A 113,807-nucleotide genomic window follows, 5' to 3' on the forward strand; every position below is an offset into this window, starting at 1 on the left:
GCGCCGAGCCGCCGCCCTTGCGGGTGACCTTCGGGACCGGGCAGCCGAAGTTGAGGTCGATGTGGTCGGCTCGGTCCTCGGTGACGAGCATCCGGGCTGCGGCCCGCGCGGTGGCCGGGTCGACGCTGTAGAGCTGGATCGACCGCGGGTTCTCGTCAGGGTCGTGCTCGATGAGGCGCATGGACTCCGGCGAGCGCTCGACGAGGGCGCGGCTGGTGATCATCTCGCTGACGTAGAGGCTCGTCGCCCCGGAGGCCCCACCGCCGGACGCGAGGGCCGAGCCCTCTCGGCCGTACTCGCGGCACAGCCGCCGGAAGGCCCGGTTGGTGATCCCCGCCATCGGGGCGAGGACGACCGGCGACTCGATGACGTGGCGCCCGATGCGCAGCGGCGGCAGCACGGCGCCGGTGTCGGTAGCGGGGGTCAGGACGTCGGTCACGGGCTCGATTCTCCCCGATCAGGCGCCTGACGCCGAATCGGCGACCTCTCTCGTAAAGCGCAGAAGGGCGGCGGCGAAGGCCTCGGGCTGGTCGAGGTTGGACAGGTGGCTCGCCCTGGGGATCGTCTCGACGCGCGCCGTCGGGCACGCCCTGAGGTAGGCGCGGGTGCCGATCCGGAACTGGTCGAACTGCCCGTTGAGCAGCAGCACCGGGCAGCGCACCCCGTGCAGCATCGAGGGGCGGCAGTGCGTCATCACCTCCTGCCACGCGGCGGGTGTCGCGTCGAACCAGTAGCCACCGGCGATGACCGGGTCGATCAGGTCGGCCGGGTAGATCCGGTGCAGCACGCGGTCGTTGACGCGCGTCATCCTGGCCGGGCCAAGGCGGTTCGTCAGGGCGGCGACGCCGCGGTAGACCGCCGCCCCCGGGCCCGTCGGCGTCGCGCTCGAACCGGCCAGCACGAGACCCGCGAGCGTGTCGGGACGGGCGGCGGCATACGCCATCGCGGCGTAGCCGCCGAGCGAGTGGCCGACGAGCACGACGGGGTCGGCGTGCGCCGAGGCCGACGACACGGCCTCGCCGATGACCCCGACGCAGCGGTCCATCGTGAACGGCTCGCCGGCGCGCGCGCCGTGGCCCGGGAGGTCGACCAGGGTCAGACCGACGTGGTCGCTGAGCAGCGGCACCTGCGGGGCCCACTGCGTGCTCGACAGGCGTGAGCCGTGCACGAGGACCAGGTGAGCGGGCACAGGGCGAGAATGCCACGATGGCCCGGTGACCCACCTCATCAGCGCCACCGACCTCGCCCACGAGATCGAGGACGTCGTCGTCCTCGACGTCCGCTGGGCGCTCACGACGGCGAACAGGCCGGCAGGTCGGCGGGACTACGAGGCCGGCCACGTGCCGGGAGCGTTCTTCGTCGATCTCGACGTCGAGCTCGCCGCGCCGGCCGGCGAGGGAGGTCGCCACCCGCTTCCCGAGCCCGCCGTGGTCCAAGCGGTCCTGCGGCGGGCGGGCATCACCGAGCACAGCCGCGTCGTCGCCTATGACGGCAAGGACTCGTATGCCGCCGCGCGGGCCTGGTGGGTGCTTCGCTGGCTCGGCATCAGCGCTGTCCGCGTGCTCGACGGCGGCTGGGCCGCCTGGACGGCCGCCGGACTGCCGGTGTCGACCGACGAGCCGGCGGACCGGCACGGCGACGTCGTCGTGCGGCCGGGGCAGCTGCCGACGCTCGATGCCTCCGGGGCTGCGGCGCTCGCCCGCGACGGTCTGTTGCTCGACGCCCGCGCCCCCGAGCGGTATGCCGGTGAGACCGAGCCGATCGACCCCGTCGCGGGCCACGTGCCGGGCGCCGTCAACAGCCCGACGACCGAGTGGGTCACGGCCGACGGCACGTTCCGCCGGGACCTCGCGGAGCACTGGGCGCACGTGACGGGCGGCGTCGAACCGGCTGACGGTGCTGTCGGCGTGTACTGCGGCTCCGGCGTCACCGCCGCCCACCACATGCTCGCGCTCGCCGAGCTCGGCGTCGACACCGTGCTCTACCCCGGCTCGTGGAGCGAGTGGATCCGCGACCCGTCCCGCCCCGTCGCAACCGGGCACCAGCCCGGCTGACCGAACGGCGATCGAAAGAACACTCCGTCGTCCATCAGCGCGTCCGTGCGGTCGTCGTGAAGCCGACGGAGTGTTCTTTCGATCAGGTCAGAGGGGGCGGTCGAGGCGTCGGGTCATCGAGCGCAGCGCCCGCACGGCGGCCGCTCGCACGGGCTCCTCGGGATCGTCGACCGCCTCGTGCAGGGCGGCTGCGTGCTCGGCCTCGCCCACCGCGCCGAGCACACGAGCCGCGGCCGCCCGGACCCGCGGCGTGTCGTCGCCGGCGACGAGCCGCGCGCACGCCTCGCCGGCGTCGCCGACCTCCCATCGGGCCGCGACCTTGGCACACATCTCGCGTACCCGCCACGCCGGATCATCCAGTCCTGCAACGACATCGGCGCCACAGCGGTCGTCCCAGACGTAGAGGAGGGTGCGCGCCGCCCAGACCCGCGACCAGTAGAGCGTCTCGACGTCGAGGTGGTCGGGCGAGCCCCATCCGTTCACCGCGCGGCCACCGACCCACCCGATGTCGGGCAGCTGCGCGTCACCCCACTCGGCGCGCCCGGTGAGCAGGTCGGCGCACCAACGCGTCAGCACGTCGTCACCGAGCGCGTCGGCCGCTGCCCGCGCGCGCTCGCCCGGCGTCGCACGGAGGATCGCGTCCGAGACCATGCGGGCAGTATGCCGCCGTCTCCGACCACGGACGCGAGTATGCCGCCCGCCCGGGTGGGCGGACGGCATACGTCAGCGGTGCGTGCGGGAGCTCAGCAGCCGACGAGGCGCTGGGCGAGGTAGCCCTCGACCTGGTCGAGGGCGACGCGCTCCTGCGCCATGGTGTCGCGCTCGCGGATGGTGACCGCGTGGTCGTCGAGCGTGTCGAAGTCGACGGTGACGCAGAACGGCGTGCCGATCTCGTCGTTGCGGCGGTATCGCTTGCCGATGGCGCCGGCGTCGTCGAAGTCGATGTTCCAGTGCTTGCGGAGCGTGGCCGCGAGGTCGCGAGCCTTCGGCGAGAGGTCGGCGTTGCGCGACAGCGGGAGCACCGCGACCTTGACGGGCGCCAGACGCGGGTCGAGACGCAGCACGACGCGCTTGTCGACCCCACCCTTGGTGTTGGGGGCCTCGTCCTCGGTATAGGCGTCGACGAGGAAGGTCATCAGCGAGCGCGACAGGCCGGCCGCCGGCTCGATGACGTACGGCGTGTACCGCTCACCGGTCTGCTGGTCGAAGTAGACGAGGTCGGTGCCTGAGTGCTTCGAGTGCGTGCCGAGGTCGAAGTCGGTGCGGTTGGCGATGCCCTCGAGCTCTCCCCACTCCGAGCCGGCGAAGTTGAACCGGTACTCGATGTCGACGGTGCGCTTGGAGTAGTGCGACAGCTTGTCGGCCGGGTGCTCGAAGTGGCGCAGGTTGTCGGGGTTGATGCCGAGGTCGGTGTACCAGCGGGTGCGCTCGTCGAGCCAGTACTGCAGCCACTGCTCGTCCTCGCCGGGCTTGACGAAGAACTCCATCTCCATCTGCTCGAACTCGCGGGTGCGGAAGATGAAGTTGCCGGGCGTGATCTCGTTGCGGAAGCTCTTGCCCGTCTGGGCGATGCCGAACGGCGGCTTCTTGCGCGAGGCCTGCATGACGTTGTTGAAGTTGACGAAGATGCCCTGGGCGGTCTCGGGGCGCAGGTAGTGCAGCCCCGACTCGTCCTCGATGACACCGAGGTGGGTCTTGAGCATCATCTGGAAGTCGCGCGGCTCGGTCCACCGGCCCTTGGTGCCGCAGTCGGGGCACACGATGTCGGTCATCGGGATCGAGTCGGGGTCGTCGATGCCCTTCTTCTCCGCGAGCGCCTCCTGCAGGTGGTCCTGGCGGCGGCGCTTGTGGCAGTTGAGGCACTCGACGAGGGGGTCGGTGAAGGTGCCCACGTGACCGGACGCGACCCACGTCTCGCGCGGCAGGATGATCGAGGAGTCGAGGCCGACGACGTCGTCGCGGCCGGTCACCATCGACTTCCACCACTGGCGGCGGATGTTCTCCTTGAGCTCGACGCCGAGCGGGCCGTAGTCCCAGGCAGACCGGGTGCCTCCGTAGATCTCACCGCTCGGGAAGACGAAACCCCTGCGCTTGCAGAGGCTGACGACGGTGTCCACGGTGGATGTCTGCTTGGCCATGCGGGACAGGCTATCGGGCGACTGCGAGTCCATTTGCCACGTGTCCCGGGTATGCCGTCGCGTCCCCTACGCTCGTCGGGTGTCCTTGAGCTTCCGTTCCCGTGTCGAGCACGCGTCGGCCCCGTGGGTCGAGCGGATGAACGCTGTGCCGCGGCCCGTCGCGTTCTGCGTCCTCGTCGCACTCCTCGCCGTCGGCATCCTGGCCCCTCGGCCCTGGGCCGGCATCGCGTTCCTCGTGGTCGCGGCCTTCGTGGGCTGGCTGCTCTTCCTCACCTGGCAGCGGCTGACGTTGCCGGAGCGGCTGATGCGGGCCGCTGTGCTGGCGCTGGCGGTCGCGGTGGCCGTGGTCAGGATCGTTCCTGCGGGCTGACGGCGCCGGCGCCCGTCGATTTTGACAATCATTCTCATTTTGGGTGAGGATGGTCGTCGTGACGCCTCCCCTCCCACGCCCCCGCCGGCTCCTGACGGCCCGGACGGTCCTGAGGGCCATGAGGGCCCTGAGGGCCCCCGTCGCGCTCACGGTCCTCGCGACGACGGCGGCGCTCGCCATGGGCGCCTGTAGTGCGCAGACCACGGGGGGCGGCGCCGGCTCCCCCATCGTGACCTCGTTCTACCCGATCCAGTTCGCGACCCAGCAGGTCGTCGGAGGCACCGCCGAGGTCACGGTCCTGACCCGCCCCGGCGCAGAGCCGCACGACCTCGAGCTCGCTCCACAGGACATCGGCGGCATGACGAAGGCGCGACTCGTCGTCTACGCCGACGGGTTCCAGCCGGCGGTCGACGAGGCGGTCGGGCTCGTCGACGGTGCCAAGGTGCTCGACGTGGCCGGCGCCGCCAGGCTCGTGCCGGCCAGCCCGAGCGAGGGCGAGTCGGCCGACGAGCACGACGACCACGCCGGCCACTCGCACGGAGCCGACGACCCACACTTCTGGCTCGACCCGTCCCGATACGCAGCCGTGGCCGAGGCCATCAGCGCGCGCCTGTCGAAGGACGACCCGTCGAAGGCGTCGACGTACGCGCGCAACACCGCCGCCTTCGTCGAGAAGCTGTCGCAGCTCGACGACGAGATGCGGGTCGGCCTGGCGCAGTGCCGCACCACGCAGCTCGTCACCAGCCACGGCGCCTTCGGCTACCTGGCTGCCCGCTACGGTCTGCACCAGCAAGGCGTCACGGGCATCTCACCGGAGGCCGAGCCGAGCGCGACCGCCCTCAAGGCGGTCTCCGACCTCGTCTCGTCCGCGGGTGTCACGACGATCTACCAGGAGACCCTCGTCGAGCCGCAGTTCGCCCGGACGGTGGCCGGGTCGACAGGCGCCAAGGTCGCGACGCTCGACCCGATCGAGGGCATCACCTCGGCCACCCAAGGCTCCGACTACTTCGAGGTCATGCGCAGCAACCTCGTGACGTTGCGTGAAGGACAGGGGTGCTCATGAGGTCCGCGTCGCTCGTGCCCGGTCACCCGGAACCGCCCGACGCCGTCGTGACGCTGCGTGGCGCCGGCTTCGGCTACGGCGACCGACCCGTGCTCACCGACGTCGACCTGACGATCCGCAGCGGCGAGATCGTGGCGATCGTCGGCCCCAACGGATCCGGCAAGTCGACCCTCATGAAGGGCGTGCTCGGCCTCAACGAGCGGACCGCCGGCTCCGTCAGTCTCTTCGGGGTCGACAGCACCGAGTTCCACGACCGCGCGCGCGTCGGCTACGTGCCACAGCGGCATACGTTGTCGGCCTCCGTGCGCGCGACGGCCGAGGAGATCGTGTCGACGGGGCGCCTGGCTCGCATCGGCTGGCTCGGGCGACTGCGCGCCACCGACCGACAGGTCGTGGCGCGGTCGCTCGACCTCGTCGGCCTCGCCGACCGCGCCACCACTGAGGTGAGCACCCTGTCGGGGGGTCAGCAGCGACGCGTCCTCATCGCCCGCGCCCTCGCCGCCGAGCCGGACGTCCTGATCATGGACGAGCCGACCGCCGGCGTCGACGCCGCCAGCCAGCACGTGCTCGCCGACGTGCTCGAGCGCCTCGTCGAGCGCGACGTCACCATGGTGATCGTCACGCACGAGCTCGGCGCGCTAGAGCGGCTGCTCACCCGCATCGTCGTCGTCGACGCTGGGCGCATCCGTTTCGACGGCACCCCGCAGGAGTACGCCCGTGCGCGCGACCACGTGCACCACGACCACGACAGCCACCACCACGACCACGAGCTCGACGAGCACGCATCGCTCGCGCACGGGCCGCTCGACACGAACCACCCCGAAAGGCGGCGGCCATGACAGACCTCCTCACCGTCGACTTCATGCAACGGGCGCTGGTCGCGGCGCTCCTCGTCGGAACGGTCGCCCCGATGGTCGGGATCTTCCTCGTGCAGCGGCGTCTGTCGCTCATCGGTGACGGCATGGGCCACGTCGCGCTCGCCGGCGTCGCCATCGGCCTCGTGACGGGCACGGCGCCGGTGCTCACCGCGCTCGTCGCTGCGCTCGTGGCCGCCGTCGTCATCGAGCTGCTCCGTACGCGAGGACGCACCAACGGCGACGTCGCCCTCGCGGTCATCTTCTACGGCGGCATCGCCGGCGGCGTCGTCATCATCAGCAAGTCACCCGATGGCACCCCCGCGAACCTCATGAAGTACCTCTTCGGGTCGATCCTCACGACGCAGCGCACCGACCTCTACCTCTTCGCCGGTCTCGCGCTGCTCATCGCCGTCACCACCTGGGTGCTGCGACCGCGTCTGTTCGCCGTCGCCAACGACGAGGAGTACGCGCGCGCCGTCGGCATACCGGTGCTCCCGCTCAACATCGTGCTGGCCGTGCTCACCGCAACCACCGTCGTCGTGGCCATGCGCGTCGTCGGCCTGCTGCTCATCAGCGCCCTGATGATCGTTCCCAACGCCGCGAGCCAGCTCGTCGCGCGGTCGTTCAGCAGCGGGCTGCGCTGGGCCATCGGGTTCGGCCTCGTGTCGTCCGTCGGCGGCGTCGCCCTCTCCTACCCGCTCAACACGCCGTCCGGCGGCACGATCGTGCTGCTGGCGGTAGGCCTCTTCGTCGTCACGGCCGTCGTCACCGGCGTGCTGGCCCGGGTCGGCGGACGACGGCACGACGTCGCCGAGCGCCACGAGCACGAGCACGGCACGGAGTGCGGCCACCCGGCCGTGCTCCACGGCGACCACGTCGACTACGTGCACGACGGCCACCTGCACGCGGCGCACGAGGGTCACTACGACGAGCACGGCGTGCACCACCACGAAGACAGCCTCGCCCGCCGCGACGGGGCAGGCCCCTCCGAGACCATCGCACCGACGACGGGAGCGAGACCATGACGGACCGTGCCAGCGGCACCACGCGCCGACCGACTCGTCAGCAGGCCGCCGTGGCAGACCTGCTCGAGAAGTCCGACGACTTCACCTCCGCCCAGACGGTGCACGCCCGGCTGCGTGAGGCGGGAGCGGGCGTCGGCCTCGCGACGGTCTACCGCACGCTCCAGGCCATGGTCGACGCCGGCACCGTGGACGTGCTGCGCACCGACGACGGCGAGGCGGTCTACCGGGCGTGCTCGACGCACCACCACCACCATCTCGTCTGCAGGGCGTGCGGTCGCACCGTCGAGGTCGAGGGCCCCGCGGTCGAGCGATGGGCCGACACGATCGCGGAGGACCACGGGTTCAGCGACGTGACGCACACCCTCGAGATCTTCGGCACCTGCGCCGACTGCGCCACCCCCCGATCCCCCTGACCCCAATCGAGAGAACACTCCGTCACCGCCCTCTCAATCCAGAGAACACTCAGTCCCGCACCCCCAGCGATGTACACCGCGACGGAGTGCCCTCTCGCTGTGTTGGGTTCCTCAGGTGCTGGTGGTGGGGGTGTCGATGGCGCCGCCGTAGCGACGATCGCGAGCGACGTACTCCTCGATCGCGGCCCAGAGGTCGCGTCGGTCGTAGTCGGGCCAGAGCCGGTTCTGGAACACCATCTCCGCGTACGCCGACTGCCAGAGCAGGAAGTTCGAGGTTCGCTGCTCACCCGAGCTCCGGACGAAGAGGTCGACGTCGGGCATCGTCGGCTCGTCGAGGTACTTCTTGATCGTCTTCTCGTCGACCGAGCCCGGCCGCAGCCGACCACCCTTGACGTCGTGGGCGATTCGCTGCACGGCATCGGCAATCTCGGCCCGTCCGCCGTAGTTCACGCAGAAGTAGAGGGTGAGCCCGGTGTTGTGCCGCGTCAGCTCCTGGGCGATCTCGAGCTCCTTGATGACGGACCGCCAGAGCCGGGGCGTGCGGCCGACCCACCGCATGCGCACTCCCCACTCGTGCAGCTGGTCGCGCCGCCGCCGGATGACGTCGCGGTTGAAGCCCATCAGGAAGCGGACCTCCTCGGGCGAGCGCCGCCAGTTCTCGGTGGAGAAGGCGTACGCCGACAGGTGGGTCACGCCGACGTCGACGGCACCCGCGACGACGTCGAGCAACGACGCCTCCCCCGCCTCGTGACCCTTGGTGCGCGGCAGCCCCCGCTGGTTGGCCCACCGCCCGTTGCCGTCCATGACGATCGCCACGTGCTTCGGGAGCAGATCGCTCGGGATGGTCGGCGGCGTGGCACCCGACGGATGCGGGAAAGGCTTGGCGTACATGGGTCTCCGGATCGGTGAGGTCGGGTTCGCTTGTGGCTCAGGCCCGCTCGACGAGGCGCAGCGAACGCAGCCCGCGCTCTATGTGCCACTGGAGGAAGGCGGCTACCATGCCGTTGCCCTGACGACGATGCCGTTCATCGCTCGCGTCGGCAACCTCCCAGTCGCCGGCCAGCAGGGAGGCGAGCAGCTCGAAGGTCTCGGGTGCGGGCGCGCTCGAGCCGGGCGGACGGCATACCGAACAGACTGCGCCGCCGGCCTGCACGTTGAAGGCGCGGTGCGGGCCCGATGCGCCGCAGCGCGCGCAGTCGACGAAGCTCGGCGCCCAGCCCGCGACGGCAAGCGAGCGCAGCAGGTACGCGTCGAGCACGAGCCCCGGGTCGTGCGCGCGCTCGGCGAGGGACCGCAGGGCGCCGGCGAGCAGGAGGTACTGCTGGGTCTGCGGCTCGTGCTCCTCCGAGAGCTGCAGCGCGGTCTCGAGCATCGAGGTCGCGCACGTGTAGGCGGTGTAGTCGCGGGCGATCGCGTCGCCGTAGGGCGCGAGCGTCTCGACCTGGGTGACCGTGTCGAGGTTGCGGCCCTCGTAGCACTGCACGTCGACGACCATGCCGGGCTCGAGACGGGAGCCGAAACGTGACTTCGTGCGACGCACTCCCTTGGCGACCGCGCGCACCCGCCCCCGGGTGCGTGTGAGCATCGTGATGATGCGGTCGGCCTCGCCCAGCTTGTGGGTGCGCAGGACGATCGCCTCGTCACGGTAGAGGGGCATGCCGTCATTCTCCCCCGTCGCCAGGCCGGTGGAGCACCGCACGCGCCGGACCACGAGAAGTGCCTGAACTCGAACGAGCGGGTCGAACACGCGTTCGACGTTTCGGGTTATCGTGTGGGCATGGACCTCGCTCTCCAGGGTTCGCTGCTCGACCTCACCGACGCGATGACGCTCCGTGCCGTCGGCACCGGCCTCACCCGACACCAGCTCGCCCGCGGGGCATGGGTCGACGTCAGGCCCGGCTGGCTCGCCGCTGGCGACGACCTCTTCGCGGCGCTGCTGCGCGACGTGCCCTGGCACGCGGAGCGCAGGCAGATGTACGACTCCGTCGTCGACGTGCCACGCCTGACGAAGTTCTATGCCGCCGACGAGCGGCTCCCCCATCCGATGCTCGACGAGGCCCGCGAGGCCCTCAGCGCGCACTACGCCGACGAGCTCGGCGAGCCCTTCGTCACCGCCGGCCTCTGCCTCTACCGCGACGGCCGCGACAGCGTCGCCTGGCACGGCGACCGCATCGGCCGATCACGCGACAGCGACACGATGATCGCCATCCTGTCGCTCGGCTCGGACCGCACCCTGGCGCTGCGCCCACGAGACGGCGGCGCCATCCCGGGTTCGTCCACAAAGAGCTTGCGCTACCCCCTCGGGCATGGTGACCTCGTGGTGATGGGTGGCTCGTGCCAGCGCACGTGGGACCATGCGGTGCCCAAGACGTCGAAGCCGATGGGGCCACGCATCTCCGTGCAGTTCCGTGTCGCAGGCGTCCGCTGACCAAGGAGAGTACGTATGCCGTCCAGCCGCCCAGGTGGCCCCCTGCCCTACCTCGACCACCTCGCGGCCGACTCGGCACGGTTTCGTGCCGCCCTCGAGCACGCTCCGACCGACGCGCGCGTCCCCACCTGCCCCGACTGGGACGCCGACGACCTGCTGTGGCACCTCGCGGAGGTGCAGTGGTTCTGGGGTGAGATCGCCGAGCGCGGCCTCACCGACCCGGCCGACCTCGACGCGATGAACGCGAGCCGAGAGGAGCGGCCATCTCATCGCGCCGGGCTGCTCGATCTCTACGACCGCTCGAGCGAGCGACTTCACCGCGTCCTGTCCGTACTGCCTCCTGAGACCCCTCTGTGGATGTGGGCCGACGACAAGAGCGCCGGCTACATCCGGCGGCGCCAGGCCCACGAGGCGATGGTCCACCGGCTCGACGCAGAGCTGACGGTGGGTGAGCGCACCCCGCTCGACTGCCGGCTGGCTGCCGACGGTGTCGACGAGGCGTTGCGGATCATGCGCGGCTACGAACCCGAGCCCGGACTCACGCACGAGCCCATCGGTCCCGCTGTGACGATCGCGACCGTCGACGCCATGCACGCCTGGACCGTGACGCCGGTGCGCATCACCGGCACCGACGCGGACGGCGACGTCATCGACACCGAGCGCTTCCTCGTCGTCGACGGCCCCGACGGCGAGGCCGTTGCCGAGATCTGCGGGTCGGCGGCCGACCTCGACTGCTGGCTCTGGAACCGTCCCGCCGACGGCGAGATCACGCGCGAGGGCGATGCCGCGGCGCTCGCTGCTGTCGACGCGGTGCTCGGCGGCTCGATCGACTGAGGTCGGCACCTGGGCAGCACCGCGTGTGCACACCAGCCGGGGCCAGAGCCCCTGGGGTGCACACGCGGACGGGATCAGCTGTGTCCCGCTGACCGACGTGCCTACGCGCCGACGTAGGCCGCGAGGTGCTCGCCCGTGAGCGTGGAGCGAGTTGCGACGAGGTCGGCCGGGGTGCCCTCGAAGACCACCGTGCCACCGTCATGGCCGGCGCCGGGGCCGAGGTCGATGATCCAGTCGGCGTGCGCCATGACGGCCTGGTGGTGCTCGATCACGATGACCGACTTGCCCGAGTCGACGAGTCGGTCGAGCAGCCCGAGCAGCTGCTCGACGTCGGCGAGGTGCAAGCCTGTCGTCGGCTCGTCGAGGATGTAGGTGCCGCCCTTCTCGCCGAGGTGGGTGGCGAGCTTGAGCCGCTGGCGCTCGCCGCCGGAGAGCGTCGTGAGCGGCTGGCCCAGGCTGAGGTAGCCGAGCCCGACGTCCTCGAGGCGTCCGAGGATCGTCGCCGCCGCGGGGACCTTGGCGTCGCCGTCGCTGAAGAAGGCGTGCGCCTCGGTGACGGGCATGGCGAGCACCTCGGCGATGTTCTTGCCGCCGAGCTCGTACTCGAGCACGGCGGCCTGGAACCGGCGGCCCTCGCAGTCCTCGCAGGGCGACTCGACGGTGGCCATCACGCCGAGCTCGGTGAAGATCACGCCGGCACCGTTGCAGGTCGGGCACGCTCCCTCCGAGTTCGAGCTGAAGAGAGCCGGCTTGACGCCGTTCGCCTTGGCGAAGGCCTTGCGGATCGGCTCGAGAAGGTCGGTGTAGGTCGCAGGGTTGCTGCGTCGTGAGCCCTTGATCGCGGCCTGGTCGACCGTCACCACGCCCTCACGCCCCTGGACGGACCCACGCACCAGCGAGCTCTTGCCCGAGCCCGCGACACCGGTCAGCACGACGAGCACGCCGAGCGGGATGTCGACGTCGACGTCACGCAGGTTGTTGGTGTCGGCGCCACGCACCTCGAAAGTGCCGGTGGGCGTGCGGAACTTCGACCTGAGGGTGGCGCGGTCGTCGAGGTGCCTGCCCGTGATGGTGTCGCTGGCGCGCAGACCGTCGACCGTGCCCTCGAAGACGATCTGGCCGCCGCCGGTGCCTGCCAGCGGCCCGAGGTCGACGACGTGGTCGGCGATCGCGATCGTCTCGGGCTTGTGCTCCACCACGAGAACGGTGTTGCCCTTGTCGCGCAACCGCAGGAGCAGCCCGTTCATCTGGGCGATGTCGTGCGGGTGCAACCCGATCGTCGGCTCGTCGAAGACGTAGGTGACGTCGGTCAGCGAGCTGCCGAGGTGACGGATCATCTTGGTGCGCTGGGCTTCTCCACCCGACAGCGTGCCGGCGGGCCGCTCGAGCGAGAGGTAGCCGAGCCCGATCTCGACGAAGGAGTCGAGACTGTGGCGCAACGACGTGAGCAGGGGCGCGACCGACGGCTCATCGAGGTCGCGGAGCCACTGCGCGAGGTCGCTGATCTGCATCGAGCACAGGTCGGCGATGCTCTTGCCGGCGATCTTGGACGATCGGGCCTCGGGCGTCAGGCGCGTGCCCTCGCACTCGGGGCACGACTGGAAGGTCACCGCCCGCTCGACGAACCGGCGCACGTGCGGCTGCATGGCCTCGGGATCCTTGGAAAGCATCGACTTCTGGATCCTGGGGATGATCCCCTCGAACGTGAGGTTCACGCCCTCGACCTTGATCTTGGTCGGCTCGGCGTAGAGCATCGTGTCGAGCTGCCTCTTGGTGAACTTCTCGATCGGGGTTTCCATGGGCAGGCCCATCCCCTGGAAGAGGCGGCCGTACCACCCGTCCATCGAGTAGCCGGGGACGGTCAGGGCGCCGTCGCTCAGCGACTTCGTCTCGTCGTAGAGGGCGGTGCGGTCGATGTCGCTGACGTGGCCCATGCCCTCGCACCGCGGGCACATGCCGCCGAGGTAGACGGCCTCGCGCACGACGGACTTCTCGACCCTGCCGCCCTTGTCGGTGGACATGACGCCGCTTGCCTTGCGGGTGGGCACGTTGAAGGAGTACGCGGTGGGCGGGCCGACGTGCGGCTGCCCGAGCCGGCTGTAGAGGATGCGCAGCATCGCGTTGGCATCGGTGGCCGTGCCGACGGTCGAGCGCGGGTTGGCACCCATGCGCTCCTGGTCGACGATGATGGCCGTCGTCAGTCCCTCGAGCACGTCGACGTCGGGGCGCGCGAGGTTCGGCATGAAGCCCTGCACGAACGCGCTGTAGGTCTCGTTGATCATGCGCTGGGAGTCGGCGGCGATGGTGTCGAAGACGAGCGAGCTCTTGCCGGAGCCGGACACCCCGGTGAAGACGGTGAGCCGTCGCTTCGGGATCTCGACGCTGACGTCCTTGAGGTTGTTCTCACGCGCGCCCTGGACGCGGATCAGGTCGTGGCTGTCGGCGACGTGGCGCTCGGACGCCCCGGTGGCAGAACTGCTCTTGCTCATCGTGTCTCCATCGTCAGGTGTACGCGTCGAAGGTCTGGTGCGGTCGCGCCGCTGTCAGACGAGCCAGCGACCGTCACGCATGAGTTCACGCCCGGTGAGCTCGTCGGCCTCACGCCAGGCCTGCACCCGCCGTGGCGAGATGCGGAACCAACGGTACGGCGTGGTCTGCAGCCGCGGGTCGAACCCGGCACGAGCGGCGAACCGGTCGCCCTCCTGCTCCCCCAGCTCGCCGATCTCCAGAACCTCGACGTCGCCCTCCACCATCGTGACGTCACGGGTCTCGCCCAGTCCCAGCCGGACCGTGCGCGTGGCCGCCAGGTTGCGACCGGTCTGGCTGTCGGCCGGCGTCGCGATGAGCACCGCGCTGCCGTCCCAGTCGAACGAGAGCGGAACGAGGTAGGGGGTGCCGTCGGCCGAGGCGCTGGCGACCCACAGGTCGACGTCCTCCGCGAGGCGGGTCTCGGTGTCTCGTCGGCGTTGGGCGCGGGGGCGCGGCTCGTCGGTCACGTTCACTCCACGGTGGTCGGTGCGTGCGCGGTCTTGGACGCTCAGGGCCACGCTATCCACGACGTCGGAAAGTGGGCACTCGATGAGCGGTGCACGTCGGAAAGTGGGCACTCGATGGAGGGGTCAGACCCGAGCCCCTCGGCCTGGGCGCGGTAGGGAGGAGTGGACGGTCGCGGCGAGCGCGACCAGCACCGGCACGAAGGCGAAGAGGTAGCGGGACCGGCCCTGCAGCACGAGGGTGAAGGCGGCGATGCCGAGCACGGTGACGGCCATCAGGAGGGTCTCGCGACGGTAGGGCGCACGCAGCAGGCCGAGGCCCGCGACCAACAGCACCGCCAACCACACGCCTTGGGTCACGTCTGCCCGCCACTGGTACCACGACCCGTGAAAGCCGTTGAGCTCGTGGACGACTCCCGTGAGGCCCGTCGCCGGCGCGAGCGTGCCGGGCAGGGAGTCCGGGCCCTCGCCCCACGCCCAGAACAGCCCGTCACCCCAGTTCCACGCGGCCTTGTTGCCGTAGAACGCCAGCGTGCCGCCGGGACCTCGCTCGGCCCAGCGGTCACCGAGGAAGCCAGCGGCATACGCCCTCATCTGCTCCTGGTCCCGGCCGGTCACGGCATCGACCATCTGGCGGGAGTAGGCCCCGTAGTTGACGACGCCACCGGGCGTGCGCTGCTCGTCGGCGCCGAGGGCGACCCACCAGAGGATCGGCGGTGTCGCAGTGGGGTCGATGCGTGACGAGTCGACGCCGGAGACCGTCGTGGCGGCCGCCGACAGGCCCAGCCCGACGCCCACGAACGCGACCATCGAGAGCGCACACGCCGCGATGACCCCGGCGCGCCGAGCGGGCTGCAGGTCGTGGTCGAAGATCGCCACCACGGCCGTCAGGACACCGGCGATGGCGACGACGACCGGTGTCGTCTTGATCGTGTAGGCGACCGCGATGCTCGCCACGGCCAGCACCCACAGCGCGACGCGCACCGGCCGCGGTCCGGGGGCCAGGGCCTTGACGGCCAGTGCCACCCCTCCCATGACGAAGGGCATGGCGTAGAAGTCGGTGTAGGGCACGGCCAGCCACGGGCTGGTCCCGACGAGCACGAGCGTCAGGAGCTGCGCGGCGAGGGCCGGACCCCGGCCGGCGACGCGCACGACGAGCAGGTGGACGGCATACAGGGTCACCGCGACGCAGACGGCGTTGAGTGGCACGAGAACGGCGTCGGGTGACAGCGAGAAGGCTTGTCCGACAGCGACGCCCACGCGGTCGATCGCCAACAGCGGCACGTTGTTGGGGTAGAGGGACAGGTAGACATAGTCGTCGCCGCCCAAGGGTCGTCCGGCGTGCATGGCCCTCGCCAGGTCCATCACCACGCGCGCGTCCCAGCCGTAGCGGTAGCCGGTCATCAGCCCCACAGCGCCGGCGACCGCTCCGCCACCCACGGCGGTCGCGACCGGCAGCCAGCCGTTCTTCGCCCAGCCCGGCACCCGCAGGAGGACTGCCAGCGCCACCAGACCGATGGTCACGGGGACGACCACGAGAGGTCGGTGCGCCACGTTGACCGCCCGCGGCGCGACGAGCGCGACGAGCGCCACGGCGACGAGCGACACCCCGGTCAGCCGGAGCAGGGCTCGGCCGACCGGGGTGTCCATGGGGCGTGACGCTACCTCAGCCGTTCGCGCCGGCGGCAGCCGCCTCGTCGGCGACGCGGTCGCGGTGGGCGCGGTTGCACGCGGACACGACGGCCTTGAGCGAGGCGGTCACGATCGACGAGTCGACGCCGACGCCCCAGAGGACGCGCGGGCCGATCGCGCACTCGACGTATGCCGCGGCGCGGGCGTCGCCGCCAGCCGACAGCGCGTGCTCGGCGTAGTCGAGGACGCGCATGTCGGGGGCACCCTCGATCGTCATGAAGGCGTCGAGGAAGGCCGCGATCGGACCGTTGCCCCGCCCCTGGATGGTGACCGGCTCGCCTTCGTCGGTGATCGTCGCCTCGATGGTCGAGTCGCCGTCGACCGTCGAGTCGGTGACGACGTTGACGAGCTCGAACCGCCCCCACGGCTTCGCCGGGTTGGGGAGGTACTCGTCCTGGAAACGGGCCCACAGCTCGGCGGGAGCCACCTCGCCGCCGTCCTGGTCGACGCCACGCTGCACGACGCCGGAGAACTCGATCTGGAGCCGGCGCGGAAGGTCCATCTGGTGCTCGGACTTCATGATGTACGAGACGCCGCCCTTGCCCGACTGGCTGTTGACGCGCACGACCGCCTCGTAGGAGCGGCCGAGGTCGTGCGGGTCGACGGGCAGGTAGGGAACGCCCCAGACGAGGTCGTCGACGCTCGTGCCCTTGTCCTTGGCCTCGACCTCCATCGCCTCGAAGCCCTTCTTGATGGCGTCCTGGTGCGAGCCGCTGAAGGCGGTGAAGACGAGGTCGCCGCCGTACGGGTGACGCTCCCCCACCGGCAGCTGGTTGCAGTACTCGACGGTGCGACGGATCTCGTCGATGTCGCTGAAGTCGATCTGCGGGTCGACGCCCTGGCTGAAGAGGTTCATGCCGAGGGTGACGAGGTCAACGTTGCCGGTGCGCTCGCCGTTGCCGAAGAGGCACCCCTCGATGCGGTCCGCGCCGGCGAGGTAGCCGAGCTCGGCCGCCGCGACGCCCGTGCCGCGGTCGTTGTGGGGGTGCAGGCTGACGACCAGCGACTCGCGCCGGTCGAGGTTGCGCACCATCCACTCGATCGAGTCGGCGTAGACGTTCGGGGTGATCATCTCGACGGTGGCAGGCAGGTTGACGATCATCTTGTGGTCGGGCGTGGGGTCGATGACGTCGATGACCGCGTTGCAGATGCGCATCGCGAAGTCGAGCTCAGTGCCGGTGTACGACTCCGGCGAGTACTCGTAGTAGATCGCCGTGTCGGGGATCGTCTCCTCGAGCTTCTTGATCAGCCGGGCGCCCTGGACGGCGATGTCGATGATGCCGTCCTGGTCGAGCCCGAAGACGACGCGACGCTGCAGGATCGAGGTCGAGTTGTAGAAGTGGACGATCGCCTCCTTGGCACCGCGGATGGCGTCGAAGGTGCGCTCGATGAGGTGGTCGCGGCACTGGGTCAGCACCTGGATCGTGACGTCGTCGGGGATGTGTCCCCCGTCGATGAGCTCGCGGCAGAAGTCGAAGTCGGTCTGGCTCGCCGACGGGAAGCCGATCTCGATCTCCTTGTAGCCCATCTTCACGAGCAGCTGGAACATGCGCAGCTTGCGCTCGGAGTTCATCGGGTCGATGAGGGCCTGGTTGCCGTCACGCAGGTCCACGGCACACCAGCGCGGGGCCTGCGCGATGCGCTTGGTCGGCCACGTGCGGTCCGGCAGGTCGAACGGGATCTGCTCGTGGAACGGGACGTACTTCTGGAACGGCATTCCCGACGTCTGCTGGGGGTGGATCATCGCGCACTCTCTCTCGTCTGCGTTTCGCTCGGTGTCCGGCCGGACACGGGAAACTCCGCGACGAGGAGGGCCGGGATCAGGCCTCGTCGCGGCAGAGAAGGAGGAGGCTCACCGCACGCACGACTTCACCGTATGCCGGAGGGCTCGCTCACGTCCACAGGCTGGGCCGGGACGCCCGAATCCTGAGATCGGACCCGGGCGTCCCGTGCTCGTGGTGGTTCGTCGGCCGCTCGGCTCAGCCCTGTCCGGGCGCAGCTGCCTGCGCGACACCTTGCGTCGTGCTCGATCCGTGGGGGTCCCCGCCGAGCAGGACCATCCCGTTGGCGGCGACCCCGATCACGGTCACCGCGACCACGGCCGCGACCACGAGGCCCCTGCGGTGGGCATTGGATGCCGGTGCGGGTGCCGGGCCGCCGTCGCCGACGCGGTCGAGGTGGTCGGGCGCGGGCTGCGAGCGCAGCGCCAGCGCGAAGGCGACTGCTGCGGCCTCGAGCGCGGCGCAGGCCAGGTCGCTCATCCCGAGCGCCTCCGGCACCCCAGGCTCTGGTCCCAGCGGAAGGCCGACGCTCCGCGACACGGCCCACAGCACGATCGGGCCCGCTGCGACGACCAGGGACGACGCCCACACGAGACGGCCGGGCCTCATCAGGGCGGCGACCGCGGCGAGGAGCTGGGCCACTGCGAGGGCGATGAAGAACACGCCGGCCGCAGCCCACTCGGTGAGGTGCTCGGGGACGACCACGACGTGGATCACGGCAGCGCCGAGGAGCGTGCCCACCAGACCGAGGACCCGGGTGTCCACGGCTGGCCCGTGCGCGCGTCGCTGAGCGGTGACCCGGAGCCGGCCGCCGCGCATCGCGACCATCCACCCCACGACGAGCACATTCGTCAGGAGCACGATGCCAGCCCCGTAGCCCACGGCACGGGCCTGCAGCCAGAAGCTGTCGGACTCGAGCCGGGCGATGCAGGCGACCCCGCAGGTGGTGCTCATCGAGCCCATGTGCTCCACGAGGCCCGACTGGAGCCGGAAGTCCATGGCGGCGCTGACGAGAAGGTGGGCTGCGCCGACGACGGAGGCCGCGAGCGCGACGAGCCACGCCGAGGCGATGACAGCGCGAGCCCCGCGAAGCACCGGGCCGAAACGGCGCTTGGCCAGCGTGAGGGCGGCGAGCACAGCCACGACGTAGAGCGTCGTCATGACCGACGACTCGCGCAACCACGACGCGAACGGCTCGCCCGTGCGCTCGATCGCGCCGACCGCCCCGCGCACGGAGATCACCCAGAAGCCGTCGGCGAACGCGAGGACGATGGCGAGCGCGATGACGGTGCCCCAGGGGACGGCCGAGGACGACACACCGGAGGTCGTCGGCGACGACGCGGCGCCGACCTCGGCCACCTCGAGCGGGGCCGGGCGCGTCACGGCACTCCTGGTGTGCGCCCTGAAGTGGTGGATGGGTTGGACGGAACGAGTCGCCATTGGGACCAGCCTCGGGTCTGCAGTGAAAAGGTAAGGGCATCAAGGCGATCGGGGTGGCCACCCCGGGAGGGTGGCCACCCGCGGTCGGTGGTCCGGGCTACGTGATCTCCCAGCCGAACATCATGGCGTGGTCCTCGTGCGCCAGGTTGTGGCAGTGCGCGACGTACGGTCCGTGGAAGTCGCGGAAGCCGCGGTAGACGATCACGGACTCGCTCGGGTCCAGAGCCACGAGGTCTTCTCGCGACACGTCCTCGGGGTGCCCTGCGTCTGCCTTGAGCGACACGTCCTTGCCGTTGCGCATGACGGTCCGGTGCTCCTCCATGTGCAGGTGGAAGGGATGGACCCAACCACCGCCGCCGTTGCGGATCTCCCACAGGTTGAAGCTGTTCTTCGGCTGGGAGGCGAGCGACGTCTTGCCGGCCGGGTTCTTCAGGCTGGTGGCGACCGTGCCCGGCTCGAACGGCTTGCCGTTGATGAGCCACTCGACGTCGGCGCCCGCGCTGCCGCGCTGGACCTCGAAGATGAGCCGGTTGTCCAGCATCGACTGCCAGTTGCTCGGCAGCGGCGGCAGGGCCCGCATGAGCCGGTTCGGCGGCGGCATGATGCTGTTGTCGGGCACGCTGTCGCCGATGACGAACTTCAGCAGCGGCACCTTGAAGTTGGGGTCTGGCGAGAACCGTGACGAGTTCGACCACTTGCGGCCGTCGGGCATCTTCATGACATCGGTCAGGTAGATGACGTCGCCCTTGGTCGTCGGTGTGCCGTCGGCGTACTTCGTGAAGTCGATGATGACCTCACGGCGCTTGGCCGGCCACAGCTCGAACGAGCTGCGGGTGATCGGGAACGGAAGCAGCCCACCGTCGGAGGCGATCTGCACGAACTTCATGCACTCCTGGCCGTCCGGGATCCGGTACTGCCCCTGCAGCTCGTCACCCGAGTAGCCCAGCGACACAGAGGACTTCGGCCCCTGGGTCGAGCTCATCAGCTTGAACTCGTAGATGCGCGACACCGAGCAGTCCAGGAACCGGAACCGGTACTTGCGACGCTTGACGTTGAGCACCGGGTACGCCGTGCCGTTGACGGTGAAGATGTCACCGACGAAGCCGTGCGACGGGAAGTGCTTGAAGAACGTCTTGCCCCACCACTCCGGGTGCGTCGCCGGGTTCTTGACCAGTGGGTACTCCCCGAGACCGTCGTGGACGTCCTTGTGCGTCGTGACTCCGTCGTCCAGACGGGTGTCGTAGAACGCCAGCGGGATGTCGTAGTCGACGTCGAACGACCCGTCGTCGTGGTTGCGACGGACCCCGGGAAGACGCAGGCCGTAGCGCTCGTCGCCCATGTCCATGTTGTTCTTCGGGTCGTAGATCGGGTAGAGCCCGACCATGCCCTTGTAGACGTTGGCGCCGGTGTGGTCCATGCGGTGGTCGTGGAACCAGAAGAAGCTCTGCTTCTCACGGTCGTCGTTGCCCGCCGGCCAGTTGAGGTACAGGTTGTCGCACCACGTCTGCGGCAGGTAGCCGTGCGTCTTCGGGCCGTAGTTCATGGTGTAGTGCGGGTTGCCGTCGCTCTCCGGCGCCGTGTGCCCGTTGTGCAGGTGGGTCAGGAACGACCAGTCGGGAGCGCCGAAGTCCTGGCGGTCCAGGCCGAGCGGGTTCTCGTCGAGCCGGTTGATGAACCGCACGAGCGCGGGCTTGCCGTACTCCGCGTTGATCATCGGGCCCGGGAACTGGCCGTTGAACGCGTAGATCGTGCTGAGCGGTAGGTCGCGGATCGTCCCGGCGGCGTATGTCTTGCCGCTCGCGTCGAACGAGACGGTCGGCTTGCCCTGAGCGTCGATCGGAAGCACCTTGGACGTCGTGAACGAGTGCGTGTTCACCTTGAGCTCGATCTTGTAGACGAGCGGGTCCGGACAGTTGATGTCCTTCGTCCAGATCTGGTGCTTCTCGTTGCCCAGCGAGTTCTGTTGTCCCACACCGGGTCCCGGCGGTGAAGCCCACGTGCTGAACTCGCTCGTGGGTGTCGGCCGGAGCGCCTGCGGCACGGGCAGCATGTCCTTGAAGGGCGACATGATGAGCGGGCTCGTCGGGTACGTCTCGATGTAGAAGAGCAGGTCGCTCAGAGCCGTCGACGTGCCGGCGAACGCGCCGTCTGCGTTGAGCAACCCACCCTTTTCAAGCCCTGGAACGGCGAAGACCTTGGCGCTCACGGCCGCGGCGGTCAGCCCCCCGGCTGCCCCCAACCTGAGCAGCGTCCGGCGCCCCAGTCCCCCTGGTTCTGCAGATGTTTGCGTGTCCATGACACAGATCCCCTCTTACCTGGTCGTGCGGTGGAACCTCCCCGGGCACAACGATGACGGCAGGACCTAGGGGTCTTCTGGGGTTCTCGGAAACTGGGGTCTGCACGCGTCACGAATGTCCGGATGCGTGCCAAATGTCGTCCGAATTGCGTAGTGACACAAGGGGGTCCGAGGGGGTAAACGACACCCCCGGGGGTGTCGCGACCTGACCCGCAGAGGCTCCGCTCAGGCGCTGGGGCCCCGGGCCGCGTCGCTCGGCGACCCGGGCTCGGGAGTCATCGGGTCACCGTCAGGCCCGTCGGGGCGGGACGAGGCGTCGGCGATCAGCTCCTCGGGGCGCGGTGGCACCGTCTGGTCGTCCTCCAGCACCTCGAACTCGTGGTCGTGTGCCGCTGTCTCGGACATCTGGGCCTCCTCGACCCGAGTCTAGGACGGAACGCCTCCGTGGGCGCGGGCGCGGCCGCCGCACCACGGCCTGCACCGTGCGTGGGTCGACGAGCAGACTCAGAACCCGAGCCGCTGGAGCTGCTTGGGGTCGCGCTGCCAGTCCTTGGCGACCTTGACGTGGAGGTCGAGGAAGACCTTCTGGCCCAGCAGCGCCTCGATACCCTTTCGCGCGTTGGTGCCGACCTCGCGCAGGCGCGAGCCGCCACGGCCGATGACGATGGCCTTCTGGCTGGAGCGCTCCACGAAGACGTTGACCCGCACGTCGAGCAGGGGCCGGTCGTCGGGACGGCCCTCGCGGGGCACCATCTCCTCGACGACCACCGCGAGCGAGTGCGGCAGCTCGTCACGCACACCCTCGAGGGCGGCCTCACGCACGAGCTCGGCGATCATGACCATCTCGGGCTCGTCGGTGAGCACCCCGTCGGGGTAGAGCTGTGGCGACCGCGGCAGGAACGACGCGAGGAGGTCGCGCACCTGCTCGACCTGCTCGCCCGACACCGCGGAGCAGGGGATGATGGCGTCCCACGAGCCGAGCTGGTCGATGGCGATGAGGTGCTCGGCGAGACGCTCGCGGTCGACCGCGTCGGCCTTCGTGGCGATGGCCACGACGGGCCGGCGGCGCACCGACCGCAGCTCGGTGAGCTCGTTGGCGATGAACGCGTCGCCCGGGCCGATGCGCTGGTCGGACGGGAGGCAGAAGCCGATGACGTCGACCTCGAGCAGGGTCTCGCGCACCAGGTCGTTGAGCCGCTCGCCGAGCAGGGTGCGCGGCTTGTGCAGGCCGGGGGTGTCGACGAGGATCACCTGTGCCGTGGGCGTCGTCGCCACGCCACGGATCGTGTGGCGGGTGGTCTGGGGCTTCGAGCTCGTGATCGCGACCTTCTGCCCCACGAGAGCGTTCGTGAGGGTCGACTTGCCGGCGTTGGGCCGGCCCACGAGACAGGCGAACCCGGCGCGGTAGTCGCCGCCGCCGGTGTCGGGTCCGGCGGGCCGGCCCTGGTCAGCGTCCTGGGTGCCCATGAGCGTCCTCCGTCTGGTGGTGTTCGGGTGCGGGGTCCGGCTCGGCGGCGCGGTGCACGATGACGGACGCGACGCGGTGCCGGCGTCCGGCCATGCGCTCGGCCGTCAGCTCCAGGCCAGCGACGGTACCGGAGGACCCGACGATGGGCACGCGGCCGATGACCTTCGTCAGCAGGCCGCCGACCGTGTCGACGTCCTCCTCGTCGATGGTCACGTCGAACAGCTCGGCCAGGTCGTCGATGTCCATCGTGGCCGGCACGCGCAGCGTGCCGTCCTCGAGCCTCTCGATGCCCGGCCCCTCACGGTCGTGCTCGTCGGCGATCTCGCCGACGATCTCCTCGATGATGTCCTCGATGGTGATGAGTCCGGCAGTGCCGCCGTACTCGTCGACGACGATGGCGAAGTGGGTCTGGTCACGCTGCATCTCGCGCAGGAGGTCGTCGACCGGCTTGCTCTCGGGCACGAAGTGCATCGGCCGCATCACCTCGGTGGCCGGGTGGCGCCCGTCCTCGGGCGCGGCGTTGAGCCGGCGGGCGACGTCCTTGAAGTAGAGCAGGCCGCGCACGTCGTCGCTGTCCTCGCCGACGACCGGGATGCGGGAGAAGCCGGAGCGCAGGAAGAGCGACATCGCGCTCCGCAGCGTCTTGTCGGCGTCGAGGACGACCATGTCGGTGCGCGGCACCATGACGCCGCGCGCCAGGGTGTCGCCCAGCTCGAAGACGGAGTGGATCATCTCGCGCTCGTCGGCCTCGATGACCTCGGACTCACCTGCCATGTCGACGAGGTCGCGCAGCTCCGACTCGGTCTGGAACGGTCCGTCGGTGTAGCCCTTGCCCGGGGTCACGGCGTTGCCGAGCACCACGAGCAGCTTGGCGACCGGCCCGAGGACGCGTCGCAGTCCCACCGCGAAGGGGGCGCTCCACAGCGCCACCGTGTCGTAGTTCTGACGGCCGAGCGTGCGCGGTGACACGCCGACGACGACGAACGACACGATCGCCATGATCGCGATGCTGATGAGGGCACGGCTCCAGGTCGAGGCGACCTGACCGGCGACGGCGAGGGTCACGAGCACGGCTGCGGTGGCCTCGGCCACCACTCGTAGGAACGCGATCACCGAGAGGTAGGCCGGCGAGTCGCCGACCACGGTCATCAGCGACTTCGCGCCGGACCGCCCCTCGTCGAAGAGCTCCTGGGCGCGCACCCGGGACATGCGGAAGATGGCGGCCTCGGCGGCCGACAGCAGGAATGCGGCGACGATGCTGACGAGGGCCGGGAGGGCGAACTGCGGAAACATCTCGGTCTCTCGCCCTCAGTCAGGCGCTGGGTCGGTTGCGGGTGGCGAGGAACGTGAGGAGCAGCTGTCGCTGCAGCTCGAACATCTCGCGTTCCTCGTCGGGCTCGGCGTGGTCGTAGCCGAGCAGGTGCAGGATGCCGTGCGTCGTCAGCAGCAGCATCTCCTCGATGGGCGCGTGGCCGGCCTCGACCGCCTGCTTCGTCGCGACCGACGGGCAGAGCACGATGTCGCCGAGCGTGCCCTCCTCGGGCTCCTGGCCCTCACGGCCGGGGCGCAGCTCGTCCATCGGGAAGCTCATCACGTCGGTGGGCCCCGGCAGGTCCATCCACTGCACGTGGAGCACCTCCATGGCCGCCTCGTCGACGAGCTTGATGCAGAGGTCGGCCTGCGGGTGCACCCGCATCTGCTCCATCACGTAGCCGGCACACGCCAGCAGCTCGAGCTCGTCGACGTCATGGTCGGTCTCGTTGAGGACGTCGATGCTCATGCCGGATCCTCCTGCGCGACAGGCGAACCGACGACCGGGGGCGTATGCCGCTCGGCACTGTCGCGCCGCGCGCCCCCACCCGCCGGAATGTCCTTGTGGCGCTTGGCGCGCTTGCTCCCGCGGGCGTCGTCGCGCTCGTAGGCGTCGACGATGGCGCTGACGAGGCGGTGCCGCACGACGTCGTGCGAGGTGAGCTCGGCGAAGTGGATGTCGTCGACGTCGCCGAGGATGTCGCGCACGATCTTGAGGCCCGAGCGGGTGCCCCCCGGCAGGTCGACCTGGGTGATGTCGCCGGTGACGACCATCTTCGAGCCGAACCCGAGACGGGTGAGGAACATCTTCATCTGCTCGCTCGAGGTGTTCTGCGCCTCGTCGAGGATGATGAAGGCGTCGTTGAGCGACCGGCCTCGCATGTAGGCGAGCGGTGCGACCTCGATCGTGCCGGCAGCCATTAGCTTCGGGATGGTCTCGGGAGAGACCATGTCGTGCAGCGCGTCGTAGAGCGGGCGCAGGTAGGGGTCGATCTTGTCGTTGAGAGTGCCGGGGAGGAAGCCGAGGCGCTCCCCCGCCTCGACGGCCGGCCGGGTCAGGATGATGCGGTTGACCTGCTTGGCCTGCAGCGCCGCGACGGCCTTGGCCATCGCCAGGTAGGTCTTGCCGGTGCCGGCGGGACCGATGCCGAAGACGATGGTGTGCTGGTCGATGGCGTCGACGTAGCGCTTCTGGTTGAGGGTCTTCGGACGGATCGTGCGACCCCGGTTGCTGACGATGTTCATCGTGAGCACGTCGGCGGGACGCTCGAGGGTCTGGCTGCGCAGCATCGAGATGGAGCGCTCGACGGCGTCGCGGTTGAGCGGCTGGCCGGTCTCGACGATGACGAGCAGCTCGTCGAGCAGCGAGTCGATGATCTCGAGCTCGCCGGCCGGACCCGCGAACGTCATCTCGTTGCCGCGCACGTGGGTGTCGACGAGGGGGAACTGTCGTTCCATGGTGCGCAGCAGCTCGTCACGCGGACCGAGGAGCGTGACCATCTCGATCGGTGGCGGGATCTGCCTGGTCAGGACCGGGGCGTCCGCGCCGGAGCGGGCTCCGGAGGAGCGTTCGGGCCGGTCGGCACTGGCGGTGGTGGCGGGGCCGTCGGATGGTCGAGGTTGCGCGTCATTCATCGTGCTGCCGAGTCTACGTGTCGCCGACGGAGCTCCTCACCACGAATTCGGCGAGGTCCTTGCTCTGCTGCACCCGCGACGGCTCGTGGATGTACATCATGTGCCCCGCCTCGTAGTAGGCGTGCTCGATGTTCGCCAGGAGCCCCTCCGGCAGCTGCAGGTGGGCGACGACGTCCTCGGCGGCGAAGTGCGGTGTGGCGCCGTCGTAGTAGCCGTAGGCGATGTGGACCTTGAGGTGCGGGTTCTGCCGCATCGCGCGCTCGAGCTTCGGTGACACGTCGATCGGCCTGCCCTCGAAGTCCTTGAACGACCAGGGGTGCACGAGACGCGAGATCTGCTCGTAGTGCAGGTCGCTGCCGTAGCCGAGCTCGTCACGCACGTAGTGGTTCCAGGCTGCGGCATACGGGCCGGTGATGGCGTCGTGAGACGGGTCGGCATCCATGTTCTCGGCGAACCCGGTGGCCGCGGGCCCGGTGAACCGCGAGTCGAGACGACCCACCGAGAGGCGCTCGTCGCGAAGCAGCTCGGTGAAGTAGCGCCAGTGCTCGATGCGCAGGTCGACCCGGTCGACATAGTCCTCCGACAGCCCCGAGAGCCGGGCCAGCGTCGCGACCGCCTCGGCGCGTTCGCCAGGACTCAGCCGGCTGCCGCGGGAGAGCACCCACGGGTAGTCGCGGGCGGCATACGCCTCGGCCTCGTCGAGGACGGTGTGCAACGACTTCCGGCCGTGCTTGCCGTGGTAGTGGGCCACGGCGGCATACGTCGGCAGGTAGAGCGCGTGCGCACGGTCGTTGCGCTGGTTCTCGAAGTCGACCGAGCTGAGGTCGAGCACGCTCGAGATGAGGATGAGGCCGTTGAGGTACATCCCGTAGCGCGTCTGGAGGTGCTCGGCGAGCGCCGCGCCGCGCAGGGTGCCGTAGGACTCGCCGGCCACGAGCTTCGGTGACATCCACCGACCGTTGCGTGAGGTCCAGAGACGGATCAGCTCACCGACGGACTCGATGTCCTTCTGGTAGCCGTGGTACTCCCCCGGCTTGCCGCCCTCGACCGCGCGCGAGTAGCCGGTCGACATCGGGTCGATGAAGACGAGGTCGCTGACGGCGAGCAGGGAGTCCGGGTTGTCGACGAGGTCGTAGGGCGGCGGCTGGAGCGCGCCGACGTCGCCGCTCACCACACGGCGCGGCCCGAGCAGGCCGAGGTGCAGCCAGACGCTCGAGCTGCCGGGGCCGCCGTTGAAGGCGAAGGTCACCGGGCGGGTGCGTGGGTCGGCGTCGTCGAGCACGTAGTTCGTCATCGACAGCTCGGCGCGCGCCTTGTGGCCCCCGAAGGTGCCGTCCTTGTGGTCCTCCTCGCGGAGAACGACGCGGCCGGTGGTCGCCGTGTAGGCGAGGCGGCGGCGCCCGACCTTGAGCACGTGGTGGGTCGTGACGAGGTCGTCGACGGGGTCGGGCTTCTCGTCCTTCGCCGGCGCGGTCGTGGGCGGCGCCGCGTTGGGGAGGGGGCTCTGGCCCTGGTCTGTCTCGACGGGCGGGCCTGCGTCAGGGGTCTGGCTCACACCATCCGCCCTTCGGTGAAGGCGGCGCCCGCGAGCACGTGCACGTGGGCGTGGAAGACCGTCTGACCCGCGGCGGTGCCGGTGTTGACGATCATCCGGTACGCGTCGGGGACGCCCTCCTGCTCGGCCACGCGCGCGGCGAGGCGGAAGATGTCGGCGAGGTCCTCGTCGGAGGCGGCCGCGAGCGCCCCGACCGTGGGCTCGTGCCGACGCGGCACGACGAGCACGTGGACGGGCGCAGCGGGCTTGATGTCGCGGAACGCGATCGACCGGTCGGACTCGGCGACGCGGTCGTCGGGGATCTCGCCGGCGACGATCTTGCAGAAGAGGCAGTCACTGGGGGTCTGCGAGGTCATGTCTGCACCCTAGGCATGTCAACCTCCACGTGCACGTGTGCGTCATTTGTCCGTGAGAACGTTGGGTATGCCGACAGGCGAGGTGAGCGAGCCGAGGCCCGCGGACGCCGGTGGGGGCCCCGGACCCGCAGCGTCGCCCAGGGCGTATGCCGCCACCGACCTCCCGACCGACCCCGACGTCGCGATCACCGAGCTCTACCACGCGCACTGGCACCGGCTCGTGCGCCTGGCCTGGCTGCTGCTCCGCGACCAGCTGGCCGCCGAGGACGTCGTGCAGGACGCGTTTGTCGCCACGCACCGCAGCTGGGCGTCGATCCGCGACGGCGGACGCGTGGTCGGCTACCTCCAGACGGCGGTGGTCAACGGCTGCCGCTCGGTGCAGCGACACAACGTGGTCGTCGACCGGCAGAACGCCCGCGACGCCGCAGCGGCCGACGCACCGGGCCGCGACGCGCTCGGCAGCGCCGAGACGCACGTGCTGCACGGCGCCGACCGCGACACCCTCGTCGAGGCCCTGCGCACGCTGCCGACACGCCAGCGCGAGGTCCTCGTCCTGCGCTACTACGGCGGCCTGTCGGAGGCACAGATCGCCCACTCGCTCGAGATCTCCCCCGGCGCCGTCAAGACGCACGCCCACCGCGGGCTGACGGCCCTGCGGCACACCATCGACCCCCTGGAGCTGTCATGAACACCGACCCGAGGCGCCCGGGCGGCCCGCAGCCCGACGACGAGCCGGTCGTCATCGGTTCCGGTCTGCGACCGGTCGAGGACCGCCTGCGGCGCGCCCTCGACTCCGAGGCGCGGTCGATCACGCCCGGCGACCGGCTCGGTGCGATCCTCACCGAGGCGCACGCCGCCGACACGGGCAGCACGGGCCGACACCACCGCTGGCTCGTGCCGGCCGTTGCCGCCGCGGCAGCGGTGCTGCTCGCCGGAACGGTGTGGGCGGTCAACCGGCCGTCGGGCTCCACGCCACCGGCCGCTGCCACGTCGAGCACGGCCGGCACGCCGTCGGCGAGCGCCTCGAGGGGCACACCGTCCACCGGCCCCTCGAGCGTGCCCACGCAGACGGCAAGCGGTCCGACCACCCCGGCCACCACGGGCTCCACGCCACCGACGAGCGCCGCCCCGCCCGTGGCGGTCCCGACGTCGGTGCCGGTCTACTACCTCGGCCCCGTGCGCGAGGGAAGCGACCAGGTGCGGCTCTTCCGCGAGTTCGTGTCGGCTCCCGTCGTCGCGCCCGTCACCCCTGAAGGCAAGGCCCTTGCGGCCCTTCGTCTGGCGATGGGTCCGGCACCCAAGGGCTCGCAGTACGTGTCGGCGTGGACAGGTGTGACGCCGCAGTCGGTGACGGTCGGTGCCGACTCCATCCGCGTACGACTCGCGTCGGGCACCAGCGACGGCGCCACCCTCGCGACCGAACAGCTGGTCTGGACCGTGCAGGCCGCGCTCGGCACGTCTCTGCCGGTGCGTTTCGAGCTGGCCGACGCGAGCCCGGAGGTGTCGCCGGGCCACCCGGCGTCATCGACCTTCAACCGGCCCACCGACCAGCAGGCGGTGCTCGAGCAGGTCGCGCCCATCTGGATCGACGTGCCTGCTCGCAACGGAGTCGTCAGGGCCGGCTCCCCCCTGACCGCCAGGGGCGTGGCCAGCACCTTCGAGGCCGACGTCGAGTGGGAGCTGCTCCGCGAGGGCGTCTCGTTCGAGAAGGGCTTCACCACCGCCACCGCCGGCGCCCCCGCGCGGGGCACCTACGCCATCACGACGAAGAAGCCGCTGACGCCGGGGGCGTACGTGCTCCGCGCCTTCGAGAGCAGCGCCAAGGACGGCTCGGTCGCCTCGGAGCAGCGCATCCCCTTCACCGCCCGCTGAGTTCCTCGATCGAGAGAACACTCCGTCGGCCCAACCCCGCATCGAGAGAGCGATCCGTCCAGAAGGTTGGCATTCTCGAGCGGACGTCCCAATCGAAAGAACGCCCCGTCATCCCGTCCAGACACCTGGGCGAGTGACGGAGCGTACTTTCGATTGAGTTCGTCGATCGAGAGAACACTCCGTCCGCCCAACCCCGCATCGAGAGAGCGATCCGTCCGGAGGGTTGGCATTCTCCAGCGGACGTCCCAATCGAAAGAACGCCCCGTCATCCCGTCCAGGCACCCGGGCGAGCGACGGAGCGTTCTTTCGATTGAGTTCGTCGGTGGGGGTCTGCGTCAGCGCCAGCGGGTGCGGGCGCTGAGGACGGCGAGTGCTGCGGGACCGGCCGACGAGGCACGCAGGATCGTCGAGCCGAGCCGCACGGCCCGGGCCCCGGCCGCGCGCAGGGCGTCGACCTCGCGCTCGGTGATGCCGCCCTCCGGGCCGACGACGAGGAGCACGTCGCCCTCGGTCGGAAGCTCGACGGCGGCGAGTGCCTCGGTGGCGTCCTCGTGGAGCACGAGCGTGAGGGCGGACGTGCGCACCCGGTCGACGAGCGGTGCGAGCCCGACCGCAGGCGATGTCAGCGGCATACGGGACCGGCGGGACTGCTTGGTCGCCCGAGCCACCACCGCCGCCCACTTCGCGAGCGACTTCGCGGCACGGTCGCCGCGCCACACGACGACGGAGCGTTCGGCCTGCCAGGGCACGACCTCGTCGACCCCGAGCTCGGTCGCGGCCTCGATGGCCTGCTCGTCGCGGTCACCCTTGGCCAGCGCCTGCACGAGGACGAACCGCGTGGGGGGCGCAGGTTCGTCGGTGACCTCCAGCACGGTGCCGCGCACCGACGCCCGGTCGACCTCGGTGGCTGCGAGCAGCACGCGCCGCCCCGCGCCGTCGGCGACGAAGTAGCGCTCGCCCACCCGCAGCCGCACGACGGCGCCTGCGTGGCGGCCCTCGTCGCCGTCGAGCAGCAGGGAGGCGCCCTCATGCGCATCGGCGACCGCGGACGGCTCGCCGAGGAAGAGCTGGTGCGTCACCGGGCGCTCACGTGCGGGTCACTTCTCCTTGAAGGCGTCGCGCAGCTTGCCGAAGATCCCCTTGTTCGCGGGCGCGAGGCGCCCCTCGGGTCGCTCCTCGCCACGCAGCGCCGCGAACTGGCGGAGCAGCTCCTGTTGCTCGTCGGTGAGGCGCGTCGGCGTCATGACCGTGGCGTGGACGAGCAGGTCGCCGCGGCCGCCGTGGCGCAGGTGCGTCACCCCCAGCCCGCGCAGCGTCAGCACGTCGCCGCTCTGCGTGCCAGGCCTGATCTCGAGGTCCTGCATGCCGTCGAACGTCGAGAGCTTGAAGCTCGTGCCGAGCGCGGCAGCGGCCATCGGCAGCTCGACGCTGCAGTGCAGGTCGTCGCCACGCCGGGTGTAGGTCTCGTGGTTGACGACGCGGATCTCGACGTAGAGGTCGGCAGCGGGCCCGTTGCCGGGGCCCACCTCTCCCTCGCCGGTGAGCTGGATTCGGGTGCCGGTGTCGACGCCGGCCGGCACCTTGAGCTTGAGCGAACGGCGGGTGCGCACGCGGCCGTCGCCGGAGCAGTCGTGGCACGGGTCGGTCAGGGTCGAGCCGAAGCCCTGGCAGTTGACGCACGGGCGCGAGGTCATGACCTGGCCTAGGAAGCTGCGCTGGACCTGCTGCACCTCACCGTCGCCCTTGCAGATCGGGCAGGTCTGGCGGCCGGTGCCGGGCTCGGCGCCGTCGCCGTCGCAGCGCGTGCAGCCCACGGCGGTGTCGAGGGTCAGCTCCTCCTCGGAGCCGAAGACGGCCTTGGCCAGGTCGAGGTCGAGGCGCACGAGGGCGTCCTGGCCGCGCTGCATGCGCGGACGGGGGCCGCGCGTGCCGGCCGTCGCTCCCGCCCCGAAGAAGGCGTCCATGACGTCGCTGAACGAGAAGCCCTGCCCCGCCCCGAAGCCGGCACCGCCACCGCTGGCGAACGGGTCGGCGCCCATGTCGAAGGACTGGCGCTTCTGCGGGTCGGACAGCACGTCGTAGGCCTGCGACACCCGCTTGAACTCCTCCTCCGCCTCGGCGCCGGGGTTCACGTCGGGGTGCAGCTTGCGGGCGAGTCGACGGTAGGCCTTCTTGATCTCCTCCTGGCTCGCGTCGCGCGAGACACCGAGGACGGCGTAGTAGTCGTTCAAGCTGGGATTCCTTTGGTACGTAGTGCTTTCGGTTCGGCGCAGCGTTGCACCGGCAGCTGGTCGCGGGTTCTGCAGGTCGAAACGGTCAGGTGGCCTTGTTGTCGTCGAGGATCTCGGACACGTAGCGGGCGACCGCACGCACCGACGCCATCGTCGTGGGGTAGTCCATGCGGGTGGGGCCGAGCACCCCGAGGCTGGCCACGCGCTCGGAGCCGGACCCGTAGCCGACGGACACGAGCGACGTGCTCTGCAGGCCCGTCACGGGGTTCTCGGAGCCGATGCGCACCGACACGAGATCGGGGTCGTCACCCAGCTGGCCGAGCAGGCGCAGCAGGGTCACGTGCTCCTCGAGGGCCTCGAGGATCGGGCCGATCGTGCGGGGGAAATCGGCGCCGGCCCGGGCGAGGTTGGCCTGGCCGGCCAGCACGACGCGCTCCTCGCGCTCCTCGACGAGCGCGTCGCCGAGGGCAGAGACCACGGCTCGCATCGCGGCCCGGTCGGCCTCGTCGGTGTCGTCGACGAGGCGCCGAAGCCGCGTCGCGGCGACGGTGAACGGAACGCCCGCGGCCACGTCGTTGATGCGGGCGCGGATCGAGGCCACGAGCGCCTCGCCGTCGGGGTCCGACAGCACCCGGCCCGTGTCGACGACGCGCTGCTCGACGCGCCCGGTGTTGACGATGAGGACGATCATCAGGTGGGACGAGCCCAGCGGGACGAGCTCGATGTGGCGGACGGTCGACCGGGTCAGCGAGGGGTACTGCACGACGGCGACCTGCCGCGTCAGGCTGGCGAGGAGGCGCACGGTGCGGTCGACGACGTCGTCGAGGTCGACGGCGCCCTCGAGGAACTGGCTGATCGCGCGCCGCTCGCCCGAGCTCAGGGGCTTGACCGCGCTGAGCCGGTCGACGAAGACGCGGTAGCCGGCGTCGGTGGGCACCCGGCCGGCCGACGTGTGCGGCGCGTGGATGAGGCCCTCCTCCTCGAGAAGGGCCATGTCGTTGCGGACCGTCGCCGCGCTCACCCCGAGGTGGTGCCTCTCGACGAGCGCCTTGCTGCCGACCGGCTCGGAGGTGTGCACGTAGTCCTGCACGATGGCGCGGAGCACCATCAGCCTGCGGTCCTCGCTCATCACGTACCTCCTTCACGATCTCGGCCACCCGCGCGACCCGCGGTGGGCGGTGGTGGGCCACGGGTGCGGCCACGGGTGCGGCCACGAACGCTGCACCGGCGCCTCGTCTGGCACTCTCGCTCAGCGAGTGCCAAGTCTACGTCGTGGCGCGCGGATCTCCGATTTCATCCAACCGTATGCCGCCCTCCCCCCGTCTCGCTGCCCTCCGCGTGGCGCACGCGCCCCGACCCACCCGGACGCATACGCTCGCTTGTCGTGTCCCCCAACGACCGTTACGGATCCGACGTGCTGAGCGGTGACTGGCGCGCCCCGAAGCGGGGTCGGTCCACGCCGACCCCCGCCGAGCCCGACCTCGTCGTCGAGGACGTCGAGACCGGCTGGGTCGGCGCCGTGGTGCGAGTCGAGAAGGCCGGCGGCATGCGCGTCGTGCACCTCGAGGACCGGCGGGGTCGCACGAAGGCCTTTCCGCTCGGCCCGGGCTTCCTCGTCGACGGCGCCCCCGTCACCCTGACTCCGCCGGTGGCCGCGTCGGGAGCGGCCCTGGCCGAGGCGCGCCGGGCTGCGTCGCGCACCGCGAGCGGATCAGTGGCCGTGGCCGGCGCCCGGGCGAGAGTGGCGAGCGGCTCGCGCATCTACGTCGAGGGGCGCCACGACGCCGAGCTCGTCGAGAAGGTGTGGGGCGACGACCTGCGCGTCGAGGGCGTCGTCGTCGAGCTCATGGACGGCGTCGACGACCTGGCCGGCATCATCGCGGAGTTCCAGCCCGGCCCCGGGCAGCGGCTCGGGGTGCTCGTCGACCACCTCGTGCCGGGCACCAAGGAGGCCCGGATCGTCGACCAGGCACGAGCCCTTCCGGGAATCGCCCAGCACGTGAAGATCCTCGGCCACCCCTACGTCGACGTGTGGCAGTCGGTGCGTCCCGAACGCCTGGGCTGGCAGCAGTGGCCGGTCATCCCGCGAGGCACGTCGTGGAAGCACGGCATCTGCGCCGAGCTCGGCTGGGCGCACGGGAGCCAGGCCGACATCGCGAACGCGTGGAAGCGCATCCTCGGCACCGTGCGCACGTACGCCGACCTGGAGCCGACGCTGCTCGCGAGCGTCGAGGAGCTCATCGACTTCGTCACCGAGCCCGGTGCCTGAGCCGACGTCCGCGCGCAGCGAGCCGGGCCGCGCTACTTCTTGAAGTAGCCCTGCACGTCGACGACGAGGTGCGTCACCGCCGTCGTGTGCACGGTGATCGTGCCGTCAGCCCCCACCGGGACCACGACCCAGTTGGTTCTCGTCCGTGTCACCGGCACGGTGAGGTTCGGCGAGGTCGGCCGCGCCAACCCGGTCGGGTAGGCCGTCAGAGAGGCCGTGGCGGCCGGAGTCACGGCCGTGAGGGTCACCGAGACGGCGCTCACCCCGACGGTGGGGACCCCACCGCGGCCGAGCACCGGCACCGTGATGGTGCTGCCGGCCGCCACCTTCGCGGCCGGGGCACCCAGGCCGGTGCGGGTGTCGACGATGCGGGACGGAGCGATGGCCACGTGGTCGGCGCCGGTCCTGAACCAGCCCACGACGTCGACGAGCAGATCGGTCTGCGCGGTCGAGTGGATCGTCACCTTGCCGCCGGCGCCGAGCCGCGAGACCACCATCCCGGTCATCGAGGTGGTGGCGTCGTAGCCGACGTGCGCGGTCACCGGGCGGGCGGACCCCGTCGGGTATGCCGTCAGCCAGCCGGCCGCGGACGGTGCGGCCGCCGAGATGTCGAGCGCCACCGCAGACGCGCCGGTGGCGGGAACGACACCCGCCCCCGCGACGGGGAGGTCGATCGTGCCGCCGGCGGGGACCCGCACCTTCGGGGCGCCGAGACCGGTGCGCGTGTCCACGACACGAGTCGGGGTGACGGGCACCAGGTGACCGGTGGTCGGGTACCAACCGACGACCTCGGCCACGAGGTTCGTCGCGCTGGACGAGTAGAGGCTGACCTTGCCATCGGTCCCGAGCCGAGCCGGGACGAGCTCGCTGACGGTCTCGCCGGCCGCGAACGAGACGCTGCGCGAGCCGGGGCGCACGGCGCCGGACGGGTAGGACGTGAGGTAGCCGGCCGCCGCGGGAACGGCGACCGTGACGTTGAGCATGGCCGTGCCCACCCCACCGGCCGGGATGCCGGCGCGACCGCTGACCTGGACGGCGATCGAGGCGCCGGCGGCCACCTTCGCCGCGGGCGCGCCGAGCCCCGTGCGGGTGTCGAGCACCCGGGTCGGCAGGACCGCGCGGTAGACGTCGGTGTCGATGACGGTCGCGCCCTGGTCCCTGAGGTGGATGAAGCCGTTGGGCCACTTGCCGCCGGTGCGGGTGACCTTGCGCCATCTGAAGTCGCCGCCCCAGTTGTCCTCGGAGACGAGGATCTCGTCGGCTGAGACCACGCGCTCGACGTAGGCGACGTGCCCGGTGGCGGAGAACGAGGTGTTCCACCACGCCACCGAGCCGACCGCGGGGTCGTCGTTGCTGCGGTCGGCGAAGGCCGGTCCCCAGTTGTAGGCGTTGCCCGACAGCGTCGCCGGCTTGACGTTCGGGAGGCCGTTCTGCACGAGCCGGTAGGCGACGTAGTTGGTGCAGTTGTGCCCAGTGGACTGGCGCCACCAGCTCGTCGCGGCGTTCGTCTTGTAGCCCGCGTTCGGGTAGCCGGCCGTCTGGCACGGGTCGTAGCCGGTGCACAGCACGACCCACTCGGCCGAGCGCGCCGGACCGGCCAGTCCCACCGTCCCGACGACCAGCGAGGCGACGGCGACGAGCAGCGCCGCCATCCGGGACCGACCGCTGCCCCTCGGCGTCGACGGGTGCCCGCTGTGCTCGCGGAGGTGGCGCGCCAGTCGCATGAGATCTCCCGTGATCGCCGTGGGTGCTCCCGGAAATCTAGGACATTCGGGCCACACGATCACTGGTTTCCCAGAAATCCCTCGCGACACGCTGAGCGAATTCCACCCCAGGTCGAGATCCATGTGCTAATGACACGGCTGTCATTCGCAGCCGCCCATGGCGCGGTCAGCGACGCCGACGACCCGGCGCCACCACCCGGTCGATCACCTGCTCTTTGAATCGGGTGAACGGCGGCCTGATCCAGGCCGTCGTGTCGGGGCGCGTCGGCATCGTCAGCACGGCCTTGTCGTGGGAGAAGACCTCCACGGATCGCTCCCCGTGGTAGGCACCCATTCCGCTGGCACCCACACCGCCGAAGGGCAGTTCGGGCACGGCCAGGTGCGCCAACGGGATGTTGAAGCCGATCGCCCCCGAGGACGTCTCGCGCACGAAGCGCTCGCGCACGGTCGTGGAGGGGGTGAAGACGTAGAGCGCGAGCGGCTTGTCGCGCCGGTTCACCAGCGCGATCGCGCCGTCGAGGTCTGCGACGGCGACGAGCGGTAGCACGGGTCCGAAGATCTCGTCGCGCATGACGGCCTCGTCGGAGTCGGGGTCGGAGACGTCGACGAGGGTGGGCTCCAGGTAGCGGGTGGGGGCGTCGGACCGGCCGCCCGACACGACGTGCTCGGCATCGAGGAGGCCCGTGAGCCGTTCGAAGTGTCGTGAGTCGACGATGCGGCCGTAGTCGGGCGAACGTGCGGGGTCGTCGCCGAAGGTCTCGCGAATCGCTTCCACGAGAAGGGGTTTCAGCTTCTCGAGCGTCTCGGCGCTGCCAATGACGTAGTCCGGAGCGACGCAGGTCTGCCCGGCGTTGGTGAACTTGCCCCAGACGAGGCGCCGCGCCGTGACAGGCAGGTCGGCGTCGTCGGCGACGTAGGCGGGTGACTTGCCCCCGAGCTCGAGCGTGACGGGGGTGAGGTGCACCGCAGCCGCCTCCATGACGATGCGACCGACGGCGCCGTTTCCGGTGTAGAAGATGTGGTCGAACCGCTCGGCGAGCAGCGCGGTCGTCTCCGGAACCGCGCCCTCGACGACGTGCACGGCATCGGGATCGAGGTGCTCGGGCACGAGCCGCGCGAGCAGGGCGGACGTCGCCGGCGCGTGCTCGCTCGGCTTGAGCACCACGGCGTTGCCCGCGGCGAGGGCCCCGACGAGCGGCGCGAGGGACAGCTGCAGGGGGTAGTTCCACGGGGCGATGACGAGCACCACGCCGAGCGGCTCGCGCACCACCCTGGCCCTCCCCGGTGCGAGGGACAGCGGCACGGGGACGCGCCGGGGCGCGGTCCACGCCCGCAGGTGGCGCAGCGTGTGGTCGATCTCGCGGACGAGGAACCCGGTCTCGGTCACCCAGGCCTCGGTGGCGCTCTTGCCGAGGTCGGCGTGCAGGGCCGACGCGATCTCGGCCTCGTGGTCGACGAGCAGCACCCGAAGGGCCTTGAGCTGGGCGGCGCGCCACGCCCGCGCCTTGGTGCGTCCGGTGTCGAAGGCGCGTCGGGCCGTCAGCACCACCTCGTGCGGGGCTGTCGGACGCGTCTCTGCCGGCGGGGTGAGCACTCGCTCGGTGGCGGAGGTCGCCCCCGTGGCATCCCCCGCCGCGGCCGGGCTTCTGCTCTCGGTGCTGTCGCCGCTCGAGATGCTTCCGGCGTCGGCGGTGCCGCTCGTGGTCGACATGGTCTCGCTCATCGTGCCCTTCCGGTCGGTGCCCCTCAGGACGCGAGGAGCCGGTGCACCACCGTGTCGGCGAGGAGCCGTCCACGCAGGGTGAGGACGAGCCGCGCGTCCCGCAGGGCGGCCGGGCCGTCGAGCAGTCCGTCGGCGATCAGACCGGCCACGGCGGTGCGCCCTGATCCTCGCAGATCCGCGACGGGAAGGCCGTCCACGAGCCGTGTGCCGAGCAGCACACGCTCGTCGTAGCGCTGCTCGTCGGTGAGCCCCTCACGCGCGTGCGCCGGTGACTGCCCCGCACCCAGGCGGGCGGCATACGCGCTCGGGTGCTTGACGTTCCACCAGCGCACCCCGCCCACGTGGCTGTGCGCCCCCGGACCCACGCCCCACCAGTTCGTGCCCGACCAGTAGGCGACGTTGTGGCGGCAGCGCGCCTGCTCGGAGCGTGCCCAGTTGCTCACCTCGTACCACCCGAAGCCCGCCGCCGACAGCAGCTCGTCGGCGAGCTCGTACTTGTCGGCCTCGTCGTCGTCCTCCGGTGCGGGCACGACGCCGCGCCGCACCTGCGCGGCCAGCTTCGTGCCCTCCTCGACGACGAGGGCGTAGGCGGAGACATGGTCGGGCTCGAGGGCGACGGCGGCCTCGAGGCTGCGCCGCCAGTCGTCGAGCGACTCCCCCGGCGTGCCGTAGATCAGGTCGACGCTCACCTGCATGCCGGCATCCCTCGTGGCCGCGACGGCTCGCGCCACGTTCACGGGGTCGTGCGTGCGCTCGAGCGTGTGCAGCACGTGCGGCACGGCCGACTGCATGCCGACCGACACCCGTGTGAAGCCCCCGTCGGCGAGCTCGCGCAGCGACGCAGGCGTCACCGAGTCGGGGTTGGCCTCGGTCGTGACTTCCGCGTCGGGCGCGAGACCGAACCGCTCGCGTATGCCGTCGAGCACCGTCACGAGGTCGCGCGACCGCAGCATGGTCGGCGTCCCACCACCGACGAAGACGGTCGACACCGGCGGCGCCGCGGCACCGAGGACGCCGCGGGCGAGGTCGAGCTCGCGCAGGGCGGCGTCGGCGTAGGTGTCGACGCCGATGCTCACGCCCGGACCCCCGAGCTCGGTCAGCGTGTAGGTGTTGAAGTCGCAGTAGCCGCAGCGCACCGTGCAGAACGGCACGTGCAGGTAGATGCCGAGCTCGGTCGTCGCGAGCTCGGCGAGCGCCGAGGGCGGCAGCTCTCCCGTGCTGGGAGCGGGGTCGCCGTCGGGAAGGGCGGAGGGCGGCATACGCCCATTGTCCCAGCCCGGACGGGGTGACCCGTGCACGCGGGTGGGCGGTGCGACCGGGCGCCGCGCGGTCACCTAGGGTGCAAGGGTGTACCGGCCCAACTGGATCGAGCTCGACGGCGTCGTCAACATGAGAGACCTCGGGGGGATGGTGACCAGCGCCGGCGACGAGGTGCTCCCCCACCGCCTGCTGCGCTCCGACAACCTCCAGGACCTCACGCCGCAGGCCGTCGAGGCGCTCGTGGGCACCTACGAGGTCTCCGACATCGTCGACCTGCGCACGCACGTCGAGGTCGCGAAGGAGGGTGAGGGTCCGCTGCTCGCCGTCGACGGCGTCACGCACCACCACCACACTCTCTACCGCGAGGACACCACCGAGTCCGGGATACCCGCTGCCGAGCGCGCCCTGCCCTGGGAGACGGACGAGCGGCGCGAGGCCGCGGCGGCGGCCGCGGTGGAGCAGGAGCACCGACGCAGCCACGAGCAGTTCTGGTCGGAGCACTACCTCGGTTACCTCGCACAGCGCCCCGACTCGGTCGTGGCCGCGCTGCGCGCCATCGCGACCAGCCGCGGCGCCGCGGTCGTGCACTGCGCGGCGGGCAAGGACCGCACCGGCACCGTCGTGGGGCTCGCCCTGAAGGTGGCCGACGTGCCCGACGAGCTCGTCATCGCCGACTTCGCCGCCTCGGCCGAGCGGGTGGCGGCGATCATGGGTCGCCTGCGGGCCAAGCCCGCCTATGCCGACAACCTCAAGGACAAGACGGTCGCGCAGCAGTCCCCCACCACCGAGACGATGCGGATGCTGCTCGCCACGCTCGACGAGCGCTACGACGGCCCGTTGGGTTGGCTCGCGCAGCAGGGCTGGACGACCGCCGACACCGAGCGGCTGCGGCGCAAGCTGCTCTCGGCCTGAGCCTCAGGGGCGTGGGCTCTGTGGGGCCTGTGGGCTCTGTGGGCTCTGTGGGCTCCGCGGCGTCACGTAGAGGTGGATCGTCCCCTCGACCGTGACGACGCCGTCGGCGCGGGTCGCCGTCACGGTCACAGGCACCTCCGACGGCGCGTCGCCCGCGGCCGGCGACCACGCCCCCGGCTCGGTCACCGCCGTGCAGGTGAGGTCGGTCGTCGACCTGGCGAGGTAGCGCACGTCCATCGCGCGCGGGATCCACCGGTGCGTGGGCGCGATGCTCGCCTCGGCGAGCAGACCCATGGCCGCCTCCAGTCCGTTGCAGGCGGCGATGGCGTGCACGGTGCCGATGTGGTTCTGCACCCGTCGCCGCTTGGGCACCGTGACCACGGCACGGTTGGGCGCCACCTCGACGACCTGGGGCCGAACGGAACGGAAGTACGGCGCCGCCGCACTGAACGCGAGCCCGAAGACGCGCTTTCCCAGCGGGACGTGCTCGAGGCGGCGGTAGAGCGCGTAGGCGTCGATCATGCCGTCAGGTTACCGACTGGTAACAGTGGGTGCCACGCAGCCGTCCGGACGACGGTCGGATCGCTGCCCAGACGGCCACGCGTACGACGCACCCACACTCCGGCCGTGATGTCCACGGTACGACCGTGAGCGGCCTTGTGCGCGTTACTTCTTCGTCTTGGCCGCGTCGGCGTCGCTCGAGAGGGCAGCGACGAAGGCCTCCTGCGGCACCTCGACCCGTCCGACCATCTTCATGCGCTTCTTGCCCTCCTTCTGCTTCTCGAGGAGCTTGCGCTTGCGGCTGATGTCGCCGCCGTAGCACTTGGCGAGGACGTCCTTGCGGATGGCGCGGATGTTCTCGCGGGCGATGATGCGCGAGCCGATGGCGGCCTGGATCGGCACCTCGAACTGCTGGCGTGGGATGAGGTCCTTGAGCTTGCCGGCCATCATCACGCCGTACGCGTACGCCTTGTCCTTGTGCACGATCGCGCTGAACGCGTCGACGGACTCACCCTGCAGCAGGATCTGCACCTTGACGAGGTCGGCGACCTGGTCGCCGTCGGGCTCGTAGTCGAGCGAGGCGTAGCCGCGCGTGCGGGACTTCAGCTGGTCGAAGAAGTCGAAGACGATCTCGGCGAGCGGCAGGGTGTAGCGCATCTCGACGCGGTCCTCGGAGAGGTAGTCCATGCCGCGCAGGTTGCCGCGCTTCTGCTGGCACAGCTCCATGATCGCGCCGACGAACTCGCTGGGGGCGAGCACCGTGGCGCGCACGACCGGCTCGCTCACCTCGGAGATCTTGCCCTCGGGGAACTCGCTCGGGTTGGTCACGTGGATCTGCTTGCCGTCGTCCATCGTGACGTCGTAGACGACGTTGGGCTGGGTCGAGATGAGGTCGAGGCCGAACTCGCGCTCGAGCCGCTCGCGGACGATCTCGAGGTGGAGCAGGCCGAGGAAGCCCACCCGGAAACCGAAGCCGAGCGCGGCCGAGGTCTCGGGCTCGTAGACGAGTGCGGCGTCGTTGAGCTTGAGCTTGTCGAGCGCCTCGCGCAGGTCGGGGTAGTCGGACCCGTCGATCGGATAGAGGCCCGAGAACACCATCGGCTTGGGGTCGCGGTAGCCGCCGAGGTCCTTCGTGGCCGGCTTGCTCGCGTTGGTGACGGTGTCGCCCACGCGTGACTGGCGCACGTCCTTCACGCCGGTGATGAGGTAGCCGACCTCGCCGACACCCAGACCCTTGCTCGGCACCGGCTCGGGGCTGATGACGCCGATCTCGAGCAGCTCGTGCGTGGCCCTGGTCGACATCATGACGATGCGCTCGCGCGGGTTCAGGTTGCCGTCGACCACGCGCACGTAGGTGACGACGCCCCGGTAGGTGTCGTAGACGGAGTCGAAGATCATCGCGCGGGCCGGGGCATTCGCGTCGCCCGTCGGTGCGGGCAGCAGGCGCACGATCGTGTCGAGCAGCGGCTCGACACCCTCACCGGTCTTGCCCGACACCCGAAGGCAGTCCTCGGGCTCGCCACCGATGAGCTTGGCGAGCTCCTCGGCGTACTTCTCCGGCTGCGCAGCCGGCAGGTCGATCTTGTTGAGCACCGGGATGATCGTGAGGTCGTTCTCCATCGCGAGGTAGAGGTTCGCAAGGGTCTGCGCCTCGATGCCCTGGGCGGCGTCGACGAGCAGGACGGCGCCCTCGCACGCCGCCAGGGAACGCGACACCTCGTAGGTGAAGTCGACGTGGCCCGGCGTGTCGATCATGTTCAGGGCATAGGTCGTGGACGTCCCGCCCTCGTCCTCCACGGCCCACGGCATGCGGACCGCCTGGCTCTTGATCGTGATGCCGCGCTCGCGCTCGATGTCCATGCGGTCGAGGTACTGCGCACGCATCGCCCGCGCGTCGACGACGCCGGTGAGCTGCAGCATGCGGTCGGCCAGCGTCGACTTGCCGTGGTCGATGTGCGCGATGATGCAGAAGTTGCGGATCAGGTCCGGGGGCGTTGCGTTGGGTGCCAACGCGGAGCGGGCCATGGGCGACACGTGGGACGAACCTCGCAAGAGTCAGTGGTCAGGTCAGGCGGAGCGGGGTGCCGTTCGGGCACGACCCGGCGTGCGGTCGAGCTCACGACGCACCGCCGAGATCAGGACAGTCTCCCATGCTTTGCAGGTCCACCGCTCACACCCCGGCCGGGGCCACGCAGCACCTCAGCCGTTCGGGACGGCCCCTTGCGCCACCGGAAGGTCGGGAGGCAGCGTGTCGAACGGCGAGCCGCCGGTTCGACGTGAGGTGCGCTTCGTCACCGAGTGGCTGGAGTGACGGGAACCGGCTGGGCCGACGACGACGGGCCGGCGGCGCGGTCCCGACGTTCCAGCAGCGCCGACGCGACGGCCACACCGACACCGAGCACCGCGAGACCCGCCCCCACGAGACTCGGCGCGCCGTAGCCCCAGCCGGCCGCGAGGACGAGCGACCCGAGCCAGGCCCCGAGGGCGTTGGCGGTGTTGAGCGTCGAGTGGTTGAGCGCCGCCGCGAGCGACTGCCCCTCGTGGGCGACGTCCATGAGACGCGTCTGCAGGAGCGGCACGACGATCGAGGGGAGCAGGCCGAGCACGAAGACGAGGAGGACCGCGAGCCACAGCGTGCGCGCGGCGACGCCGAAGACCGCGAGCAGGACGGCGATGAGACCGAGGGCGACGATGATGCCCTTCAGGACACCGACCCGGTTGGCGACCCGACCGCTCAGCACCATGCCCGCCACCATCCCGAAGCCGTAGGCCGCGAGCACCCAGGGGATGTAGCGCTCATCGAGGCCCGCGAGCTCGGTCATCGTCGGCGTGATGAACGAGTACATCGCGAACATGCCGCCGAAGCCGACGACTCCGATCAACAGGGCGAGCCAGACCTGTACCCGGCGCAGGGCCCGCATCTCGGTGCGCATGGACTCCTCGCCGCTGGGCGGCTGGTGCGGCAGCCAGAGCGCGATCGCACCGACCGTGACGACGGCGACGAGACCCACGAGCAGGTAGGGGAGGTGCCACGAGAAGCGCTGTCCCAGAAGCGTCGCCACCGGCACACCCACGACGTTCGCGACGCCCAGGCCGCCGAGGATCGCGGCGACAGCGGCGGTCCGGCGCTGGTGCGACACGAGCGACGCGGCCACGACGGAGCCGATGCCGAAGAAGGCGCCGTGTGGCACGCCGGCCAAGAATCTCGCCGCCATCACCGTCGGATACGTGTCGGCGGCGACGATCGCAACGTGCGCGACGCCGAAGAAGGCCATCAGCCCCATCAAGAGCCCTTTTCGCGGCACCTTCGCGAAGACGACCGCGATGAGGGGCGCGCCCACGACCACGCCGAGGGCGTAGGCCGAGACGTAGTGGCCCGAGGTCGCGATGTCGACGCCGGTCCCCGCGGCGATCTGCGGCAGCAGGCCCATCGTCACGAACTCGGTGGTGCCGATGGCGAAGCCCCCGACGGCGAGGGCGAGGATGGCGAGGGTGGTGCGGCGGGCGGCGGGGCTCACAAGTGGTCTCCGGGTCTTGGCAGGTCGGCGTCCGGCTAGGCGCGGTGGTACTGGCGTGCTGGCCGGCTGGTGGCTGCGGATCGCCGTCGACCCGGTGTCGGACCCCAACGTAACGGCCCCGCGGCTACGGTGATTCCCATGCCCACGACCTTCGAGCGTCTCCTCGGCCGGCTGCGCGGCCTCGTGCGCGGCACGTCGGCGACCACGCCCACCCGGCCGGGCGGCACGCCGCCCGAGGCCCGGCCGCGCACCGCGCCTCAGCAGCCGCGACAGCCCGCGCGGCCGTCACAGACCTCGGCGGCCGAGTACCCCGGCGACGCGACACGCGTGCCCGACACGACCTACGCTCCGACTCCCGACGGACGACCCGACCCCGGAGAGATCGTGTGGACCTGGGTGCCCTACGAGGAGGACCACTCCCAGGGCAAGGACCGGCCGGTGCTGATCGTCGGGCGCGACGGCGACTGGCTCGTCGGCCTTCCCCTGACGAGCAAGGACCACGACCGGGACGAACAGCAGGAACGTCGTTCCGGGCGCGAGTGGGTCGACATCGGCTCGGGCGCCTGGGACCGACAGGGCCGACCGAGCGAGGTGCGCGTCAACCGGCTGGTTCGCGTCGACCCGGACGACGTGCGCCGCGAGGGCGCGGTACTCCCCCGCGAACGCTACGACGAGGTCGTCGCCGCCGTCCGCGCGCACCATCCCGCCTGACGCCACGCCCGAGGTCGCGACGGCCGCAAGGCCCTCGGTGGCCCGCTGACAGGCCACGCGAGACGCAGATCGGGCCCGTCACCGCGAGGTGACGGGCCCGATCTGGCGTTGGGTGGTGGCGTCAGAGCGCCGCGACCTTCTTCGCCAGCGCCGACTTCTTGTTGGCGGCCTGGTTCTCGTGGATGACACCCTTGGAGACAGCCTTGTCGAGCTTCTTCGAGGCGGTCTTGAGGGCGTCGACAGCGGCGTCCTTGTCGCCGGAGGCGGTGGCCTCGCGGACCTTGCGGACCCAGGTGCGGAGCTCGCTCTTGACGGCCTTGTTGCGCTCGGTGCGCGTGCGGTTCGTCTTGATGCGCTTGAGCTGCGACTTGATGTTTGCCACGTGTGTACTTTCGTTTGGTCGGATGGTTGCCGTTAGAGGGCGGCAAAGCTGCTCGGGACCGGGCGTGGGGACACCCTGCGTGAGCAGCTCTGGGTCGTGCTGCATGCGCGCACGACCTGAGCGCGCACGCGAAGGTCAAAGTTACCAGCGGCGGGTGTGCTCGACCAAACCGGCCGTATGCCGTGCGGCCCGGTGTCAGCGCGCAGCGCGAGCCCGCGCGATCGTCAGGATGGCGCGTTCGACGGCATACACGGGGTCGCGTCCGCCACCCTTGACCTCGAAGTCGGCCGCTGCCACCGCTTGCACCGCCACCGCGAGGCCGTCGGCGCTCCAGTGGCCGACGGCTCGCCGCGCCTTGTCGACCTGCCACGGGGCCATGCCGAGGCTCTTGGCGAGCTGAGTCGAGCTGCCCCGGCCAGCCGCACCGACCTTGATCAACTGGCGCAGCTGCGATGCGATGACCGCGACGATGGGCACGGGGTCGACCCCGGTGGCGATGGCGTGCCGCAGCAGGCGCAGCGCCTCGCCGGAGTGCCCGGCGACCGTGGCATCGGCGACCCGGAAGCCGGTCGCCTCGACCTTGCCCCCGTGGTAGGTGTCGACGACGGTGTCGTCGACGGTGCCCTCGGTGTCGGAGACGAGCTGCGAGCAGGCGGCGGCGAGCTCGCGGACGTCCTTGCCGACCGCCTCGATGAGGGCACGGACCCCCTCGCTCGTGATCTTGCGGCGGGCCGCCGCGAACTCCTTCATCACGAAGTCGGTCTTGTCGCGGTCGGTCTTGACGGCCGGGCAGTCGATGACCCGGGCGCCGGCCTTCTTCATCGTGTCGAGGACCTTCTTGCCCTTCATGCCCCCGCCGTGGGCGACGACGAGACCGACGTCGGGGTCGGGCGCGGCCAGGAGCGAGAGCAGGTCGAGCTGCAGCTCGTCGGGCGACTCGTGCAGGTCGCGCACGACGATGGTCTTGGCGCCGCCGAACAGCGACGGGCTGGCGTGCATCTGCAGTGCCCCGGACTCGTAGGTCGCAGGGTCGATGCGGATGACCTCGGCGTCGGTCTCGCGGGCGGCAGCGAGCACCGAGGCGACGGCGCGCTCGACGAGAACACCCTCCGGGCCGGTGACGAGCACGAAGGGCGGAACGGCCGGGTCGGTCATGGCGTCAACTGTGCCATGCGGGCCCGACAGCCGGGCCTCCCCTCCCCGTGGAAGTGAAGGTCATGTTCGCGCTCGTCGTCGCCCTCGTGCTCGCCGCCGTCGGTCTCGTCCTGCTCCGGCTCGAGGACCACCCGAAGAAGCTGAGCCGCTACGCCGTGGTCCCCTTCGGGCTCGCCCTCGTCCTCGTCGCGAGCGCCTCCTACTACCGCCTCGACGCCGGTGAGGCCGCGGTGACGAAGACCTTCGGCACCGTCGGCGACGAGGCCATCAGCGCGACGGGCATCCACCTCAAGGCCCCGTGGCAGGACCTCATCCGCTTCGACATCCGCAACCAGACGATCGCGCTCGACGAGGACGGCGGGCGCGTCTCGACCGTGACGAGCGACAACGCGACCGTCGCCTACGACGTGACGATCCGCTAGTCCCTCAACCCGGGCAAGCTTCCCGAGATCATCCGCCAGTACCCCGACCAGGAGACCTTCATCGCCCGCGCCGTGCTGCCCGGCGTCTCCTCCGTCACCCGCGACGCCCCGACCACCTTCGCGGCGGCCGCGGTCCGGCAGTCGCGCGGTGAGTTGGCCCTGCGCATCACCGAGGGCCTCGAGAAGCGCCTCGGCGAGGTGGGCGTCACGGTGGAGCAGGTCGACCCGCGCGCGATCACCCTCGACCAGAACGTCCAGGCCAACTATGACAAGGTGCAGAGCTCGCTGGCCAACGCCGAGGCGGCCAAGGCCGACCTGCAGACCGCCCTCGCCAAGGCCGAGATCACCAAGACCGAGGCCCAGGCGACCTCCGACGCCGACCAGATCATCCGGTGCGGCGCCACCTCCACGCAGGTCAAGGAGGTCATCAACGGCAAGGAGGTCACGGCCGTCAAGGTCGTCCCGGTCAGCTCCGACAAGTGCCAGAACCGCCTCAACGAGCAGGTGCTCACGAGCAAGTACATCGACATGCTCAAGGAGCACGGCGACTCGCTCATCGTCATCCCGCAGGGCACGCAGAACCTGCTCCAGCTCCCGGCCGTCCCCGGCGCGACCGCCAAGGCCCAGTAGGCGCCGGGAGACACCGAATGGCTCGCAACACCCCTCGATCGGATCCCGGGGTGTTGCGAGGTCGGCGTGCTGAACGAGCTGGCCGACGACGGCCTGTGCCGTGAGGCCCGAGGTCAGTCGAAGAGGGCACCGGAGGCGAGCGACAGCCCGAGCTGCTCGAGCCTGGCCCGGATGGTCTCCTCGGGCAGCTCGAAGTGGTCGACGAGCTCGTCGAGCTGCATGCCGGACTCGGCGGCGTCGCGCAGCTCCTCGTCCTGCTCGTCGGTCCACGCGTGCCCCGACGTGACGGCGTTGCGCGTCGACGGGGCGACCGGCGGCGGGCCGGCCACCGGCCGCGGGTGCTCCGTGCCGTCGGCGTCGGCGCGCGCGCCGGTCAGTGACCGGAGAGCCGGCTCCTCGACGGTGACGGGTGGCGGCGCCATCGCGTCGAGCCGCTCGAGCGCGGCCAGCACCATCTTCTTGTCGGTGGTCGGGTAGAACGGCGGCAGCGAGCGCTGGAGGAAGCCGGCATACCTCGCCGTCATCATGCGCGAGTCGAGGAACGCGACGACGCCGCGGTCGTCGGCGCGCCGCACGAGCCGGCCCGCGCCCTGGGCGAGGCGGAGCGCGGCGTGCGTCGCCGAGACGGCCATGAAGCCGTTGCCGCCCATCCGCGCGATGGCCTGTGAGCGGGCGGACGCGAGCGGGTCGTCCGGGCGCGGGAACGGGATGCGGTCGATGAGCACCAGCTGGCACGACGAGCCCGGCACGTCGACGCCCTGCCAGAGGGTCAGGGTGCCGAAGAGGCAGGTGCGGGGGTCGCGGGCGAACTGCCGCACGAGCGTCGTGATCTGGTCCTCGCCCTGGCAGAGCACGGGGATGTCGTCGCCGAAGCGCGCCCGCATGATCTCGGCGGCGGTCTGCGCCGCGCGCATCGAGGAGAACAGGCCGAGCGTGCGCCCGCCGGCCGCCCGGACCAGCTGCTCGATCTCGTCGAGGGTGTCGTCGCCCGCACCGTCGCGGCCCGGAGGTGGCAGGTGCGCCGCGACGTACGCGATGGCCTGCTTGGGGTAGTCGAAGGGGCTGCCGACGTCGAGGCCCTGCCACTTCGGGGCGCCCTCGCCGCGCAGGCCGATGGTGCCGGCCACCGCGTCGAACGTGCCGCCGAGCTCCAACGTCGCCGAGGTCAGCACGACGGTGCGCTCCTCGAAGACCTTGTCGCGCACGAGCATCGCGACGCTCATCGGCGCCACCCGCAGCACGGGGCCCCGGCGCTGGTCGCGGTTCAGCCACACGACGTCGAGCTCGCGCTCCTCGAGGATGCGCTCGGCGTTCTCGTGCACCTCGTCGACGGCGGCACGGGCGACCTGGCGGGCCCCGTCGGACTCCTGCCCGGGGGGCGGCTTGAGGTCGCTCTGCACGACGCGGGCGGTGTCGCGGACCCGTGCCAGCGCCAGCCCCACGGAGTCGGGCACGCCGAGCATGCGGCCCTCCTCGAGCGGCTCGAGGGCCTGGGCGAGCAGCTCACCTGCCTCGTCGAGCGCAGCCGTGTTCTCCGACATGCGCCCGGCCTTCTTGGCCGCGGTCATGACCATGGTGCCGGTGAGCTCGTCAGTGATGGTGGCGGTGACCCGGTCGACGAGCTCGTGGGCCTCGTCGACGACGAGCACGTCGTGCTCCGGGAGCATCTGGCGGCCCTCGAACGAGTCGATCGCCATGAAGGAGTGGTTGGTGACGACGACGTCGACGTCCTTCGCCGCCGTGCGCGCCCGTTCGACGAAGCACTCCGCCACGAGCGGGCACTTGCCGCCCATGCACTCGTGGGCCGACACGGACACCTGGCGCCAGGCCCGCTCGGACACCCCCGGCACGAGCTCGTCACGGTCGCCCGAGTCGGTGGTGGAGGCCCATTCGCGCAGCCGCACCACCTCCTGCCCGAGGCGGCCGACGCTCGCGTCCACCTGCCCGACCGAGAGCAGACCGTCCTCGTCGTCGGGGAACCCGCCCTCGAGCTTGTTGAGGCACACGTAGTTGCGGCGCCCCTTGACGAGCGCGTAGGTCGGGCGTCGCCCGAGGACCGGCGCGAGTGCGTCGGCCACACGCGGCATGTCGCGGTCGACGATCTGCCCCTGGAGAGCGAGCGTGGCGGTCGCGACGACCGCAGGCTTGCCGGCCTCGAAGGCGTGGGCCACGGCCGGCACGAGGTAGGCGAGCGACTTGCCGGTGCCGGTGCCGGCCTGCACGAGCAGGTGCTCTCCGGTGTCGACCGCCCTCGCGACCGCCCGGGCCATCTCGACCTGCCCCGGCCGCTCCGCGCCACCGACCCCCGAAACCGCGGCATGGAGGAGTTCGTCGAGCGCAGGTCGCTGGGCCATCGGGTCAGCGTATGCCGCCCGGCCGGCGGCTCGTGCGCGGTGTCCCCCTGGCACCGTCTGCAGGCGCGTTCGCACGACCGCGCCCTGCCGGACGCGGGGCCGGTACTAGTACCAAGGGACAGTGACCGAGACCCTCGGACCCGCCCTAACCTGAAGACGTCAGTGAACCCGATGCTTCGCTGGACCTCGAGGGAGATGACGCGATGGCCACGTCACCGGCAGACGGCCTCCGACTGACCCACCCGACCCATCCGACGAGATCAACGGGGTCCACGCAGCTGCGGACCGGCCGTCAGAGCAGGACTCACCGTCGCTGACGCCCCAACGTGCGAGCTCGGCCCCTCGGAGCTCGGACCTCCCCGGCACTCTCGAGCCGTCCCCCCAAGGCTCGCTCCCCCCGGTGAAGTGCCGGAGAACGGTGCCGGTTCCCGACCACCCCCCGCGGTCGGGAGCCGGCACTCGGCCGTCGGCCACGGTGGGACCGACGTCACGCGACCTCCTGCGCCGATCGTGCCCCGCGGACGGCCGGACAGGAGTTCCATCGAGGTATGAATGCAAAGATGCCCTCCGACCTCGACATCGCGTCCGCGGCGACCCTGCGCCCGCTCGTCGAGGTGGCCGCCGACCTCGGCGTGACCGAGGCCCACCTCGAGCCCTGGGGCCGTGACGTGGCCAAGATCGACCTCGGCGTGCTCGACGAGCCGACGCAGGCGCACCGTGCGCGGTACGTCGTGGTCACGGCCATCACCCCGACACCGCTCGGCGAGGGCAAGACCACGACGTCGGTCGGCCTGGCGCAGGCGCTCGGGGGCACCGGCCACCGGGCCGTCGTCTGTCTCCGCCAGCCCTCGATGGGTCCGACCTTCGGCATCAAGGGCGGCGCAGCAGGAGGCGGCTACAGCCAGGTCGTGCCGATGGAGCGGCTCAACCTGCACCTCACGGGCGACTTCCACGCGGTGACGGCAGCCCACAACCTGCTCGCGGCGATGATCGACAACCACCTGCACCAGGGCAACAAGCTCGGCATCGACGTCCGGAACATCACCTGGCGGCGCGTGCTGGACGTCAACGACCGGGCCCTTCGCACCGTCATCGTGGGCATCGGCGCCCGCGAGGACGGGCTGGTGCGCCAGACCGGCTTCGACATCACCGCAGCCAGCGAGGTCATGGTGCTGCTCACCCTGGCGACCTCGCTCGAGGACCTCCGGTTGCGACTGGGTCGGATCGTCGTGGCCTACACGGTCGAGGGCAAGAGCGTCACCGCGGACGACCTCGGCGCCGCCGGGGCGATGGCCGTCATCCTGCGCGACGCCCTCAAGCCGAACCTCCTCCAGACCCTCGAGGGCGGCCCGGCCGTCATCCACTGCGGCCCCTTCGGCAACATCGCCACCGGCACGTCGTCCGTCATCGCCGACCTCGTGGGCGTGCGTGGCAGCGACTACGTGATCACAGAGGCCGGCTTCGGCGCCGACATGGGCGCCGAACGCTTCTTCGACGTCAAGTGCAGGGTCAGCGGCCTGGTGCCCGACGCCGCGGTGCTCGTCGCGACGGTGCGCGCGCTGAAGGCCCACTCCGGCCACTGGACGATCAAGCCAGGCCGCCCGCTCCCCGACGGCCTCCTCGACGAGAACCCCCGGGAGGTGGAGGCCGGCCTGTCAAACCTGCGCAAGCACATCGAGATCATCCAGCGGTTCGGCATCCGTCCGGTCGTCGCCGTCAACGCGTTCCCGACCGACCACGCCTCAGAGCACGACGTCGTGCGCGCGCTGTGCGACGAGCTCGGGGTGCGGTGCGCGGTGACGACACACGTCGCCGACGGCGGCGCCGGGGCACGCGCGCTGGCGCAAGCGGTCGTCGAGGCGGCCGACGAACCCTCGGCCTTCCGCTTCCTCTACCCGCTGGACCTGCCGCTCACCGACAAGATCGAGAGGATCGCCACCGAGATCTACGGGGCAGACGGGATCGACGTCAGCCCTGCCGCCGCCAAGGCCCTCAAGGAGTACGAGCGGCTCGGCTTCGGGGAGCTTCCGGTCGTCATCGCCAAGACGCACCTGTCCCTCTCGTCGGATCCTTCCCGCAAGGGAGCGCCCACCGGCTGGCGGCTGCCCGTGCGCGAGGTCCGGGCAGCGGTCGGCGCCGGGTACGTCTACGCGATCTGCGGCGACATGCGCACCATGCCCGGCCTGCCCAAGTCACCCAATGCCGAGCGCATCGACATCCGTGAGGACGGGTCGACGACCGGGCTGTCCTGAGCATGCCCGGGCCGCCCGGGGTGCGGCTCAGCGGAGCGGGCCTCCGTCGACCCTTCGGGCCATCGCGACGTCGTCGCGGTAGTCGGTAGGGCCCAGCCGCAGCCCCCGGGGGACGCGCCCGACCTCGGTCCAGCCCGCCTTCTCGTAGAAGTCGCCGAGCCCCAGCCCGTCGCGGTAGTCGAGGCGGAGCAGCTCGACCCACGGGAGCTCTCGGCGCGCGACGCCGACCATGGCGCCGAGGAGGATGCGACCGAGGTTGCGTCCCTGTGCGGACGGGTCGACCATCAGCCGTTTGAGCTTGGCCACGTGGTCGTACGGGAAGCCGCGCGAGTGCTCCCAGAAACCCAGCCCGCGCAGCCGCCCGGCCGCCGCGTGCGCATCGTCGGAATCTCCCGCGCCACCCCGCCCGTCCGCTCCCGTCGCGCCCGTCTCGACGACCGGGTCGACCAGCACGCAGAGGAGCGACCGGCCGGCGCGGACGTCGTCGAGGTGCCGGTCGAGTGCTGCTGCGACGTCGGTGGCAGCAGCGCCGGGCAGGAACCCGACGGACCCGCCGTCGTCGTTGACGCGCACCCACAGGTCGACGACGGCCTCACGAAGGCTCTCTGCCTCGGCGGCCGGCACCACCCTGACCCGGGGCGCCTCGAAGTAGGCCATGGGCTTGCCTTCGGGGTCGTCCTTGGACGACCGGGTGCCCACCTGCACGAGCCCGCAGCCCCTGGCCGTGCGAAGTGACGCGGTGTTGACCGGGTCGACCATGGCGGTCACGACGGCCTCGGGGCGGTGCTCGACGCCCCACGCCACGAGGGCCCGGGAGATCTCGCGCCCGAGCCCGGAGCCGAGCCTGTCGTGCGCGAGCCGGTAGTAGAGGTTGAGGGAGGCGACGTCGGAGTCCTTGTGGCGCAAGCCCGCCCACCCGATCACCTCGGCCGACGCGCGGTCGACGACGGCGGCATACCCGAGCCTGGAAGCCCCCCAGTCGGCAAGGTCCGCTGCGAGGCGGTCACGGCAGCGCTCGGGCGTCGGCATGGTTGCCAGCGCGTGGGCGTAGGTGCGGGGATCGGTGTGGAGACGGACGTAGTCGTCGAGGTCGTCGGGCCGCGGCGGGCGCAGCACCACCCGCTCGGTCGTGACCCAGGCGTCGGGCTCGCCGGCGGGCGCGGTCACTGCGACGGGCGCTGAGGAGCGCGTGTCTCGCAGACGGCCTGCGGCGCCCCGTCGCAGCAGGGCTCGATGTAGAGGCAGGCGGGGCAGCGGTTGTGCGCCTGCTCGGCGTACATCTGCGTGCCGCAGTAGGGGCACGGGATCTCGAGGGCCATGCCCCCATCCTTTCCGACAGCACCGACGCCCGGCGGGTGACCCGCCGGGCGTCGTGTGGAGGTGTGTTGCCGTGAGGCCCTCGCCCCGGGTCAGCTCGTGACGACGACGTATGCCGTGAGGTCGGCCTCCATCACCGCTGTGACCTTCGCTCGCACCCGGGTGCCGTCGGCGACGTGCTCGCTCTCGAGGATCTCGGCCTCGTCGTGCAGGCGCGAGATGAGGTCACCGCGGTCGTAGGGCACGAGCACCTCGACCTCGATCTCGGGCTTCGGCAGCTCGTGGGCGATGAGGGCACGCAGGTCGGCGAGGCCCTCGCCCGTGCGCGCCGAGACGGTCACGCAGTGCTTCTCGTGGCGCCGCAGGCGATCGAGCACCTCGGGGTCGGCGATGTCGGCCTTGTTGACGACGATGATCTCCTTGATCTGGTCGCCGCCGACCTCGGCGAGCACGCCGCGGACGGCCGAGATCTGGCCCTCGGGATCGGGGTGCGATCCGTCGACGACGTGCAGCAGCAGGTCGGAGTCGCCCACCTCCTCGAGCGTCGAGCGGAACGCCTCGACGAGCTGGTGCGGCAGGCTGCGCACGAAGCCGACGGTGTCGGCCAGCGTGTACAGGCGGCCGTCGTCGGTCTCTGTGCGGCGCACCGTCGGGTCGAGGGTGGCGAAGAGCTGGTTCTCGACCAGCACACCGGCGCCGGTCAGCCGGTTGAGCAGCGAGCTCTTGCCGGCGTTCGTGTAGCCGGCGATGGCGACGGAGGGCACACCGCCGACGCGGCGCGACTGGCGACGGGTGTCGCGGCTCGTCTTCATGCCCTTGATGTCGCGGCGCAGCTTGGCGATCTTGGTGTTGATGCGGCGTCGGTCGAGCTCGATCTTCGTCTCACCGGGTCCGCGCGAGCCGATGCCCTCACCGCCGGCCACACGGCCACCGGCCTGACGGGACATCGAGTCACCCCAGCCACGCAGGCGCGGCAGGAGGTACTGCAGCTGGGCCAGCTCGACCTGCGCCCGGCCCTCGCGGCTCTTGGCGTGCTGGGCGAAGATGTCGAGGATCAGGGCCGTGCGGTCGATGACCTTGACCTTGACGACGTCCTCGAGCGCACGCCGCTGGCTGGGGGCCAGCTCGCCGTCGCAGATGACCGTGTCGGCGCCCTCGGCGACGACGATGTCGCGCAGCTCGGCGGCCTTGCCCTTGCCGAGCCAGGTGGCCGGGTCGGGGCGCTGGCGCCGCTGGATGACGCCCTCGAGCACGGTCGAGCCGGCCGTCTCGGCCAGCGCAGCGAGCTCGCGGATGGAGTTCTCGGCGTCGTCGGCGCTTCCCTCGGTCCAGACCCCGGCCAGCACGACGCGCTCGAGGCGCAGCTGGCGGTACTCGACCTCGGTGATGTCCTCGAGCTCGGTCGACAGGCCCTGCACGCGGCGGAGCGCGGCGCGTTCCTCGCGCTCGAGCTGGTCTCCGTCGTAGAGGGGGTATGCCGCCTCGTCGGGCTCGTGGTCCGTGGCGGCCAGCGCGGTGGCGCGGGTGCCGAACAGGTCGCGCTCGCGGTCTGTGCCGCGAGCGGAGTCGCTGGTGTGGTTGCTGTGGTTGCTCGTCATGTTCTCCCTATGGTCCCAAAGGTCCAACGCCACGGGCCACTCGTTTGTGCCCCGCCGACTTCGCGTGCGCACTCGCGGGTACGGTCACGACGATGCCGGACGCCACCGACGACGCACGCGACGAAGGCCCCGTGGTCGACCACTGGGCCCGTCGGCAGGCCGCCTCCGAGACCGCGGCTCGGGCGCCTCGCCGGTCCCCGGGCATCCTCGCCCGGGCAGGCTGCGCCTTCCTGCTCGTGGTCGGCGTGATCGGCATCGCGTACACGCCGCACGTGTGGCAGCAGGGCGACGCCATGCTGCGCGCCGGCACCTGCAGCGCGGAACAGGTGGGTTCGGGGCTGACCGACGCGTGTTTCGTCCCCGTCCCGGGGCGCATGACGGGGCGCTTCAGCCGAGGTGAGTGGCGCTTCACCCCGTCCGACGGACGCCGCGACGCCTACGTGCGGTTCACGGAGGACAACCCGTACGAGCCGGACTCCTGGCCACCGGACCTGAGACGGCTCCTGTCCGGTGAGCCCACGACGGCCCTCTACTGGGGCAAGGACCCGGTGTCCTTCCTCGTGGACGGCCGTCGGGTCCACACCACTGACTACGGGTCGGCTTCGGTCATGGTCGGGCTGTGGGGCGGGGTGACGTGCGTGTCGTTCGGGATCGCGTCGCTCCGCGCGCTGCTGCGACGTCGCCCGGGGCGGCCGGACCTGGCGCTCGCGGCGGCGGGTGTCGCCGCGCTCGTGCTCCTCGGTGTCGACGCCGCTGGCGCGATGCGGTGGCCGGCGGAGGCGATCTGCTGGGGTGCGGCTGTCGTGGCGTCCCTGCTGGCGCCTCGCCGCTGGGTCGCGGCGTGTGCCGGCTGGGTCGCCCGGCAGCGTGGCTGACGGCGCCCGCCCGGAACAGGTGCGGCTCGGCCCCCGGGAGGCCGATACGGTGACCGTGATGAGCGAGCCGACCGACCACTACTTCAGCGCCGAGCCGGCCTCACCGGAGGAACGACGCACCATCGACGTGATGCTCGAGGGGCGACGCCTGTCGCTGACGACCGCACGCGGCGTCTACTCCCCCGATCGCCTCGACCCGGGCACCGCGGTGCTCCTCTCCGGAGCGCCCGACCCGAGCCCCACGGGCGACCTGCTCGACATCGGCTGCGGCTGGGGTCCGATCGCCATCACGCTGGCGCTGCGCTCCCCCGCCGCCCGGGTCTGGGGCGTCGACGTCAACCGCCGGTCCCTCGACCTCGCCCGCACGAACGCGGCGGTGGCAGGCGTCGAGTCGGTCCGCTTCTGCGAGCCCGACGACGTGCCGAGCGACCTCCGGTTCGCGACGATCTGGTCCAACCCGCCCATCCACGTGGGCAAGGCCGCCCTGCACGCCCTGCTCGAGCGGTGGCTCCCCCGGCTCGCCGACGACGGCGTCGCCCACCTTGTCGTCCAGAAGCACCTCGGCTCGGACTCGCTCCAGAAGTGGGTCAACGCCCAACCCTGGGGCCTGACCTGCACCCGGTTGTCGTCGGCGAAGGCCTTCCGCATCCTCGAGGTGCGCCGTGCATGAAGCCACCCGGGCGCTCGAGGACGCCAAAGCGCTTGTCGCACAGTGGTTCCCGGAAGCCCGCGCCGCATGGCTCGGTGGAAGTGTCGTGCTCGGTCACGCGACGCCGGGGTCGGATCTCGACGTGACAGTGCTGCTTCCGGGGCCTCCCGCCCCGTACCGCCACTCCCGGCGCTTCCGCGGTTGGCCCGTCGAGCTGTTCGTGCACACCGAGACCTCGCTCGGCCACTACGTACGACGCGAGGTCGCGGCCGGTCGACCGGTGCTGGCGCGCCTCGTCGGCTCGTCGGAGGTCCTCCTCGACACCGACGGGTCCGCAGCGCAGTGGCAGATCACCGCACGCCGACTCCTGGAGGCCGGACCGCCGCGCCTCACCGGCGACGACCTCGCGACGCTGAGGTATGCCGTCACGGACGGTGTGGACGACGTGACCCATGCGCACGACGCCCACGAGCGCCTGGTCACCGCGACCGTGCTCGCCGACGACTCGGCCCACCTGCTCCTCCACGGCGCGGGGCACTGGTGGGGCCGCGGCAAGTGGGTCGTCCGCGAGCTCGTCGACCTCGATGCACGCGACGGGAGCGACTGGCGGCGCCGTCACGAACGGGCGCTCGTCGCCGTGGCAGGCGGCGACGCGTCCCTCCTGCTCACCTTCGCCGACGACGTGCTCGCCCTGCACGGTGGTCCGCTCTTCGAGGGGTTTCGGCTCGACGGTGTCGACCCGGTCGCGGCAGGGTCCAGGCTCGCTCCCGATCCCTCTGACGAACCTGCCCGCGAACCTGCCCGCGACCCGGCCCGCGACCCGGACTGACGGGCGCACGCCCGCCGGACGGCGTACGTCCTCGAGCGGCCCGAGATGCAGGGCTCAGAGCGGGAAGTCGCCGTCGGCGACGAGGGCGGCCGGCCCGGCGAGCTCCACCCGCTGTCCCGGCAACGGGGTCACGGTCAGGCGACCGCCGGGCACGTCGACCGTCCAGGGGCTGAGGTCCTCGACGCCTGACCAGAAGCGGGTCGCGAGCGCCGCAGCCGCAGCGCCGGTGCCGCACGACCGCGTCTCACCGACGCCGCGCTCGTGGACGCGCATCGCGATGTGGCCGGGGCCGACCGCGCGTACGAACTCCACGTTGGCGCCGTCCGCGGCTTCGGGGTGCAGCTGCGGCGCCTCGGAGAGGTCGAGGTTCTCGAGCGCGATGCCTTCGGGCAGCATCACGACCGCGTGCGGGTTGCCGAGGTCGAGTGACAGGGCCGGCACGGGCTTGCCGTGGCGTGGCCTGACCATGACGTCGAAGCCGTCCCGGCTCGCCCCCTCTTCGTCGGTGAGGTGCCACGGGCCGAGGTCGACGGCATACCCCTGCTCGACGACGCGGACGGTCTTCACGCCGGCTCGGGTGGCGATGGAGAAGGTCGACCCGAAGGCCAGCCCCTCGCGCCTCAGGAACTCGGCGAAGACGCGGGTGCCGTTGCCGCACATCTCGGCCAGGGACCCGTCGGCGTTGCGGTAGTCCATGAACCACTCGGCGTCGGGTGCCTGCGCGCGGACGGTCTCGTCGGTGGCGTGCGCGGTGCGGACCACGCGGATGACGCCGTCGGCCCCGAGGCCCGCATGGCGGTCGGCGATGCGTTGCACCTGGGCCGGCGTGAGCTCGAGCGAGCCCTCGAGGTCGGGGACGAGCACGAAGTCGTTCTCGGTGCCGTGGCCCTTGGTGAAGCGCGTCATGTCAGCCATTCTCCGGTATGCCGTGTCGCGTGCCCGCACCCGGCGCGCTGATCACGGCGAGCGCCTGGTCGAGCAGGTCGTCGGCGAGGCCGTCGAGCCACACGATGCGCGGGTCGGCACGGAACCACGACTCCTGCCGTCGTGCGTAGCGGCGAGTCGCCTGCGCGGTGTCCAGACGAGCCTCGCTCTCCTCGGCCCGCCCGTCGACCACCGCGATCGCCTGGCTGTAGCCGATGGCGCGGCTCGCGGTCACGCCGTGCCGGAGGCCCTGTCCGAGAAGCGTCTCGGTCTCGCGGCGCAGACCCTGCTCCCACATGCGGTCCACGCGGAGGGCGATGCGGACGTCGAGCACGTCCCGATCGACGCGGAGGCCGAGCAGCACGGCGGGAGAGAGCAGCTCACGCTTCGGCATGGAGGCGCTGAAGGGGCGGCCGGTCAGCTCGACCACCTCCAACGCTCGGACGACCCGGCGCACGTTGCCGGGCAGGATCGTGCCGGCGGCCTGCGGGTCGACGTCTCGCAGCCGGGCGTGGAGGGCGTCGCCGCCCTCCTCCTCGGCCACCGCCTCGAGCCGTGCGCGCACCTCGGGGTCGGTGGGAGGTATCTCTAGCCGGTCGAGGGCGGCCCGCACGTAGAGGCCGGAACCACCGACGAGGACCGGCCGGTGGCCGCGTGCGGCGATGGCTGCGAAGTCGCGCCGGGCAGCCTGCTGGTAGGCCGCGACGCTCGCCTCCTCGGTGACGTCGAGGACATCGAGCTCGTGGTGCTCGATGCCCCGCCTCTCCGTCGGGGACAGCTTGGCCGTGCCGATGTCCATGCCGCGGTAGAACTGCATGGCGTCGGCGTTGACGACCTCGCCTCCGAGGCGCTCGGCGAGATCGAGGGCGAGGTCGGACTTGCCGGTGGCCGTGGCGCCCACGACGGCGACGACCGGCGGCCCTGCCACCTCGTCGGGTTCAGTGCTCAACGCCTCTCCCCGCGGGCCCCACGCGTCGGACGGACGACCACCGAGCGTCCTCAGCCGATGAGCTCGTCGGCGTGCGCGTCGCTCAGGTCGTCGTCGTGGCCGAAGGGGTCGCTGTCGACGCCGGGGTGCCACGAGCTGCCGGGCTTGCCCCAGCCGTTGCGCTTGACCGCCTTGCGCGCCTTCTTCGACTGGCGCTCGTCGAGCCGGTCGACGTACAGGGTGCCGTTGAGGTGGTCGTACTCGTGCTGCATGCACCGGGCGAACCAGCCGGTCGCGTCGAACTCGACCCGGTTGCCGTCGAGGTCGAGCCCGACGACATGGGCCCGGTCCGCCCGCTTGAGCGGGAACGCCTCGCCGGGCACCGAGAGGCAGCCCTCGGTCTCCTCGTCGGGGTTGGGTCGCTCCTGGGGGATCTTCGAGGTCGTCACGGTCGGGTTGATGACGTGGCCCTGCTCGGGCACCCCGTCCTCGTTGGCCATCTTCCAGATGAAGACCCGCAGGCCCACTCCCACCTGGGGCGCCGCGAGGCCCACTCCGTTGGCGGCGACGTTCGTCTCGTACATGTCCTCGACGAGCGTCCGCAGGGCGTCGTCGAACTCGGTCACCAGGGCGGCCGAGCGGTGCAGGACGGGCTCACCCGTGATGACGATGGGACGCACAGACATGCGCCAAGTCAAGCACGACGGCTCGGGCGACCTCGAATCGGCTCAGGGCGTCGAGCACCCGGGGGCGACCGGCGCGGCGGCCGGGCGGCCGATCGACGGCATGCCGAGGCTGACGGCGGGCTTGCCGGTGCCCTGCGGGGCGTCCTGGAGCGCCGCCCAGGCGTCTCCGCCGGGTGTGCGCCGGACGGCATACGTGCCGCCCTCGACACCGGAGTCGGCGACGAGGTGGTGCGGGGCGCCGTACGTCACGGCCACGGTGACCATGTCGCCGGGGCGCGGCACCTCGCCGCCCTCGGGCACGGCGAAGTGCACGAGGCGGTTGTCACGCGCACGACCCGACAGGCGCTTGGTCTCGGCGTCCTTGCGGCCCTCTGAGGGCGCGACGAGCACCTCGACCTCACGACCCTCGAGCGTGCGGTTCTCGGCCCAGCTGATCTCCTCCTGAAGCGCGATGAGGCGGTCGAAGCGGTCCTGCACGACGACCTTGGGCACCTGGTCGGCCATGGTCGCGGCCGGCGTTCCGGGCCGGATGGAGTACTGGAAGGTGAAGGCGCTCGAGAAGCGGGACTCGCGCACGACGTCGAGCGTGCCCTGGAAGTCCTCCTCGGTCTCGCCGGGAAAGCCGATGATGAGGTCGGTCGTGATCGCGGCGTCGGGGATGTGGCGCCGGACGTTCTCGATGATGCCGAGGAACTTCGTGCTGCGGTAGGAGCGCCGCATGTCCTTGAGCACCTTGTCGGACCCGGACTGCAGCGGCATGTGGAGGCTCGGCATCACGTTGGGCGTCTCGGCCATGGCGAGGATGACGTCCTCGGTGAAGGCGGCCGGGTGAGGGCTGGTGAAACGCACGCGCTCGAGCCCTTCGATGTCGCCGCAGGCCCGCAGCAGCTTGCCGAACGCGAGGCGGTCACCGAACTCGACGCCGTAGGTGTTGACGTTCTGCCCGAGGAGCGTCACCTCGACCACCCCCTGCGCCACGAGCGCCTCGATCTCGGCGAGGATCTCGCCGGGGCGACGGTCCTGCTCCTTGCCACGCAGGCTCGGCACGATGCAGAAGGTGCAGGTGTTGTTGCAGCCGACGGAGATCGAGACCCAGGCGCTGTAGGCGGAGTCGCGACGAGTTGGCAGCGTCGACGGGAAGACCTCCAGGCTCTCGAGGATCTCGACCTCGGCGCGGCGGTTGTGCGCGGCCCGGTCGAGCAGGGCAGGCAGCGAGCCGATGTTGTGCGTGCCGAAGACGACGTCGACCCACGGTGCGCGCTGCACGATGGCACCCCGGTCCTTCTGGGCCATGCAGCCGCCGACGGCGATCTGCATGTCGGGGTTCTTCTGCTTGGCCGGGCGCAGCTGGCCGAGGTTGCCGTAGAGCTTGTTGTCGGCGTTCTCGCGCACCGCACACGTGTTGAACACGACGACGTCGGCAACCTCTGGCCGCTCCCCCACCGGGAGGCTGGCGAGGTCGATGTAGCCTGCGGTCTCGAGGAGCCCGGCGAGGCGCTCGCTGTCGTGGACGTTCATCTGGCACCCGTGGGTGCGCACGTCGTACGTCCTGCTCCCGGTGCTGGCGGGCTTCTGCGCGGAGGTCTGCATAGTCATGGCAACGACAAGGGTACGGCGTGCCTCGGGACGCCACCGCACGCGCGCGCTTCGTCCCCATCTGACGCCAGTCGTGGAGTGGCCGGGAATACACCCCTGGGACTACCGGTTGACCACAGTGCTTGACACTTCAACAATTTGCAGGCAACATGGTTGTTGAAAGTTTAACCACCTACTTCGAAGGACACGCATCATGGGACTGTTCAACCGCACCAAGGCCGAGACCGCCACCGAGACCGTCGAGGCTGCGTCGGTCGCCGTCTCCGACATCTCCGGTGACTACACGCTCGACCCGACCCACACCCGCATCGGCTTCTCGGCTCGTCACGCGATGGTGACCAAGGTCCGCGGCAACTTCGAGCAGTTCGAGGGCTCGGCCACGGTCGACACCGCGAACCCGGCCAACTCCTCGGTCAAGGTCGTCATCGAGGCCGCCTCGGTCACGACGCACAACGAGCAGCGCGACGGCCACCTCAAGACCCCCGACTTCTTCGACGTCGCGAACTACCCGCAGATCACCTTCGTCTCCACGAAGGTCGAGCGCGACGGTTCCGAGTGGGACATCACCGGCGACCTGACGATCAACGGCGTCACCAAGTCGATCACCGTCCCCTTCGAGGAGACCGGTTCGGCCAAGGACCCGTTCGGTAACATCCGCGTCGGCTTCGAGGGTGAGACCACCATCGACCGCACCGAGTGGAACCTCTCCTTCAACGCGGCCCTCGAGACCGGTGGCGTCCTCGTGAGCGAGAAGGTCAAGCTCGAGTTCGACATCTCGGCGATCGCCGTCGTGCCCGCGCAGGCCTGAGCCTCCAGCAGCACACCCGAGGGGGGTGGGGACCGAAAGGTCCTCACCCCCTCGCGCTGTCCCGGGACGACCTCGCGCCGGAGCAGCTCAGTCGCGCCGGTGCTCGGGGAGGCCGTCGACCCCTGCGCGGATGACGGGCCACGCCACCTCACCGGAGTAGCCCTTGCGCGCAAGCATCCCGGCCAGTCGCCGGGCCTGGACCTCTGGAGGCAGCCCTCTCATGGACCGCAGCTTCTTGGCCACGAGCGCCTCGGCGCGGACACGCTCGTCGCCGGCGCCGACCTGGCCGAGCGCCTCGTCGGCGACGTCCTGGTCGATGCCCTGCTTGCGCAGCTCGTGGGCGAGCGCGCGCCTGGCCAGCCCCTTGCCGGCCTGGCGCGATCGCACCAGCATCTGGGCGTAGGCCTCGTCGTCGACGAGCCCGACCTCGGTCATGCGGTCGAGGACCTTTGCGGCGACCGCGCCGTCGCACCCGCGCTGGCGAAGCTTCCTCTCGAGCTGGACCCGGCTGCGGGGCGCCATGCTCAACTGGCGCAGCACGATGGCCCGTGCCACCGACTCGGCGTCGGCTTCGGGAGCCTCGGCCTCGGTGTCGTCGGGTGGCGGCGCCCAGCCCCGCGACTCCCCCGCATCGGCCGCGACGCCGGTCGCGATCGGCTCTCCCGTCGCGCCGACCGCGCCCGATCCCGCAGCCTGAGGGGGCAGGGCCCAGTCAGGGCCGTCGCCGGGGTCGGCCGCGGCCCATCCGGAACGCGGCCGGGCGCCACGCTCGCGACCTGAGCGTGCGCGGCGAGGACGCGCCTCGCTCGCAGAGGCAGCACCCGCGCGCCCTTGCTTGCGAGGGCTCGGACTCGGCCCCTCGGACGCGGCGGCCCGCGCCTCGACGACACCCTGCGCCTCGGCGAGGGCGGCCGCGGCGCGGGCCAGACGGTCCTCGGTGGACTCGTGTGCGGGACCAGCCACGATCAGAAGTCGACGGGCACGTCCGCGACCTCGGCGGGCTTGTCGACGCGCGGCCCGACGCCCAGCTTCTCCTTGACCTTCTTCTCGATCTCGTCGGCGAGGTCGGGGTTGTCCTTGAGGAAGTTGCGGGCGTTCTCCTTGCCCTGGCCGAGCTGGTCGCCCTCGTAGGTGTACCAGGCGCCGGCCTTGCGCACGAAGCCGTGCTCGACCCCCATGTCGATGAGCCCACCCTCGCGGGAGATGCCCTGGCCGTAGAGGATGTCGAACTCGGCCTGCTTGAAGGGCGGTGAGACCTTGTTCTTGACGACCTTGACGCGGGTGCGGTTGCCGACGGGGTCGGTGCCGTCCTTGAGCGTCTCGATGCGGCGGACGTCGAGTCGCACCGACGCGTAGAACTTCAGCGCCTTGCCACCGGTGGTCGTCTCGGGCGAGCCGAACATGACGCCGATCTTCTCGCGGAGCTGGTTGATGAAGATCGCCGTCGTGCCCGTGTTGTTGAGGGCACCGGTCAGCTTGCGCAGCGCCTGGCTCATGAGGCGGGCCTGCAGACCGACGTGGCTGTCGCCCATCTCGCCCTCGATCTCGGCGCGGGGCACCAGGGCCGCCACGGAGTCGATGACGATGATGTCGATTGCCCCGGAACGAATCAGCATGTCGGCGATCTCGAGGGCCTGCTCACCGGTGTCGGGCTGCGAGACGAGCAGGGCGTCGGTGTCGACGCCGAGCTTCTTCGCGTAGTCGGGGTCGAGCGCGTGCTCGGCGTCGATGAACGCCGCGATGCCGCCGGCCTTCTGCGCGTTGGCGACCGCGTGGAGCGCGACGGTCGTCTTGCCCGAGGACTCCGGGCCGTAGATCTCGACGACGCGTCCGCGGGGCAGGCCGCCGATGCCGAGAGCGACGTCGAGGGCGATCGACCCGGTGGGGATCACCTCGATCGGCGGACGGATGTCGTCGCCGAGGCGCATCACCGCGCCCTTGCCGTAGCTCTTCTCGATCTGGCCCATCACCGAGGAGAGCGCCTTGTCCTTGTCCTTCTCCTGCACCGATGCCATGTCGGGCTCCTGTTCTGCCGTCTGCGCTGCGGTCGTCTACCTACGACCCGGGGAACGGATCGCTCAAGCAGATCCGCTGTCGGGTCAGACGCTAGGTGCCGGCGCCGACATCAGGTGGACCACGAGACGGCCTGTGGACGATGCGGGTGGTGGCGCAGGACCTGTGGAGAACAGTACCGAACACGTGTTCGAAGTCGCGACGACACGCCGTGTCGCCTGCGGACCCGGCTCAGCCTTCCGGGCGCAGGGCCGTGAGCGCGGCCTCGAAGTCGGTGAGCACCCGGTCCGAGAAGAGCCAGAACCGGGCCTCGCGCACACCGTCGTGGCGGTCGAGCGCCTCGGCCAGCGCCACCAGCGCGACCCGCGCCGCGGCGTCGACCGGGTAGCCATAGACGCCGCACGACACGGCAGGGAAGGCGACGACCTCGCACCCGGCGGCGTCGGCGAGCTCGACGCTGCGCCGGTAGCAGGAGGCGAGCAGCTCGGCCTCACCGTGGCCTCCCCCTCGCCACACGGGACCCACCGTGTGGATGACATGACGCACCGGCAGCCGCCCCGCCCCGGTGATCTTCGCGTCACCCGTCTCGCACCCGCCGAGCCGTCGACACTCCTCGAGCAGCTCGGGACCGGCAGCACTGTGGATCGCCCCGTCTACGCCACCACCACCGAGCAGCGACGAGTTCGCCGCGTTGACGATCGCGTCTGCCGAGGCGTCGGCCGTGATGTCGCCCCGGCGCAACGTGATGCGTGCGAGGCCGGGACCTGGCAGCCTCACCTGCCGACCTGACCACCCTGTGCCCCGCGAGCAACCCGGACGTCGCGACCCAGCCTGCGCTCGGGCGGCACGTCCATGTCGACGCAGAGCGCCTCCCACACCGCGCGCGGCGCCTCGCCGTCGGCGAGCGCCTGGACCACCGTGCGGTTGCCGAGCGAGCCGAGCACGTGGTCGCGCGCGAGCGACCCGGCATACGCCGCACCGAACTCGTCGTCCATCAAGGTCCAGAAGTGACTGATCCGCACCCCAGCAGTCTGCCACCCGTGCCGCCGGAACCGGTCCCGCCGCAACCGTCGTCCGAGCGTTACCTCAACCGCCCGCGGCGATGCCGCTCGACCGGTATCGTCCTCTCGTCCCGAGCGCCTACGCGGGGACCTCGACACTTCAGGGGAGCCAGCATGACCGAGCCCACCAGGCCCGACGGGCCGAACGCCCAGCCGGGCGACGACGCCACCCGACCGATTCCGGCCGACTCGACGACGCCCGTCCCGCAGTACACCTACCCCGTGCCCTCGGGCAGCCAGCACGTGCCGGTTGCGTCCGACCAGGCCGGCGCCCTCGGCGCCCCGGGGGTCGCGCTCGCCGACGACCCGTCCGCCCCCGCCCGGGGCGGCCGCAAGCGCACCGGCCTGATGGTCGGCGCCCTCGCCACCGTCCTCGCCCTCGGCGGCGCGGGTGTCTTCGCCGCTCAGACCCTGAGCGGCAGCGGTGCGCAGCCGTCCGACGTGCTGCCCGGTGACGCGTACGCGTACCTGCGTGTCGACATCGACCCCTCCGCCGGCCAGAAGATCGCGGCGGTCCGGTTCCTCGGCAAGCGCGACGCCGTCAAGAACACCCTCGGCAGCGACGACCCGCGCAAGAAGCTGTGGGAGATGGCCTCCAAGGACGCCGGCAACGACTGCCTCAAGAAGTTCACCTACGACAAGGACGTCGAGCCGTGGCTCGGCGACCGGGTCGGCGCCGCGGTCCGCCCCGGCGGCACGTCGGACACGCCGAACGTCGCGATCGCGATCCAGGTCAAGGACGAGACCCTCGCCAAGGACACGCTGACCAAGCTGTTCGCGTGCGACTCGTCCTCGAAGACCGACGTGCGCACGAAGGACGGCTACGCCATCGTCACCCCAGGCGGCACCGGTGACGCCACCCTCGCGGCGGTCGACAAGGGCCCGCTCTCGCAGAACGCGAACTTCACCGGCGACATGGGCGCCCTCGGCGAGCAGGGCATCGTGTCGGCCTGGTTCGACATGGCGACCGGTCTCAAGGAGCTGCCCAAGCTGAGCGGCGGCGACACACCCGTCGACACCGCTGCGCTGGCGAGCGCGAAGGGCCGCTTCGCTGCCGCCGTGCGCTTCGACGCCGACTACGTCGAGCTCGCGGGCGTCGTGCGCGGCGGCGACGCGACGAAGGCCGTCAAGGGCGACGGCAGCGAGCTGGCCAACCTGCCCGCCAACACCATGGCGGCCCTGCACGTCTCGGGCGCCGACCAGATGCTCGACGGCGCCTGGCCGCAGCTGAAGAAGCAGATCGACAGCCTCGCGGGCGCCGGCGGTCAGGGCGACGCCATCTCGACGATCGAGCAGCAGCTCGACGTGAAGCTGCCCGACGACCTCAAGGTGCTGCTCGGCCGTTCGTTCACGATCGCCCTGCCCGACCAGGACCTCACGGGCGACTCGCTGACGGTCGGTGCGAAGGTCGTCTCGAGCAACGCGAAGCGCGCCGACGAGATCATCGGCCGGCTGGTCCAGATGTCCGGCGCCGGCAGCGACGTGCTGACGCACAAGGTCGAGGGTGACAAGGTCTACGTCGCCACGACGCCCGACTACGCCGACGACCTCAAGTCGGGCGGCAAGCTCGGTGACAGCGACGCCTTCAAGCTCGCGGTCGGCGACGTCACCTCGTCGAACAGCGCCCTGTTCGTCGACCTCGACAAGCTCGAGAAGGTCTACCTCGGCCAGGTCAAGGGCAACGACAAGACGTTCCTCGAGTCGCTGCGCGCCGTCGGCGCCAACGCCAGCACGACCGGCAACGGTGAGGGCACCTTCACCCTCCGCCTCCTCGGCAACTGACCGACCCGGAACCTGCACGACGAAGGGCCCCGCTCCCGCGGGGCCCTTCGTCGTGCGCTGCTGGAACCAGTCCTCAGGCGGGCCGGACGAACCCCGAGATGCCGAACCCCGCGGTTGGCGCCAGGTGAACCTCGTTGCCGGAGTACGAGATTCCGCCGACCACCGGTGAGGCGACCGACCACCAGGCGGCGTCGAGGTCGCTCACGGCGGTCGTCGGCTCGGCCGCCACGACGGCCGCGGCCGCCCCGACCCCGACGTGGCTCTCCATCATCGACCCGACGATGGTGCCGAGCCCCGCCTCGTGCGCGCGACGCAGCATGTCGCGCCCGACGGTCAGCGACCCGCACTTCGCGAGCTTGACGTTGACGAGGTCGGCGGCGCCGAGGCGGATGATGCGCTCGAGGTCGTAGGGGCCGTAGCAGGACTCGTCGGCCATGACCGCGAGCCCCACCCGCTCGCGCACCCAGGCGAGCCCCTCGACGTCGTCGGCGACGACGGGCTGCTCGACGAGCTCGACCCCGAGGTCGGCCACCTCGAGCGCCCGGATGACCTGCACGGCCTCCTCGCGCGTCCAGCCCTGGTTGGCGTCGAGACGGATCGACACGTCCGGCCCGACGGCGTCACGCACCGACGCCACCCGCTGCACGTCGGTGCTCGCATCGGTGCCGACCTTCATCTTGAGCGTGCGGAAGCCTTCCGACACCCGATCGCGGGCGGTGTCGGCGAGGGCGCCGGCGGCGCCGGCCGAGAGCGTCACGTCGGTCGTCAGCACCTCGCGTATGCCGTCCGCCCCAGAGCCGAGCAGAGCGGCCACCGAGATGCCCTCCGCCTGGGCGACGAGGTCGTGGAGCGCAGCGTCGACGGCGGCCTTGGCGCCGAAGTTGCGGGCGACGGCGCGCTGGACCACCGCGGCGGTGGCGGCCAGGTCGTCGCGGTCGTCGAGACGCCGGCCGGTGACTGCGGGCGCGAGCATCTGGTCGATGCAGGCGGTCGCGCCGGCCAGGGACTCGCCCGTCACCTGCCACACCTGTGGGGCCTCGCCCCAACCGGTGCGGCCGTCGCTGTCGGTGACCGTCACGATGACCGTGTCGGTCGTCTCGGTGCGACGCAGGGCCGTGACGAAGGGCGTGTGGAGCGGCACCGACGAGGCGGTGGTGACCACGCGCCCGATCGTGGTCATCGGCCGGTCCCCCCGCTGCGGGGCGCGCCTGCAGCAGCACCCGGCCCGGCGGCATACGCTCCCGGAGCGGTAGAACCGGGCTCGGCGTGCTCGAGCAGCCACACGTCGCGCGCGATCCCGGCGACGAAGGCTGCGGCCTCCACCTCGTCGAGGGCGATCGTGGTGCACACGGCCAGCACGAAGGGCGGCTGACCGGGTGGGCGCACCAGGGCGACATCGTGCGAGACGCCGGGGATCCAGCCCGACTTGCTCGCCGTCGGGGTGCCCTCGGGCAGGCCGGCGGGCACCTGGTCGACGTGCACCTGGCGCGAGAGCAGCTCCTCGACCGGGCCGAGCACCGGCTCTCCGCCCAGCGCGGGCTCGCGTCGGGCGACGGCGGCCATGAGCAGGCCGAGGTCGGACGCCGTGACCGTGTTGGTGATGCCTGCCTCGCGCGCGCGGACGTCCTCGATGCCGCGTGCCACGACGGTCGCCGGTGAGCACCCGGTGAGGCGCAGCACCTCGGCCACCTCGGCGAGCCCGACGACGTCGATGAGCAGGTTGGTCGCGATGTTGCTGGACTCGGTGATGGCCCGCTCAGCCAGCTCGGCCACCGTGCAGGTGCCGCCGATCGCCGCCCAGGTCTCAGGGTCCTGGTCGTCGTCGGCATCGAGCGCGAACGGCGACCCGTCGAGCACCGACGCGAAGGTGGAGGTGACGCGCACCGGCTGTGCGAGGTCGAGCTCGCCCCGCACGGCCCGTCGGAAGGCGGCGACGACCAGCGGGAGCTTCATCGTCGACGCGGCGTAGTGGGGGGCGAGCGCATCGTGCGCCCAGCGGCTGCGGCCGTCGACGTCGCCGAGCCACACCGAGACGACGGCATTCCCCGAGGAGGTCACCTGGTCGAGGCGGGCATCGATCTCCGAGAAGGGCGTTGGCACCCTCGAAACGGTAGACGATCAGGCAGCGGAGGCTGACACCACGTCGCCCGAGGGGACGGGCAGCGCCACGGTGGGCGCCAGGCCCTCGCTCTCGGCCATGCGGTTGGAGACGTCGATCAGGACCCGTGACAGCGGCAGGTCGAGGGCGCCGCAGATCGAGGCGAGCAGCTCGGAGCTGGCCTCCTTCTCGCCACGCTCGACCTCGCTGAGGTAGCCGAGCGACACCGACGCGGTCGCCGAGACCTCGCGGAGCGTGCGGCCCTGCGCGCGCCGGCACTCACGGAGGACGTCACCGAGCTCGCGTCGCAAGAGTGTCGTCATGCCGTCCTCCTTCAGGTCGCTGGTGCGGGGTCGTGCGGTGCCGGGGGGCCGGGCCGGTGAACCGACACGCCTACCGTACCCCGAGGCTCCCCCGGTGGTGCCAGAGTTCGGCCCGTGGCGCCGGTCGCCTCGAGGGCGAGGCGGAGCACCGCGGCGACGCTGGCGGCCCTGATCTGGGCCCTGGTCCCGTTCAACTCCAGCGCGCGCGTCACTGTTCCCGACGGACCGGCGACGGCCACGTGGACGGTGCCGGCCGGCCGGCCCTCCGAGGGTCCCGGACCCGCGACGCCGGTGGTGGACAGGCCCCACGTGGACCCCAGCCGGCGGCGTACGCCCTCGGCCATGGCGACGGCCACGGCAGGGTCGACGGTGCCCACCCGGTCGACGAGCTCCGCCGGGACGCCGAGCAGGGCCGTCTTGACCTCGGCGGCGTACGCGACGATGCCGCCGAGCAGCACCGCGGACGCTCCGGGGGTGTCGGCGACGGTGGCCGCCACGAGTCCGGCGGTCAGTGACTCGGCGCACGCGAGGGTCTCGTGGCGCTCGGCCAGCCGCGCGACGAGGCGTGTCCCGAGGCCCGACCCGGGGCTCACCTCGTCGGTGTCCGCGTGCGGGTCTGCGGGCCTGCTGGAGTCGGCGGGCGCCACGTCAGTCGCGGTTCGGGGTCTTCTCGGGGGGGACGGGCCCGACGCCGGTGCTCGAGGTCGGGGCCTCGCCGCGACCCGGGGACGTCTCGTCACCGCCGGACGGGGTGGTCCAGTGGGCCCGCTGTGCGGCACGCGCCTCGCGCTCGGCGGCGCGGGCGGCGCGCCTGAGCCGGGTGCGCTCGCTGGTCTCGCGCAGCCGAGCGGCCTTGAAGACGTAGTCGACGCCGCTGAGCACCGTCATGACCAGTGCCGCACCGAGCAGGACGTACGCGATGGTCGTGAGCACCCCGCCCAGCGGCCACACCCAGAGCGGCAGCGTGAGGGAGCCCAGTGAGAGCGTCTGGAGCATCGTCTTGAGCTTGCCGCCGCGGCCGGCCGGCATGACGCCGTGCCGGATGACGACGAAGCGCAGCACGGTGATGCCGATCTCGCGCACGAGGATGACGACCGTCACCCACCACCAGACGACGCCGAGCAGCGAGAGCCCGATGAAGGCGGTGCCGGTGAGCGCCTTGTCGGCGATCGGGTCGGCCACCTTGCCGAAGTTGGTGATCTCGCCCCGGCGGCGGGCCAGCTTGCCGTCGACGCCGTCGGTGACCGCGGCCACGGCGAAGACCACCCACGCCCAGAACCGCCACCACGGCTCGTGACCGCCGTCCTGGAAGAGGAACACGGCGTAGACGGGGACGAGCAGGAAGCGCAGGACCGTCAGCGCGTTGGGCAGGTTCCAGTCGGTGGGCCGGGGTGCGGGCCCCTCCCCCCGGTGGAAGGTCTGCGGGGTCATCGCGGCTCCGCGACGAGGTCGATCCCCTCGGTGGCCACGACGACGGCCTCGACGAGGTCGCCCACCTGCGGGGTCGGGGCGCCCTCGGGGACGTGCACGACGGTCACGCCGTCGACGTCGGGGCCCTGGAAGTCTGCGCGGCCGATCGCAGAGCCGTCCTCGTCGTCGATCTCCTCGACGAGGACGACGACGTGCTCGCCGATGCGCTCCTCGGCCCGTTGCGCGTTGAGCTCCTCGACGAGGCGGGTGAAGCGGTCGAGACGCTCGGCGACGACCTCGGGAGCGAGGTGCCCGGTGTAGCCCTCGGCCTCGGTGCCGTCCTCGTCGGAGTAGCCGAAGACGCCCACGACGTCGAGGCGTGCCTCGGTGAGGAAGGCCTCGAGCTCGTCGAGGTCGGCCTCGGTCTCGCCGGGGAAGCCGACGATGACGTTGCAGCGCACCCCGGCCTGCGGGGCGTCGGCGCGCACGCGGGCGAGCAGGTCGAGGAACGCCTCGCGCGATCCGAACCGGCGCATCGAGCGCAGCAGCGGCTCGGACGCGTGCTGGAACGAGATGTCGTAGTAGGGCACGACACCCGGCGTGTCGGCCATGGCCCGCAGGAGCCCGGGCCGGATCTCGGCGGGCTGGAGGTAGGAGACGCGGACGCGTGCGATGCCCTCGATGGCGGTCAGCTCGGGAAGGAGCTTCTCGAGCAGGCCGAGGTCGCCGAGGTCCTTGCCGTATGAGGTGGAGTTCTCGGAGACGAGGAAGAGCTCCTTGACGCCCTGCTCGGCGAGCCAGCGGCCCTCGGCGACGATGTCGGCCGGGCGGCGGGAGACGAAGGCACCGCGGAACATCGGGATGGCGCAGAACGAGCACCGGCGGTCGCAGCCGGACGCGATCTTGAGCGGCGCCCACGGGCGGCCGTCGAGGCGGGCTCGGATGACGCGGGGGCCGGTGGCGGGCACGGGAACACCGTCGAGCGTGTCGACGCCCGTCTGGTCGTAGTCGCCGTCGCCGTGGCCGGGCAGGGCCACGCCGGCAGCACCGGCCTGGCGCTCGACCGGCGTGAGCGGCAGCAGCGTGCGGCGGTCACCGGGAGTGTGGCTCTCGACGTGTCCGCCGGCGAGGATCGTCTGCAGGTGGCTGCTCATGTCGCGGTAGGAGTCGAAGCCGAGCACCGCGTCGGCCTCGGGCAGCTGGTCGGCGAGCTCCTTGCCGTAGCGCTCGGCGAGGCAGCCGACGGCCACGACCTTCTGGGTGCGCCCGCCGTCGCCCTTGAGGTCGGACGCCTCGAGGAGGGCGTCGATGGAGTCCTTCTTGGCCTGCTCGACGAAGCCGCACGTGTTGACGACGGCCACGTCGGCCTCGGACGCGTCGTCGACGAGACGCCATCCCTCGGCGAGCAGGCGACCCGCCAGCTCCTCGGAGTCGACCTCGTTGCGGGTGCACCCGAGGGTGACGAGGGCGACGCTCCTGTCAGTGCTCGGGTGGGGAGGGGTCATGCGTCCACTCTAGATGGACGGGTGTTCAATGGCCGACATGCTCGGAACGCCCCAGCCCGGCTCCCCCCAACCCGGCGGGTCCGCCGCGCACTCGCCAGCCGACTCCCCTTCCGACGCGACCGCGGCCATCGCCCGGGCCCGTGCGCTGCTCGCCCGTCACCCCCTCGTCGACGGACACAACGACCTGCCCTGGGAGGCGCGCGAGCAGACCCGCTACGACTTCGACGCCCTCGACATCGGGGGCCGGGTCGCCACGACCCAGACCGACCTGCCGAGGCTCGCCGACGGTGGTGTCGGTGGCCAGTTCTGGTCGGTCTTCGTGCCGAGCACCCTCCAGGGCGACTCGGCCGTCACGGCCACCCTCGAGCAGGTCGACGCAGTGCACCGCATGATCGCGACGTATGCCGACCGGCTGGCCCTCGCGCGCACGGCGGAGGAGGTGGACCACGCCACCTCGACCGGCCGCATCGCGTCGCTGCTCGGTGCCGAGGGCGGTCACTCGATCGGCTGCTCGCTCGGCACGCTGCGCCTACTGCACGTGCTCGGAGTGCGCTACCTGACGCTGACGCACAACGACAACACGCCGTGGGCCGACTCGGCGACGGACGTGCCCGTCGTGGGCGGCCTCACCGAGTTCGGGCGTGAGGTCGTGCGCGAGATGAACCGTCTGGGCATGATGGTCGACCTCAGCCACGTCGCGGCCACCACGATGCGTGTCGCGCTCGAGACGGCAACCGCGCCCGTCATCTTCAGCCACTCGTCCGCCCTCGCGCTCTGCGACACCCCGCGCAACGTGCCCGACGACGTGCTCGCCGCGCTGCCGGCCAACGGCGGCACCTGCATGGTGACGTTCGTTCCGGAGTTCGTCTCCCCCGACACCGCCGCGTGGCGGGTCGAGGCCGCGGCGGCCGCCGCCGAGGTGGGGGTCGACGCCAAGGACTGGGAGGCCTTCGGGCGCTTCACGGCCGGCTGGCAGCAGCAGCACCCCAAGCCCGACGCGACGATCGAGCAGGTCGTCGCGCACGTCGAGCACGTGCGCGAGGTCGCCGGCATCGACCACGTCGGCATCGGCGGCGACTACGACGGCACCGACACCTTCCCGGTCGGGCTGGAGGACGTCAGCGGCTACCCGAGGCTCGTCGCCGCGCTGCTCGAGCGCTCGTGGTCCGAGGACGACGTCGCGAAGCTCGTGCGAGGCAACACGCTGCGGGTCATGCGCGACGTCGAGGACGTGGCTCGCGACCTCCAGGCGACGCGCGGCCCGAGCCTGCGCACCTTCGCCGAGCTCGACGGCGCGCCGGCCGTCGCTGACTGAGCGCCACCGGGCCATACGGCATACGTCATACGGGATACGGCATACGCGGCGTACGCCGTCGGGTGCCTACTGCCGGAACCGGGCGATCGTGAGACCGACCAGACGGGCGACGACGAGCGCGACGTAGAGCATGCCGGCGATCTGCTGCAGCAGCACGAACGCCCGGGCGTGCGGCTCGACGGCATAGATGTCGGACAGGCCCGTCGAGGTCATCGTCGTGATCGAGAGGTAGAGCAGCTCGAACCAGCTGCGCTCGCCCGGCAGCCCGTTCTCGCCGTAGATGGTGAACGAGTGCGGCCAGACCTGCTGCACCGCGAGGTAGACGTAGGCGAAGCCCCACGCGACGACCGTGAACGTCGCCCCCGTCGCGTAGAGCTCGTCGCGGGTCACCCAGTTGTCGGCGAACATGTACCGCAGCAGGCCGTAGCCCGTGTAGATGTAGAAGAGCGCGTGCAGCACCGAGCTCCAAAAAGTCAGCGTGCCGTTGTCGGTCCAGATCGCCTCTGCGATGGTGAGCAGGACGACAGGTCCACCGAGGATGACCGCGACCCACGTCAGCGCCGGCGTCGCCCGGACGGCGCGCACCGCCAGGAAGAGCACCAGCAGGCCGATGAGTCCGAAGACCGCGCGTGCCGCCTCCGGGACGTCGCCCTGACGGTTCTCGACGAAAGGGTAGGCGAGCAGCGCCGCGAGCTGGACGAAGAGCAGCAGTGCGCACGGCAGCTCGGTGAGCTTGCGCCGGAGGCGGTCGAGCCGCGACGGCGGACCGGTCCGACGCGGCGATGACGGCCAGAGCTCCAGCGACGCACTCACGTCTCGGACTCTAGTGGCGGCCTCGTCAAGAACGCGTCAAGGGCCGTCAGCAGCGGGTCAACGGAGCCGGACGGCCCCCGCGCCAGCCGTACGAAGGAGGCATGTTCACCACCATCCTGCTGCTCGTGGTCGGGGTCGCAGTCCTCGCGTACCTCGTGCACGTCCTGCTCCACCCGGATCGCTTCTGATGGGCGAGACCGCCAGCGGGCTGCTCACCATCGCCGTCCTCGTCGCCGTCCTCGCCGCCGCCCACGCGCCACTGGGCGCGTGGGTGGCCCGCGTCTTCACCGACGAGCGCCACTGGCGCGTCGAGCGGCTCGCCTACCGCCTCTGCCGCGTCGACCCCGCTTCGGAACAACGGTGGACGACGTATGCGGTCGCCGTCCTCGGTTTCTCGGCTGTCGGCGTCGCGCTCCTCCTCGCGCTCGTCGTGACGCAGGGCTCGTTGCCGCTGGCGCGCGGCGCCACGATGAACTGGGACACCGCCCTCAACACGGCCGTCTCGTTCGTGACCAACACGAACTGGCAGTCGTATGCCGGCGAGTCCGGCGTGTCGCCGCTCGTGCAGACCGTCGGCCTCACGGTCCAGAACTTCGTCTCGCCCGCCGTCGGGCTGGCCGTGGCGATTGCACTGGTACGTGGCTTGGCTCGCTCGAACGGGGCCACGGTCGGCAACTTCTGGGTCGACCTCGTGCGGGGGTGCGTCCGGGTGCTGCTGCCCCTGGCGCTCGTCGGTGCGGGCGTGCTGCTCCTGGGCGGGGTGGTCCAGAACCTCACTGCCCCGACCACCGTGACGACCGTGTCGGGCGGGAGCCAGGTCCTCCAGGGCGGGCTCGTCGCCTCACAGGAGGCGATCAAGCAGCTCGGCACCAACGGTGGCGGCTACTTCAACGCGAACTCGGCCCATCCGTTCGAGAACCCCACCGCGTTCACCAACCTCGTCGAGGTCTTCCTCATGCTCGTCATCCCGTTCTCGCTCCCCCGGACCTACGGCATCCTCGTCGGAGACCGACGCCAGGGGTGGGCGGTGCTCGGCTTCATGACGACCCTCTGGGGACTCATGCTCGCAGCCGTGACGTGGGCCGAGATCGCTGCTGCCGCAAGACCCCTCGGCGCGATGGAGGGCAAGGAGGTGCGCTTCGGCGTCTGGTCGTCGGCGCTCTTCGGAGCGAGCACGACCGGCACCTCGACCGGCGCGGTCAACTCGCTGCACGAGAGCTACAGCCCGCTCGGCGGGGGCGGCGTGCTCTTCTCCATGCTGCTCGGCGAGGTCTCGCCCGGCGGAGTCGGCACCGGGCTCTACGGTGCGCTGCTGCTGGCCCTGCTCACGGTGTTCGTCTCCGGGCTCATGGTCGGTCGCACCCCCGAGCTGGTCGGCAAGCAGGTCGGCCGGCGCGAGATCACGCTGACGGCCCTCGCGCTGCTCGTCATGCCGGCGCTGGTCCTCGTCTTCACCGGCATCGGGATGGTGGCGCCGCTCGTGTCGTCCCAGGTGCTCGCGACGGGACCACACGGGCTGACCGAGGTGATGTACGCGTACGCCTCGGCAGCCAACAACAACGGGAGCGCGTTCGCCGGCTTCTCGGCGGACACGCCCTACACCAACCTCACGCTCGCGCTCTGCATGCTGCTGGGCCGGTTCGTTCCCATCGTGCTGGTCCTCGCCCTCGCGGGTTCGTTCGTCGCACAGCGCCGCCGGCCCACCACGGCCGGCACGCTCCCCACCCACACCCCGACCTTCACCGGCCTCTTCGTCGGGGTGGCGGTCGTCGTCACCGGCCTCACCTTCTTCTCGGCCCTGGCCCTCGGACCCCTCGCGGAGACGCTCTCATGAACGGTCCCCTGTCGCCCCGCCGGCTCGTCGCCGTGCTTCCCCAGGCCGTGCGCAAGCTCGACCCCCGCCACGTGTGGCACAGCCCCGTCGTCTTCGTCGTCTGGGTGGGGTCACTGGTCACGACCGTGGTGGCGGTGGCAGACCCGTCGTGGTTCGCCTGGGCGGTGACCCTGTGGCTCTGGGCGACGGTCCTCTTCGCGAACACGGCCGAGGCGGTCGCCGAGGGGCGGGGCAAGGCGCAGGCGGCCACGCTCCGCGCCGCCCGCACGACGACGACGGCCCGGCGCAGGTGCGCCGACGGATCGTCAGAGACCGTCGCTGCCGCCGACCTGGCCGTCGGAGACGTCGTCGTTGTGCGCCCCGGCGAGGTCGTCCCCGGTGACGGCGACGTCGTCGAGGGCATGGCCACCGTGGACGAGTCGGCCATCACGGGCGAGTCGGCCCCGGTCATCCGAGAGTCCGGCGGCGACCGGTCCGCCGTCACCGGCGGCACCACCGTGCTGTCCGACGGCATCACGGTGCGCATCACGACCAAGCCCGGCGAGACGTTCATCGACCGGATGATCGCGCTCGTCGAAGGCGCTTCCCGGCAGAAGACGCCGAACGAGGTCGCCCTGACGATCCTGCTCACGACCCTGACGATCATCTTCGTGCTCGCCGTCATGGCGATCCAGCCTCTCGCCGTCTACTCGGGCCGGGAGCAGTCGGTCGTGGTCCTCGTCGCACTGCTCGTCTGCCTCATCCCGACGACGATCGGGGCGCTCCTGTCCGCCATCGGCATCGCCGGCATGGACCGGCTCGTCCAGCACAACGTCCTCGCCATGTCAGGTCGCGCCGTCGAGGCGGCCGGCGACGTCTCGACGCTGCTCCTCGACAAGACCGGCACCATCACGTACGGCAACCGGCGCGCGACCGAGCTCGTCCCGTCCGACGACACACGCGCCGACGGACCCGGACACTCGGACCTCACCGAGGCGGCATACCTCTCCTCGCTGGCCGACGAGACGCCGGAAGGGCGCTCGATCGTCGAGCTCGCGGCCGAGCGACGTCCCGAGGTGGCGGGGACCGACCTGGCCACCCTGCGGCGAGGCGGGGCCTGCTTCGTCGAGTTCTCCGCGCAGACCCGCATGTCGGGCGTCGACCTGGGCGATGGCACCTCGGTGCGCAAGGGTGCTGCGGACGCGGTCTGCCGCTGGGTCGCCGACGGGGGCGGCGACGTCCCGCGCAGCGTCCGCGACGCCGTCGAAGCGATCGCGACCGGCGGAGGCACTCCGCTCGTCGTCGCCTCGCGGGGTTGCGGCGAGACGCCCCGCGTGCTCGGGGTCGTCCACCTCAAGGACGTCGTCAAGCCCGGCATGAGCGAGCGCTTCGCGCAGCTGCGCGCCATGGGCATCCGGACCGTGATGATCACCGGAGACAACCCGTTGACGGCGCGCTCGATCGCCGCCGAGGCAGGCGTCGACGACTTCCTCGCCGAGGCAACGCCCGAGGACAAGATGGCGCTCATCAGGAGGGAGCAGGAGGGCGGCCGGCTCGTCGCGATGACCGGTGACGGCACCAACGACGCACCTGCCCTGGCGCAGGCCGACGTCGGCGTGGCGATGAACACCGGCACGTCGGCGGCCAAGGAGGCGGCCAACATGGTCGACCTCGACTCCGACCCGACGAAGCTCATCGACGTCGTGTCGATCGGCAAGCAGCTGCTCATCACGCGCGGCGCCCTGACGACCTTCTCGATCGCCAACGACATCGCGAAGTACTTCGCCATCATCCCCGCGATGTTCGTGACGCTCTTCCCCGGCCTCGAGGCGCTCAACGTCATGCGCCTGGCGACTCCGGAGTCGGCAATGCTCTCGGCCGTCATCTTCAACGCGCTGATCATCGTCGCGCTGATTCCTCTGTCGCTCAGAGGAGTTCGCTACCGGCCGACCGGAAGCACAGCGATGCTGCGTCGCAACCTGCTCGTCTACGGGCTCGGCGGCGTCGTCGTCCCGTTCATCGGCATCAAGCTCATCGACCTCGTCGTCAGCCACCTCCCCCTCTGAAGGAAGACCGTGACCACCGTGATCAAGCAGTCCGTCGCCGGCCTCCGCGCGATGCTCGTGCTCACCGTCCTGCTCGGGGTTCTCTACCCCGCCGCCGTGTGGGCGGTCGGGCAGCTCGTCGCCCGCGACCAGGCCTCCGGCTCCCTCGTCACGGTCGGCGGCTCGGTCGTCGGGTCGAGCCTCATCGGCCAGCACTGGCCGGGCGACGAGTGGTTCCACGGCCGACCGTCCACGAGCGACGACGCGGGGGACACGAGCGGCGGCTCGAACCTCTCCGGCAGCGCGCTCACCGAGGAGATCGCGAAGCGTGCCGACGCCGCCGGCCTGCGGGTCGGCAACGCTCCGGCGGACGCGCTCACCGCCTCCGCCAGCGGCCTCGACCCGCACATCTCCCCCGCGTACGCCGTCGCCCAGGTCGATCGCGTCGCCGCGGCCCGCGGGGTCGACGCCACACGCGTACGCCAGCTCGTCGGTGCGTACACCCAGGACCGGGTCGCCGGCTTCCTCGGCGAGCCACGGGTCGACGTCCTCGAGCTCAACCTCGCCCTCGCGCGCCTCACGGCGAACGCGGGCGGGTGACCTGAGAGGATCGCGGCATGGGGCGCGGCTCTCTGCGGATCTACCTCGGCGCGGCGCCGGGCGTGGGCAAGACCGTCGCCATGCTCGACGAGGCGCACCGCCGTCGCGAACGCGGCACGGACGTCGTCGTGGGCTACGTCGAGAGCCACGGGCGGCCGCACACCGAGTCATTGGTCAGCGGCCTCGAGGTGGTGCCGCGGCGGCAGGTCAGCCACCGCGGTGCCGCGCTGACCGAGCTCGACGTGGCAGCCGTGCTCGCGCGACGGCCGCAGGTCGTGCTGATCGACGAGCTCGCGCACACGAACGTCGGCGACGGCGCCGACGCTCCCCGTCACGCCAAGCGCTGGGAAGACGTCGAGCAGATCCTCGACGCCGGCATCGACGTCATCTCGACCGTCAACATCCAGCACCTCGAGTCGCTCAACGACGTCGCCTTCTCCATCACCGGGGTGCGCCAGCAGGAGACCGTCCCCGACGAGGTCGTGCGTCGGGCCGAGCAGGTGCAGCTCGTCGACATGTCGCCCGAGGCGCTTCGCCGGCGCATGGCCCACGGCAACGTCTACGGCCCCGACAAGGTCGACGCCGCGCTCGCCAACTACTTCCGCGTGGGCAACCTCTCTGCGCTGCGCGAGATCGCCCTGCTCTGGCTCGCCGACCGCGTCGACGAGGCGCTCGAGCGCTACCGCGCCGACCAGGGCATCCACGACCCGTGGCCGACCCGCGAGCGCGTCGTCGTCGCGTTGACCGGGGGCGCCGGGAGCGAGACCCTCCTGCGCCGTGGCGCCCGCATCGCCACACGCGCGGCCGGCGGCGACCTCATCGCCTGCCACGTTCGCTCGGCCGAGGGGCTCGCGCCCGGCGACCCGGCCGCGATCACCCGTCTCCGTCGCCTCGCCCGCGACCTCGGGGCCGAGTTCCACGACGTCTCGGGCAGCGACGTCGCAGAGGCCATCCTCGACCATGCCCGCGGCGTCAACGCGACCCAGATCGTGGTCGGCGTCAGCCGCCGCAGCCGCTGGCAACAGCTCCTGCGGCCCGGAGTGGCGTCCGCCGTCGCCGACGGCTCGGGCGACATCGACGTGCACCTCGTGTCCCACGAGGGGTCGAGGGTGGCCCACCGGCGTGCCCGTGCAGCAGGGTTGCCCGCGCGTCGGGTCGTCGCCGGTCTCGTCCTCGCCGTGATCGCTCTCGTCGCCCTCACCGGCGTGCTCGTGGCGACGCGCGAGGGCCACACCCTCTCGCTCGACCTGCTCCTCTACCTGGCTCTCACGGTCGTCTGCGCCCTCGTCGGCGGCATCTGGCCGGCGCTCTTCTGCGCCGTCGTGGGCTCGCTCGCCGTGAACTGGTTCTTCACCGAGCCCCGCGGCACGCTCACGATCAGCGACCCGCCGAACGCGCTGGCCCTGGCCGTCTTCGTCCTCGTCGCGATGGCGGTCTCGTCGGTGGTGAACCTCGCCGCGCGCCGGGCCGAGCAGGCCGTGTCGGCCGAGCGCGAGTCGGCGGCGCTGGCCGCGCTCAGCCGCGACCTGCTCGCCGAGCCGCGCCCTCTGCCCGCCCTGCTCCACCGCGCCCGCGACGACCTCGGGATGCGTGCCGTGGTGCTCACCGAGGCGCGTGCCGGCGACGGGACCCCCGTCGTCGTCGCCTCCACGGACCCCGCGCACGCGGTGGGTGCACCGCTACCGACGGTCGACGACTGGGCCCTCGACGTCACGGTCGACGACGGCGTGCACCTGCTCCTCGACGGCCCGCCGCTGGCGGCGGAGGACCAGCGCGTCGTCGAGGCGTACGCCGCACACGCGACGATCCTGCACGGCCGGGAGCAGCTCGTGCGGGCCGCACGCGAGGCGGCCGGGCTCGCCCGCGACAGCGCCGCACGCACGACCCTGCTCGCAGCCGTCTCCCACGACCTGCGCACACCGCTCGCGAGCATCAAGGCAGGCGTCTCCACGCTGCGCCAGACCGGCCTCACCCTGCCACCCGACGACGAGGCCGAGCTTCTCGAGTCGGTCGAGGACTCCGCCGACCGGCTCGACGCACTGATCGGCAACCTGCTCGACCTCTCGCGGCTCGAGACGGGCACGGTCCGTCCACACAGCCACTCGGTCGACCTGCTCGACGCCGTCGTGTCGACGGTCCGAACCACGAGCACTCCGTCGCGTGTCGACATCGACCTCGAGCCCGACCTCCCGCTCGTGCGTGTCGACCTGGGGCTCTTCGACCGCGTGCTCGCCAACGTCGTCGAGAACGCCTTGCGCCACAGCGGGTCCGCCGACGTGCGGGTGACCGCGGGTCGCATCGGCGACACGGTGCAGCTGCGAGTGGTCGATCGCGGGCCAGGGGTCGACGACGCCGACAAGGACCGCATCTTCGCCGCGTTCCAGCGCCTCGGTGACGCCCCGCGGGGCGACGGGCTCGGTCTGGGCCTCGCCGTCGCGCGCGGTCTCATGAACGTGATGGGCGGGGCACTCGTGCCAGAGGACACCCCGGGCGGCGGGCTGACGATGGTGCTCGAGCTGCCTGTCGCCGTCTCGTCTGCGGCCTCTGCCGACGCCGCAGGCGAAGCTCCGAGTGCCGCACCGCCGACCCCCGCCGACGCCGACACCGTCGGCGGGCACACCGAGCCGGACCGACCACTGACGACGGAGGAGGACGCGTGACCCGAGTGCTCGTCGTCGACGACGACCCGCGCCTGCAACGCACCCTGGCCATCGCCCTGCGCGCCCACGGCCACGAGGTCGTGACGGCGGGCGACGGGCGCACCGCGCTGCAGTCGGTCGCCGAGGACTCGCCCGACGTCGTCATCCTCGACCTCGGTCTGCCCGACCTCGACGGCACCGAGGTGCTGCGACGCATCCGCTCCGCGTCGGTGGTGCCCGTCATCGTGCTGTCGGCCCGGCACGAGTCCGACGACAAGATCGAGGCCCTCGACCTCGGCGCCGACGACTACGTCACCAAGCCCTTCGGCGTCGAGGAGCTGCTCGCGCGGGTGCGGGCCGCCCTCCGTCGTGGCAGCACGCCGGGCCAGCACCTCGAACCGATGACCACCGACCACTTCCGCCTCGACTTCGCCGAGCGGCGCGCGACCGTCGCCGGCGCCGACGTGCGCCTCACCCCCACCGAGTGGCGGCTGCTCGAGGCCCTCTGCCGCGAGCCCGGTCACCTCGTCTCGCAGCAGGACCTGCTCCGCGCCGTGTGGGGTCCGTCCTACGGCCGGGAGTCGAACTACCTACGCGTCTACGCCAACCAGCTGCGACGCAAGCTCGAACCCGACCCGGGCAACCCGCGCCACCTGGTCACCGAGCCCGGCCTGGGCTACCGCTTCACCCCCTGACCCTCACCCGTCGAAAGGCCAAAGTTTGCGGCCACCCCCACGTCGAGTGGCCACGTCTTGAACGTCCATCGAGGTCAAGAGGCCAGACTCTGCGACCGGGCAACCACGAACTTTGGCCACTCGACGGTGCAGGACTCGCGAACTTTGGCCTCTCGACGGTTGGAGTTGGAGGTGGGGGTGGGGGTGGGGGTGGGGCCGGGGGGGTGCGTCAGTAGCGCTCGCGGCCGCCGCGGTCGGTGAGGTTCCAGGCGTCCTCGGACTCCTCGTCGTCCTCGTCGACGGTGCGCGTCATGTCGCCGGGTGTCCACCTCGCGGCGGGCATCGCCTGCGTGCTGTCGCCGTCGTAGTCGTCGCCGGACTCACGACGCTCGCCGCGCTCAGCGACGAGCGACGCGGTGCGTCGTGGCATCGCAGTCGCGTCGGCATCGTCCGGGTCGCCGGCCGTGTCGTCGCCGTGTGCCGTGCCACCGTCGGAGTCCTCGTCGACGACGTCGACCGGCGATGCGGCATACGGACCGTCGTCGGTCGGCGGCTCGTCGACGACGGGGTGCGGCACCTCGTCGCCGCGCAGCAGGGCCAGTGTCTGCGGCAGGTCGTCGGGTCGCACGAGCACGTCGCGCGCCTTGGAGCCCTCGCTGGGCCCGACGACCCCGCGCGACTCGAGCAGGTCCATCAGGCGGCCGGCCTTGGCGAAGCCGACGCGCAGCTTGCGCTGGAGCATCGACGTCGAGCCGAACTGGGTCGTGACGACGAGCTCGGTGGCCTGGAGCAGCACGTCGAGGTCGTCGCCGATGTCGTCGTCGATCTGCTTCTTTGGGGCCGCGACGGTGACGTTCTCGACGTAGTTCGGCTTGAGCTGCGTCGTGACGAACTTGACGACCTCGTGGATCTCGGACTCGTTGACCCACGCGCCCTGCACACGCATCGGCTTGCTCGCGCCCATCGGGAGGAAGAGCGCGTCACCCTGACCGATGAGCTTCTCGGCACCGGGCTGGTCGAGCACGACGCGCGAGTCAGCGAGGGAGCTCGTCGCGAAGGCCATGCGCGAGGGCACGTTGGCCTTGATGAGGCCGGTGACGACGTCGACCGACGGACGCTGCGTGGCGAGGACGAGGTGGATGCCGGCCGCGCGTGCGAGCTGCGTGATGCGCACGACCGACTCCTCGACGTCGCGCGGGGCGACCATCATGAGGTCGGCGAGCTCGTCGACGACGACGAGCAGGTACGGGTAGGTCGTGATCTGGCGCTCGGAGCCGGCCAGCGGCTTGACCTTGCCGGCGCGCACCGCCTTGTTGAAGTCGTCGACGTGCTTGAACCCGAACGCGGCGAGGTCGTCGTAGCGCTGGTCCATCTCCTTGACGACCCACGCGAGGGCCTCGGCGGCCTTCTTGGGGTTGGTGATGATGGGCGTGATGAGGTGCGGGATGCCTTCGTATGCCGTCAGCTCGACGCGCTTCGGGTCGACGAGGATGAGGCGCACCTCTTCGGGCGTCGAGCGCATGAGGATCGAGGTGATCATCGAGTTCACGAAGCTCGACTTGCCGGAGCCGGTGGCGCCGGCGACGAGCAGGTGCGGCATCTTCGCGAGGTTGGCGATGACGTACGCGCCCTCGACGTCCTTGCCGACGCCCATGACCATCGGGTGCTCGTTGGTTCGGGCCGTGTTGCTGCGCAGCACGTCGCCGAGCGAGACGTTCTCGCGGTCGAGGTTGGGGATCTCGATGCCGATGGCCGACTTGCCCGGGATGGGGCTGAGGATGCGCACGTCGGCCGAGGCGACGGCATACGCGATGTTCTTGGAGAGGGCGGTGACGCGCTCGACCTTGGTGCCCGAGCCGAGCTCGACCTCGTAGCGCGTGACGGTCGGTCCACGGGTGAACCCGGTGACGGCGGCGTCGATGTCGAACTGGTCGAAGACGTTGGTCAGCGACTCGACGACGCGGTCGTTGGTCTCGCTGCGGGTCTTGTGCGGCGGCCCGGGCGTCAGCATCGAGTGGTCGGGCAGCTGGTAGGTGATGTCGCCGCCGAGGCTCAGCTGCTCGACGCGGGCAGGCAGGTCGGACATGGGCGGCGGGATGAGCTCGGCCTTGGGCCCCACCTTGCTCGTGTCGGGGGCACCGAGTGTCTTCGGGTCGGTCGCGTCGATGGCCTTCTCGCCGGACGGCCGCGGCGCCAGCACGCCCGGAGCGGTCGGGCGCTTCTCGCCGGGACGCAGGCGCGTGGTCGGCTCGTCGTCGTCGGCGCCCTTCTGCGCGGCCTGACGGAAGGCCTCGTCGCCGTCGCGGTCGGACAGGTCGACGGCCTTGCGCCGCGCCCGCTTGACCGCGGCTGCCGGTGCGTCGTCGCCGGCGTGGGGCTCGACGTCGGTGTCGTGGTGGCCCCGGTCGATGACGAGTGCCTTGAGCTGACGCAGGCGCGCCGGGATCAGGTTGACGGGCGTCGCCGTGATGACGAGCAGGCCGAAGATGCCCAGCAGGACCAGCAGCACGAGCGCGCCGTAGGGCGACACGGCGGCCGCGAGGGGGCTCGAGGCGAGGAAGCCGAGGATGCCGCCGGCGGCGCGCATGCCGTCGGCCCCGTCTGGCGGGTTGGGGATGCCGTCGGCCAGGTGCGCGAGACCGCAGGCGGCGAAGGTGAGCGCGACGGTGCCGACGACGATGCGGTTGGTCGTCGCCTCGTCCTGGGGGGCGCGGAGCATGCGGAGGCCGAGGGCCAGCAGGACGAGCGGGACGGCATACGCGACCCGGCCGAACGTGCCCGCGAAGATCGCGTGGACGACCTGGCCGAACGAACCGGCGACGCCCCACCACTCGCGGGCCGCGACGACGACGGCGAGGGCGAGCAGTGCGAAGCCGATGCCGTCGCGGCGGTGCTCGGGCTCGAGGTCGGCGGCGCTGTGGCCGACGCGTCGGACCGCTCCCCCGGCCATGTGCGAGACACCCATCCAGGTGCTCCGCATGGCGCTGAGCGGGAAGGGGAGCCCGCCGTCACGGGTCTTGGAGGCGGCCTTCGCCGGCGGCTTGCGCGCGGCAGGCTTGCGCTGCGCGGGGCGGGTCGAGCGGGCAGCGGGTGGGCGTGACGAGGCGCTGCCGGTCGCCCCCTTGGCGCGGGTGGCCGCGGCGGTGCTCGAGCGCTGGCTGCTGGACGGACGTGACCCCATGGTCGCACCGTACGTCAAGGCACCTCTGAACTCACGCGTCACACGCGCAACAGGGCACATCGGCACGACGGCAGCCGGGGTTCCCGGAAGGGGCGCTGACACCAAGATCACCCTGTCGCCACCGGCCCGCCTGGTCGACGACGCGTCTCAGATGCCGACACCTGTGGACCGGAGGGTGGACACACAGCGAGCGCCCGCCTATCTTCGATGCCAGGTCATGAGTGCCAGTGACAAGCCCCGGCTCGCTGGCCAGCAACCCTCCTCCGCGGTGGGGTGCTCCGGGTGACGACCAGGTCGACCCCGATGAGCTCGTGTGATCCGGGTCGGCAAGCGCGGACCTGCATCCGGTGGGTCCCTGGCCCCTGGAGCACTCCCATGTCGGTTCTTCCCAGCACCTCACTCTGTGGTGGCACCCCCGCCCCCATCGTCCGGACGCGCGCGCTGCACGTCGTCCCCGAGGCCGCCTCCTTGCCGGCGGTCGTCGGCGCGGGGCTCCGCGTCCCGACGCTGCGCGGCGACACGGCATACGCGAACCTCGACCACGCCGCCTCGACGCCCGCGCTCGAGACCGTCAAGGCCGCCGTCGACCGGGCCCTGGTGACGTACTCCTCCGTGCACCGGGGGGCCGGCTTCGCCTCACGCCTGACGAGCGCCTGGTACGAGCAGGCCCGCGCCGAGGTGGCCGCGTTCGTCGGCGCCCGCGAAGACGACTCGGTCATCTTCACGCGTACGACCACCGACTCGTGGGCGCTGCTGAGCAAGGCGTTGCCGAGTCGCACGACCGTCTTCGTCTTCGGCACCGAGCACCACTCGACCCTGCTGCCCTGGGGGCGGTTCCGCACCGTGCGCCTGCCGGTGCCGCAGACGGTCGAGGACGCGCACGCCCTGCTCGAGGAGGCCCTCGACGACCACCCGTCGCGCCACCGCCTCGTCGTGCTCACGGCTGCCTCGAACGTCACGGGCGAGGTGTGGCCCGTCGAGCGCTTCGCGGCGCTGGCCCACGCCCACGGCGCCCGCATCGCCGTCGACGCCGCCCAGCTCTCGGCCCACCGCACCATCGACCTCGCGGGCTGGGACGCCGACTACGTCGCCTTCTCGGGCCACAAGACGTACGCCCCTTACGGCACAGGCGTGCTGGCCGGGCGCTCCGACTGGCTCGACGCCGGCAACCCCTACCTGCTCGGCGGCGGCGCGACGCGCTCGGTCACCGAGGAGGGCACGACGTGGGCCACCGGCCCCGCCCGCCACGAGGGCGGCAGCCCCAACGTGATCGGCGCGATCGCCCTCGCCGCCGCGTGTGCGACGATCAGCCGCCACCGCGAGGTCATCGAGGCCCACGAGGCGCAGCTGCTCGAGCGCCTGAGCGCCGGCCTCGACGAGGTCCCCGGCGTCGAGGTGCTCTCCATCTTCGGCGAGGGCCACGACCGCGTCGGCGTCGTCGCGTTCACCATCGACGGCTGGGACTCCTCGCTCGTCTCGCAGGTGCTCTCGGTAGAGCATGGCATCGGAGTGCGCGACGGCAAGTTCTGCGCCCACCTGCTCGTCGACGAGCTCCTCGACGACCCGTGGGGCGAGAGGTCGGGCACCGCCGTTCGCGCGAGCATCGGTCTCGGCTCGACGCTCGAGGGCGTCGAGCGTCTCGTCTCGGCCGTCGCGGGGCTCGTGGAGCACGGCCCGTCGGCCGACTGGACGCTGTCCGACTCGGGATGGGCCGTCGACGGCCCCGACCCACGCGACGTCGAGGTCGAGCGTCCCTGGTGACCTTCGGTCGGCGACCTGGCCACCCTGCCGGGGCCGGGGCCGGGCCCGGCCGGCCGACTGACCTGGCCCCGGTGCGCTCAGCGCTTCGGTAGCGAGTAGCTGGCCCAGACCGCGGCGTGGTCAGCCCGGTTGATCGCGACCTGCCCGGCGGAGACGACAGTCAGGCCGCGACTCAGCAGGTGGTCGAGCTGCACGAAGGCCGGGAGACGGTTGCCTGCGAAAGGCCAGGTGCGCACCCAGCCCTGGCCGTCGGTGCGTTGCGCGTCCTCGAGCCCCTGGGCGAGGTCTCTCAGGCCGGGGTGCCCGTAGTCCGCGTTGAAGTCACCGGCCATCACGACGAGCTCGTCGCCGTCGAGGCGCTCCTTCCAGGTCTGGAGCGCCCTCAGCCCGGCGCGCCACTCGACGGTGTCACCACGCAGGGGCGCTGTCGGGTGCGCGACCTTGAGGCGCACGGTCCCGTTCGGCGCCGTGACGTCGAGCTCCGGCTGGGCGCTCGGGGTGTCCTCGACCGCAGGGTCGGTGCCGGCGTTGCGCACCGAGAGCGGATAGCGCGAGAGGACCAGCGTGCCGGTGAAGGTGCCGGGACGGGCCACACCCTCGCGCTGGTTGAAGTAGTCGCCCGCCCCCTCGGCGTCGAGCCGCTGGACCAGGGCGGGGGTCGCCTCGACGAGCACGAGCACGTCGACGGCGTGGAACCGCACGGCATCCATGAGCTGGTTCGCGTTGGCCGAGCCGATCCAGACGTTGGCCGACATCACCGTGAGGTCAGGGTCGGCCTTGGGCGTGGACGAGGCCCGGAACGAGGGAGCGGCCACCGCGATCGCCACGGCCAGTGCCACGACGACCGGGAGCGCCATCGCCCACCGGCGCAGCACCAGGGCCGCCACGGTGAGCAGCGCCAGACCGATGAGCACGAAGGGACCAGCGGTCTGCAGAACGACGACGAGGTATGCCGTCGAGTCGACCCAGCGCAGCGCACCGACCCCGGCCAGGGCGAGCAGCACGACGGCGATCGCGACGTCGAGCCATCGCCGCCGGCCCCACCGCCGCGGCCGCTCCGGGGCCGTCGCCGACGAGGGGTCGGCGCCGTCGCGGCCGCCCGCCGGGCTCACACCGTCGACCTGCTGGACCGTCACCTCAGGCCTGCAGCACGACCGGGATGATCATCGGCCGGCGACGGATCTTGCCACCGACCCACGAGCCGACGGTCCGGCGGATGACCTGCTGGAGCTGCTGGTCGTCGCGCACGCCGTTGGCCACGGCCTCCTCGATGGCCCGCTCCACCTTCGGGATGACCTGCTGGAAGATCTCCTCGTCCTCGACGAAGCCGCGGGCCGTGATCTCGGGACCGCTCGCGATCTTGCCGGTCGCTGCGTCGAGCACCACGATGCACGTGATGAAGCCCTCGTCACGCAGGATGCGGCGGTCCTTGAGCAGTGCCTCGTCGGCACCGCCGACGCTGCTGCCGTCGACGTAGACGTAGCCGCACTCGACGACACCGGCGACCGACGCCTGGCCGTCGACCAGGTCGACGACGACGCCGTCCTCGGCCAGCACGACGTTGTCGGGGTGGACGCCCGACTGGATCGCGAGCTGCGCGTTGGCGTACATGTGTCGCCACTCGCCGTGGACCGGCAGGACGTTGCGCGGCTTGACGATGTTGTAGCAGTAGAGGAGCTCGCCGGCGCTGGCGTGGCCGGAGACGTGCACCTTCGCGTTGCCCTTGTGCACGACATTGGCACCGAGACGCATGAGGCCGTTGATGATGCGGTAGACGGCGTTCTCGTTGCCCGGGATGAGGCTGCTGGCGAGCAGCACCGTGTCGCCGGGACCCACGTCGATGCGGTGGTCACGGTTGGCCATCCGCGACAGCGCCGCCATCGGCTCGCCCTGCGAGCCGGTGCAGATGAGGACGAGCTGGTCGTCGCGCAGGCTGTCGATCTTCTTGATGTCGATGAGGATGCCGTCGGGCACCTTGAGGTAGCCGAGCTCGGAGGCGATGCCCATGTTGCGCACCATGGAGCGGCCGACCATGGCCACCTTGCGGCCGGCCTTCTCGGCGGCGTCGAGCACCTGCTGGACGCGGTGCACGTGGCTGCTGAAGCAGGCGACGATGATGCGCCGCTCGGCGTGACGGAAGACCTTGTCGATGGCCGGCGCGATCTCGAGCTCGGGGGTGGTGAAGCCGGGCACGTCGGCGTTGGTCGAGTCGGTGAGGAAGAGGTCGACGCCCTCCTCGCCGAGGCGGGCGAAGGCACGCAGGTCGGTGAGGCGGCCGTCGAGCGGCAGCTGGTCCATCTTGAAGTCGCCGGTGTGCAGCAGCGTGCCTGCCTCCGTGCGCACGAACACGGCCAGCGCGTCGGGGATCGAGTGGTTGACCGCGACGAACTCCAGGTCGAAGACGCCGAGGCGCTCGCGCTGGCCCTCCTTGACCGCCATGGAGTACGGCCGGATGCGGTGCTCCTTGAGCTTGGCCTCGACCAGGGCGAGGGTCAGCGTCGAGCCGATGAGCGGGATGTCGCCCTTGAGCTTCAGCAGGTACGGGACCGCGCCGATGTGGTCCTCGTGGCCGTGCGTGAGGACGATCGCCTCGATGTCGTCGAGGCGGTCCTCGATGTAGCTGAAGTCCGGGAGGATGAGGTCGACGCCCGGGTGGTGGTCCTCCGGGAAGAGGACGCCGCAGTCGATGACCAGGAGCTTGCCCTTGGTCTCGAGGACGGCCATGTTGCGTCCGACCTCGCCGAGCCCACCGAGTGCGACGACCCGCAGGCCATTGTCGGGAAGGGCGCGTGGTGTGGTCAGCTCGGGGTGGGGATGGCTCACAGGTGTCCTGTCGTTGGGTGGTGCGCCCGGGCCGACGTGGGCTCCGGGCAGAGGTCAGGCGGCGGTCATTCGACCGCCGAGATGGCGTCACGCACGAGCGCGGTCTGGGCGTCGTCGGCCTCGACGAGCGGCAGCCGGACGACCGGTGAGGCGATGACGCCCTGGAGGGCGAGACCGGCCTTGGCCATGATCGCGCCCTGGGTGACGTTCATGACGGCGTTGACGAGGGGCGTGAGGCGGCGGTGCACCGCGCGGGCGTCGTCCCAGCGCCCCTCGACGACGGCATCGGCCATCTCGCGGTATGCCGTGGGAGCCACCTGTGAGGTGACGCCGACGAAGCCCACGGCCCCGTTGGCGAAGTGGCCGAGGTTCATCGCGTCGTCGCCGGAGTACCAGTCGAGCCCGGTCTCCTGCATCATCTCGCTGGCGAACCAGAGGTCGCCACGGGCGTCCTTGACCGCCGCGATGCGCTCGTGCTCGGCGATGCGCAGGTAGGTCTCACGCGCGATGGCGATTCCTGACCGCCCGGGGATGTCGTAGACCATGACCGGCAGGTCGCTTGCGTCGGCGATCGCCGTGAAGTGCGCGACCAGCCCAGCCTGGGGCGGCTTGTTGTAGTAGGGCGTCACGGCGAGCACCGCGTCGGCCCCGGCCTTCTGCGCCATCCGCACGGACTCCAGGCTCTTGGCGGTGTCGTTGCTCCCGGCCCCGGCGATGATGACGCAGCGATCGCCCACGGCCTCGACGACCGCCCTGAGCAGCTCGTCCTTCTCGGCCGCCGACGTCGTCGGCGACTCGCCGGTCGTGCCGGAGACGACGAGGCCGTCGTGTCCGGCGTCGACGAGGTGCGTCGCGAGGCGCTGCGCCGCGTCGAGGTCGAGCGAGCCGTCGGTCCGCATGGGTGTGACGATCGCCGAGAGAACACGTCCGAGGGCGGGTGCGTCAGCCATGGGCCCAAGGTTAGCGCTCCGTGCTGCGCGCCTTCGCGTGCGCCCACGTGCGCGCGTCACGGGCGGTCACACGCTCTCGAGGGACGTCCGGGGGCGAACGCAGAGGCGAGGCACTACTCGCTCGGGGGTCCGAGTAGTGCCTCGCCACCCCCTACATCGCGGTCGCGCCGGAGGCGTTACAGCCGGGCCGAACTTTCTTTCACGAAGTTCCGGGACGGCCGGAAGATCGCTCGTAGGTCACCCAAGCGAAGCCGTCGTGAGCCTCCCGGAAGGTCTCCGTGAAGACATCCCGGTCGATGTCGGGGAAGGTGACCGAGCCCTCGGGTGACTGGTCGACCTCGGTGACGAGGAGTCGGGCGGCATACGGCATCGCGAGGCGGTAGAGCTCTCCCCCGCCGACGACGAAGACCTCGCCCTCGCCGGCGACGCGGTCGAGAGCCTGCTCGAGCGAGTGGGCGACCTCGACACCGTCGTGGCTCCACTCGGGGCTGCGCGTGACCACGATGCTGCGCCGACCCGGCAGCACGCCCATCGAGTCGAAGGTTCGCCGACCCATCACCATGGGGTGGCCCATCGTCGTGCGCTTGAAGAACCGGAGGTCCTCGGACAGGTGCCACGGCATGGTCAGCCCGTCGCCGATCACGCCGTTGCGCCCGACGGCGGCGATCATCGTCACGTTCGGGCGCACGTCGGTCATGCCGCCAAGGCTCCCAGACCTGCCGTGCTCAGACGGCGATGGGTGCCCTGATGCCGGGCTCGGCCACGTAGTCGACCAGCTCGAAGTCGTCGAGGTCGAAGTCGTCGATGTTCGTCTTGCCGGGTGTGATGCGCATCGTCGGGAGCGCGTGCGGCGTGCGGCTCAGCTGCAGGCGTGCCTGCTCGAGGTGGTTGAGGTAGAGGTGCGCGTCGCCCAGGGTGTGCACGAACTCCCCCGGCTCGAGGTCGGTCAGCTGGGCGACCATCTGCGTCAGCAGCGCGTAGCTGGCGATGTTGAACGGCACGCCGAGGAAGATGTCTGCGCTGCGCTGGTAGAGCTGGCACGAGAGCCGGCGGCGACCGTCAGCTGCGGGCGGCGAGACGTAGAACTGGAACATCGTGTGGCACGGCGGCAGGGCCATGTCGTCGACGTCGGCGACGTTCCATGCCGAGACGATGAGCCGGCGGCTGTCGGGGTTGGTGCGGATCTGCTCGATCACCTTGGCGATCTGGTCGACCCGGCGGCCGTCGGGGGTCGGCCAGGACCGCCACTGGTAGCCGTAGATGGGGCCGAGATCGCCCGTGGCCGGGTCGGCCCACTCGTCCCAGATCGAGATGCCGCGCTCCTGCAGCCAGTGCACGTTGGTGTCGCCGCGGAGGAACCACAGCAGCTCGCCGATGATCGAGCGCAGGTGCAGCTTCTTCGTCGTCATGGCCGGGAAGCCGTCGGCGAGGTCGAAGCGCATCTGGTGCCCGAAGACGCTGAGCGTCCCGGTGCCGGTCCGGTCGGACTTCTCCTGGCCATGGGTCAGGACGTGGTCGAGGAGGTCGAGGTACTGCCGCACGTCGGGAAGCGTAACCCGCTGCACCCACTCCGCCTCGGTTCGAGGTATCAGCGCGTCCCATGTGACGCGCTGATACCTCGAACCGGCGGTCGGTCAGGCGGTGTGGGCGTCGGCGGCGGGGTGGTCCGCGCAGAGCTGGTCGGCGACGGCGCGGGCGGCGGCGCGGCCCGCCCGGTTCGCACCGATCGTCGAGGCCGACGGGCCGTAGCCGACGAAGTGGATGCGGGGGTCGGCGGTCGAGGTCGTGAAGGTGTGCCGGTCGTAGGGCGCCCGGAGCCGTATGCCGCCGTGCGGGCTCCGGAGGTGGAGCGGCGCGAGGTGCCCGACGGTCGGGCGGAACCCGGTCGCCCAGAGGATCACGTCGGCGGGCTCGAACGACCCGTCGGCCCACCGCACGCCTTGGGGCTCGACGCGCGCGAACATCGGGCGACGGTGGTACGCCCCGAGCGCGGCTGCACGCGACTCCTGAGGACGTAGGAGCAGCCCGGTCACGCTGACGACGCTCTGCGGCGCCAGTCCGCGCGCGACCCGCTCCTCGACCAGCGCTACCGCCTGTCGCCCCGCGTCTTCGGTGAACGGCCCTGTGCGCCAGACCGGCTCGCGTCGGGTCACCCAGGTCGTGTGCGCCACCGGGGCGAGCTCGCCGATTATCTGCACGGCCGAGGCGCCACCGCCGACGACGACCACCCGGAGCCCCGAGAGCGCGTCGGGTCCGGCGTAGTCGGCGGTGTGCAGCTGGCGCCCACGGAAGGTCTCGATGCCCGGGTAGTGGGGCCGGAACGGGCTCTCCCACGTGCCGGTCGCGTTGACGACGGAGCGCGCCAGCCACGTCCCCCGGCTTGTCTCCACCCGGAGCAGTCCGTCGCGGGCGTCGTCCACCGGCGCCACGCCTCGCACGCCGACCGGTCGCTCCACCGGCAGGCCGAAGTACCCCTCGTAGGCGGCGAAGTACGCCGGGACCACGACGTTCGCCCGGGCGCCCTCGTCCACCTCGCCCAACGGCATACCGGGGAGGTCTGCGACTCCGTGGACGTCGCGCATGGTGAGGCTGTCCCAGCGGTGCTGCCACGCGCCGCCGGGGACGTCGTTGGCGTCGAGCACCACGAAGGAGCCGACCCCCAGCCGCTGGAGGTGGTACGCCGCCGACAGCCCGGCCTGACCGGCACCGATCACGACCGTGTCGACGACCTCTTCACCCATGCTCGTTGAACGCTCAACGAGCCGACGCTCTTCCCGTCCTCAGCCACCGAGGGCGGAGTCGAGGAAGCCACCCACCCGCCGGACCCACTCCTGCGGGGACGCGGCGAGTGCGGCCGTGTGTCCGCCCGGCGCGACCCAGACCGCGACGTCGTGCGGCGAGGCCGCCGCGATCGCGTCGGCAGCCTCCTTCTCGTCCGGCCTGTCTGCGGCGGCGACGAGCAGGACGGGCCGGGGCGCCGCTCGCGCGACCGACTCGCGGAGCGTTCCGGGCGGGCTGGCCGGCGTCAGGAGGTCGGCGAGGGCGTACGTGAGCCGGTCGAGCTGAACCTGCACCCAGCCGCGCGCCCCGTGACGATCCACCAGCCAGTCGCGGTCGGCCGCCACCCGGTGGGTCGCCCCCTCCGCGACCACGGCGCGGATGCGGCGGTCGGACGCCAGCGCGCCGATCGCCTCCTCGCCGCCCATCGACAGCCCGACCACGGCGATCCTGCCGTCGGTCACGTCGGGTCGGGACACGAGGCCGTCGACGGCGGCACGCACGTCGAGGTCACCCCACCAGCCGAAGTCCATGGCGCGACCGCCGCTGGCGCCGTGCCCTCGCGCGTCGACGAGCAGCACCCCGTAGCCACGCCCGGCCAGCACCCGTGCCCGGTCGAGCACGTCGGACCTCGTGGACCCCGCTCCGTGCAGCAGCACCACCGCGGCACCGTTCGACGACGGGACGTACCACCCCGCTAGGTCCACCCCGTCGGCGGTGCGCAGTCTCAGGTCCACGAAACCCAGCCCCACGTCGCGCGGGGTCGCGCCGAGCGTCCCCCTCGGCACGACCGTGGCGGCGACCGCCTGCCCCAGGGTGAGCAGCGCGAGGGCCACGAGCAGCAGGGTCGCCGGCACCATGGTCAGGCGCGTCGGCCACCCGTGACGCCGCCACACCGACCGGCTGAGCACCACGAGCAGCAGCAGTCCCGCCACGGTGAGGGCGACCGCGAGGACCGACGCGAGGGAGAGCCCGTGGGAGAGGTGGGGCAGCAGCCCGCCCCCGGCCGCGACCAGACCCGCGGCCACGAGCCAGAGGAGCAGCCTGCCGACGGACTCGGCGACCTTCGCGACCCGGCGGGTCATGGCTCGCGCGGCCACCGCTCACCCCCGCCGGCTTGCGTCGGCGGTGGACCGCTGTGTGGCTCCCACGTCCGGTTCTCAGGCGTCGTAGTCGAGCGAGACCTCGTCGGTGACCGGGTGGCTCTGGCAGGCGAGGACGATGCCGGCCGAGACCTCCTCGGGCTCGAGCGCGTAGTTGCGGTCCATCCGGACCTCGCCGGAGACGAGGCGCGCGCGACAGGTGCCGCAGACACCGTTGGTGCACGAGAACGGCGCATCGGGACGGGCCCGCAGCGTCGCGTCGAGGATGGTCTCCTCGCGACTCGGCATCGGGATCACCGTCGTGCGCCCGTCGAGGTTGACCGTGACGGTCGCCTCGGGCGGCGCGGAGTCGTCGACGACGACCTTGCGGCGCGGCTCGGTGCCGTCGTCGACGTGGAAGATCTCGTGGTGGATGTGGTGCCCGTCGACGCCCCGATCCTTGAGCAGCGCCTCGGCGCCCGTGACGAGGCCGAACGGTCCGCAGAGGTACCACTCGTCGACCGAGTCGACAGGCAGCAACGACGAGAAGATCGCGCTCAGACGCTCGGGATCGAGTCGGCCCGAGAAGAGCTCGACGTCCTGCGCCTCGCGCGATAGCACGTTGACGAGGTGGAAGCGCCCCGGGAAGCGGTTCTTGAGGTCCTCGAGCTCCTCGAGGAACATGATCGTGCTCGTGCGGCGGTTGCCGAAGAGGAGGGTCGCTCGCGACCCGGGCTCCTCCTCGAGCGCGCTGGTCAGCAGCGACAGCACGGGCGTGATGCCCGAGCCGGCCGCGATCGCGACGTGATGGCGTATGCCGTCGGGCTGGGTCGGGCAGGTGAACGAGCCGGCGGGCGTCATGACCTCGACGAGGTCGCCGGGCGAGACGCCCCCGTTGAGCCAGGTGGACATGCGGCCCTCGGGCACCTGTGCGGCGGCGACCCTGAGGTGGCGGCCCGTGGGGTCGGCGCGACGCGACTGGCAGATGGAGTAGGACTGGCGGACGTCCTGGCCCGCGATCGTGGCGCGCAGGGTCAGGTGCTGGCCCGGCTCGAACACGAACTCGTCGACGAGGTTCTCGGGCACCTCGAAGGTGACCGCGACCGCCTCCTCGGTGAGGCGCTCGACCGTGGAGACGGTGAGCGGGTGGAAGCGGGCACGGTGGCGCACGGCGGCTGGTCCGGCCGGGGCGGCGCCCTCGCCGGCGGTGGGCTGGGTGGTGACGTCGGTCATCAGATGGCCTTGAACTCGTCGAACGGCTCCAGGCACGCGTTGCAGCGGCGCAGGGCCTTGCACGCGGTCGAGCCGAAGTGGGCGATCTCGGTCGTGTCGGCGGAGCCGCACCGGGGGCAGGCGACGACGTGACGGGAGAGCGTCACCGCCACCGGGCCGCGGGTCTCCCCCGGCTCGACGGGCCCGGGCGGTGCGATGCCGAAGCGCTGCAGCGCGGCCTTGCCGTCGTCGGTCATCCAGTCGGTGGTCCACGGCGGCGACAGCTGCGTGCGAACGTCGGCCGCATAACCGTGGCGGTGTGCCTCGAAGGCGATGCGTGACGCGATGGCCTCCATCGCCGGGCACCCGCTGTAGGTCGGCGTGATGGTGACGACGACCGAGCGTGACGCCTCGTCGACCTCGACCGCCCGCAGGATGCCGAGGTCGGCGATGCTGATGACCGGCACCTCTGGATCAGGGATGCGTGAGATCGCCTCTGCGACAGCGGATTCCACCGCCAATGCAGTCACCACGTCGCGCCGGGGTGCGACCGCGCGATGTGCTGCATCTCGGCGAGGAGGTAGCCCATCGGCCGGGAGTGCACGCCCGACCGGCCCCCGCGCGAACGCCAGGACGACCCGTCGGGCAGGGACAGCGTCGCCTCCGAGACGACGGCCTTCACCCGCGCGACGACGGGGTCGTGCAGGGCCGACGGCCGCACACCCGCGCCGAGCCCGGCCGCCTGCACCGAGGCCTCGTCGTCGTCGAACAGCTCTGCGAGATAGGGCAGCACGCGCTCGAGAGCAGCCTGCATGCGCCGCTTCGACTCGTCGGTGCCGTCACCGAGGCGCACGACCCACAGCGACGCGTGGTCGAGGTGGTAGCGCACCTCCTTGAGCGCCTTGCCCGCCACACCGGCCACGACGTCGTCGGTGGAGCCGGTGAGGGCAGCGTGCAGCTCGACCTGGTAGGCGGAGAACCACAACAGCCGCGCCATCTCGTCGGCGAAGTCGCCCCGCTCCTGCTCGACGAGGTGGACGTTGTGCCATTCGCGCTCGTCGCGCACCATCGCGAAGTCGTCCTCGCCGCGGCCGGTGCCGTCGATGGACCCGACGTAGGGGTAGAGGCCGCGCGCCTGGCCGAGCAGGTCCAGGGCGATGTTGCCGAGCGCCATGTCCTCCTCGATCTGGGGGGCGTTGGTCATCCACTCCCCCAGCCGCTGGGCGTAGACCATCGCGTCGTCGGCCAGACCCAGCAGGTATGCCGCATACGGCTTCGTGCCACCGGAGTTCTCGGAGCGAGGCGGAGAGCTGTGTGGGGTGGTCACAGGTACTCGACATCCTCGGGCACGTCGTAGAACGTCGGGTGCCGGTAGATCTTGTCGGCGGCCGGGTCGAAGAAGGAGTCCTTCTCGGTCGGGCTGCTCGCGGTGACGTCGTCGGCGCGCACGACCCAGATCGAGACGCCCTCCTGGCGGCGGGTGTAGACGTCGCGAGCGTTGCGCAGCGCGAACGTCGCATCGGGAGCGTGGAGCGAGCCGACGTGGACGTGCGAGAGCCCTCGCTTGCCACGGACGAACACCTCCCAGAGCGGCCAGCTCCTCTCGAAGGCCCTCTCGGGTGCTTCGGTCACGCGGCACTCTCCTTCTGCTTGTCACGGGTCGCCTGCTTGGCGGCGTACGCGTTGGCTGCCTCACGCACCCAGGCGCCCTCCTCGTGGGCCCTGCGCCGGTGCGTGATCCGCTCGGCGTTGCACGGGCCGTCGCCGCGCAGGACCTGCCAGAACTCGTCCCAGTCGATCTCGCCGAAGTCGTAGTGACCGCGCTCGTCGTTCCAGCGCAGCTCGGGGTCGGGCAGCACGATGCCGAGCTTCTCGGCCTGCGGCACCATCATGTCGACGAACTTCTGGCGCAGGTCGTCGTTGGCGAAGCGCTTGATGCCCCAGGCCATCGACTGCTCGGTGTGGCCGCCGCCCTTGGCCGCCTCACCGGTGTCGGGTGGCCCGAACATGGCGAGCGCCGGCCACCACCAGCGGTTGGCGGCGTCCTGCGCCATCGCCTGCTGCGCCTCGGTGCCGCGCATCAGGTTCCAGAGGATCTCGAACCCCTGGCGCTGGTGGAAGCTCTCCTCCTTGCACACGCGGATCATGGCGCGCGCGTACGGCCCGTAGGAGCAGCGGCACAGCGGCACCTGGTTCATGATCGCCGCGCCGTCGACGAGCCAGCCGATGGCTCCGCAGTCGGCCCACGTCAGCGTCGGGTAGTTGAAGATCGAGGAGTACTTCTGGCGGCCGTCGTGGAGGCGCTCGAGCAGCTCCTGCCGGTCGATGCCGAGGGTCTCCGCGGCGCTGTAGAGGTAGAGGCCGTGGCCCGCCTCGTCCTGCACCTTGGCGATGAGGATGGCCTTGCGCCGCAGGCTCGGGGCCCGGGTGATCCAGTTGCCCTCGGGCTGCATCCCGATGATCTCGGAGTGCGCGTGCTGGGCGATCTGCCGGATGAGCGTCTCGCGGTACTTCTCCGGCATCGCGTCGCGCGGCTCGATGCGCTGGTCGGCGGCGATGAGGGCGTCGAAGTCGTTCCCGACGGCGTCCGACCCGTCGCGCTGGTCGTCGTGCGCCGCCGCCGCGTCGTAGGCGTGGGTCTCGGCCGCATTGAGCGGTTCGTTCGGGTCGATGACGTCGTTGCCATACATGCGTCCAGTATGCGAGATGGGCGGCCACGCTGCCAAAGCCGGGCGCGTCGTGGGCACGGGTCGGGCCCTCCCGCCCGAACTGAGAGGATGCCGGAGTGGCACACGATCACGAGCACGCACCTGACCACGCACACGCGCACGACCACGAGCGCGGGCCCGTCGCCGACGCGAGCGTCCGGGTGGCTCGGGCGTCGGACGCGCCGGCCGTGGGCCTCGTGCAGGCCGTCGTCTTCCGTGAGGCGTATGCCGGCGTGCTCGCTCCCGAGATCGTCGACGCGTTCGAGCCACGACCCTTCGCCAACGCCTGGCGGGCCACCCTCGAGGGCGAGCAGTCGAGCGACGGCGTCCTGCTCGTCGCCTGCGCCGGAGAGCAGGTCGTCGGCTTCGCCGCGGTGGGAGCCTCGGACGACGCCGATGCCGGTCCAGGCACGGCGGAGCTGCTCGTGCTCGGCGTGCACCCCGACGCCCGCCGCCAGGGCCACGGATCACGCCTGCTCCACGCGGTCGTCGACACCGCCCGGGCCCGGGGCCGCGAGGAGCTCGCGGCCTGGGTCCTCGCAGGCGATGACGCCACGCGGACCTTTCTCACCGACGCCGGGATGGTCACGGACGGCGCGCACCGTGAGCGCGTGGTCGGCGAGGACGGCGCGACGGCCCGGGAGCTGAGGCTGAGCGCCTCCGTGGCGCCGGAGTGAGCCGGCAGGTCGACGACGAGCGACTCGAGGACCTCGACCCGGGCCAGCGCCGGCTCGTCGTCCGGGAGGCGCTGTCGGTGGGTGTCGCGACCGGCGCCTACGGCATCAGCTTCGGTGCCCTCGCCGTCGCCGCCGGACTCGACGTCTGGCAGGCCGTGGCGCTGTCGCTGCTGATGTTCACCGGCGGCTCGCAGTTCGCCTTCATCGGCATCGTCTCGGGTGGCCTGAACGCCGCTCCCGCCGCCATCGCGGCGTCTTCCCTGCTCGGGGTGCGCAACGGCCTCTACGCCCTCGAGCTCACCCAGCTGCTCGGGGTCCGCGGTCTGCGGCGCCTCGGTGCGGCACACCTGACGATCGACGAGTCGACGGCCGTGGCGGTCTCGCAGGACGCGGTGCGCGCCTCGCGGCTCGGCTTCTGGCTCACCGGGGTGTCGGTCTTCGTCCTCTGGAACCTCACGACGCTGGGTGGCGCCCTTCTCGGCAACCGGCTCGGCGACCCCCGCGCCTACGGCCTCGACGCCGCGGCCTGCGCGGCCTTCACGGCCCTGCTCTGGCCGCGGCTGCGCAGCCGCGACGCGGTGGCCGTCGGCGCGCTCGCCGCCGTCGTCGCCGTCGTCCTCTGGCCGAGCCTGCCGGCCGGCGTCCCCGTGCTCGCCGCGGCGTTCGCGGCGCTGCTCGCCTGGCGAGCCCCTGGCGGCAGCGCCGGAGCGCCGACGCCCGGTGCGCAGGCGACGGAGGTCCGCGGGCCGCGGAACGGCGGTGCCGCGTGACGATGTGGGTGGCGGTCCTCATGGCCGCGGTGATCGCCTTCGGGCTCAAGCTCGCCGGCTACCTGGTGCCGGCGAGCATCCTCGACGACCCCCGGGTCCAGCGGGTCACCGCGGCCCTGCCGATCGCCCTGCTCGCCGCGCTCATCGCGACGCAGACGCTCACGCGAACGGACGGGTCGCTGACGGTCGACGCCAGGCTGGCCGCCGTCGGGGTGGCCGTCGTGGCGCTGGTGCTGCGAGCACCGTTCATCGTCGTCGTCGTGCTCGGCGCCGGCACGGCAGCTCTTCTTCGCCATCTCGGCTGGGGCTGACCGGTGGCCGACGCCGACGACGTACGCCGCCTGGCCCTGGCGCTGCCCGAGGTCCAGGAGATCCCGAGCGACGGCTTCGACTTCCGGGTCGGTGGGCACGGCTTCGTCTGGTCCTATCCCGAACGGCGACCCGGCCAACGCCGGCTCATCCGCACCGACGTCGCGGTGCTCTACGTCGGTGACGAGGCGGAGAAGCAGGCGCTCGTCCTCGGCGAGCCGGACCTCTTCTTCACCACACCCGCCTACGACGGCTCGCCGCTCGTCATGGTGTGGCTCGAGCGGGTCGAGCCGGAACGTCTCGCGGAGCTCGTCACCGATGCCTGGCGCATGCGGGCGCCCGACGACGTACGCGCCCTGCTCGACGGCCGGGGCGACTGAGCTCTCGGTCCGGCGGACACAGGAAGTGCGCCCGTCGGCGGCGTCACTCGTGTGGCACCCCTGCCCGGTGCGGGCTTGGTGTGTCGCCGGGGCCGGTCCCGTCGTCCCCGACGAGCGACGTCAGGCCTCGGTGTCGGCGGTGTCGGCGGTGTCGGCGGTGTGAGCTGCGTGCTCGCGGTGGGCGGCGTGGGCGGCGCAGACGGGCCGCAGCGGCCGCCCGGGCAGGTCCTCGCGGTTGGCGACCCGGCTGGTCGGCTCACCACACACCGAGCACGCGGCCAGGTCGACGGCCTCGTCGGAGAACGGGACAGTCATGCGCCCGTCGAAGACGTAGAGGTGGCCCTCCCACAGTCCGCGGTCGCCCCGCTGCTCGCCGTAGCGCACGATGCCGCCGTCGAGCTGGTAGACCTCGTCGAAGCCGCGTGAGCGCATGAGGCTGGTGAGCACCTCGCAGCGGATGCCTCCCGTGCAGTAGGTGACGACCGGCCGTCCCTTGAGGTCGTCCCACCGCCCGGAGTCGAGCTCACGGACGAATTGGGCCGTGCTGCGGACGTCGGGCACGACGGCGCCGCGGAAACGCCCCACCTCAGCCTCGACGGCGTTGCGACCGTCGAGCAGCACCACCTCGTCGCCCCGCTCGGCGACGAGCGTGTCCAGCTCGTCCGGGCTCAGGCGCCAGCCGCCGCCGACCACGCCGTGCTCGTCGACGACGACCTCGTCGGGCACGCCGAACGACACGATCTCCTCGCGCGCCTTGACGACGAGCCGGGGGAAGTCGAGGCTCCGACCCTGTGCGTCGAGCCCTGACCCGTCGCTCCACCTCACGTCGATGTCGTGGAACGGTGCGTACTCCCGGGTCTTGCGGACGTACGTCTTGAGCACCGTCACGTCGCCGCCGACAGTCGCGTTGATCCCGTGACGGGACAGCAGGATCCGCCCCCGCAGGCCCAGGCCTTCGCAGAGGTCGCGCTGCCACAGGCGCAGCGCCTCCGGGTCGGCGATGGGCCGGAACGCGTAGAAGAGGACGACCTTGGGGATGGCCACTCGGACCCCCTCAGGTGAGGCCGATGTAGTGCTCGAGACCGACCGTGAGCCCGGGGTGGTCACCGACCGCGCGGACGGCCGCGATGACCCCGGGCATGAAGCTGCTGCGGTCGAAGGAGTCGTGGCGCAGCGTCAGCATCTCGCCCGCGTTGCCGAGCAGGACCTCCTGGTGGGCGGTGAGACCACGCAGGCGCACGGAGTGCACGGGTATGCCGTCGACCGTGGCCCCGCGGGCCCCGTCGGGGTCGTGGGTGGTCGCGTCGGGCACGGCCGGACAGCCGGCCTCGGACCGTGCCCGTCCGATCATGGCCGCCGTGCGGGCTGCGGTGCCGGACGGCGCGTCGACCTTGGCCGGATGGTGCAGCTCGATGACCTCGACCGACTCGAAGAAGGGGGCGGCCTTGGCGGCGAAGGACATCAGCAGCAGCGCGCCGATCGCGAAGTTGGGTGCGATGAGCACACCCACGCCTGCCCCGGTTGCCCCCGGGGGTGCATCGCTGAGCTGCCGCCGCAGCGCGTCGAGCCGCCCCTCGTCCCAGCCGGTCGTGCCGACGACGACGTGGATGCCGCGCTCGACGCAGTGGGCCACGTTCGCCGGTGAGGCGTCGGGGACGGTGAGCTCGACAGCGACCTCCGCGCCGCCGAGGTCGCCGAGATCGTCCTTCGAGCCGTACGCACCGACGAGGGTGAGCCCCTGGTCCGCCTCGACGGCGCGCACCGCCTCGGCGCCCATCCGGCCTCGCGCGCCGATGACGGCGACCTTGAGCTGGCGCTGCGCCTGTCGTGTCGTGTCGGTCGAGTCGGTCGTTTCGGTCACCGGGCCAGCCTAACGAGGACCCCGCCCCACGCAGGAACCCTGTCCGACGGCATACGGACTCGTCGGTCACAGGACTCCGCCGACCTGGCGCAGCAGGCGCACACTGGAAGAACGGAGGAAGTGGTCTGCATGCCCGAATCGTCACGCTACCAATGGATTTCGTCCCGGCTTCGACACCTGGCCCTCATCCCGCTCGCCGCCATCGCAGTTGTGCTGGGACTCCTCGTCGCGCCAGGTGCGCCGGGCACCCCGACCGCGTCGGCCGCGGTGCTCTTCGGGCAGGACATCTCCTGGCCGCAGTGTCCCTCGACGTTCCCGCCGGTCTCGACCCAGTTCGTCGTCATCGGCCTGACCAACGGGCTTCCCTTCACCGAGAACCCGTGTGTCGCAAGCCAGGCAGGGTGGGCACGAGGACTGGCAAAGCCGACCCACGCGTACACGATGGCCGGCTTCCCGACCGCGGCCCAGCTCACCGCGTACGCCTCGAGCGGTCCCTGGGCGGCCAGCAGCAGGGCAGGCCGCCTGTCGAACGTCGGCTACGCCGAGTCGAGCTACGCGGCCGCCACCATCCGGCGCGTCGCCGGCTGGCAGCCCCGGATGGTGTGGATCGACGTCGAGCCGCGCGACACCGCGCCGCGGAGGCAGCCCTGGCCGTCGAGCACGACCGCCCAGCGGGTCGAGAACCGCTACGTCATCGAGGGCATCATGCGTGGCCTGCACGACTCCGGACTCTCCTACGGCCTCTACGCCAACGCGACCGGCTGGCAGTCGATCACGGGGTCGTGGTGGCTGCCGGGCGTCCCGGTGTGGGCGACGGCCGGCACGCTGGACTACCCGACCGAGGCGCTCGACCGGTGCACCCAACCGAGCTTCTCGGGGGGCCGGGTGTACCTCGCACAGTGGTGGGACGCCGGGTCGGACCTCGACCGCACGTGCGGCACCTACGACCTCGCCACGCTGCCCCTGCCCGCGTCCACCCTCACCGCGTCCACCGCCGACTTCAACGGGGACTGGCGCGGCGACGTCATCGCGCGTTGGACGTCCGGGGCCCTGAAGCTCTACGCCGGGGACGGCCGCGGGAGCCACGCGGCCGGCATCACGATCGGCTCGAACTGGAGCGCCTACAACGTGCTCGAGACGGTCGGCGACCTCAGCGGCGACGGCAGCCCGGACGTCGTCGTGCGGCAACGCACGAATGGCTACCTGTGGATGTTCCGGGGCACCGGGAAGGGCGCCTTCATCGCGCCCGCCATCCTGCTCGGCACCGGCTGGAACGTCATGAACGCCGTCGTCGGACCCGGCGACCTCAACGGCGACCAGCGGGTCGACCTGCTGGCGCGCCAGGCGTCCACGGGCGAGCTCTTCCTCTACCCCGGCAACGGTCGCGGAGGGCTGGGTCCGAGGGTGCGCGTCGCGACCGGCTGGAACCGCTACGACCTGCTCGTGCCGGTCGGTGACGTCAGCGCCGACGGCAGGCCGGACCTCATGGCGCGAGAGCGGGCGACGGGCTACCTGTGGCTGCTCGTCGGCACCGGCAGGGGCGGCTTCGGGGCGCCGGTGCGGGTCGGGGCGGGCTGGAACCAGTTCACCGCCGTCATGTCGCCGGGAGACTTCACCAGTGACCGGGTCGGCGACCTCCTGGCTCGCAACGCCGCCGGCCAGCTGTTCCTCTACCCCCGGACGGCGACGAACGGATGGTCGACCCCGCGCCTGGTCAGCACAGGTTGGAACATCGCGAACGCGATCTTCTGACGGCGCACGACGGAGCGGCCCGCCACCCGCGTAGGGGTGACGGGCCGCTCCGGATCCGTTTGGGACCGGTGCGATCAGACCTCGGCCGGAGCCTCGGCGTCGGCAGGCGCGGCGTCGCCGGCCTTGTCGCCGTCACCGTCGGGGAGGACCGCGGCGAGGCTGAGCTTGCCGCGCGGGTCGATCTCCTTGAGCTCGACCTGGATCTTCTGACCGATCTTGACGACGTCGTCGACGTTGTCGATCCGCTTGCCGCCGACCAGCTTGCGCACCTCGGAGATGTGCAGCAGGCCGTCCTTGCCGGGCAGCAGCGAGACGAACGCGCCGAACGTCGTCGTCTTGACGACGGTGCCGAGGAAGCGCTCGCCGACCTCGGGCATCTGCGGGTTCGCGATGGCGTTGATCGCCGCGCGAGCCGCCTCGGCCGAGGGACCGTCGACCGCACCGATGAACACGGTGCCGTCGTCCTCGATCGAGATGTCGGCGCCCGTGTCGTCCTGGATCTGGTTGATCATCTTGCCCTTCGGGCCGATGACCTCACCGATCTTGTCGACGGGGACCTTCACCGTGATGATGCGCGGGGCGTACGGGCTCATCTCGTCGGGCACGTCGATGGCCTCGGCCATGACGTCGAGGATGTGCAGTCGTGCGTCGCGGGCCTGGGTCAGCGCGCCGGCGAGCACGGTGGCCGGGATGCCGTCGAGCTTCGTGTCGAGCTGGATGGCCGTGACGAACTCCTTGGTGCCGGCGACCTTGAAGTCCATGTCGCCGAAGGGGTCCTCGGCACCGAGGATGTCGGTGAGCGCGGCGTACTGCGTCTCACCGTCGACGGTGTCGGACACCAGGCCCATCGCGATGCCCGCGACCGGGGCGCGCAGCGGCACACCGGCGTTGAGCAGCGAGAGGGTCGAGGCACAGACCGAACCCATCGAGGTGGAGCCGTTGGAGCTGAGCGCCTCGGACACCTGGCGGATGGCGTACGGGAACTCCTCGCGCGTCGGCAGGACCGGCATGAGCGCACGCTCGGCCAGGGCGCCGTGACCGATCTCGCGGCGCTTCGGCGAACCGACGCGGCCGGTCTCACCGGTGCTGTAGGGCGGGAAGTTGTAGTTGTGCATGTAGCGACGGCGCGTGACGGGCGACAGGGTGTCGACCATCTGCTCCATCTTCAGCATGTTGAGCGTCGTGACACCCATGATCTGCGTCTCGCCACGCTCGAAGATCGCCGAGCCATGCACGCGCGGCAGGACCTCGACCTCGGCGCCGAGGGCGCGGATGTCGGCGAGGCCACGGCCGTCGATGCGGACCTTGTCGCGCAGGATGCGCTGGCGGATGAGCTTCTTCTGCACGGAGCGGAAGGCGGCCGAGACCTCCTTCTCACGCCCCTCGAACTGCCCGGCGAGCTGCGCCTTGACGGCGTCCTTGATCTCGTCGAGGCGCTCCTCGCGCTCCTGCTTGCCGGCGATCGTCAGAGCAGTCGTCGTGTCGGCCTCGACGGCGGACTCGACGGCGGCGTAGACGTCGTCCTCGTAGTCGAGGAAGACCGGGAACTCCTGCACTGGCTTCGCGGCCTCGGCCGCGAGCTGGGCCTGGGCGTCGCAGAGCTGCTTGATGAACTTCTTGGAGGCCTCGAGGCCCTCGGCCACGACCTCCTCGGTCGGCGCCTGCTTGCCCTCGTTCTTGACGAGGTCCCACGTCGACTCGGTGGACTCGGCCTCGACCATCATGATCGCGACGTCGTCACCATTCGAACCGGGCACGACACGACCGGCGACGACCATGTCGAAGACCGAGCGCTCGATGTCGGAGAAGTTCGGGAAGGCGACCCACTGGCCGTCGATGAGTGAGACGCGCACGCCACCGATCGGACCCGAGAACGGGAGGCCGGAGATCTGCGTCGAGGCGCTCGCGGCGTTGATGGCGAGCACGTCGTACTGGTGGTCGGGGTTCAGCGAGAACACCGAGATGATGACCTGGACCTCGTTGCGCAGACCCTTCTTGAAGGTCGGGCGCAGGGGGCGGTCGATGAGGCGGCAGGTGAGGATCGCCTCGGTCGAGGGACGGCCCTCGCGGCGGAAGAAGCTGCCGGGGATCTTGCCGATGGCGTACATGCGCTCTTCGACGTCGACCGTCAGCGGGAAGAAGTCGAACTGGTCCTTCGGCTGCTTGCCGGCGGACGTGGTCGACAGGAGCATCGTGTCGTCGTCGAGGTACGCCGTGACGGCGCCGCCGGCCTGCTTGGCCAGGCGTCCGGTCTCGAAGCGGACCGTGCGGGTGCCGAAGCTGCCGTTGTCGATGACGGCCTCGGCGAAGGTGATGTCTGGACCCTCCATGTGGGCCCTCGCTTTCTTTTTCTCAAGTGCCCGTGCACATCGTCGTTGTGTGCCCGGTTGCGTGCTGTTCCTTCTTCGGGCCGGCTGGCCCTGGTGCCTCCAGCGACGGGCGTCGCCCGAGGGCACCTACGGCGAAAGGCGGTCACCGCGCTCACGCGGGGACCGCCTTTCGTCACGAACTCATCGACGCAGGCCGAGTCGCTTGATCAGCGAACGGTAGCGCTCGATGTCGGTCGCCTCGAGGTAGCGCAGCATGCGCTTGCGGCGGCCGACCAGCAGGAGGAGACCACGACGGCTGTGGTGGTCGTGCTTGTGGGCCCGAGCGTGCTCGGTGAGGTCCTTGATGCGCTGCGTCAGCATCGCGATCTGAACCTCGGGAGAGCCGGTGTCGCCCTCGACCGTGGCGTACTCGGTCATGATCTGCTTCTTCACGTCAGCGTCCAAAGGCATGGATGAACCGACTCCTTCTCATCTCGTTGCGCGGTGCTCCAGGGCATGTCCACCTGGGCGCTATCGATCCGCGGCCGGACTACGGCGCCTCCAAGGGTAACAGCGCAACGGGTGGCCCCCTAATCGACCCGCACCGGCTGCGTGACCGTTTCGTGACCGGGCGGATGTGGGCCGCGGGGCCCGGGCGGGTACGTGACTCAGTGCTCGGGGACAACATCTGAAGGAGTCACGCGACACCATGATCATTCTTGGACTCATCCTGCTGCTGATCGGCATCCTGGCCAAGATCAGCATCCTCACCACGATCGGCATCATCCTGGTCGTCGTCGGTGCCGTCCTGTTCCTGCTCGGTGCGACGGGTCGCGCCATCGGTGGCCGGAAGCACTGGTACTGATCGGGCCGCACGAGCCGCTAGACACCAGGACGCCCCCGCGGATTCGCGGGGGCGTCCTTGTGTTCCCGGGGTTCTTTCCGGCCGTATGCCGTGCCACGTGTGCCGTGCCACGTGTGCCGTGTGCCGTGTGCCCGCTGACGCGGCCACGCGGGCTCGCGGGCGTGGCCCGAGCGACTCCGGGCAGTCAGCCCGCGCGAAGCCGTTGGGCCGCCAGGCCGAGGGCGCGTCGCTCGGAGTCGGTCGACCAGGCGGCGCCGTCGACCATCAGCCACAGCAGGTCGTCGGCCCCGGAGACGAGCACCCCTCGCCCTCTGTCGTCGCCGGCACCGAAGATGCTCTTCTGGGTCGCGACGATTCCCTTGACCGCGCCGAGCGTGCCGGGCCGGCCGCCGCCGCAGCGACGGACGAGGTCGGCGAGCAGGGCGCCGGTCGCGCCCCGCGCCGGGTCACCGGGGTCGAACCTCAGCAGGACGTACTCGAGAGCGACGTTGCCCTTCGAGAGGTCGGACCCGGCCGCGAGCCGCGCGGCCGCAAGGCCGGAGACGACCGTGCGGGCGCCGGTCCACGAGTAGATCTCGCGGTCCTGGGCGAACACCCAGGGAAAAGTGACGCCGTCGCAGGTGGTCGGCGGCGTGGCGGTCGGGTGGCAGCCGGCGGCGTCGTGCCTGGTGATGCGGGAGGCTGCCGCACGCACCTCCGCCGCTCCCGGCCAGAGCTCCCCCGGCTGCAGGGGCGGGCCCGTCGACAGGTCCTTCTCGACGAAGCAGGTCACCTGTTCGGGCACCGCGGTCATCCCGGAGTCGAGGGACGCGCCGCCGGTCGGTGTGCTCGGATCGGGCTGCGGCACAGGGGCTTGCGTCGTGCATCCGCCGAGGGCCAGGCACAGCAGGAACGGCGCGAGGGCGCCCCCGACCAGCGGGAGCGCCCTCGTGAACCGACCGGACGGCATACGCCCCAGCCCTCTCGCCCTGACTCAGAAGTTGATCATGTGGCCCGCGATGCCGTGGACGGCTTCCTTGACGGCCTCGCCGAGGGTCGGGTGCGCGAAGACGGTGCGCGAGACCTCGTCGGCGGTGAGGTCCCACGTCTGGGCGAGGTTGAGCACCGGGAGCAGCTCGGTGACGTCGGGTCCGATGAGGGCGGCGCCGAGGATCTCGTTGTGCTCGGCGTCGGCGATGACCTTGACGAAGCCGACCGGCTCGCCCAGGCCCATGGCCTTGCCGTTGGCGGAGAACGGGAAGGTCGCCGTCTTCACGTCGTGACCTGCCTCCTTGGCCTGCGCCTCGGACAGGCCCATCGAGCCGATCTGCGGCTGGCAGAAGGTGGCCCGCGGGATGAAGCGGAAGTCGATGGCCATCGTCTCGACGCCGGCGATCGTCTCGGCCGCGACGATGCCCATGGCCTCGGCGACGTGGGCGAGCATGAGCTTCGCGGTGACGTCACCGATGGCGTAGACGTTCGGCACGTTGGTGCGACCGTACTCGTCGATGGCGATGGCGCCGCGGTCGGTCAGCTCGACGCCGACCGACTCGAGCCCGAAGCCCTCGGTGCGCGGTGCGAAACCGATGGCCGACAGCAGCCGGTCGGCCTCGAGCACCTGCTGCTCACCGCCGGCGGCGGGGCTGACCGTCACCTTGACGCCCGAACCGGTGTCTTCGACCGACTCGACCTTGGTGCCGAGCAGCACCTTCACGCCGAGCTTCTTGTAGTGCTTGAGCAGCTCCTTGGACACGTCGGCGTCCTCGGTGGGCACCATGCGGTCGAGGAACTCGACGATCGTGACGTCGACGCCGAAGTTCTTCATGACGTAGGCGAACTCGACGCCGATGGCGCCCGAGCCGGCGATGATGATGGAGCCCGGGAGCTCGGGGTCGAGGATCTGCTCCTCGTAGGTCACGACGTTCTTGCTCACCTGCACGCCTGGGATCATCCGGGTCACGGAGCCGGTGGCGAGGATGAGGTTGTCGAAGGTGATCGAGCGCTTCTCGCCGGAGTTGAGGGCGACGTCCATCGAGGTGGCGGACGTCAGGGTGCCCCAACCGTCGACCTCCTCGATCTTGTTCTTCTTCATGAGGAAGTGGACGCCCTTGACGATGCCCTCGGAGACCTTGCGGCTGCGGGCGTGCGTCGGGCCGTAGCTCATTGTGGCGTCGCCCTCGATGCCGTACTTCTGCTTGTCGTGGGTCAGGGTGTGCGAGAGCTCGGCGTTCTTGAGCAGGGCCTTGCTCGGGATGCAGCCGACGTTGAGGCAGACGCCGCCCCAGTACTGCTTCTCCACCACGGCGACCTTCTTGCCGAGCTGCGCCGCGCGGATCGCCGCGACGTAGCCACCAGGACCGGCACCGAGCACAACGACATCGAAATCAGCCATGGCGCACAGCCTATCCATGCGCGCGGCGGCTTCGAGACGGCGTCCCCCGGGTACGTCACGATCAGCAACCATCTGCGGAAATGGCTGTGTCGCAGGCCACATGACACGTGCTCGCGAGAGTAAGTTTCCGCGACGCACGGCCGAACTCATTCCGGCCCCGACCAACGGAGGTCACTCGCGTGAGCACCACTCCGCACCGTCATGAGGCGCCACCGGCGAACAAGGGCCTGCTGGCTCTCGCCGGCGTGCTCCTCGCCATCCCCATCGTCGCCCTCATGCTCGTCGGCACCTACGCCAAGGACGAGCCGCGCGTTGCAGGCTTCCCGTTCTTCATCTGGTACCAGTTCCTCTGGGTCATCCTCTGCTCGGCCCTGACCTACACCGCCTACCGCATCGTGCTCAAGGCCCGCCCGCACGTCCCCATGAACACGGAGGGCGACGCGTACGAGGACTCCTACGGCTCGCTGCGTGACGAGCCCCGAGAGGACGGCACCCGATGACCACCATCGCCCCTGCGGCCACCAACACCGGCGTCAACGGCGTCGCGCTCACCGTGCTGGTCTTCTTCTTCGTCGTCGTGGCCGCGGCCGGCTTCTGGGCCGCCCGGTGGCGCCGCCCCCAGAGCATGGAGAGCCTCGAGGAGTGGGGACTCGGCGGCCGTTCCTTCGGCACCTGGATCACCTGGTTCCTGCTCGGCGGTGACCTCTACACCGCCTACACGTTCGTCGCCGTGCCCGCGGCGATGTGGGCGTTCGGCGCCGTCAACGGCTTCTTCGCCGTGCCCTACACGATCGTGCTCTACCCGATCATCTTCGTGTTCATGTCGCGCCTGTGGTCGGTCTCGCACCGCCACGGCTACGTGACGCCGGCCGACTTCGTGCACGGCCGTTCGGGTTCTCGCGGACTCTCCCTCGCCGTGGCGGTCACCGGCTTCCTCGCCACGATGCCCTACATCGCCCTGCAGCTCGTCGGCATCCAGGCGGTGCTCGAGGTCGCGGGTGTCGGTGGCGGCGGCAACTGGGTGGCCAACGACCTTCCGCTCTTCATCGCCTTCCTCGTGCTCGCGCTCTACACCTACACCTCGGGTCTGCGCGCGCCGGCGATCATCGCCTTCGTCAAGGACATCCTGATCTACATCGTCATCATCGTCGCGGTGATCTACCTGCCCTCGAAGGTCGGTGGCTGGGACCACATCTTCGACGCAGCCAAGGACAAGATGACGACGACGAAGAACCCGGCCACGGGCAACCCGAACGTCTTCGTGCCCGGCGAGAAGGCGTACTGGGCCTACGCCACGCTCGCGCTCGGCTCCGCGCTGGCGCTGTTCATGTACCCCCACTCGGTCACGGCGAGCCTCTCGGCCAAGAACCGCAACACGATCCGCAAGAACGCCTCGATCCTGCCGGCGTACTCCTTCCTGCTGGGTCTGCTCGCGCTGCTCGGCTGGGTCGCGATCGCCGCCGGCACCAAGCCCGTGGGTCTCGACGGCAAGGTCAACGGCCAGCTCGTCATCCCGCAGCTGTTCGAGGACATGTTCCCGTCGTGGTTCGCCGGCGTGGCCTTCGCGGCCATCGCCATCGGTGCGCTCGTCCCGGCCGCGATCATGTCGATCGCGGCGGCCAACACGTTCACGCGCAACATCTACAAGGCGTGGATCAAGCCGGACGCGACGCCGAAGCAGGAGGCGAAGGTCAGCAAGGTCACCTCGCTCGTCGTCAAGGCGTTCGCGCTGATCTTCGTGCTCACCCTCGACAAGAGCAACGCGATCAACTTCCAGCTGCTCGGCGGCATCTGGATCCTCCAGACGTTCCCGTCGCTCGTCTTCTACCTCTACACACGCTGGTTCCACCGGTGGGCGCTGCTCGGCGGCTGGGCCGTCGGCATGGTCTACGGCACCCTGGCCGCGTACAACGTGACGAACAAGGCGACCGGGGCACCCTTCGCCGGGTCGGTCGCCTCGATCCCCGTCATCGGCCAGCTCGGCTACATCGCCGTGACGGCGTTCGCGCTCAACGTCATCGTGGCGGCGATCCTCACCTTCGTCCTGCGGGCGATGAAGGCACCCGAGGGCACGGACGAGACGATCCCGGCCGACTACTTCGCCGACGCGGGTGACCCGCGTGTCCAGAAGCTCGAGACGGGTCCACACGAGTACACCCCGTCGAACTGACGGACCTCTGACCGAGAGGGTCAGAGAGCACGTATGCCGGAGGGCCGGGTCCGCGAGGGCCCGGCCCTTCGCCGTGGCCCCACGGAGCGTTCTCTCGATCGGGAGGCGGGGTGTCAGGACTCGCGGGGGCGCTCGGGCGGGACCGCGGCGATCGCCTGGTCGACGTCGAGGCCGGTTACCTGGAGCAGGTCGACGACGGTCGAGCGGATCTGCGCCAGGACGGTCTCGGTGGCGAGGCTCGACGTGCGCGGCAGCGCGGCGGTGCCACGGGCGACCGACAGCATGGCGGGGCGCCCGATCTCGGGCGAGGCGTTCTCGGACAGGGCCCGGCCGACGACGTCGGTGGCCGCGGCCAGCTCGAGGATCAGCTCGACGTAGCCGGGCGGCAGGGGCTCGCCGCGCCCCACCGCGATCGTCACGCGACGCACGAGCACACGGGTGCTGCGCATCGCCCGGTCGAGGGGCTCGACGAGGTCGACCATCTTGCGCACGCCCTCCGCGTGCTGCCGCTTGAACGGCGACGAGGTGAGCACCGAGAGCCCCTCGTCGGCCGCCGACCTCAGCTCGCGCAGGAGCGACTCGGTGGCCCGGGCCGACGCGAGCACCTCGGCGGCCGACTCGACGTCGCCGTCACGCGCGCTCGCCGCCGCCCGACGCAGCAGCTCGCCGATCTTGCGCACCGCCTCGGCTGCGGCCACCCGGGGCCGTCGCAGCGGGGCCTGGGGCACGACCGTGGCCGCGACCAGGGCGATCCCGCCGCCGATGAGGGCGTCGGTCCAGCGGTTGAGCGCCTGGCCGGGGCTTGCGACGAGGGCCGCGATGACGATGCCCTGCACGGCCGACTGCGTGACGATCACCGCCCCGCCGTGGAGCAGCGTCGCGAAGGCCATCGACACGAGCACGACGGCCGAGATCTGCCAGGGACCGCTACCGGCGACGTGCACGAACACGTCCGCGGTGAACACCCCGACGGCGACGCCGATCGCGACCTCGAAGACCCGCCGAAGGCGCTGGCCGTAGGACATCCCGAGACAGACGACGGCGACGATCGGTGCGAAGAACGGCGACCGGTGACCCACGACGTCGGTCGCGAACCACCACGCGACGCCGGCCGCTACGGCGGACTGCACGAGCAGGAAGGACCGGGTGCGGAGCCGCTCGAACCGGGTCCGGGCGCTGAGCCTGCTGCGGTCCCAGGCCCGGTCGAGCACCTGGATGACCGGGGCGTCGCTCCTCAGGTAGTCGTCCACGCTCGCACCCTCTCGTCAGATCGCCCTCCGGAGGCGCAGGCGCACCGTCACCGGTGCGCCCTACAGCCCCAGGGCAAGGATGGCATCGAAGATCTGGCGCACGGCAGGGGCGGCCACCTTCGAGCCCGACCCGCCCTGGCCGACGACGACCACGACGGCATACCTCGGCTTCGTCGTCGGGCCGTAGCCCGCGAACCAGGCGGTGGCCTGCTTGCCGAACACCTCGCCGGTGCCCGTCTTGCCGGCCACCGGGTAGCGGGACTGCGGGAAGCCGGCGAAAGCCGTGCCGGCCGAGCCACCCGGTCGCGTCACGTCGGCCAGCGCTGCTCTGACGTACGCGAGCACGTCGGGTCGCAGAGGGACGGTGCCTACGCGCTTCGGCGCGATCGGTGTGGTCGCGCCGTCCTGCGCACGATAGGCGGCCGCGACCTGCGGTTGCCACAGCGTGCCGCCGTTGGCGATGGCGGCGTAGACCCCGGCCATCTGCAGCAGGGTGACCGCAGTGTCGCCCTGTCCGATCGAGAAGTTGACCGCGTCGCCGGCACGGTACTGGTAGCCGGTGGCGCAGTTCTCGGTCGCAAGCTTCTTGAGGTAGTCGGCACGCGCGCGGTCGGTGCGCGCGACCTCGGGGTAGCCGGTAGCGGCCCGTCGGCAGGTCGCGTCCTTCGTCGC

At 71.2% G+C, this 113,807-nt stretch carries 105 protein-coding genes, 1 pseudogene and 1 riboswitch (2 of these 107 cut by a window edge); of the genes and pseudogenes, 36 read left to right on the forward strand and 70 right to left on the reverse strand.

The annotated features are described in order from the left end of the window. Both dusB and AB4091_RS09235 read right to left on the reverse strand, forming a co-directional pair. Positions 1-439, reverse strand: the 5' end (the start) of a protein-coding gene (gene dusB, locus AB4091_RS09230) for a tRNA dihydrouridine synthase DusB (protein WP_442291450.1). Its footprint begins 788 nt before the window's first position; 439 of the gene's 1,227 nt are visible here — the first part of the coding sequence; the start codon lies at positions 437-439; the stop codon falls past the left edge of the window. Between the two features lie 18 nt (positions 440-457). Further along, a complete protein-coding gene (locus AB4091_RS09235) occupies positions 458-1,189 on the reverse strand; it encodes an alpha/beta fold hydrolase (protein ID WP_442291451.1) in 732 nt (243 codons plus the stop codon). Between the two features lie 25 nt (positions 1,190-1,214). Between AB4091_RS09235 and AB4091_RS09240 the strand changes: the two genes are divergently transcribed. Next, positions 1,215-2,054 (forward strand): sulfurtransferase, encoded by an 840-nt coding sequence (locus AB4091_RS09240; RefSeq protein ID WP_442291452.1) that lies wholly within the window; start codon positions 1,215-1,217, stop codon positions 2,052-2,054. An 87-nt stretch (positions 2,055-2,141) separates the two neighbouring features. Here the strand turns inward: AB4091_RS09240 and AB4091_RS09245 are convergent, their stop codons facing one another. Together AB4091_RS09245 and AB4091_RS09250 are read right to left on the reverse strand one after the other, a co-directional pair. After that, positions 2,142-2,705 (reverse strand): HEAT repeat domain-containing protein, encoded by a 564-nt coding sequence (locus AB4091_RS09245; RefSeq protein ID WP_442291453.1) that lies wholly within the window; start codon positions 2,703-2,705, stop codon positions 2,142-2,144. Positions 2,706-2,797: 92 nt separating this feature from the next. After that, entirely contained in the window at positions 2,798-4,192 is a 1,395-nt protein-coding gene (locus AB4091_RS09250; RefSeq protein ID WP_442291454.1) for a glycine--tRNA ligase, read from the reverse strand. 79 nt (positions 4,193-4,271) lie between these two features. On the opposite strand from AB4091_RS09250, the gene AB4091_RS09255 reads away from it, so the two are divergent. The 5 genes from AB4091_RS09255 to AB4091_RS09275 all read left to right on the forward strand — a co-directional run bounded on the left by AB4091_RS09255 (position 4,272) and on the right by AB4091_RS09275 (position 7,920). Then, the gene (locus tag AB4091_RS09255; RefSeq protein WP_442291455.1) at positions 4,272-4,562 is read left to right on the forward strand and encodes a DUF6703 family protein; all 291 of its coding nucleotides are present in this window, start codon (positions 4,272-4,274) and stop codon (positions 4,560-4,562) included. Between the two features lie 118 nt (positions 4,563-4,680). Further along, entirely contained in the window at positions 4,681-5,625 is a 945-nt protein-coding gene (locus tag AB4091_RS09260) for a metal ABC transporter substrate-binding protein (RefSeq protein ID WP_442291456.1), read from the forward strand. Then, a complete protein-coding gene (locus AB4091_RS09265) occupies positions 5,622-6,464 on the forward strand; it encodes a metal ABC transporter ATP-binding protein (RefSeq protein ID WP_442291457.1) in 843 nt (280 codons plus the stop codon). The genes AB4091_RS09260 and AB4091_RS09265 overlap by 4 nt, the downstream gene beginning before the upstream one ends. Next, on the forward strand, positions 6,461-7,507 hold the full coding sequence (locus AB4091_RS09270) for a metal ABC transporter permease (protein ID WP_442291458.1): 1,047 nt from the start codon (positions 6,461-6,463) through the stop codon (positions 7,505-7,507). Before AB4091_RS09265 ends, AB4091_RS09270 begins: the two co-directional genes overlap by 4 nt. After that, the gene (locus AB4091_RS09275) at positions 7,504-7,920 is read left to right on the forward strand and encodes a Fur family transcriptional regulator (protein WP_442291459.1); all 417 of its coding nucleotides are present in this window, start codon (positions 7,504-7,506) and stop codon (positions 7,918-7,920) included. The genes AB4091_RS09270 and AB4091_RS09275 overlap by 4 nt, the downstream gene beginning before the upstream one ends. 111 nt (positions 7,921-8,031) lie before the next feature. Here the strand turns inward: AB4091_RS09275 and AB4091_RS09280 are convergent, their stop codons facing one another. Both AB4091_RS09280 and recO read right to left on the reverse strand, forming a co-directional pair. Next, on the reverse strand, positions 8,032-8,811 hold the full coding sequence (locus tag AB4091_RS09280; protein WP_442291460.1) for an isoprenyl transferase: 780 nt from the start codon (positions 8,809-8,811) through the stop codon (positions 8,032-8,034). Positions 8,812-8,848: 37 nt separating this feature from the next. After that, positions 8,849-9,577, reverse strand: a complete 729-nt coding sequence (gene recO, locus AB4091_RS09285; protein ID WP_442291461.1) for a DNA repair protein RecO — start codon at positions 9,575-9,577, stop codon at positions 8,849-8,851. Positions 9,578-9,697: 120 nt separating this feature from the next. On the opposite strand from recO, the gene AB4091_RS09290 reads away from it, so the two are divergent. Then, entirely contained in the window at positions 9,698-10,348 is a 651-nt protein-coding gene (locus AB4091_RS09290) for an alpha-ketoglutarate-dependent dioxygenase AlkB (RefSeq protein WP_442291462.1), read from the forward strand. A 15-nt stretch (positions 10,349-10,363) separates the two neighbouring features. Further along, positions 10,364-11,182: a maleylpyruvate isomerase family mycothiol-dependent enzyme gene (locus AB4091_RS09295; protein WP_442291463.1), complete on the forward strand. Its 819-nt coding sequence runs from the start codon at positions 10,364-10,366 to the stop codon at positions 11,180-11,182. A 101-nt stretch (positions 11,183-11,283) separates the two neighbouring features. Here AB4091_RS09295 and AB4091_RS09300 read toward each other — a convergent pair whose 3' ends face one another. From AB4091_RS09300 to AB4091_RS09360, 13 genes are all read right to left on the reverse strand, one after another. Further along, positions 11,284-13,671, reverse strand: a complete 2,388-nt coding sequence (locus AB4091_RS09300; RefSeq protein WP_442291464.1) for an ATP-binding cassette domain-containing protein — start codon at positions 13,669-13,671, stop codon at positions 11,284-11,286. 54 nt (positions 13,672-13,725) lie between these two features. Next, a complete protein-coding gene (locus tag AB4091_RS09305) occupies positions 13,726-14,178 on the reverse strand; it encodes a pyridoxamine 5'-phosphate oxidase family protein (RefSeq protein WP_442291465.1) in 453 nt (150 codons plus the stop codon). A 123-nt stretch (positions 14,179-14,301) separates the two neighbouring features. Beyond that, entirely contained in the window at positions 14,302-15,825 is a 1,524-nt protein-coding gene (locus AB4091_RS09310; protein WP_442291466.1) for a hypothetical protein, read from the reverse strand. Positions 15,826-15,841: 16 nt separating this feature from the next. After that, positions 15,842-17,611, reverse strand: a complete 1,770-nt coding sequence (gene leuA, locus AB4091_RS09315) for a 2-isopropylmalate synthase (RefSeq protein WP_442291467.1) — start codon at positions 17,609-17,611, stop codon at positions 15,842-15,844. Positions 17,612-17,846: 235 nt separating this feature from the next. Then, a complete protein-coding gene (locus AB4091_RS09320; RefSeq protein WP_442291468.1) occupies positions 17,847-19,088 on the reverse strand; it encodes a hypothetical protein in 1,242 nt (413 codons plus the stop codon). Positions 19,089-19,185: 97 nt separating this feature from the next. Further along, a complete protein-coding gene (locus AB4091_RS09325; protein ID WP_442291469.1) occupies positions 19,186-21,327 on the reverse strand; it encodes a multicopper oxidase family protein in 2,142 nt (713 codons plus the stop codon). Between the two features lie 282 nt (positions 21,328-21,609). Then, positions 21,610-21,789, reverse strand: coding sequence for a hypothetical protein (locus AB4091_RS09330; RefSeq protein ID WP_442291470.1), 180 nt, complete (start codon positions 21,787-21,789; stop codon positions 21,610-21,612). A gap of 99 nt (positions 21,790-21,888) precedes the next feature. Then, complete coding sequence (gene era / locus AB4091_RS09335; protein ID WP_442291471.1) at positions 21,889-22,851, reverse strand: GTPase Era; 963 nt, start codon at positions 22,849-22,851, stop codon at positions 21,889-21,891. Further along, a complete protein-coding gene (locus tag AB4091_RS09340; protein WP_442291472.1) occupies positions 22,832-24,145 on the reverse strand; it encodes a hemolysin family protein in 1,314 nt (437 codons plus the stop codon). Before AB4091_RS09340 ends, era begins: the two co-directional genes overlap by 20 nt. A gap of 19 nt (positions 24,146-24,164) precedes the next feature. Beyond that, a complete protein-coding gene (ybeY, locus tag AB4091_RS09345) occupies positions 24,165-24,632 on the reverse strand; it encodes an rRNA maturation RNase YbeY (protein ID WP_442291473.1) in 468 nt (155 codons plus the stop codon). Beyond that, complete coding sequence (locus tag AB4091_RS09350) at positions 24,629-25,798, reverse strand: PhoH family protein (RefSeq protein WP_442291474.1); 1,170 nt, start codon at positions 25,796-25,798, stop codon at positions 24,629-24,631. Before AB4091_RS09350 ends, ybeY begins: the two co-directional genes overlap by 4 nt. A gap of 13 nt (positions 25,799-25,811) precedes the next feature. Beyond that, on the reverse strand, positions 25,812-27,353 hold the full coding sequence (locus AB4091_RS09355) for a S10 family peptidase (RefSeq protein ID WP_442291475.1): 1,542 nt from the start codon (positions 27,351-27,353) through the stop codon (positions 25,812-25,814). Then, a complete protein-coding gene (locus AB4091_RS09360; protein ID WP_442291476.1) occupies positions 27,350-27,709 on the reverse strand; it encodes a histidine triad nucleotide-binding protein in 360 nt (119 codons plus the stop codon). The genes AB4091_RS09355 and AB4091_RS09360 overlap by 4 nt, the downstream gene beginning before the upstream one ends. Before the next feature lie 82 nt (positions 27,710-27,791). Between AB4091_RS09360 and AB4091_RS09365 the strand changes: the two genes are divergently transcribed. Together AB4091_RS09365 and AB4091_RS09370 are read left to right on the forward strand one after the other, a co-directional pair. Further along, positions 27,792-28,397 (forward strand): RNA polymerase sigma factor, encoded by a 606-nt coding sequence (locus AB4091_RS09365; RefSeq protein WP_442291477.1) that lies wholly within the window; start codon positions 27,792-27,794, stop codon positions 28,395-28,397. Next, positions 28,394-29,581, forward strand: coding sequence for a Gmad2 immunoglobulin-like domain-containing protein (locus AB4091_RS09370; protein ID WP_442291478.1), 1,188 nt, complete (start codon positions 28,394-28,396; stop codon positions 29,579-29,581). Before AB4091_RS09365 ends, AB4091_RS09370 begins: the two co-directional genes overlap by 4 nt. Before the next feature lie 335 nt (positions 29,582-29,916). Here AB4091_RS09370 and AB4091_RS09375 read toward each other — a convergent pair whose 3' ends face one another. The 3 genes from AB4091_RS09375 to hrcA form a co-directional block, all read right to left on the reverse strand. Continuing rightward, entirely contained in the window at positions 29,917-30,660 is a 744-nt protein-coding gene (locus AB4091_RS09375; protein ID WP_442291479.1) for a 16S rRNA (uracil(1498)-N(3))-methyltransferase, read from the reverse strand. A gap of 18 nt (positions 30,661-30,678) precedes the next feature. After that, entirely contained in the window at positions 30,679-31,812 is a 1,134-nt protein-coding gene (gene dnaJ / locus AB4091_RS09380) for a molecular chaperone DnaJ (RefSeq protein WP_442291480.1), read from the reverse strand. Between the two features lie 85 nt (positions 31,813-31,897). Beyond that, the gene (gene hrcA / locus AB4091_RS09385) at positions 31,898-32,941 is read right to left on the reverse strand and encodes a heat-inducible transcriptional repressor HrcA (RefSeq protein WP_442291481.1); all 1,044 of its coding nucleotides are present in this window, start codon (positions 32,939-32,941) and stop codon (positions 31,898-31,900) included. Between the two features lie 255 nt (positions 32,942-33,196). Here hrcA and AB4091_RS09390 point away from each other — a divergent pair, with 255 nt between their 5' ends. Next, positions 33,197-34,081, forward strand: a complete 885-nt coding sequence (locus tag AB4091_RS09390) for a DUF3097 domain-containing protein (RefSeq protein ID WP_442291482.1) — start codon at positions 33,197-33,199, stop codon at positions 34,079-34,081. 32 nt (positions 34,082-34,113) lie between these two features. Here AB4091_RS09390 and AB4091_RS09395 read toward each other — a convergent pair whose 3' ends face one another. The 3 genes from AB4091_RS09395 to hemW form a co-directional block, all read right to left on the reverse strand. After that, the gene (locus AB4091_RS09395) at positions 34,114-35,805 is read right to left on the reverse strand and encodes a CHAP domain-containing protein (RefSeq protein ID WP_442291483.1); all 1,692 of its coding nucleotides are present in this window, start codon (positions 35,803-35,805) and stop codon (positions 34,114-34,116) included. 166 nt (positions 35,806-35,971) lie between these two features. Further along, entirely contained in the window at positions 35,972-37,528 is a 1,557-nt protein-coding gene (locus tag AB4091_RS09400; protein WP_442291484.1) for an aldehyde dehydrogenase family protein, read from the reverse strand. A gap of 23 nt (positions 37,529-37,551) precedes the next feature. Next, positions 37,552-38,787 (reverse strand): radical SAM family heme chaperone HemW, encoded by a 1,236-nt coding sequence (hemW, locus tag AB4091_RS09405; RefSeq protein ID WP_442291485.1) that lies wholly within the window; start codon positions 38,785-38,787, stop codon positions 37,552-37,554. A gap of 88 nt (positions 38,788-38,875) precedes the next feature. Between hemW and AB4091_RS09410 the strand changes: the two genes are divergently transcribed. After that, entirely contained in the window at positions 38,876-39,700 is an 825-nt protein-coding gene (locus tag AB4091_RS09410; RefSeq protein ID WP_442291486.1) for a tyrosine-protein phosphatase, read from the forward strand. A gap of 3 nt (positions 39,701-39,703) precedes the next feature. On the opposite strand, the gene AB4091_RS09415 is transcribed toward AB4091_RS09410, so the two are convergent. From AB4091_RS09415 to AB4091_RS09425, 3 genes are all read right to left on the reverse strand, one after another. Next, the gene (locus AB4091_RS09415) at positions 39,704-40,222 is read right to left on the reverse strand and encodes a hotdog fold domain-containing protein (protein WP_442291487.1); all 519 of its coding nucleotides are present in this window, start codon (positions 40,220-40,222) and stop codon (positions 39,704-39,706) included. Between the two features lie 144 nt (positions 40,223-40,366). Next, the gene (gene lepA / locus AB4091_RS09420) at positions 40,367-42,226 is read right to left on the reverse strand and encodes a translation elongation factor 4 (RefSeq protein ID WP_442291488.1); all 1,860 of its coding nucleotides are present in this window, start codon (positions 42,224-42,226) and stop codon (positions 40,367-40,369) included. A 266-nt stretch (positions 42,227-42,492) separates the two neighbouring features. Continuing rightward, a complete protein-coding gene (locus tag AB4091_RS09425; RefSeq protein ID WP_442291489.1) occupies positions 42,493-43,719 on the reverse strand; it encodes an MFS transporter in 1,227 nt (408 codons plus the stop codon). Between the two features lie 138 nt (positions 43,720-43,857). On the opposite strand from AB4091_RS09425, the gene AB4091_RS09430 reads away from it, so the two are divergent. Then, on the forward strand, positions 43,858-44,430 hold the full coding sequence (locus AB4091_RS09430; protein ID WP_442291490.1) for a type II toxin-antitoxin system PemK/MazF family toxin: 573 nt from the start codon (positions 43,858-43,860) through the stop codon (positions 44,428-44,430). A gap of 121 nt (positions 44,431-44,551) precedes the next feature. On the opposite strand, the gene rpsT is transcribed toward AB4091_RS09430, so the two are convergent. Continuing rightward, positions 44,552-44,812 (reverse strand): 30S ribosomal protein S20, encoded by a 261-nt coding sequence (gene rpsT / locus AB4091_RS09435; protein ID WP_442291491.1) that lies wholly within the window; start codon positions 44,810-44,812, stop codon positions 44,552-44,554. Positions 44,813-45,007: 195 nt separating this feature from the next. Further along, positions 45,008-45,967: a DNA polymerase III subunit delta gene (holA, locus tag AB4091_RS09440; protein WP_442291492.1), complete on the reverse strand. Its 960-nt coding sequence runs from the start codon at positions 45,965-45,967 to the stop codon at positions 45,008-45,010. 62 nt (positions 45,968-46,029) lie between these two features. On the opposite strand from holA, the pseudogene AB4091_RS09445 reads away from it, so the two are divergent. Continuing rightward, positions 46,030-47,019, forward strand: a pseudogene (locus tag AB4091_RS09445) (SPFH domain-containing protein). A gap of 113 nt (positions 47,020-47,132) precedes the next feature. Here AB4091_RS09445 and AB4091_RS09450 read toward each other — a convergent pair. After that, a complete protein-coding gene (locus AB4091_RS09450) occupies positions 47,133-49,373 on the reverse strand; it encodes an ATP-dependent DNA helicase (protein WP_442291493.1) in 2,241 nt (746 codons plus the stop codon). 548 nt (positions 49,374-49,921) lie between these two features. Between AB4091_RS09450 and AB4091_RS09455 the strand changes: the two genes are divergently transcribed. Then, entirely contained in the window at positions 49,922-51,625 is a 1,704-nt protein-coding gene (locus tag AB4091_RS09455) for a formate--tetrahydrofolate ligase (protein WP_442291494.1), read from the forward strand. Positions 51,626-51,652: 27 nt separating this feature from the next. On the opposite strand, the gene AB4091_RS09460 is transcribed toward AB4091_RS09455, so the two are convergent. The 3 genes from AB4091_RS09460 to hflX all read right to left on the reverse strand — a co-directional run bounded on the left by AB4091_RS09460 (position 51,653) and on the right by hflX (position 54,540). Continuing rightward, positions 51,653-52,792 (reverse strand): GNAT family N-acetyltransferase, encoded by a 1,140-nt coding sequence (locus tag AB4091_RS09460; RefSeq protein ID WP_442291495.1) that lies wholly within the window; start codon positions 52,790-52,792, stop codon positions 51,653-51,655. After that, complete coding sequence (locus AB4091_RS09465; protein WP_442291496.1) at positions 52,789-52,944, reverse strand: hypothetical protein; 156 nt, start codon at positions 52,942-52,944, stop codon at positions 52,789-52,791. The genes AB4091_RS09460 and AB4091_RS09465 overlap by 4 nt, the downstream gene beginning before the upstream one ends. 90 nt (positions 52,945-53,034) lie before the next feature. Beyond that, the gene (gene hflX / locus AB4091_RS09470) at positions 53,035-54,540 is read right to left on the reverse strand and encodes a GTPase HflX (protein ID WP_442291497.1); all 1,506 of its coding nucleotides are present in this window, start codon (positions 54,538-54,540) and stop codon (positions 53,035-53,037) included. Positions 54,541-54,632: 92 nt separating this feature from the next. On the opposite strand from hflX, the gene AB4091_RS09475 reads away from it, so the two are divergent. Genes AB4091_RS09475 through AB4091_RS09485 form a run of 3 tightly spaced genes read left to right on the forward strand, consistent with a single transcriptional unit; the run spans position 54,633 to position 56,893 of the window. Beyond that, positions 54,633-55,415 (forward strand): hypothetical protein, encoded by a 783-nt coding sequence (locus tag AB4091_RS09475; RefSeq protein WP_442291498.1) that lies wholly within the window; start codon positions 54,633-54,635, stop codon positions 55,413-55,415. A gap of 58 nt (positions 55,416-55,473) precedes the next feature. Beyond that, a complete protein-coding gene (locus AB4091_RS09480) occupies positions 55,474-56,085 on the forward strand; it encodes a class I SAM-dependent methyltransferase (RefSeq protein WP_442291499.1) in 612 nt (203 codons plus the stop codon). After that, on the forward strand, positions 56,078-56,893 hold the full coding sequence (locus tag AB4091_RS09485; protein WP_442291500.1) for a nucleotidyltransferase domain-containing protein: 816 nt from the start codon (positions 56,078-56,080) through the stop codon (positions 56,891-56,893). The genes AB4091_RS09480 and AB4091_RS09485 overlap by 8 nt, the downstream gene beginning before the upstream one ends. A 54-nt stretch (positions 56,894-56,947) precedes the next feature. On the opposite strand, the gene dapF is transcribed toward AB4091_RS09485, so the two are convergent. The 4 genes from dapF to miaB are packed head-to-tail and all read right to left on the reverse strand — an operon-like array spanning position 56,948 to position 61,027. Beyond that, the gene (dapF, locus tag AB4091_RS09490; protein ID WP_442291501.1) at positions 56,948-57,799 is read right to left on the reverse strand and encodes a diaminopimelate epimerase; all 852 of its coding nucleotides are present in this window, start codon (positions 57,797-57,799) and stop codon (positions 56,948-56,950) included. Position 57,800: 1 nt separating this feature from the next. After that, a complete protein-coding gene (miaA, locus tag AB4091_RS09495) occupies positions 57,801-58,766 on the reverse strand; it encodes a tRNA (adenosine(37)-N6)-dimethylallyltransferase MiaA (RefSeq protein WP_442291502.1) in 966 nt (321 codons plus the stop codon). A gap of 50 nt (positions 58,767-58,816) precedes the next feature. Further along, complete coding sequence (gene def, locus AB4091_RS09500; RefSeq protein WP_442291503.1) at positions 58,817-59,431, reverse strand: peptide deformylase; 615 nt, start codon at positions 59,429-59,431, stop codon at positions 58,817-58,819. A 42-nt stretch (positions 59,432-59,473) separates the two neighbouring features. Continuing rightward, entirely contained in the window at positions 59,474-61,027 is a 1,554-nt protein-coding gene (miaB, locus tag AB4091_RS09505) for a tRNA (N6-isopentenyl adenosine(37)-C2)-methylthiotransferase MiaB (RefSeq protein WP_442291504.1), read from the reverse strand. Between the two features lie 193 nt (positions 61,028-61,220). Here miaB and AB4091_RS09510 point away from each other — a divergent pair, with 193 nt between their 5' ends. After that, a complete protein-coding gene (locus tag AB4091_RS09510; RefSeq protein WP_442291505.1) occupies positions 61,221-61,835 on the forward strand; it encodes a YceI family protein in 615 nt (204 codons plus the stop codon). Between the two features lie 87 nt (positions 61,836-61,922). Here the strand turns inward: AB4091_RS09510 and AB4091_RS09515 are convergent, their stop codons facing one another. The 4 genes from AB4091_RS09515 to AB4091_RS09530 all read right to left on the reverse strand — a co-directional run bounded on the left by AB4091_RS09515 (position 61,923) and on the right by AB4091_RS09530 (position 64,870). Next, on the reverse strand, positions 61,923-62,798 hold the full coding sequence (locus AB4091_RS09515; RefSeq protein WP_442291506.1) for a RecX family transcriptional regulator: 876 nt from the start codon (positions 62,796-62,798) through the stop codon (positions 61,923-61,925). Positions 62,799-62,800: 2 nt separating this feature from the next. Then, positions 62,801-63,850 (reverse strand): recombinase RecA, encoded by a 1,050-nt coding sequence (recA, locus tag AB4091_RS09520; protein WP_442291507.1) that lies wholly within the window; start codon positions 63,848-63,850, stop codon positions 62,801-62,803. Between the two features lie 229 nt (positions 63,851-64,079). Next, positions 64,080-64,625 carry an O-acetyl-ADP-ribose deacetylase gene (locus tag AB4091_RS09525; RefSeq protein ID WP_442291508.1) on the reverse strand — a complete coding sequence of 182 codons (546 nt, stop codon included), beginning with the start codon at positions 64,623-64,625 and terminating at the stop codon, positions 64,080-64,082. Next, positions 64,622-64,870, reverse strand: a complete 249-nt coding sequence (locus tag AB4091_RS09530; protein ID WP_442291509.1) for a DUF3046 domain-containing protein — start codon at positions 64,868-64,870, stop codon at positions 64,622-64,624. The genes AB4091_RS09525 and AB4091_RS09530 overlap by 4 nt, the downstream gene beginning before the upstream one ends. Positions 64,871-65,023: 153 nt before the next feature. Between AB4091_RS09530 and AB4091_RS09535 the strand changes: the two genes are divergently transcribed. Then, positions 65,024-66,691, forward strand: coding sequence for a DUF3352 domain-containing protein (locus AB4091_RS09535; RefSeq protein ID WP_442291510.1), 1,668 nt, complete (start codon positions 65,024-65,026; stop codon positions 66,689-66,691). Positions 66,692-66,764: 73 nt separating this feature from the next. Here the strand turns inward: AB4091_RS09535 and AB4091_RS09540 are convergent, their stop codons facing one another. The 6 genes from AB4091_RS09540 to rimO are packed head-to-tail and all read right to left on the reverse strand — an operon-like array spanning position 66,765 to position 72,027. Continuing rightward, the gene (locus AB4091_RS09540) at positions 66,765-67,871 is read right to left on the reverse strand and encodes a dipeptide epimerase (RefSeq protein WP_442291511.1); all 1,107 of its coding nucleotides are present in this window, start codon (positions 67,869-67,871) and stop codon (positions 66,765-66,767) included. Beyond that, positions 67,868-68,791, reverse strand: coding sequence for a serine hydrolase (locus AB4091_RS09545; RefSeq protein ID WP_442291512.1), 924 nt, complete (start codon positions 68,789-68,791; stop codon positions 67,868-67,870). The genes AB4091_RS09540 and AB4091_RS09545 overlap by 4 nt, the downstream gene beginning before the upstream one ends. A gap of 18 nt (positions 68,792-68,809) precedes the next feature. Next, entirely contained in the window at positions 68,810-69,112 is a 303-nt protein-coding gene (locus tag AB4091_RS09550) for a helix-turn-helix domain-containing protein (protein ID WP_442291513.1), read from the reverse strand. A gap of 11 nt (positions 69,113-69,123) precedes the next feature. Then, positions 69,124-69,759 carry a CinA family protein gene (locus AB4091_RS09555; RefSeq protein ID WP_442291514.1) on the reverse strand — a complete coding sequence of 212 codons (636 nt, stop codon included), beginning with the start codon at positions 69,757-69,759 and terminating at the stop codon, positions 69,124-69,126. Between the two features lies 1 nt (position 69,760). Beyond that, the gene (gene pgsA / locus AB4091_RS09560; protein WP_442291515.1) at positions 69,761-70,543 is read right to left on the reverse strand and encodes a CDP-diacylglycerol--glycerol-3-phosphate 3-phosphatidyltransferase; all 783 of its coding nucleotides are present in this window, start codon (positions 70,541-70,543) and stop codon (positions 69,761-69,763) included. After that, entirely contained in the window at positions 70,540-72,027 is a 1,488-nt protein-coding gene (gene rimO, locus AB4091_RS09565) for a 30S ribosomal protein S12 methylthiotransferase RimO (RefSeq protein ID WP_442291516.1), read from the reverse strand. Before rimO ends, pgsA begins: the two co-directional genes overlap by 4 nt. 37 nt (positions 72,028-72,064) lie before the next feature. On the opposite strand from rimO, the gene AB4091_RS09570 reads away from it, so the two are divergent. Continuing rightward, the gene (locus AB4091_RS09570; RefSeq protein ID WP_442291517.1) at positions 72,065-73,342 is read left to right on the forward strand and encodes a dipeptidase; all 1,278 of its coding nucleotides are present in this window, start codon (positions 72,065-72,067) and stop codon (positions 73,340-73,342) included. A 66-nt stretch (positions 73,343-73,408) separates the two neighbouring features. Here the strand turns inward: AB4091_RS09570 and AB4091_RS09575 are convergent, their stop codons facing one another. Continuing rightward, on the reverse strand, positions 73,409-74,155 hold the full coding sequence (locus tag AB4091_RS09575; protein ID WP_442291518.1) for an ion channel: 747 nt from the start codon (positions 74,153-74,155) through the stop codon (positions 73,409-73,411). A gap of 101 nt (positions 74,156-74,256) precedes the next feature. Here AB4091_RS09575 and kdpF point away from each other — a divergent pair, with 101 nt between their 5' ends. Genes kdpF through AB4091_RS09605 form a run of 6 tightly spaced genes read left to right on the forward strand, consistent with a single transcriptional unit; the run spans position 74,257 to position 81,947 of the window. Further along, on the forward strand, positions 74,257-74,343 hold the full coding sequence (kdpF, locus tag AB4091_RS09580; RefSeq protein ID WP_442291937.1) for a K(+)-transporting ATPase subunit F: 87 nt from the start codon (positions 74,257-74,259) through the stop codon (positions 74,341-74,343). Continuing rightward, positions 74,343-75,989, forward strand: a complete 1,647-nt coding sequence (gene kdpA, locus AB4091_RS09585) for a potassium-transporting ATPase subunit KdpA (RefSeq protein ID WP_442291519.1) — start codon at positions 74,343-74,345, stop codon at positions 75,987-75,989. Before kdpF ends, kdpA begins: the two co-directional genes overlap by 1 nt. After that, positions 75,986-78,034, forward strand: coding sequence for a potassium-transporting ATPase subunit KdpB (gene kdpB / locus AB4091_RS09590; protein ID WP_442291520.1), 2,049 nt, complete (start codon positions 75,986-75,988; stop codon positions 78,032-78,034). The genes kdpA and kdpB overlap by 4 nt, the downstream gene beginning before the upstream one ends. A 9-nt stretch (positions 78,035-78,043) precedes the next feature. Continuing rightward, a complete protein-coding gene (gene kdpC / locus AB4091_RS09595; RefSeq protein ID WP_442291521.1) occupies positions 78,044-78,613 on the forward strand; it encodes a K(+)-transporting ATPase subunit C in 570 nt (189 codons plus the stop codon). Positions 78,614-78,630: 17 nt separating this feature from the next. Beyond that, on the forward strand, positions 78,631-81,273 hold the full coding sequence (locus AB4091_RS09600; protein ID WP_442291522.1) for a DUF4118 domain-containing protein: 2,643 nt from the start codon (positions 78,631-78,633) through the stop codon (positions 81,271-81,273). Beyond that, positions 81,270-81,947, forward strand: a complete 678-nt coding sequence (locus tag AB4091_RS09605) for a response regulator transcription factor (protein WP_442291523.1) — start codon at positions 81,270-81,272, stop codon at positions 81,945-81,947. Before AB4091_RS09600 ends, AB4091_RS09605 begins: the two co-directional genes overlap by 4 nt. A 208-nt stretch (positions 81,948-82,155) precedes the next feature. Here the strand turns inward: AB4091_RS09605 and AB4091_RS09610 are convergent, their stop codons facing one another. Continuing rightward, on the reverse strand, positions 82,156-85,107 hold the full coding sequence (locus tag AB4091_RS09610) for a DNA translocase FtsK 4TM domain-containing protein (protein WP_442291524.1): 2,952 nt from the start codon (positions 85,105-85,107) through the stop codon (positions 82,156-82,158). Between the two features lie 213 nt (positions 85,108-85,320). Further along, positions 85,321-85,446, forward strand: a riboswitch (SAM riboswitch). Between the two features lie 36 nt (positions 85,447-85,482). Between AB4091_RS09610 and AB4091_RS09615 the strand changes: the two genes are divergently transcribed. Then, positions 85,483-86,868, forward strand: a complete 1,386-nt coding sequence (locus AB4091_RS09615) for an aminotransferase class V-fold PLP-dependent enzyme (RefSeq protein ID WP_442291525.1) — start codon at positions 85,483-85,485, stop codon at positions 86,866-86,868. Between the two features lie 77 nt (positions 86,869-86,945). Here AB4091_RS09615 and AB4091_RS09620 read toward each other — a convergent pair whose 3' ends face one another. The 12 genes from AB4091_RS09620 to paaA form a co-directional block, all read right to left on the reverse strand. Then, the gene (locus AB4091_RS09620; RefSeq protein WP_442291526.1) at positions 86,946-88,004 is read right to left on the reverse strand and encodes an endonuclease/exonuclease/phosphatase family protein; all 1,059 of its coding nucleotides are present in this window, start codon (positions 88,002-88,004) and stop codon (positions 86,946-86,948) included. Between the two features lies 1 nt (position 88,005). Further along, entirely contained in the window at positions 88,006-89,691 is a 1,686-nt protein-coding gene (locus tag AB4091_RS09625) for a ribonuclease J (protein ID WP_442291527.1), read from the reverse strand. 65 nt (positions 89,692-89,756) lie between these two features. Then, positions 89,757-90,641, reverse strand: coding sequence for a 4-hydroxy-tetrahydrodipicolinate synthase (gene dapA / locus AB4091_RS09630; protein ID WP_442291528.1), 885 nt, complete (start codon positions 90,639-90,641; stop codon positions 89,757-89,759). Positions 90,642-90,840: 199 nt separating this feature from the next. Continuing rightward, positions 90,841-91,338 carry a dihydrofolate reductase gene (locus AB4091_RS09635; protein WP_442291529.1) on the reverse strand — a complete coding sequence of 166 codons (498 nt, stop codon included), beginning with the start codon at positions 91,336-91,338 and terminating at the stop codon, positions 90,841-90,843. 28 nt (positions 91,339-91,366) lie between these two features. Beyond that, entirely contained in the window at positions 91,367-92,182 is an 816-nt protein-coding gene (locus AB4091_RS09640) for a thymidylate synthase (protein ID WP_442291530.1), read from the reverse strand. 93 nt (positions 92,183-92,275) lie between these two features. Continuing rightward, a complete protein-coding gene (locus tag AB4091_RS09645) occupies positions 92,276-93,382 on the reverse strand; it encodes an FAD-dependent oxidoreductase (protein ID WP_442291531.1) in 1,107 nt (368 codons plus the stop codon). 39 nt (positions 93,383-93,421) lie between these two features. After that, on the reverse strand, positions 93,422-94,519 hold the full coding sequence (locus AB4091_RS09650; protein ID WP_442291532.1) for an alpha/beta hydrolase: 1,098 nt from the start codon (positions 94,517-94,519) through the stop codon (positions 93,422-93,424). A gap of 60 nt (positions 94,520-94,579) precedes the next feature. After that, complete coding sequence (paaE, locus tag AB4091_RS09655; protein WP_442291533.1) at positions 94,580-95,734, reverse strand: 1,2-phenylacetyl-CoA epoxidase subunit PaaE; 1,155 nt, start codon at positions 95,732-95,734, stop codon at positions 94,580-94,582. Further along, positions 95,734-96,228: a 1,2-phenylacetyl-CoA epoxidase subunit PaaD gene (gene paaD, locus AB4091_RS09660; RefSeq protein ID WP_442291534.1), complete on the reverse strand. Its 495-nt coding sequence runs from the start codon at positions 96,226-96,228 to the stop codon at positions 95,734-95,736. Before paaD ends, paaE begins: the two co-directional genes overlap by 1 nt. Positions 96,229-96,239: 11 nt before the next feature. Then, a complete protein-coding gene (gene paaC / locus AB4091_RS09665) occupies positions 96,240-97,040 on the reverse strand; it encodes a 1,2-phenylacetyl-CoA epoxidase subunit PaaC (RefSeq protein ID WP_442291535.1) in 801 nt (266 codons plus the stop codon). Further along, positions 97,037-97,345: a 1,2-phenylacetyl-CoA epoxidase subunit PaaB gene (gene paaB, locus AB4091_RS09670; RefSeq protein ID WP_442291536.1), complete on the reverse strand. Its 309-nt coding sequence runs from the start codon at positions 97,343-97,345 to the stop codon at positions 97,037-97,039. Before paaB ends, paaC begins: the two co-directional genes overlap by 4 nt. Next, positions 97,342-98,403, reverse strand: a complete 1,062-nt coding sequence (gene paaA, locus AB4091_RS09675) for a 1,2-phenylacetyl-CoA epoxidase subunit PaaA (RefSeq protein WP_442291537.1) — start codon at positions 98,401-98,403, stop codon at positions 97,342-97,344. Before paaA ends, paaB begins: the two co-directional genes overlap by 4 nt. 95 nt (positions 98,404-98,498) lie before the next feature. Here paaA and AB4091_RS09680 point away from each other — a divergent pair, with 95 nt between their 5' ends. Genes AB4091_RS09680 through AB4091_RS09695 form a run of 4 tightly spaced genes read left to right on the forward strand, consistent with a single transcriptional unit; the run spans position 98,499 to position 100,557 of the window. Then, on the forward strand, positions 98,499-99,098 hold the full coding sequence (locus AB4091_RS09680) for a GNAT family N-acetyltransferase (protein WP_442291538.1): 600 nt from the start codon (positions 98,499-98,501) through the stop codon (positions 99,096-99,098). Beyond that, positions 99,095-99,868: an AzlC family ABC transporter permease gene (locus tag AB4091_RS09685; RefSeq protein ID WP_442291539.1), complete on the forward strand. Its 774-nt coding sequence runs from the start codon at positions 99,095-99,097 to the stop codon at positions 99,866-99,868. Before AB4091_RS09680 ends, AB4091_RS09685 begins: the two co-directional genes overlap by 4 nt. After that, the gene (locus AB4091_RS09690) at positions 99,865-100,179 is read left to right on the forward strand and encodes an AzlD domain-containing protein (RefSeq protein WP_442291540.1); all 315 of its coding nucleotides are present in this window, start codon (positions 99,865-99,867) and stop codon (positions 100,177-100,179) included. The genes AB4091_RS09685 and AB4091_RS09690 overlap by 4 nt, the downstream gene beginning before the upstream one ends. Positions 100,180-100,182: 3 nt before the next feature. Next, entirely contained in the window at positions 100,183-100,557 is a 375-nt protein-coding gene (locus AB4091_RS09695; RefSeq protein ID WP_442291541.1) for an MmcQ/YjbR family DNA-binding protein, read from the forward strand. A 120-nt stretch (positions 100,558-100,677) separates the two neighbouring features. Here the strand turns inward: AB4091_RS09695 and trhO are convergent, their stop codons facing one another. Together trhO and dapB are read right to left on the reverse strand one after the other, a co-directional pair. Further along, positions 100,678-101,601: an oxygen-dependent tRNA uridine(34) hydroxylase TrhO gene (trhO, locus tag AB4091_RS09700; RefSeq protein WP_442291542.1), complete on the reverse strand. Its 924-nt coding sequence runs from the start codon at positions 101,599-101,601 to the stop codon at positions 100,678-100,680. Positions 101,602-101,611: 10 nt separating this feature from the next. Next, the gene (dapB, locus tag AB4091_RS09705; protein WP_442291543.1) at positions 101,612-102,418 is read right to left on the reverse strand and encodes a 4-hydroxy-tetrahydrodipicolinate reductase; all 807 of its coding nucleotides are present in this window, start codon (positions 102,416-102,418) and stop codon (positions 101,612-101,614) included. A 129-nt stretch (positions 102,419-102,547) separates the two neighbouring features. Between dapB and AB4091_RS09710 the strand changes: the two genes are divergently transcribed. Further along, positions 102,548-104,170 carry an FG-GAP-like repeat-containing protein gene (locus AB4091_RS09710; protein ID WP_442291544.1) on the forward strand — a complete coding sequence of 541 codons (1,623 nt, stop codon included), beginning with the start codon at positions 102,548-102,550 and terminating at the stop codon, positions 104,168-104,170. Positions 104,171-104,244: 74 nt separating this feature from the next. Here the strand turns inward: AB4091_RS09710 and AB4091_RS09715 are convergent, their stop codons facing one another. Both AB4091_RS09715 and rpsO read right to left on the reverse strand, forming a co-directional pair. Further along, the gene (locus AB4091_RS09715; RefSeq protein WP_442291545.1) at positions 104,245-106,500 is read right to left on the reverse strand and encodes a polyribonucleotide nucleotidyltransferase; all 2,256 of its coding nucleotides are present in this window, start codon (positions 106,498-106,500) and stop codon (positions 104,245-104,247) included. Between the two features lie 180 nt (positions 106,501-106,680). Further along, positions 106,681-106,950, reverse strand: coding sequence for a 30S ribosomal protein S15 (rpsO, locus tag AB4091_RS09720; RefSeq protein ID WP_020142650.1), 270 nt, complete (start codon positions 106,948-106,950; stop codon positions 106,681-106,683). 238 nt (positions 106,951-107,188) lie between these two features. Here rpsO and AB4091_RS09725 point away from each other — a divergent pair, with 238 nt between their 5' ends. Continuing rightward, entirely contained in the window at positions 107,189-107,344 is a 156-nt protein-coding gene (locus AB4091_RS09725; protein ID WP_442291546.1) for a DUF6131 family protein, read from the forward strand. A gap of 184 nt (positions 107,345-107,528) precedes the next feature. Here the strand turns inward: AB4091_RS09725 and AB4091_RS09730 are convergent, their stop codons facing one another. Together AB4091_RS09730 and lpdA are read right to left on the reverse strand one after the other, a co-directional pair. After that, the gene (locus AB4091_RS09730; RefSeq protein ID WP_442291547.1) at positions 107,529-108,293 is read right to left on the reverse strand and encodes a hypothetical protein; all 765 of its coding nucleotides are present in this window, start codon (positions 108,291-108,293) and stop codon (positions 107,529-107,531) included. Positions 108,294-108,317: 24 nt separating this feature from the next. Then, the gene (gene lpdA / locus AB4091_RS09735) at positions 108,318-109,715 is read right to left on the reverse strand and encodes a dihydrolipoyl dehydrogenase (protein WP_442291548.1); all 1,398 of its coding nucleotides are present in this window, start codon (positions 109,713-109,715) and stop codon (positions 108,318-108,320) included. 179 nt (positions 109,716-109,894) lie between these two features. On the opposite strand from lpdA, the gene AB4091_RS09740 reads away from it, so the two are divergent. Together AB4091_RS09740 and mctP are read left to right on the forward strand one after the other, a co-directional pair. Next, positions 109,895-110,215 (forward strand): DUF3311 domain-containing protein, encoded by a 321-nt coding sequence (locus AB4091_RS09740; RefSeq protein ID WP_442291549.1) that lies wholly within the window; start codon positions 109,895-109,897, stop codon positions 110,213-110,215. Next, positions 110,212-111,885, forward strand: coding sequence for a monocarboxylate uptake permease MctP (gene mctP / locus AB4091_RS09745; RefSeq protein WP_442291550.1), 1,674 nt, complete (start codon positions 110,212-110,214; stop codon positions 111,883-111,885). The genes AB4091_RS09740 and mctP overlap by 4 nt, the downstream gene beginning before the upstream one ends. Positions 111,886-111,998: 113 nt before the next feature. On the opposite strand, the gene AB4091_RS09750 is transcribed toward mctP, so the two are convergent. Further along, complete coding sequence (locus tag AB4091_RS09750) at positions 111,999-113,135, reverse strand: FUSC family protein (protein ID WP_442291551.1); 1,137 nt, start codon at positions 113,133-113,135, stop codon at positions 111,999-112,001. 60 nt (positions 113,136-113,195) lie between these two features. Next, positions 113,196-113,807, reverse strand: partial view of a penicillin-binding protein 2 gene (mrdA, locus tag AB4091_RS09755; RefSeq protein ID WP_442291552.1) — the end only. The gene runs 1,428 nt beyond the window's last position; 612 of the gene's 2,040 nt are visible here — the last part of the coding sequence; the start codon falls outside the window, past its right edge; the stop codon is at positions 113,196-113,198.

Source organism: Terrabacter sp. 2RAF25, from assembly GCF_052115265.1.
Lineage (GTDB): Bacteria > Actinomycetota > Actinomycetes > Actinomycetales > Dermatophilaceae > Terrabacter.

Excerpts from the sequence above, each read along its gene's own strand:
- AB4091_RS09245 (WP_442291453.1), bottom strand. The coding sequence starts at position 2,705 with ATGGTCTCGGACGCGATCCTCCGTGCGACGCCGGGCGAGCGCGCGCGG.
- AB4091_RS09250 (WP_442291454.1), bottom strand. The coding sequence starts at position 4,192 with ATGGCCAAGCAGACATCCACCGTGGACACCGTCGTCAGCCTCTGCAAG.
- AB4091_RS09260 (WP_442291456.1), top strand. The coding sequence starts at position 4,681 with ATGAGGGCCCTGAGGGCCCCCGTCGCGCTCACGGTCCTCGCGACGACG.
- AB4091_RS09265 (WP_442291457.1), top strand. The coding sequence starts at position 5,622 with ATGAGGTCCGCGTCGCTCGTGCCCGGTCACCCGGAACCGCCCGACGCC.
- AB4091_RS09270 (WP_442291458.1), top strand. The coding sequence starts at position 6,461 with ATGACAGACCTCCTCACCGTCGACTTCATGCAACGGGCGCTGGTCGCG.
- AB4091_RS09275 (WP_442291459.1), top strand. The coding sequence starts at position 7,504 with ATGACGGACCGTGCCAGCGGCACCACGCGCCGACCGACTCGTCAGCAG.
- AB4091_RS09280 (WP_442291460.1), bottom strand. The coding sequence starts at position 8,811 with ATGTACGCCAAGCCTTTCCCGCATCCGTCGGGTGCCACGCCGCCGACC.
- recO (WP_442291461.1), bottom strand. The coding sequence starts at position 9,577 with ATGCCCCTCTACCGTGACGAGGCGATCGTCCTGCGCACCCACAAGCTG.
- AB4091_RS09290 (WP_442291462.1), top strand. The coding sequence starts at position 9,698 with ATGGACCTCGCTCTCCAGGGTTCGCTGCTCGACCTCACCGACGCGATG.
- AB4091_RS09295 (WP_442291463.1), top strand. The coding sequence starts at position 10,364 with ATGCCGTCCAGCCGCCCAGGTGGCCCCCTGCCCTACCTCGACCACCTC.
- AB4091_RS09300 (WP_442291464.1), bottom strand. The coding sequence starts at position 13,671 with ATGAGCAAGAGCAGTTCTGCCACCGGGGCGTCCGAGCGCCACGTCGCC.
- AB4091_RS09310 (WP_442291466.1), bottom strand. The coding sequence starts at position 15,825 with ATGGACACCCCGGTCGGCCGAGCCCTGCTCCGGCTGACCGGGGTGTCG.
- leuA (WP_442291467.1), bottom strand. The coding sequence starts at position 17,611 with ATGATCCACCCCCAGCAGACGTCGGGAATGCCGTTCCAGAAGTACGTC.
- AB4091_RS09320 (WP_442291468.1), bottom strand. The coding sequence starts at position 19,088 with ATGGCGACTCGTTCCGTCCAACCCATCCACCACTTCAGGGCGCACACC.
- AB4091_RS09330 (WP_442291470.1), bottom strand. The coding sequence starts at position 21,789 with ATGTCCGAGACAGCGGCACACGACCACGAGTTCGAGGTGCTGGAGGAC.
- era (WP_442291471.1), bottom strand. The coding sequence starts at position 22,851 with ATGGGCACCCAGGACGCTGACCAGGGCCGGCCCGCCGGACCCGACACC.
- AB4091_RS09340 (WP_442291472.1), bottom strand. The coding sequence starts at position 24,145 with ATGTTTCCGCAGTTCGCCCTCCCGGCCCTCGTCAGCATCGTCGCCGCA.
- ybeY (WP_442291473.1), bottom strand. The coding sequence starts at position 24,632 with ATGAGCATCGACGTCCTCAACGAGACCGACCATGACGTCGACGAGCTC.
- AB4091_RS09350 (WP_442291474.1), bottom strand. The coding sequence starts at position 25,798 with ATGAATGACGCGCAACCTCGACCATCCGACGGCCCCGCCACCACCGCC.
- AB4091_RS09360 (WP_442291476.1), bottom strand. The coding sequence starts at position 27,709 with ATGACCTCGCAGACCCCCAGTGACTGCCTCTTCTGCAAGATCGTCGCC.
- AB4091_RS09370 (WP_442291478.1), top strand. The coding sequence starts at position 28,394 with ATGAACACCGACCCGAGGCGCCCGGGCGGCCCGCAGCCCGACGACGAG.
- hrcA (WP_442291481.1), bottom strand. The coding sequence starts at position 32,941 with ATGAGCGAGGACCGCAGGCTGATGGTGCTCCGCGCCATCGTGCAGGAC.
- AB4091_RS09395 (WP_442291483.1), bottom strand. The coding sequence starts at position 35,805 with ATGCGACTGGCGCGCCACCTCCGCGAGCACAGCGGGCACCCGTCGACG.
- AB4091_RS09400 (WP_442291484.1), bottom strand. The coding sequence starts at position 37,528 with ATGAGCGAGACCATGTCGACCACGAGCGGCACCGCCGACGCCGGAAGC.
- hemW (WP_442291485.1), bottom strand. The coding sequence starts at position 38,787 with ATGCCGCCCTCCGCCCTTCCCGACGGCGACCCCGCTCCCAGCACGGGA.
- AB4091_RS09415 (WP_442291487.1), bottom strand. The coding sequence starts at position 40,222 with ATGATCGACGCCTACGCGCTCTACCGCCGCCTCGAGCACGTCCCGCTG.
- lepA (WP_442291488.1), bottom strand. The coding sequence starts at position 42,226 with ATGGCCCGCTCCGCGTTGGCACCCAACGCAACGCCCCCGGACCTGATC.
- AB4091_RS09430 (WP_442291490.1), top strand. The coding sequence starts at position 43,858 with ATGCCCACGACCTTCGAGCGTCTCCTCGGCCGGCTGCGCGGCCTCGTG.
- holA (WP_442291492.1), bottom strand. The coding sequence starts at position 45,967 with ATGACCGACCCGGCCGTTCCGCCCTTCGTGCTCGTCACCGGCCCGGAG.
- AB4091_RS09450 (WP_442291493.1), bottom strand. The coding sequence starts at position 49,373 with ATGGCCCAGCGACCTGCGCTCGACGAACTCCTCCATGCCGCGGTTTCG.
- AB4091_RS09455 (WP_442291494.1), top strand. The coding sequence starts at position 49,922 with ATGAATGCAAAGATGCCCTCCGACCTCGACATCGCGTCCGCGGCGACC.
- AB4091_RS09465 (WP_442291496.1), bottom strand. The coding sequence starts at position 52,944 with ATGGCCCTCGAGATCCCGTGCCCCTACTGCGGCACGCAGATGTACGCC.
- hflX (WP_442291497.1), bottom strand. The coding sequence starts at position 54,540 with ATGACGAGCAACCACAGCAACCACACCAGCGACTCCGCTCGCGGCACA.
- AB4091_RS09475 (WP_442291498.1), top strand. The coding sequence starts at position 54,633 with ATGCCGGACGCCACCGACGACGCACGCGACGAAGGCCCCGTGGTCGAC.
- AB4091_RS09480 (WP_442291499.1), top strand. The coding sequence starts at position 55,474 with ATGAGCGAGCCGACCGACCACTACTTCAGCGCCGAGCCGGCCTCACCG.
- dapF (WP_442291501.1), bottom strand. The coding sequence starts at position 57,799 with ATGACGCGCTTCACCAAGGGCCACGGCACCGAGAACGACTTCGTGCTC.
- def (WP_442291503.1), bottom strand. The coding sequence starts at position 59,431 with ATGTCTGTGCGTCCCATCGTCATCACGGGTGAGCCCGTCCTGCACCGC.
- miaB (WP_442291504.1), bottom strand. The coding sequence starts at position 61,027 with ATGACTATGCAGACCTCCGCGCAGAAGCCCGCCAGCACCGGGAGCAGG.
- AB4091_RS09510 (WP_442291505.1), top strand. The coding sequence starts at position 61,221 with ATGGGACTGTTCAACCGCACCAAGGCCGAGACCGCCACCGAGACCGTC.
- recA (WP_442291507.1), bottom strand. The coding sequence starts at position 63,850 with ATGGCATCGGTGCAGGAGAAGGACAAGGACAAGGCGCTCTCCTCGGTG.
- AB4091_RS09535 (WP_442291510.1), top strand. The coding sequence starts at position 65,024 with ATGACCGAGCCCACCAGGCCCGACGGGCCGAACGCCCAGCCGGGCGAC.
- AB4091_RS09540 (WP_442291511.1), bottom strand. The coding sequence starts at position 67,871 with ATGACCACGATCGGGCGCGTGGTCACCACCGCCTCGTCGGTGCCGCTC.
- AB4091_RS09550 (WP_442291513.1), bottom strand. The coding sequence starts at position 69,112 with ATGACGACACTCTTGCGACGCGAGCTCGGTGACGTCCTCCGTGAGTGC.
- pgsA (WP_442291515.1), bottom strand. The coding sequence starts at position 70,543 with ATGACCCCGCAGACCTTCCACCGGGGGGAGGGGCCCGCACCCCGGCCC.
- rimO (WP_442291516.1), bottom strand. The coding sequence starts at position 72,027 with ATGACCCCTCCCCACCCGAGCACTGACAGGAGCGTCGCCCTCGTCACC.
- AB4091_RS09570 (WP_442291517.1), top strand. The coding sequence starts at position 72,065 with ATGCTCGGAACGCCCCAGCCCGGCTCCCCCCAACCCGGCGGGTCCGCC.
- kdpF (WP_442291937.1), top strand. The coding sequence starts at position 74,257 with ATGTTCACCACCATCCTGCTGCTCGTGGTCGGGGTCGCAGTCCTCGCG.
- kdpA (WP_442291519.1), top strand. The coding sequence starts at position 74,343 with ATGGGCGAGACCGCCAGCGGGCTGCTCACCATCGCCGTCCTCGTCGCC.
- kdpB (WP_442291520.1), top strand. The coding sequence starts at position 75,986 with ATGAACGGTCCCCTGTCGCCCCGCCGGCTCGTCGCCGTGCTTCCCCAG.
- AB4091_RS09600 (WP_442291522.1), top strand. The coding sequence starts at position 78,631 with ATGGGGCGCGGCTCTCTGCGGATCTACCTCGGCGCGGCGCCGGGCGTG.
- AB4091_RS09610 (WP_442291524.1), bottom strand. The coding sequence starts at position 85,107 with ATGGGGTCACGTCCGTCCAGCAGCCAGCGCTCGAGCACCGCCGCGGCC.
- AB4091_RS09615 (WP_442291525.1), top strand. The coding sequence starts at position 85,483 with ATGTCGGTTCTTCCCAGCACCTCACTCTGTGGTGGCACCCCCGCCCCC.
- dapA (WP_442291528.1), bottom strand. The coding sequence starts at position 90,641 with ATGGCTGACGCACCCGCCCTCGGACGTGTTCTCTCGGCGATCGTCACA.
- AB4091_RS09635 (WP_442291529.1), bottom strand. The coding sequence starts at position 91,338 with ATGACCGACGTGCGCCCGAACGTGACGATGATCGCCGCCGTCGGGCGC.
- AB4091_RS09645 (WP_442291531.1), bottom strand. The coding sequence starts at position 93,382 with ATGGGTGAAGAGGTCGTCGACACGGTCGTGATCGGTGCCGGTCAGGCC.
- paaE (WP_442291533.1), bottom strand. The coding sequence starts at position 95,734 with ATGACCGACGTCACCACCCAGCCCACCGCCGGCGAGGGCGCCGCCCCG.
- paaA (WP_442291537.1), bottom strand. The coding sequence starts at position 98,403 with ATGTATGGCAACGACGTCATCGACCCGAACGAACCGCTCAATGCGGCC.
- AB4091_RS09710 (WP_442291544.1), top strand. The coding sequence starts at position 102,548 with ATGCCCGAATCGTCACGCTACCAATGGATTTCGTCCCGGCTTCGACAC.
- AB4091_RS09715 (WP_442291545.1), bottom strand. The coding sequence starts at position 106,500 with ATGGAGGGTCCAGACATCACCTTCGCCGAGGCCGTCATCGACAACGGC.
- rpsO (WP_020142650.1), bottom strand. The coding sequence starts at position 106,950 with ATGCCTTTGGACGCTGACGTGAAGAAGCAGATCATGACCGAGTACGCC.
- AB4091_RS09725 (WP_442291546.1), top strand. The coding sequence starts at position 107,189 with ATGATCATTCTTGGACTCATCCTGCTGCTGATCGGCATCCTGGCCAAG.
- AB4091_RS09730 (WP_442291547.1), bottom strand. The coding sequence starts at position 108,293 with ATGCCGTCCGGTCGGTTCACGAGGGCGCTCCCGCTGGTCGGGGGCGCC.
- lpdA (WP_442291548.1), bottom strand. The coding sequence starts at position 109,715 with ATGGCTGATTTCGATGTCGTTGTGCTCGGTGCCGGTCCTGGTGGCTAC.
- mctP (WP_442291550.1), top strand. The coding sequence starts at position 110,212 with ATGACCACCATCGCCCCTGCGGCCACCAACACCGGCGTCAACGGCGTC.